Raw genomic sequence first — 115,343 nt, 5'->3', positions numbered from 1 at the left:
TACCCACAGATGGTGATTCCGGTTCCACTTCGGACAGAGATTTCACAGCCCCGGGGGTGGGATCTTGGGCCCGCAAATTCGCCAAGGCTTCCTTGAGCAACACAGCCATGGGCACGGCCACCACTACGCCCAACAGGCCGCCCACACGCACACCGGTTAGGATGGCCACAAACACCCAAAAGGGATTCAGGCCCGTCACGCTACCCAGCACTCGAGGAGCGACCAGGTTTTCCACCACTTGCTGCACAATCAGGGCTGCGGCCAAGGCTTGCAGGGCCAGTCCAATATCCTGGAGAGCAATCAGGGAGATGACTGTGCCAATGCCCACGGAGCCACCAAAGGGAACCAGGGCCATCAACCCAATGGTTAGGCCAAAGAGCAGGCCAAAGGGAATTTTGAGCAACACAAACATGGTGGTTAGCCCCAGGCCCAAGCAGGTGGCCGTGAGGATTTGCCCAATGAAGTAGTTTTGGAAGCTCGATCGCAGGGTGCGGGAAAAGGGCTGCTGAACCCGATCGGGTAGCCAAGCAATCAAGCTCTCCCAAATTTCTTCGCTGTGTTGCAGCAAATAGAAGGTGAGGACGATGGTTAACACCACGTCCAACAACCGAACCACCGTCACCACCGTGACATTTAAGGCCAAGTTGAGGGTGCGACCGGCAATGCTTTGGAGTTCGGTTTTGAGGCGATCGTTGAGTTGGGAAATCACCCCATCTAAGCTGATGGGCAAACCAAACAAGTCGGCTCGCTCATTCAGCATCATGAGTTGGCGCTGGCCCGAGTCGATCCATTCCGGCAGCCGCGCCACCAATTGTTGCGCCTGGGCCACCACCAGCGGAACCAGGGTCACGCCCACGCCAATGACGATCGACAGGGCCACCAAAAACACCACTACGGCGGCCAGCCCTCGCTTCACCCCTTTGGCCGCTAGCCAGTTCACAGGATAGTTCAGCAAAAAGGCCAGCAAGGCTGTGACCAACAGCACCCCCAGCAACGATTGGAAGTAGCCAAAAATCGTGGCCAAGGCCCAGGCATTGAGCACGGTCAGGGGAGCAGCCAGGGCAAAGAATAGAAACCGTGATAGCGGCGAGAGCGATTCCCACCATTGAACCAGCTTGCTTGCGGGAAGTGGCTCAGTGTTGCTCATGCGGGCGCGGCTCCTGCGCTGAGTTAGCAATGGTTTTCCCATTATCGCCAACTTGGGCGGGAAGCAACCCTTCTCTAGGACAAAACTTTTGCAAAGGGGGCGATCGGGGCGGTGGATGGGGGTCAAGGGCTAGGGTGATCGCTCGGGAGGGTTGCCATGGCGGGCGATCGCTTGCGATGTTGCCACATCTTCGCACCCGTCCAAAACAGGGCGATCGGGGACAGGCCCACCAACACATAGAGCCAGCGTGTCCACAAACCGCCAAAGGTGCCAAAGTGCAGCGGCCCGAAGCTGTTCAAGATTCGATCGCCTAACGCTGCCTGCCGACTGTCATTCGCCCGCAGCACCTGACCGCTGTAAGCATCCAGAATCACATTGCTCTGGCCGTAGGAACTGGGTTCGTGGGTTTGGCGCTTGCCAATTCGCACCACCCCATCCGGCGTTCTGGGCAGTGCGATAAACGTTGTGGCAGCTCCGGGTAATGCTTGGTTCGATCGCGCCAACAGTTCCGACAAAGGCAAGGATTTTTGATTGGGCAACACCTTGGATTGCCAAACCGGCTCCGCAGGGGTGAAGGTAATTGCTTTGATCACCGCCGTTGATTGGGCATAGAAATTCCAACAAAACCCCGTGAATCCGGTCAGCACTAAAAAAACAGCAGCAACGATACCCACAACCTTGTGAAGATCAAAATTCAGTCGCTTCGGGTGCGCATTCCACTTAATTTTGAAACCCGCTGCCAACCGTCGCCAACCGGGCCAAAGTGCAATGCCAGTAATCCCCAAAATGGTCATAAAAAACCCTGAAATGCCAACAATAATCAGCCCCGTTGTGCCGGACAACAACTGATAATGCAGCCGGAAAGTCCAATTCATCCAGTTATCTTGTGCGGATAGGGTTCCTAGCACCTTTCCGTTGTAGGGATGAATAAAAAGTTGAATGAGCTGATCGCTCTGCCAAAGACGAACTTGGTAAGGCTGGTCAGGATGTTGAGGAAACAAAATACCCTCAACCATGGAACCCGATAACTGTTGAGCAAAGGTTTGGGCAGCATTGGATACTTGGTCAATGCTGACGAGGGTTTCTTGGGGGGCGATCGCGCCGAATTTTTCAACAATCAGCCGATCTTGCAACTCATGGGAAAACACCAACAGGCTCCCCGTCACCCCCACAACGATCAGAATCAACCCAACAACTAAGCCCAAGTAGCGATGCAGCGGAAACAGGATCGATCGAATCTGGTGAGCTTGCATAGTCCTCTCGGATTCCAATCCGGTTGAAAAACCAATTTTGCAAATCTACTTGAGGATGAAAATGCCGTAATCGGCCACAACATCACCCACCGTGAGGCGATCAACCCCTTGCACGATCGCCACCAAATCGCCACTTTTAGTTGAAATGCGCAGGGTTTTATCCTGGGATTTTAGACTGTAATCTTCCGGCTTCCCTGCCAGCAAAATCGTGTCCTCGCCGGGTTTGAAATTATCAATTTGGGCGTAATCTGCATCCCCCTTACCCACATAGAAAGGCGCAGACTTGGGATTAGCTGGGGTGATCAAACTGCCCACAATAAATTCATCCTCGGAGCCGGGTTGACCCACCAGGCGATCGACCTCCCCTTGGCCCAAAGTTTTGGGGCGAATGGGCAACTCACCGCCCTTGTCAGCCACAATCTCGAACGCCACTCCTGAGATATGAGGGTGATGGCCAAATCCAGAAATGGTGTCGTTGCCGCCTGTGCCCATAAAAAAGCCCGCGATCGCCTCGCCGTTGGCATCTTTTCCAGACTGTCCAACCGCTTGATAATGGGCGAGTGGGGAAGCAAATTTCCCGGCTTTGACTTGTTCGTTGACTTCGGGATAGGCCAACGCATAAAGGGCTTCATCAAAATGCTTGGCACTCGGCTCAACCGAGGCGATCGGGCTGCTGCTGGGGGTGGTTTCTGGTGCGTTATTGCTGACCGTGGATTGGTTAGTTGATCCTGATTGGCAAGCGGTGATCAAACTCAGACTCAGCAGGGCGATCGCGTAGGTTTTATGCATGATCATGGTTGGGTTTAAAGAACGTTTTGAGTCGTGGTTGAAATGCGGGTTCAAGCATGGATGCTGACTGGCAAAGGGGCGATGGCAAAACCGCAATCAACCCCAAAGTTGAGACCCAAAACTAGAACCGAATGGAAGCCGATCCAGTGACCGTGAAAGGTGTGCCCACTTCTAGACCGGTATTGCTGCCTACCGTGGATTTGATGTAGGTTTCATCGGTGAAATTCCGGAAATTCAAGGCGAAACGATAATTATCTCGCTGATAGAAAATGGCAGCATTGCCGATGAAATAGTCCCCAATTTTGTAGTCGTTGGCGAGGTTGCCGTAGCGATCGCTCGCATATTCAAAACCCACCCCAAAGCCCAATCCCTTGAGAGAACCAGACTGAATTTCATAGGTTGTCCAAAGGGTGGCTTTGTGCTCAGGAATGCCATACAGCCGATTCCCAATCAAAGACTCGTTGGTATCCTCAGTCACTTCGCTGTCGATATAGGCGTAGGATCCCAAAATCTTCCAGCCGGGCAACAGTTCACCAATCAAGTCAAATTCAAGGCCGCGATTGCGTTGCTCTCCTGAAGAAACCGAAAAGAGGAGATTATCAGGATCAGTCACCGGCACATTTTGCTTGGTGATGTCAAAGTAGGTGAGGGTAGCCAGGAGGCGGCGATCGAACAATTCAGCCTTCACGCCCACTTCAAATCCTTCACCTTCTTCAGGCTTCAAGATTGAACCATCCGCACCGGTCGAAGTTGTGGGGCGAAATGACTGCGAATAGTTGGCAAATAGTGATAGTTCGGGAATGGGGCGATACAGAATTCCGAGGCGAGGTGTCCAAGAGCTGAGTTCGGTATTGTTGCCCTCTCGGCGACCCAATTGATCTTCTGTTTCAATGCCGATCGTGTCATAGCGCAGACCAGCCACCACGATCAGATTATCGGTGAGGTTAATCTGGTCTTGAAGATAAAATCCGAGACGATTGGCCGTGGTCAGGTCATCATTGAACGGTGGCAATGAGGATCGATCGGGACGAACCACCGCATCATAATTGCGGTCAAAAATGTTGATGATTGACGGTTTTGAGCGATCAAAAACCGTTGCAATTCGTGACTCGCTATGATTTAGATCAAGACCAATGGTGGCTTGGTGGGCGATTGATCCTGTTTTGAAATTACCCACAAGACTGGTTTGTAAGGTGTAGGATTTATCCTCACCATCTTGGTCAGCATAGAAGCGAGTGACCCTGGGGCCGTTGGCAGTCAGCGGCAGCGCCACCACGCTGTAGTCATAGTCATAGCTGATGTAGCGGAAGCCGTTGCGAATTTTCCAGTTATCGCTAAAACGATGCTCGAATTGATAACCGGTGCTGAAATAGTCTGTTGTAATCGAGTCCTCGGGATCCGTAATAATCAACTCGCGATCGACTGGCGCAACCCCATCTTCAAATCGGCTCAGTCCAAAGTCTGATGGCCCTTTTTGGTGAATGTATTCAAGGTTGAGCGATAAATCCGTTTGGTCGCTGATCTTCCAAGCCAGAGCAGGCGCGATCGAAAAGCGATTGGTATCAGTTTCAAAGTCCCGAAAAGGTGCTTGGTGCTGATAAACGCTATTCAGTCGATAGCGCAAGCTGCCATCCGCAGTCAGAGGCCCCCCAAAGTCAATCCGAGGACGCACCAACTCATTAGTACCGCCTTGCAGCTCAACTTCGTAAAAAGGCTCAGCTAGGGGTTGTTTGGATACCAGGTTGATAATGCCGCCCGGTTCAATTTGCCCATACAAAATCGAAGCGGGCCCCTTCAACACTTCAATTTGTTCAAGATTGGCTACTTCAGGAATGGCTTGAAAAGAACCATAAAGCCGATAGCCGTCGCGCAAAATCGATACGGTGGCGGGATATTGGTTACCAAATCCGCGAATGCTCACCGTCGCTTCCCGACCGCTGTTGCTCCCGGCATAGGACACGCCACTGACATTGGTGAGCGCGTCTTCAACGTTGATCACCTGCTGATCGCGCAGGACGGCTTGGGGAATCACCTGCACTGAGAAAGGCGTTTCCAGAATCGGCGTATCTGTGCCGGTGGCGCTGGAGGCGTTGGGAACTCGGTAACTGGGCGATCGCTGCCCCGTCACCACCAATTCTTCTTCGGGCACATCAGCATCCACGTTCAGGCTGTAGGCCAAGTCACCCGTGGCCAAGGTCACGTCCTGGGTGGGCAAGCCGTTGCGACCCGTGACCACCACTTGGATTCGATCGGGCGCAATCTGCCAAACCCGCACCGAGGCCACTTCAGCGGTGGGGTCGGCTTGGGTGAACTCTGCCCCCTCCGGTAGCGCCAAGCTGGCATTGCTGATCTCGGCGATCAGTTGATTTCCCTCAGCGCGAAATTGGTTCGCATCAATCAACAAGGACTGACCGGCCGGGGTTTCCAGGGCAATTTCCAGCTCGTCGGGCAGGGGCGTGACCACCACGCGGGTGACAGTGGCCGGGCGATCGGCTTGGGCCAGCCAGGACTCCACCGACGTGGCGGGGGCGTTGCTGCGGAATCGATCGAGTGGCTCCGGTGGCACTGATTCAGCCCCAGCGGGAGCAGCCAGCGCCCCGATCGCCACCAACAAAACCGACAAAGACAGGGGAGATGCAGAGTTCATGGGACGTTTCCTAAAGGAATCCAATTAGCAATTAAGGGTGATTGTTTGCAAATTGACCTCAATCAAGCAGAGAGTTATTTCAACACAATGATTGAAGTAATTTCCCACATGATTTAGAACCGAATTGAAGCTGATCCTGTGACCGTGAAGGGTGAACCCACTTCAATACCGCCCTCATTTCCAGTGGCTCCTTTGATATAGTTTTCATCGGTGAAATTTCGGAAATTCAAAGCAAAGCGATAGTTATTTTTCTGGTAGAAAATGGCTGCATTGCCAATCAGATAGTCACCCAATCGATAGTCATTAGCTAGGTTTCCATAGCGATCACTCGCATATTCAAAGCCCACCCCAAAGCCCAATCCTTTGAAGGAACCGGACTGAATTTCATAGCTTGTCCAGAGAGTAGCTTTATGCTTTGCCAAACCAGCCGGCCGATTACCAATTAAGGCCTCATTGGTATCTTCAGTAACTTCGCCATCAATGTAGGCATAGGAACCCAAAATTTTCCAGCCGGGTAATGGTTCCCCGATCAGATCCAGCTCAATTCCTCGGTTGCGTTGTTCACCGGAAGCAACAGAAAAGAGGGGATTTTCGGGATCTGAAACCGCAACGTTTTGCTTGGCAATGTCGAAGTAAGTGAGGGTAGCAAGCAGGCGGCGATCGAACAATTCAGCCTTCACACCCACTTCAAATCCTTCGCCCTCTTCCGGGGGCAAAATTGCACCACTGGAACTGGTGGCCGTCGTGGGACGAAAGGACTGGGAATAGCTAGCAAAGAGGGCTAATTCAGGAATTGGCTGATATAAAATCCCGAAGCGTGGTGTCCAAGCATCCGCGTTGAAACTGCTGCTTTCATCGGTCAATTTTTGATCGGTTTTGCTATCGATCGTGTCGTAGCGCAACCCGGCAATAATCATCAAGTTATTGGTTAGCTTGATCTGATCTTGCAGGTAAATTCCTAGGCGAGTGGTGGTTGTGACATCATCTTGAAAGAGCGGCAAATCCGAGCGATCGGGCTTGGGCACTTGCTCATATTCCGGATTGAAAATGTTGATCGTGCTCGGATTAGCCGTATCAAACAAAGTCTCGATCGCGAACTCGCTATAGTTGAGATCGAGACCGATTGTTGCTTGGTGTTCTAGGGAACCAGTCTTGAAGTTTCCAATGACACTAGTTTGCGCGGTATAAGAGCGGTCATCCCCATCTTGATCAGCATAAAAGCGAGTGATCTCCGCATCATTCACGATGATCGGCAAGGCGATAACACTGTAGTCATAGGTGTAGTTGATGTAGCGGAAACCATTGCGAATTTTCCAATTGTCACTAAAGCGGTGCTCAAATTGATAACCGGTATTCAAGTATTCAGTAGTAATTGAATCATCGGGATTATTGATCACAAATTCCCGAGAAACGGGAGCAACACCATCCCCAAAGCGGCTAATGCCAAAGTCTGCTGGCCCCTTTTGGTGGATATATTCCAGATTGAAAGATAAGTCAGTCTGATCGCTGATTCGCCAAGCTAAAACCGGCGCGATCGCGAATCGATTAATATCAGTGTCAAAGTCCCGAAAAGGTGATTGATGTTGATAAAGAGCATTCAGTCGATAGCGCAGACTGCCATCACTGGTTAAGGGTCCGCTGAAATCAATGCGGGGGCGCACTAAAGCATCACTACCAGCCTGGAATTCTGCTTCATAAAAAGGTTGATCAAGCGGTTGCTTGGAAACCAGGTTAATGATGCCGCCCGGTTCAATTTGTCCATACAGAATTGAAGACGGTCCCTTCAACACTTCAATTTGTTCCAGGTTGGCAACTTCCGGAATGGCTTGAAAGCCCCCATACATGCGATACCCATCTCGCAACACCGGGGCCCCAGTGGAAAATTGATTGCCGAATCCGCGAATGCTGAAACTGGCTTCCCGGCTGCCATTACTCCCGGCAAAAGCCACGCCACTCACATTGTTCAACGCGTCTTCGATGTTGATCACTTGCTGATCGCGCAGAACCGCTTGGGGAATCACCTGCACCGAGAAAGGCGTTTCCAAAATTGGGGTGTCTGTGCCGGTGGCGCTGGAGGCGTTGGGAACTCGGTAACTGGGCAATCCCTGCCCCGTCACCACCAATTCTTCTTCGGGCACATCAGCATCCACGTTCAGGCTGTAGGCCAGGTCACCCGTGGCCAAGGTCACGTCCTGGGTGGGCAAGCCGTTACGACCCGTCACCACCACTTGGATTCGATCGGGCGCAATCTGCCAAACCCGCACCGCAGCCACTTCAGCGGTGGGATCGGCTTGGGTGAACTCCGCGCCCTCCGGTAGCGCCAAGCTGGCGTTGCTGATTTCGGCGATCAGTTGGTTGCCCTCGGCTCGGAACTGGTTCGCATCAATCAACAAGGACTGACCGGCTGGGGTTTCCAAGGCAATTTCCAGCTCGTCGGGCAGGGGCGTGACCACCACCCGGGTGACAGTGGCCGGGCGATCGGCTTGGGCCAGCCAGGACTCCACCGAAGTGGCGGGAGCGTTGCTGCGGAATCGATCGAGCGGCTCCAGCGGCACTGGTTCAGCCCCGGCGGGAGCAGCCAGCGCCCCGATCGCTACCAACAAAACCGACAAAGACAGAGGAGATGCAGAGTTCATGGGACGTTTGCTAAGGGAATTCAATCAGGAATTAAGGGTGATTTTTTGCAAATTGGCCTCAATCAAACAGAGAGTTATTTCAACACAATGGTTGAAGTAATTTCTCACATGATTTAGAACCGAATTGAAGCTGATCCTGTGACCGTAAAAGGCGTTCCCGGCGTGATTGAAGTGTTACCACCACCGGCCGATCTGATATAGTCTTCGTCGGTGAAGTTTCGGAAATTCAGGGCAAAGCGATAATTATCTCGTTGATAAAAAATGGCTGCATTGCCAATGAAATAATCACCAATGCTAAAGCTGTTTTCTGGGTTGCCATAGCGATCGCCTGCATATTCAAACCCCACGCCAAAGCCTAACCCTTTGAGAGAGCCGGACTGAATTTCGTAGGTTGTCCAAAGGCTTGCCCGATGTTCCGGGGTAGCGATGGGTCGATTGCCAATCAACGATTCATCAGTGTCTTCAGTGATTTCGCCATCAATGTAGGCATAGGAACCCAAGATTTTCCAACCGGGCAACAGCTCACCGGCTAAATCGAACTCAATACCACGATTTCGCTGTTCGCCCACCGCAACCGAAAAGAGGGGATTAGTAGGGTCTGTAACAGCAATATTTTGTTTGGTGATATCAAAGTAAGTCAGCGTTGCAAGCAGACGACGATCAAACAGTTCTGCCTTCACGCCCACTTCAAAACCTTCACCTTCTTCTGGCTGGAGAACTGAACCACCCGCATCAGTGGCAGAGGTAGGGCTAAAGGATTGGGAATAGTTTGCAAAGAGCGCCACTTCAGGCATCGGCTGGTACAAAATGCCTAAACGGGGTGTCCAGGCATCAGCACTGAAACTGCTGCTTTCATCAGCCAGCTTTCGATCAGTTTCGCTATCAATTGTGTCGTAGCGCAATCCAGCAATGATCATCAAGTTATTGGTTAGCTTGATGCGATCCTGCAAGTAAACCCCTAAACGAGTGGCAGTTGTGACATCATCTTGAAAAGGTGGCAAGTCCGAGCGATCAGGCTTGGGCAAGATGTCATAATCCGGATCAAAAATATTGAGTGTTAAAGGATTGGCTGTGTCAAAAAGTGTGTCGATTTTGAACTCGCTGTAGTTCAAATCAAACCCAATCGTAGCTTGGTGCTCTAGGGAACCAGTTTTGAAATCCCCAACAATACTCGTTTGAGTTGTATAGGATCGATCTTCTGCATCTTGATCGGCATAGAAGCGCGTGATTTCTGCCCCGTTAACACCAATCGGCAGAGCAAGCACGCTGTAGTCATAGGTGTAGTTGATGTAGCGGAAGCCATTGCGAATTTTCCAGTTGTCACTAAACCGGTGTTCAAACTGGTAGCCAGTGCTGAGATATTCCGTGGTTACGGTGTCATCTGGATTATTAATCACAAATTCGCGAGAAACAGGTGCAACCCCATCCTCAAACCGTGAAAGTCCGAAATCCGCTGGACTTTTTTGGTGAAGGTATTCCAAATTAAACGAAAGATCAGTCCGGTCATCGATTTTCCAAGCAATCACGGGAGCGATCGAAAATCGATTGGTATCTGTGTCGAAATCCCGAAATGGAGACTCATGTTGATAGAGGGCATTCAGGCGATAACGCAGGCTGCCATCCTCTGTTAGGGGGCCACCAAAATCGATTCGAGGACGCACTAGCTCATGGCTGCCACCCTGAAGTTCAACTTCATAAAAGGGTTCAGCTAGGGGTTGCTTAGAAACCAGGTTAATAATGCCGCCTGGCTCAATTTGCCCATACAGAATTGAAGAAGGGCCTTTCAGTACTTCAATTTGTTCGAGGTTAGCCAGTTCCGGGACGGGCTGAAATCCTCCATAGACCCGATACCCATCGCGTAACACAGGCCCCCCGCCGGAGAAGGAACCAGTTCCAAATCCCCGCAGGCTGAAAGCAGCTTCCCGGCTGCCGCTACTGCCGGCGTAGGTTACACCGCTGACGTTGGCCAGGGCATCTTCGATTCGGATCACCTGCTGATCGCGCAGGACGGCTTGGGGAATCACCTGCACCGAGAAAGGCGTTTCCAAAATTGGGGTGTCTGTGCCGGTGGCGCTGGAGGCGTTGGGAACTCGGTAGCTGGGCGATCCCTGCCCCGTCACCACCAATTCTTCTTCGGGCACATCAGCATCCACGTTCAGGCTGTAGGCCAAGTCGCCCGTGGCCAAGGTCACGTCCTGGGTGGGCAAGCCGTTACGACCCGTCACCACCACTTGGATTCGATCGGGCGCGATCTGCCAAACCCGCACCGAGGCCACTTCAGCAGTGGGGTCGGCTTGGGTGAACTCCGCGCCCTCCGGTAGCGCCAAGCTGGCGTTGCTAATCTCGGCGATCAGTTGGTTACCCTCGGCCCGAAATTGGTTCGCATCAATCAGCAACGACTGACCGGCTGGGGTTTCCAGGGCAATTTCCAACTCGTCGGATAGGGGCGTGACTACCACGCGGGTGACGGTGGCCGGGCGATCGGCTTGGGCCAGCCAGGACTCCACCGACGTGGCGGGGGCGTTGCTGCGGAATCGATCGAGTGGCTCCGGTGGCACTGATTCAGCCCCAGCGGGAGCAGCCAGCGCCCCGATTACCATCAACAAAACCGACAAAGACAGGGGAGATGCGGGGTTCATGGGGGATTTCCTAAGGGGTTTCCTAACAACAAGCTCAAAACAGCAAGTTCAAAAATTCAAAAAAACAGCAAATTCAAAACGGACAAACCCTTGAGCCAGACCGATCGCACCCGAATTCTGCCCAGCGCGATCGGGGATCACGCCAAGGCAACGGTGGATCCGGGACGGGAAATCAGCAGTATTCGATCGCGCTAATCGGCGGGGCTACTGGCGGGGGCAGGCTCCGGAGCAATGGGAGCAACCGGGGCGGCCGGAGCAGGCTGAGGAGCTGGGGCCGCCTGTGTGGGCCGGGGCGATCGCCGGGGCCGGGGCGATCGGGTCGGGCGCGGACTGCGGCGGGCCGGCGCGGCCGGGGCCTCGGCGGCGGGACTGCGGGCCGGCGGCTCCGCTGGGGCCACGGGCGATCGGGCGGGGGCCACCACTGCGGGGCGGGCCGGTTCCGGAGCCACCGGCCGGCTAGGACTCGGATCGCTGGTGCTGCTGGGCGCAGTGGAGCGGCTGGGGCGCGGTTCCCGATCGGTGGGAGCCGGGGCAGCGGGGACTGCTGCTGGGGAAGAGGCTGCGGGTGCGGGGCTGGCCGGTTGTTCCGCCGTACGTTCTGGAGCCCGTTCGGTAGGCCGCTCCGTGGGGCGATCGGCCGTGGATGCAGGCTGTTCTGTGGGGCGATCGGCGGCCCGTTGCCGTTCCGCCTGTTCCGCAGCCTGACGACGCTCCACTTCTTCGCGGCGACGGGCTTCGTTGGCCCGCTGGAACCGCGATCCCTCCTCTTCGTAGGTGACGCGCATGGGGCGGCGCAGGCCACCTTCCGGCACGGTTTGCGGGTCAAAGCGCCATTGCCGCATCGCTTCTAGGGTTTCGCGATCGACCTCCGGGTTGCCGCTGGATTGGCGCAACCGCACTTCCACGCTGCCATCGGGCCGAATCCGCAAATCCACACGGGGGCTGGCTTCCGTGCCCCGATAGCGCGGCAGGGGACAACTCACGCATTGGGGCTGGCCGGGCGATCTCACGGGGGCGGGCGGCGGACTCGGCGGTGGGCTGGTCACGGGTGGCCCCTCCAGCGTGCCGGCCGGTTCCCCATCGCTCGACCCCGTGCCCTCGGGATCGCCGTCCGGTGCGCCCGGGGTGAATCCGGTGGCTTGGCTGGCATTGCCAAACCCGTCCCCTGTGCCGTTGGGATCGCTAATCGGGCCGGTACCCGTGGCCATGGCCGGCGCATCCCCCGTGGGGCTGGTGCCGGGGGCGATCGGGTCGCGATCGGCCGTGGGATTGGGGTTGCGAGTGGGCGCGTCTTCGCCCGCTTTCAAGGGAGCCTGACTCTGGGGAGCCAACGGAACCCGATCGCGCTGCGGCTTGGTCACGGGGTCGGTCGGAGGAGGCGTGGCCAGGGGTTCCGGCGGGCGATCGGGCGTGACGTTGGAAATGGTCACTTCCATTTCGCTGTCGGTAGTGACCGGGCGATCGCTCCACCAGTCGCGGACTTGCCACCCCCAGGCCAACCCATGCAGGGCGATCGACCCGCAAACGCTGCCAAACAGAAACCGTTTCAGCCACCGAGATTCCTTTTGGCGCTGCTGACCAATCAGTTGCGAGCTGTCCATAGGCGGATTTAAACCATCAAGCTATCGGGCAAAAACAGACAAGCAATCCCTTAGGGCTGGGTGGGTTTTTGAGTGGCGATCGCCAATTTAGCCCCCTCCACTTGGCGCACTTGATCCATTACCGCCACCACGCGATCGTGAGTCACAGAACCATCAGCATTCAGGACAATTGTTAAATCCTGTCCCGATTGTTGAAGCCCTCGAATAGCTGCACTTAAAGACTCGATCACCACGGGGGTTTTATTCAGAAATAAACCGCCTTGGGGATCGAGTGTCACTGTGGCCCGAATTACCTTTTGGGGCTTGGCTGATTGCGCTTTCGGCAAATTTACTGCCAACCCTTCAAATCGCCCCAAAAAGAGCGTAGACATAATGAAAAAGGTTAAAATTGCGAAGATCACGTCGATCATTGGCACAATTTCAATTCGAGGTGGCAAGTCTGGTTCATCAATGGTTCGTCTGCGCATAGGTTGCTTCCTCTGTTTGTTTAATTTGCATCTTTTTCAAATAGCGCCGATGCCGCAATTCCAGTTCCGCTGAATATTCCTGAATCAGGGCAATTTGCCGCAGATAAAAGCCTCGGAATGTATTAGCAAAAAACAATGTGAATAGCGCCACCACCAAACCAAAAGCCGTAGAAACCAAAGCTTCGCTAATTCCTGAGGTAACTGCGGTGGTTTTTGAGCCGCCCACATCACCCAAATTCAGAGAACTGAAGGATTGAATTAGCCCCAACACTGTCCCCAACAATCCCAACAACGGCGACAGGGTAATGATCGTGTCAAAAATGTTGTTAAAGCGCTTTAAAACCGGAATTTCTGCTTGGGTTGCCCCATCGATCGCTAGGGCAATTTCATCGGGTTCAGCCTCATCCAAGGAAGCCGCCGCCAGGAAAATGCGCCCCAGGGGTAAATCCAGATTGCGCTTGAGTTTTTCCACAGCCAGCAGCGGATCAAATTCATAAAGATCCAACACTTCCCGAATCGCTTTGGTTTGCCGACGATTTACCCGAAACCAAAACACCACGCGCTCCACAATTAGGGCGATCGCCAACACTGAAAACAACGTGAGGGGAACTGCAACTGCTCCCGCCGCCACTAAAATTTCACCCAATTTTTGCATTGTTCCTTCACCCACCTTGTTAAAAACTTGCCTGAAAATCTTGCAAAAATGTCAATTAATGTTCATTAGTAAATTGTTCGTTTTTGATTTTCAAGAAGATTTTTCAAAGAATTATTCTGAGATGTTTGTCAAACCCAAGCAGCCATGAAAAGAAAGGGATCAAGTTTCTTGTTGGTTACGGTAGTTGGAAGCCAAGGGATCAAGCTCGATGTTTCAGGCATTTTTTTGAGCTGACGTTTTTACTTTTCAAGCATCCTTGGTCATGGGTTTTCAAGTCATCAAATTTGAATCCATGAGCCGCACCAATTCCCTCGCGCCAGACAGCGTGACGGTGGAGCGCCACCGCCGAGCCTCTCAGTTGAGAACTACTTTCAATTAATTAGCGAGATGATCTTACGGTGCTGCGACCTCAGAAGGGGGGACTAAAGTTTGCTGAAACGGAATTTTTCTTTGGCGAAACGGAATTTTTAGTGAAATTGGGGCCAAGGGGCGATCGCGCGGCAGTCCCTTGCTCGCCCCTTAACCCTCGGCCGGCCATTAGTTTCAGCCTTGTCGCTGGAACGATCGGGGACTGAGGCCAAATTTTTTGCGAAATGCCGTACTGAAAGCGCAAAGGTTGGTGTAGCCCACTCGTCGGGCCACTTCCGTCACAGACCACTGACGATCGAGCAACCAGCGGCGGGCTTGCTCCATTCGGTAATCGTGTAAATAGCCAAAGACGGTTTTGCCAAACACCTGCTTAAACTGCCGCTTCAGGGTGCAGTCATTTAGCCCCACCTGTCGCGCCAAATCCGTCAAGGACGGGGGAGTCTGGAACCGTTGCAGCAAAATATCCCGCGCTTGATAGATCCGATCGAGGTCAGATCCTTTCAGGGGCAGCGAGCGATCGGCAATGGGTCGATCGGCTCCCCCTTGGTCTGCCGCTTGAGCTAACCATAGGGTCAGCAGTTCCACGAACTTACTTTCCAAATACATCTGCCTCATCGCGCCGTGATGGGGGCAATGGAGCATCTGTTGCAGCACCACTTGCATCGCAGGCGTGATCAGGGTCAATGGATGGGTGGAATCGGGGGAGTCTTGAAAATCGGGGGAATCTTGGGAATTGAAGGGGTGGGCCATCTGGCGGCTGGCTTGCCACAAGTCCCGCCAGTCACCGTCAGAGATGCCAGGAGCCATATCAGATAAGTGATTTTTGGTGAAATTTAGGAATGGAATTATTAGGAATTGCTAGCAGTTTCAAAAGTTGGCATTTATTTTAAATGCAAATGACTTTCAAAAAGTATCGCAGTCAACAACCGGACGCGCCTGATCGGGGGAGCAGGCTTGCGGAAAAAGGATGGGAAAGGCGGCAGAACGGCGGGAAATTGGGGCGATCGAGCGGTTCTAGGTTGGCGCTGGATTGGCGCTCTGGGTTAACCCTCAGTCAACAGGTGGTTGACGGCCGTTTGGAAGCGATCGAACGGAATCCAAATTCCATCAGCCCCGGGATCCGAGAAGCGATAGTTCAAAATCGCCTCCGGATCGGGATAGTGATCTAGGGGTTCACCCACCAGGTGATAGTGCGCTAGGCCGATGAGGTCGGCAATTTCCCAAAAGTAGCTGGGCACATAGCGCGGCGAAAACAGTTCCAGGACGATCGTGCCCGGTTGGCAAAAAACCAGATTGGTGAGGCCGGCTCCGTGGGGCGCAATCACCACTTTGGCTTGGGCCAAAAGGGAAACCTGTTGAGCAAAGGACAGACTTTCCAGCAGCACGATTTTGAATCCATGCTGACGCACCAGCCAATCACTGAGTTGGCGATCGTCCACGACGCGGCGATATTTGGCCCAATCACGACTGATGTAGAGCCGATCGTGCGGGGCCATGGACTGGACAATGGCGGGTCGCAAAAACAGTTGCCGCAGGGTGTCACAAATCCAGGGCGTGGCGCGATCGACTCGAGAGGGCACCACCAACCGATCAGCCACAATATGGCGATCGTCTGGGTTGCTAACAATCAGCTTTTGGGGCGGAATGCCCAACAGTTCCAGGGTTTCCGTTTGGTAGCGATATTCCTGTTCATTCACCGCCACATAGTCAAACTGATCCAACGTCCAGCCCGCATCGGCCAGCAGCCGCAACCGCGACAGGAGATTCAGCAACCAGTGACAAAACATTGACCCCCCCGCCACCGACAACAGGGCCACGGTTCCCGCCACCCGACGCGGCGGCGGCAATTGCTCCGACAGGGCCACCAACTCCACGCTCCCGAGGGAGAGTTCCTGAACCAACGCGCCCGTTTCGGTAAAAATGGCACTGGTGTAATGATCCGTCCAGGCTCGGCCCTGGGGCAGGGTGACCACAAAGGTGGGATCGACTTCGTATTCAGTGGCGCAAAGGTCGGGATGGGGCGGCTCTCCGAGGGGCGATCGGGAGGCCCTGAGCTGCACCCGATCGGCCGGGTCGATCGGGCAATAGTCCAAGGTGGCGGCGGGCAATTCCTGGGGTACTTGCTGACGATCGGCCAGCACCAGGGAGCGCGGAACCCACTTGCGCCCACAGGACAGGGCATCCTCAAAACGGCCAGCCCGCTGGAGCAACCGAAACAGGTGATCGTAGGGTCGGCGGTAGGTGGGATTGCGATACAAGGCTTGAAGATAGGCGGCCAGGGCCCGATCGAGCCGCTCCGGTTCCAAGGCTGGGTCGGGACAATCTCGCCACCAATCGCCCAGGGCCGTCCAAGCCGTCAAGGAATTGTGATCAAGGGCGATCGCCTCCTCCAAGGCCATGCGGGCCCCCAACCAACAGTCCTGATCGCGCAGCCACAGGGCCAATTGGTGATGGGCGTGGGCTTGCTGCTCGATCGCGCAGGTTGGCAGCAGGTGATATTCCCGGTAGGCCAAGTCCGCATCTTCCCAACCGGCACAGAGGGCCTGATGCAAAAACGCCCACAGGGCCGGCACTCGTCGCCCCAACATTGCCAACGCTGCTCCCAGTTGGCCATAGCACACCGCTGCTTCTGGCCCGATCGGTTGCTGGCGCAGGATCGATCGCAACTCAGCCACCCTGGCCAGGGCCGCCGCTGGGGCCACTGGCTGCGGATCAAGGCCAGCCGCAGACGGGGAAGCTGGGAGTTGGGAAGGCGACAAGCTCAAAATCAAACCCGATGCTTTTTTGCGAGTAAGCGCTCAAGAATACTAACAAACATACAAGTTGAGCTGGTCTTTCAAGCAAGGCGTATCAACCAAGGCGTATCAACCAAGGCGTATCAACCAAGGCGTATCAACCAAGGCCCGTAGGAAGATCCTGCGAGCACCGTTTAGATCAGATCCCGATTCATGAAGCCCCCGTCAACTTTGGACTTGATGCCTCGAGAGCTGCCGATCCTGACGATTTCACCTGTCCATCGAAAACTTCAGCAAACAAATTTCAGCAAACTTTTATCAGCCTGAGAAATTTCCTGATTTTAGCCCTGTATATTGCAAATTTACGACATTTCAGTCCATCTTCCAGTTCACAGGTCAGTATAGATACTAGGACTGATATCAAACCTGATATCCAACTCGTCGCTCATTTATTCTTTAATTATTTTCTGAGCACTTATTCAGATATCAGTCCTGAGCCTCAAGAATGAACATCAACGCCCGTCATGAGCATTCTGCGCTGACTACGGTGATCAGCATTTCTTGACCAATCCTCGGGGAATTATTTGGGAAGTGACTGGGAATCATTGAGATCTCGACCCGAATAATAGGATTTGGAAAGTAATAATGGTTACGGAGCTAGACAACTCGACCAGAGGGTCAGTTTTCAGAATGAAGTTGATGAGACGTTCAGTCCGATTTTTCAGTTGCCTTTCTGAGCCTTATTGTTCAGCCCTATTGCTCAACCTCAGTGCTCAGCAAGGCTTCTGAGTCACTTGCCTCGATAGCTTGATTTGATCGCTACGTCTTTGTTTTTTCTTCAAATTCGTCCATTCGCATGGCCATTCTTGATTCTTGGACTCAACCATTAACCCGCCGTCAGTGGCTACATTTAACTGGTTTATTTGCGACCTCCGCAGGATTAGCCGGTGCTTTGAGTGGATGTCAAACCGGATGGATCGATCGGGCCCTGAGCACCCAAGAACCCCGCCTCAAAATTGGTTACTTACCCATCACCGACTCTTCCCCTCTGTTGGCAGCCCAGGAAAAAGGCTTTTATGCCCATGAGGATTTAGACGTTGCTCCCATTCAACGCTATCGATCGTGGGATGCGATCGCCCAAGCGTTTATGAGGCGAGAGGTCAACCTGATTCATATCCTGATGCCCACGGCCATTTGGATGCGTTATGGCCTGAAATTTCCCGCCAAAGTAATGGCTTGGAACCATACGAACGGTTCTGCAATCACGGTTTTGCCGGAAATCAATCGGGTGCAAGATTTAGCCGGGCGAGCGATCGCCATTCCTTCTTGGTATTCCTTGCATAATGTCATTTTGCAAATTCTGTTACGAGATCACGGATTGCAGCCAGTTCGTGGGACGGAACTTCACCAATTGGGCGATCAGGAAGTGGCGTTGCAAGTGTTGCCGCCACCAGATATGACCGCAGCCCTCAAGGCTCGAAAAATAGCGGGTTATATCGTGGCAGAACCCTATAATGCAGCGGCGGAATTGACGCAAACAGGCAAATTATTGCGTCTAACGGGAGATGTTTGGAAAGATCATGGTTGCTGTGTGGTATTGATGCACGAAGCAGATGTCAGGCAATATCCCCAATGGACTCAGCGAGTGGTGAATGCAATTGTTCAAGCGCAACAATGGGCCCAGCTTCATCGATCTGAATTAGCCTATTTACTCTCGCGGGATGGGGGAAATTATATGCCCTATTCAGTGTCTATTTTGGATCGTGTACTGACCTATTCCGATTCAGAATTTTACCGAATTCAAGGGGTCATTGAACATCCGGAATGGCGATCACAGCGCATCGCGTTCCAGCCCTATCCTTTTCCATCCTATACAACGGCCCTAGTCCGATCACTGCAATCGACACTGATCGCAGGTGAAATTGAATTTCTGCGCAACCTCGATCCCCAAGCCGTTGCACAGGATTTGGTAGATGAACGCTTTGTCCGACAGGCGATCGAGCAGGTGGGCGGGCCCCAATCCTTTGGCTTGGCTCTTGACCTTAACCGACAAGAACTCATTCAGGTCTAAGAATTCTAAGTTCAAGACCGTTGCCCTTGAGCCTTCACCATTACTCACCAAATTCAAACCAGGTTCAAGGGATTGTTTTCTCTCCCGTTATATCACTATGAAAGCAACTTTCTTCAGCCGTTTCTTTGCTCGTGAATATTCCTTGGCAATGTTAATGCGGGTGGGATTGGTGATCTTAGTGATCGGCAACGTAGTTTTAATTGGGGGTGCTCTAATTGGTTTGAGCTACCAGTCCTATATCGATCGCACTTTGCAACTACAGCGAATTCGATCGCAATCGATTGTTAGTCGCATTGAGACCTATTTAGACGATATTCAACTTCATTTGAGCTATTTAACCAAGGTGCGCGGATTCAGCGAGCTACATCCTTGGGAACATCGAAATATGCTCGAAGGATTGGTACGCGATAACCATCATTACGAGTCCGTTGCCCTGTTCGATCGCCAGGGCAAATTATTGACCACCATCGCCCCCTACGTGCGTGATGAAGTCGCGGCCATTGCCCTCACCCGGCCCTATCACTCCGTGGTGCAACGGGTGTTGCAATATCAATCCCGACAGATTACCCATGTGGAACTGAATCCCAGGACACAAGTTCCTGCAATCACCATCGCCACTCCCGTGCATAACCAGCAAGATCAACTAGATGGGGTGCTGGTGGCTCAAGTTAATTTAGAATTTCTTGATTTTATTGTTGCCCATAATCGAGTCGGCCAAACAGGCTATACCTACATTCTGGATCGACGAGGAATGTTAATTGCCAAAACTCGATCGCCCAACAAAGCCTATCAGCGTTTTCAGTTGCAAAAAGCGCCTGCTAGTGTCACTCAATATGCCACGGAAAGCCGAACCAATTCCAACCGAGTTCGCTCCTATCAAGGACTAGCTAATGTGCCAGTGCTAGGGGTCACGGATTATATGTCCAGTATCCAATGGTATGTGGTGGTGGAGCTGCCTTTGCAGGAAGTTTATGCCCCCGTAAGACAGTGGGGCTTGGTCTTGCTGGGGGCGCTATTGATTTCAATTATGATCTCGATCGCGATTGGGATATTAGTCACGCGATCGCTCATTCAGCCCTTGACCTTATTAACGGCGGCCGCCAAAAAAATTCGAGAAGGAAACTATCACACCAAGGTTAAAGTTTCGCAGCGCAATGAGTTGGGAGCCTTGGCCGCCACCTTCAATAGCATGACGACAGAAATTCAAGCGGTCGTGGCTGACTTGGGCCAGAAAAATGATGATTTGGAAGCAACCCTGCTGGAACTCAAGCAAACCCAAAGTCAGTTAGTTCAGAGTGAAAAAATGTCAGGTTTAGGGCAATTAGTAGCAGGGATCGCTCATGAAATTAATAATCCTGTGAATTTCATTCACGGTAATTTGGTTCACGCTAAGCTCTACATGAATCAACTCTTGACCGTGATAGCGGCTTACCGCGCTCGGGATAATCAGCCTTTGCCGGTGGAAACCGAAAGCGGCCCTATTGATGATGAAGAACTAGATTTTATCATCGAAGACTTTTCCCAACTGCTGAGTTCTATGGAGGTGGGAGCATCACGCATTCGTAAAATTGTGATTTCTCTCAGAAATTTTGCACGGCTGGATGAAGCGGATTATAAACAAGCCAATCTCCATGAAGGAATTGATAACACCTTGGTGATTTTGGGCAGTCGCTTGAAATCTTGTAAGGGGCGATCGGAAATTGTGGTGAAAAAACACTATGGCGATTTACCTTTGGTCACTTGCTATCCGGGTCAATTAAACCAAGCGATCATGAATTTGCTCTCGAACGCGATCGACGCGCTAGAGGAATTGATGCTGGCTCCCCAGGAGCAGCGGATCCCTACCATCGAGATTTTCACGGCAACCACGCCCGATCGATGGGTCAAAATTCAAATTCAAGACAATGCCTTAGGCATTCCTGATGGCTTGCTTCAGCGCATTTTTGACCCCTTTTTCACCACCAAAGATGTGGGCAAAGGAACCGGTTTAGGCCTATCCATCAGCTACAAAATTGTGCAGGAAAAGCATGGTGGTCGCCTCAGTTGTCAATCGCAGCCGGGCCAGGGCACCACTTTCACGATCGAAATCCCAATCGATGGTCAATTGCCCCTCGATACCAAACTGCCGTTGGCGGTTGCCGCTGCGATCGAACCCCATTAGGATTTTGCAGTTTTAAAAGCGCCCAAGCTTCAGTGCCCAAGCTTCAGTGCCCAATTCTCAACACCTAATTTTCAGTGTCCAATCTTCAACACTAATCCTCGCTCAGACACCAAACCAAAAAAGCCAATCCCCCAACGGCCGCCAACCAACCGGGCAACGGCAACACCCAACCCACCCAGCCGCGCACAACGGCCACAAAAGCCCCCACCACAGTCCAGTCCAAAAACAGCAGCAGGGCCACCGCCCCGATCGCCCCAAAAATTAACGGCATCTTTGTCTCCGTGGAACTGCCACAGTCGGATCAAAAATAGGTCGAAACGGCGGGCCGAGGTCGCACCGCTGAGAATAGGTTGAATAGTACCCATTCAGCTTGCGATTGGAGACCTTGAACCGTGAAACCTGCCCTGATTTTGACCTTAGGTTGTGCCATGGTGAGCTGCTGGGCCACCCGCGCGATCGCCCAGACCTCCCTTGACGGGGACTTGACCCTTTCCAACAGCAACCCCAAAGGTTCCCTCACCGGCACGGCGATCGGCTCCCATGACTTGCCCTCCGCCGTTCTGGGGCGATCGACCGACCAAGCGGGTCATGATTGCCTAGGCTTCAGTTCCCTGAGTCCCAATCACCGCCTGACCCTACAAACCCCCATTGCCAACCTAACCCTCAGTATCAACAGCGGCCAAGACGACACCACCTTGGCTGTGCGGGGCCCCAACGGACTGCTTCTGTGTGGTGATGACACCGTGGGCACAGCTTCCGCCCAAGTGACCGCACCCCAGTGGCCGGCTGGCACCTACGAGGTTTGGGTCGGAACCTTCAAGCCAGGGATGCGCAGCCCCTACCGGTTGACGGCAGAGTGAGTGCATTTTTAGGGCATTTCTGGGGCATCTTCCACGCAAATCTGCACAAATCTATGGAAACCCCGATCGTTCTCTCCGCTTTTCCCGCTCATCGCCTAGGGTAAAACTGGCCCCAGTCCCCTGGTTCGGTTGAATTGCAGCCCCAAGTTGGATCCAAAATTCCTTCAACTCTCCCAGACTCCCGCCCCGTACTCCATAGACGGCAAGCTCGGTTCGGCCGTATTCTAAGAAGCTGTGAAAAAATACTCAGTTTTTCCGCTTAACAAATCCCCCTAATCTCGTCTGTCGATCCATGGTTGTCACCGAAGATTTGACCAGTTCCCCGCCTCCCCTCCAACCGTCCCCCTTCACGATCACAACCCCCCTCTATTACGTCAACGCATTACCCCACATCGGTAGTGCCTACACCACGATGGCGGTGGATGCGGTGGGCCGTTTTTATCGGTTACAGGGGTACCCGGTGCTAATGATTACCGGCACCGATGAGCATGGCCAAAAAATCGAACGGACAGCCCAGGAACGCAACAAAAACCCTCAGGAACACTGTGATGAAATTGTTCAGGGTTTCACCGATCTCTGGCAAAAGCTGAATATCCGTTACGATCGCTTCATTCGGACAACGGACGATCGACATCGCGCCATTGTGGTGGAATTTTTTGAGCGAGTTTGGGCTGCGGGGGACATTTATTCCGGAAAGCAACAGGGGTGGTACTGCGTTTCCTGCGAAGAGTTTAAGGAAGAGCGGGAGCTAACGGAGGATCATCATTGCCTGGTGCATCCCAACAAGCAGGCTGAGTGGCGCGATGAGGAAAATTATTTTTTCCGGCTCTCCAAATATCAGACAGCGCTGCAGCAATTTTATGGAGACCATCCGGAGTTTATTCAACCGGAAAGTCGCCGCAATGAGGTGTTGGCATTTGTGGAGCGAGGGCTGCAAGATTTCTCCATTTCACGGGTCAATATTGACTGGGGATTCGCACTGCCCAATGATCCCAAGCATACGCTTTATGTCTGGTTTGATGCGCTGTTGGGCTACGTGACGGCACTGTTAGAACCCGATGAAGACCCGACGCTGGAGAATGCCCTGAAGCATTGGTGGCCGATCAGTACCCATGTGATTGGTAAGGATATCCTGAGGTTTCATGCCATTTATTGGCCAGCAATGTTAATGTCGGCTGGGTTACCAATTCCCCAAAGGTTGTTTGGTCATGGCTTCTTAACGAAAGATGGCCAAAAGATGGGCAAAACGCTGGGGAATACGATCGATCCGGTGGCATTGATCGATCGTTATGGTAGCGACGCGGTTCGTTACTACTTCCTCAAGGAAATTGAGTTTGGCCGCGATGGGGACTTCAATGAAACGCGGTTTATTAATATCGTGAATGCGGACTTGGCGAATGATTTGGGAAATTTGCTGAACCGAACCCTCAAGATGGCCCACAAGTATTGCGAGGGTCGGGTGCCGTCGGTGACGGTGGCGGAAACGGATCCGTTGCGCCAATTGGGCACGACGTTGGGCGATCGTGCAGGGCGGGCCTATCGGGCCATGGCGCTGCACGAGGCCTGCCAGTCGGTGCTGACGTTGGCTCAAACGGGCAACAAGTACTTAGACGAGCAGGCTCCCTGGACGAAGTTCAAACAGGGCGATCGGGCGGCTGTGGAAGCAATCCTGTATGCGGTGTTGGAGTCGGTGCGGTTGGCGGCCTATTGGCTGTCCCCGATCGTGCCTCAACTGAGCAGCCGGATTTATGGCCAATTGGGGTTTGCGGTGGATTTCGATCGCGTGAATGCGGATCCGTCCCTGCGGGAGCAATTAGGAGGGCATGGCCATTGGGGTGGCCTACCGGCAGGGCAAGGGCTGGTGGAACCGCAACCCGTGTTCCAAAAGCTGGAAATGCCGCAGTAGCTTGCGAGCACCGATTGCACTGGAATTGACCACCGGAGTGATCGGGTTATCGTGAAGGGAGTTGCTAGAACTCTCCTGAAAAGTCCCGAGCTTTTGATGATCTTTTTCTTTCTTTTTGCTCTTTAAGAACCTTTGAAACCTTTTTCGATGGGCTGGCGATCAAGCGGGTTCCATCTCCTTCTTTAAACGACGAGGCATAACAATCATGAATAGCAACATGGAGCGAGATCCGATCTTTACGCCAGAGCAAGTTCTGGAAAATCGAGGGCGGGTGGCCATCTTTATTGATGGATCGAATTTGTTCTATGCGGCGCTGCAATTGGGCATTGAAATCGACTACACCAAACTGCTTTGCCGCCTGACTGCCGGATCGCGGCTGTTGCGATCATTCTTTTACACCGGGGTCGATCGCACCAACGAAAAGCAACAGGGCTTTTTGTTGTGGATGCGCCGCAATGGTTATCGGGTGGTGGCCAAGGACTTGGTGCAGCTCCCCGATGGGTCTAAAAAGGCCAACCTCGATGTGGAAATCGCCGTGGACATGATGGCGCTGGTGGGTTCCTATGACACGGCTATTTTGGTCAGTGGCGATGGGGATTTAGCCTATGCGGTGGATGCGGTTAGCTATCGCGGGGCGCGGGTGGAAGTGGTCAGCTTGCGATCGATGACCAGCGACAATTTGATCAATGTGGCCGATCGCTATATTGATTTGGATGCCATCAAGGACGACATCAAAAAAAGCCCCCGCCAAGGCTACACCTACCATCCCTTACCCCATGCGGATGAAGAGCGCTTAGAGAGCTAAGCCTACGCCCCGTTGCAGCCCTCGGTTTCGGTACGCATCGCAGCCTGTTGGGGTCCCAGTTCCGCAAGAAACTGACCTTGACAATCCCGTCCCTACCCGTTCGCCTTTAGAATTGCGGTTGACGATCGCGGTTTTTCTATCCTCAGCGATCGCCCATGGGCTACCCCCCCTTGACCAGGATCGAACCGAATTCAACCCCAACGAATTCAGCCGAATCCAACCCAGAATCCAACCTAGGGGCCAACCCAAGATCAGACTCAGGATCAACCGCTGCTGCACCTATGAGCTTTTCAACTCGCGCTATTCGGGGACTGGTCGCCCTTGCATTGATTGCCGGCCTGAGCACGGCCTGTGGCAATCGCAATCGAGGGGAGGAACGAATTGCCGCCGACACGAAGGCCGCAGAGGATTTCCAAGGAGACTTGGTGTTTGACAATTTGACCCTGAACCGAGCGGACAAGCAGGGGCAGGTGTTGTGGGAAGTGCGGGCCAACCAGGCACGCTATTCTCGCGATCGCAAGCTGGCCAAACTGTCAGACGTGAAGGGCAAGCTGTTCCAGGATGGCAAGGTGGTCTATGAGATCACGGCCAAACAGGGGGAAGTGGAACAAAACGGGCAAGTTTTGAAAGTTTCCGGCAACTTGCGAGCTAAGGATTTGCGGGAAAAGATGGAATTCCAAGGCGGCTCGGCCACCTGGGAGCCCGCGAAGTTCCAACTGCAAATGAAGGGCGGGGTGACACTGAATCATCCCCAAGCCAAGATCCAATCCCAGGAGGCGGTGGCGTTTAGTCGCGATCGCCGGGTGGAGATGGCGCAGGCGGTGAAGCTGGTCTCCAAGGATCGCCAGATGAAGTTGGACAGCGATCGGCTGATTTGGCAAATGAAGGCCGATGAGCTACAGGCGATCGGGAAGGTGGTGGCCACCGGCAGCAAACCCGAGATGAAGCTGACGACCGATCGGCTGGTTTGGCAGCGCAAAAAACAAATCAGCGAGGCGATTGGGAATGTGGTCGCCGTCCAGAACCAGGGAGCCAACCGGCTGACGGCCGATCGGGTGTTGTGGCAAATGAAAGACCAAGTGGCCCAGGCGGAGGGCAAGGCCGTTGCCACCGGCCAAAACCCGCCGATGCAACTGCGGGCCGATCGAATCATTTGGCAAATGAAAGACCAAGTGGCCCAGGCGATCGGCAACGTGGTGGGGGTGCGCCAGGATCCCGCCGTGCGTGTGCAATCCCAGCGGGTGGTGTGGCAACAAAAACCGCAACTGGTCAGCAGCGACACCCGCACCATCATCGAGCGGTTTAACTGTGCGGGCGGTCGCTGTGTCATTTCCGATCGGGCCGTGGGCAACTTGGTAGATGTGAGTTTGAAGGATCGCGTTGCCTTTTTGCGTAACCAAGCCCAAGTCAGCACCGGCAATCCCGGGGTGGACGTGGCCAGCGATTCCCTCATTTGGCAATTCCAAGCCCAGTCCCTGACGGCCGATCGCCCCGTGACGGTCTACGAACGACAACAGCAGGTGGTGTTAAACGCCGATCGGGGATTCATGGATCTCAAAAACCAAAATGCCGAAATGTTGGGCAATGTGCGCGGTGTGTCCCGCCTCCGCAGCGCCAACCTCAGCAGCGATCGGCTGATTTGGTCCATGCGCGATCAGCAGCTCCAAGCCTTTGGCAATGTGTTTTATCAACAGGCCAACCCCTTCCTCATTTCCCGGGGTAACTATGGCGTGGGTTCCATGAAAGACGGCGCAATCTTCCTGCAATCCGGGGGCAACAGCCGCGCCCGATCGACCTTCTTCCCGGAAAATCTCCAGGCCGCCGCTTCCCCCGCACCCGCGCCCAGTCCCGTCGTTGGTGCGCCCGCGCCGGGGCCCGCTGCCACGCCCGTGGGCCCGCCCCCCATCCCCAGCACCTTGCCGCCTATTCCGCCGGCCCTGTTGGGGACAGAAACCGGCATTTTTGAAGATCCATTCTCGAACCTGTTTGGCCCTTAGGATCGATCCGCAGAATCCACGATCCTGGGTTCGATCGCCCGTTCAGGATCCACGAAACCTCAGGCGGGCCCATCCTCAGCCCGATCGCTCGATCGATCCACTAGCTCCCGCACCTTGCCCAGTTCCCGCAACAGCACCGTTGTGGCCAACTGTTGCTGCTGAAGGGTCATCACCACCAAACCGGTTAAAAGACCCACATAGAAATTTTCAGCACCAAACCCAAAGCCCACCCCCAAAGACAAAGCCACCAATAGCCCCATGGCAAACTCTCGCCGATCTTCAGGGGTCGCCAACTGCCAAATTTGCAAAGGATTGGTGGTACGGTTCATAGCTGTTCGGAAACTGAATGGTGTTCGGAAACTGAACTGTTGATTAATCCTGAAACGGTGAATCACGCGATCAACCCATCTCAAGCAACCGCCAAACATCCAGCAGCCCAGACAGCCAGAGACTCAGCCGTTGATTCACCCCCAGCGCTGAATCCCCCAATCAAGCCTTGACCCAGGATTCAGCGCCCTGATTGAACGCTGATGGCCACCTACTGCAAAGAAGCCACAAACTTATCCAGTCGATCCATGCCCCGCAAAATCGTATCCAGATCCGTGGCATAGGACAGACGGAAGTTGGCATCTGAGCCAAAGGGCAAGCCGGGAATTGTGGCCACTTGGAACTCCTCCAGGAGGCGCTGGCAAAACTCGATCGACCCGAGGCCCAACTGCGCAATATTCGGGAACAGATAAAACGCACCTTCCGGCTCTGAGCAGGTGATCCCCGGCAAGGCCCGAATCCGTTCCAACATCACCGATCGCCGCTTCGTGAAGGCCGCCAACATTTCCGCCACGCAGTCTTGGGACTCTTCCAGGGCCGCCACTGCCCCAAACTGGGCGAAGGTACAAACATTGGAAGTGGCATGGCCCTGAATGGTGGCCACGGCGTTAATGAGGGCATGGGGGCCAGCCAGGTAGCCCACCCGCCAGCCGGTCATGGAATAGGCCTTGGCGAACCCGTTACAAACCAGGGTGCGATCGAACATGCCCTCCACGGCCGCAATGCTCAAGTGCTCGGCCCCGTCGTAGAGAATTTTTTCGTAAATTTCATCGGACACCACCGCAATGTCTGCTTCGATCACCACCTGGGCGATCGCCCGAATTTCATCGGGGCTGTAAACCTTGCCCGTAGGGTTTGATGGCGAATTCATCACCAGCAGCTTGGTGCGCGGCGTAATCACCGATCGCAACTGTTCCGGCGTAATCTTGTAGCCCGTTTCCTCGGTGGTGGGCACAATCACCGGCTTGCCCCCCGCCAGCACCACCATCTCTGGATAGCTGAGCCAGTAGGGCGCGGGAATAATCACCTCATCGCCCGCCTCAATCATCGCCATCATCAAACCGTAGAGGGCATGTTTGCCCCCGTTGGTGACAATCACCTGCTCCGGTTCATAGGGCAATCGGTTATCACGGTTCAGCTTCTGGGCGATCGCCTGGCGCAGGGCCGGCTCCCCAGCCGCCGGGCCATAGCGAGTTTTGCCCTCATCCAAAGCCTTTTGGGCTGCCGCCACCACATGGGCCGGAGTTGGGAAGTCTGGCTCCCCGGCGCTGAAGCTACAGACATCCAGACCGCTCGCTTTCATGGCCTTCGCCTTGGCAGTGATGGCGAGCGTGATGGAGGGGGTGACTTGTCCGACCCGCGCCGCTAGTTTCATGTTTCTCGGAAGTTCACATTAGGGATGACTGCCAGATCAGACGTTGCCAAGGTTGCCGGTCGGCAGCGCTACAAGCTCGTGGCTGGCGTTAATGGTCTAGTCTCTCAGGGAACTGTAGCCTGCGTCAAAATCAATTGCTACCGTTTTAAAGAAGTTTTGGGGCCATGATTGGCCCTTGGCATTTTGGAAATTGCAGAGTTCAGCCAACATGGAAAATATTTGAGCGTATTCCATGCGCTCTTGTCGCTCTTACCAAGCTTGCGTCCCTAACTCTTGCTCAGGCATTGGGTAGAAACAATACCGATCAGCCTTTTCAGGCTTTTCAGCCATAACCTTACATTTCAATCCTTACATTTCAAGCGGTATAGCGTAGGATGTCGAGCAAGGAGCCGTGGCATGAGCTTGTCTGTTGAAAAATCGGAGGGGGGAATCGGGACGGGTGGTCGATCGATGCTGGTCGATCGCATTGCCTCACCCCTATCCCGCACCCTGACCACAGTGGTTGTTCCCACCACGATCGCCCTGTTAGCCATGGGGCTAATTTCCGGCAATCTCTGGCTGGGGTTAATGGGTGGCTTGGGAGCCTTGGGCACGGGGCTGTGGTTGCTCACGCCGTTTCGCAGCCAGCTCTGGACTCAACTGATCCCCGTCTCCTGGCGTGTGCCGATCGCGGGGGCCTTGGGGTCGATCATTGGGGTCTTTGGGTTGCTGCTGTTGTGGGGTACGGAGCGATCGCAAGGGGAACAGGGAACCCGCCTCAGCATCAATTGGGATGCGGTGGGAGCCATCAGCGAAGCCCTGGGAGCCTTGGGCCAAATTGCGATCGCCGTGTTGGCGGTCTATGTGGCCTGGCAACAATACGTGCTCTCGCGGGATTTAACCATTCAGCAAAATCGGATTACCCAACAGCAAACCATCGATGCCTATTTCCAAGGCGTGTCCGATTTGGCCTTGGATGAGCAGGGTTTTTTGGAAGATTGGCCCCAAGAACGGGCGATCGCGGAAGGCCGTACCGCCGCCATCCTGGGTAGTGTGGATGCGGAGGGCAAGGCCAAAATTGTGCGTTTTTTGTCCCAAGCCAAACTCGTTACGCCCCTCAAGCGCGATCGCCTGCTGGGTCGGCCCATCTTGGACGGTTCCGGCGGCTACGAAGAAGATCGGGCCAGAGGTGTGCGGGTCATTGACCTGGGCGTGATGTTGGCGGGGGCCGATCTTCAGGGCACAGATCTACGGTGGGTTGACCTGGGGGAAACCAATCTAGTGCGGGCCGACCTCAGCGGTTGTAACTTAACCCGGGCCAACCTCAGCCGTACTATTTTATTTGAGGCCAATTTGCGGGGAGCCGATTTGAAGGGAGTCAGGCTGTTTTACGGCAATTTGGAAACCACCACGCCCCGATCGCGCGAGGACGACGAAGCCAACTACCAAACCGGCGAAGGCACAGGAGCCGTGATTGAAAATGCCGACTTGAGCGGCGCGGTCGATCTTTCTGAGACCGATCGGGTCTATTGCTGCATGTGGGGCGGGGAACGCACACGCGGCACAATTCCCGGCGGTTGCGAAGGGATTGAAAACAAGCTCGGGCGCTAGGCCCAGCAAAGAACCAGCCTAGAATGGAAACAGTCCCGTCTGGTCAATCGATCGGTCAACCTCAAGGTCAAGCCATAGGACGTTTTGAGTTTTGCAATCGCCGTTTGAACTACCGCCCACCCCAGATCCCCAACCCAATCGGAACCGATCGCGCCGGCCCGGTCGTCCTCCGGCTCGATCGCCCCGACCGGGCCCTTGGGGTTGGCTTGTCGCCCTGTTGCGGCTGGCCCTGCTGTTGGGACTGGGGAGTGCGGGGGTTTTGGGCGGGGTAGCTGCCGCTCGCTGGGTGCCGGGAACCATCACCAGCACCCCACCGCTGGAATTGGCCCTGCGCCAATTGGATCAATGGTTAACCCGTTGGCCCCGATCGCCCGGCCCGCTCACCTTACCCACAACCCCCCTTCCCAGCCCCAGCCCAACCCTGAGTGCATCACCGGTTCCAACCACACCCCTCAGCCCCGATCGACGCAAGGCCCTGCAAACCCAACTGCAAGCCCTCGAAGCGGATCTGAACGCCCTGATTGGGGAGGCCACGGCCATTGAAGGGGAGTTGGGCAATCGCAATCCCACGGGGCCGATCGAGCAACGGGTGCAGGCGATCGCCCAAGCCCTGAACAGCACGGAATCCACACCCCGCAGCGCACCATCCCCCACCCGCAGCAGCCCCACCCAAACCGCCGGCCGCCTAACCATCGCCCTGCCAACGGATTTGTTGTTTCAGGACAATCACAGCAACCTGCAACCGGCAGCCGGAGCCATTCTGGATACCATTGCCGCCGACTTGCGAAACTACCCAGGCGCAACCGTGCGCATTGCCGGCCACAGCGACGCGATCGGGGATCCGGCTGCGAACCGAGAATTAACCCTGCGCCGGGCCAAGGCTGTGGGTCAATACCTGGCCGATCGGCTCGCGGGCCCCTACCGTTGGGTTACGGCCGGCTTCGGGGCCAGCCGGCCCCTCACGCCTGACCCGGATCCCGCCAGCCAGCAGCGCAATCGACGAATTGAAATTGTGATTGAACCGTTGATGAACCCCTGATCGGCACCCCTGATCGGCCCGCTGGTCACGGCGTTTGGCTTGCGTTGGGTTCAGTATCGATCGCCCCTCCGACCGTTTTGTTTTTCCTATCACCATGCGGCTTGTTTTTTTCGGTACTCCCACCTTTGCGGTTCCCAGTTTGCAGCGCCTGATCAATGAGCCAGATTTTGAAGTCTTGGCCGTGGTGACCCAACCCGATCGACGGCGGGGACGGGGCAGCGACCTAATTCCTTCCCCGGTGAAGCAACTGGCCCTGGCGGCGGGCATCCCGGTTTGGCAGCCCGATCGGGTCAAAAAAGATCCCGAAACCCTCGATCGCCTGCGTGCCACCCAAGCCGATGCCTTTGTGGTGGTGGCCTATGGGCAACTGCTGTCGGCGGAAATGTTGGCCATGCCCCGGTTGGGTTGCATCAATGGCCATGGTTCGATCCTGCCGGCCTATCGCGGCGCGGCCCCGATTCAGCGGTGCTTGCAAGCGGGCGATCGCCTCACGGGCATTGTCACCATGCTGATGGATGAAGGGATGGACACGGGCCCGATGTTGCTGCGGGGCGACACCCCGATCGACCTCCTAGACCACGCCCAAAGCTTGGCGGAACGACTGGCGGCGATCGCGGCGGATCTGTTGCCTCCCACCCTGCACGGTTTGGCCGATGGGTCGCTGCAACCCCAAGCCCAACCGGCCGGAGCCACCCACGCCCCCCCAATCAAAAAAGAGGAATGGGCGATCGACTGGTCGCATTCGGCCTTGGCAATCCATAACCAAGTGCGGGCCATGATCCCCAACTGCCACAGCCAGTTGCGCGGCAACGGCCTGAAGCTATTGGAAACGGCCCCTTTGGGTGCAGCATTTTGGTCTCAATTACCCGAGAGTTTTGGTTCCCTCGCCGCCCAATGGGAGAATTTACAGGCCCAGTGGCAGGCGATCGCGGGGCCACCCGGAACGATCGTCGGCATCCTCAAGGGATGGGGGCCCGTGGTGCGCACTGGGCAAGATTATCTACTGTTGCGCCAAGTGGTGCCTGCGGGCAAACGGCCGCAAGCTGGCTGGGACTTTGCCAACGGCCTGCGTCTACAACCCGGTGAATGTTTAGTTCCCGATGCTTGAGTTTTGACGCGATTGATCAATCGCCTCGGCTTCAATTTCAATCGCCTCGGCCTCAATTGTTGATTAGCCCCTTGCTTGCGCCTCGGCCCTAGAGGAGAGCACGCTTGAAACCAACTGCCCCAGAGTCGCCACCCCAGGTTCGATCGCAGACCACCGCTCCTTCGGCGGGCGGCGGTTGGGCGGTCTCCCTGCGGTGGCTGATCATTGTGCCGTTCGTGATCCAATTGGTGCTGGTGGTGGGGGCGATCGCCTACTTAGCCCTCCGCAGCAATCGCACCGTTGCCACCGAAAATACCAAGCAACTGCTGCAAATGAGCAGCCAGCAGGCCCATTTACAGCTCACCAACCTTTTTCGGACTTACAGCACCGTTGCCCAACTGCAAACCAATGATTTCCTGGCAGGGCAATGGCCTCAAGGGGATTGGCGGGCGATCGAACAATACCTCTGGCGACGGTTGCGGGAGTTTCCCGACTTGGGCCAGTTGGTTTATAGCGATCCCCAGGGCAATTTGCGCGGGGTATCGCGGTTAGGGGGGTGGCGACGCTTTGCCAACGGCCAAAGCCATAACCAAAGTGTCTGGCAGTGGTCCGTGAGCGATCGGGGGCAGCCAGCGGGTCGCCCTCGGCTCTATTGGACCAGCGAACCCCAATCCCAGGCTTGGTTTAATGCGGCGGTGGGGGTTGGCCAGCCCACTTGGAGCAGCTTGGATCAGCGCCAGCAAAACCGCAACTGGCAATGGAGCGCCGATTGGGTGATGCACTATGCCTGGCCGCTGTATGACGATCGCTCCGGCCGGTTGTTGGGGGTGTTTAGCGCCAACTTAAACCTGATGACCGTGGGGCAATTGCTGCGATCGATTCCCTTACCACCTCAGGGTCAGGTTTTTGTGTTCACCGATGAGGGGACGGTGGTGGCCACCTCCAGCGATCAGTTGCCCTATCGGGTGGAACAGCGGGGCGAATTGAACCAACTGCACCCCTTGTCCTTGCAAAGCTTCCCCGATCGCGCCATCCAAAGCACTGGCTACTACCTGCTCGATCGGTTCGGGGGATTTCGCTACCTGCCCGATCGCACCAGCCAGCTCTATCAATTCCACGGCAAGCGCTACCTGCTGCACCTCGAGCGCTGCAACCACCCCATGACCCCCGATTGGTGGATTGCGGTGTTGGTTCCCGAATCGGCCTTTCTGGGTGATGTCCAAGAAACTGCCGAAATCATGTTGCTGTTGGCCGGCACAGCACTGCTGTTGGCCATGGGCATCGGATGGTGGACGGTGCAGCAGGTTTTGCGCCCCCTGGAGCAACTGAACCAGGCCACCCGCGCCGCCGCCCGCATCCAGTTTCAACCCGTAGACAGCAACACGGGGGTGCAAGAGTTTGATGCCTTGGCCCAAACCTTCAACGCCATGGCGGCCACCCTGCGCTTGTCCTTCAGCGCTCTCCAAGACAGCAAAAGTCACTTAACCCAAGTGCTGGAATCGCTACCCATGGGGGTGTTGGTTTTGAGCCAAGACGGTTCCTTGCAATACGTTAACTCCGTGGCGGGGGGCCTCTTGCAATTGCCGATCGGGCTGCAACCGTTGGGGCGCACCTACAAAACCTTGCATCACCGTCTGTTCTTGGCCGGTAGCGAGGCCGAATTTCCCATTCACCAGTTACCGGGAGTTTTGGCCCTGGAGGGAAAAACCGTTGCGCCCACTCGGCTGGATGTGCAGCAAACCCACGGCCGCCGCGTGCCCTTGGAGGTGTTGGCCGTGCCGCTGTTTGACAGCGAGCAGGCCGTGACCGGGGCGATCGTGGTGCTACAGGACATCACCGATCGCAAGGTAACTGAGGAATTGTTGGTGAGCTACAACCAAAACCTGGAACGACAGGTTTCAGAGCGGACGGCGGCCTTGGCGGTGGCGAATCACCACTTGGCGGCGGCCCGGGATGCGGCGGAACAGGCCAACCGTGCCAAGACGGTCTTTTTGGCCAATGTGACCCATGAGTTGCGCACGCCGCTCCACGCCATTTTGGGATTTGGGCAACTGCTGAGATCGCGCGTTTTGGGTCTGATTGCTCCCCCCACGGATCCAGCTCTGGAACATCTGGACGCGATCGCCCGCAATGGATCCTACCTGCTGCAACTGATTGATGATTTGCTCTCGATCGCCCGCGTGGAAACGGATCACCTGGAACTAGAGCCGATCGATTTTGACCTGTTGGCCCTGCTGAACGACTTACAGGAAATTTTTGAGATGCGATCGCGCAGTGCCCGTGTCCATTTTCAAATGGCCGTGGCGGGCACGATTCCCCATTGGGTGAAGGGTGATGGCCGGCGGCTGCGGCAAATTTTAACCAACTTGCTCGATAACGCCTTCAAATTCGTTGGAATGCCCGGCCAAGTCACTCTTTCCGTTGATTTAGGCGAAGGTGACCTGCTTGTTTTTGAAATTAGCAACACCGGAGAAGGCATTCACCCCGAGGAAATGACTGACATCTTTGAACCCTTTGTGCAAGCCAAGGCCGGCCGTCGCCTGCGCCAGGGCACGGGATTGGGCTTGGCGATCGGGCAGCGGCTGGCCCTGCTGATGGGCGGTTCTTTGGTGGCGGAAAGTCGCCCGGGCATCCTGACCATTTTTCGGCTGCAAGTGCCCTTGCCCCGCCTGGATGGCCTGTTGGCACATCCGGAACCACCGGCTCGCAAGCCTCTGGTCCTGCTGGAGGCCACACCGCCCGAACCCTGGATTGGGCGCTTGTTAATTGTGGATCCTCTACTTGATCGGGGCCAGGCCTATGTGAACTATCTGAAGCAGGTGGGCTTGGAAAGCCAATGTGTTCATCACGGGTGGGATGCCTTGCGCCAATGGACTTCCTGGCAACCGCGACTCCTATGGGTAGATCTGCGGCTACCGGACGGGGAAGGGCTGGCCACGGTTCGCCGCATCCGGGCGATCGAGCGCAAAAACCTGGTGACCACCCCCTGCATCATTGTGGCGATCGCTCCCAATCCCCAAGATCACCATTGTTTGCAAGAGCTGGACTGCACCTTGCTACCCAATTCGCCCCCGCTCTGTCCTCTGTTGTTGGATCTGATTCGGGGCCTGCTAGCTCCCCAAGGTTCCATTTGTCCGATCGCCTTACCCGTGGCTCCGCATCCGGTGCTCGACGGCCATGGGCAACTAACCCTGAACCTGCGCGATCGGTTTGCAGGACTGTCGATCGAGTGGCGCTTGGCGTTGGACTTAGCCGCCCGCAGCGCCGATGAAGACCAAGTGCGCACGCTGCTCATGGAGTTACCGCCCGACTACCACGACCTTTGCCAGGCGATCGAGGACTTGCTGGAAAATTTCCAATTAGAACAAATTGCCGATTTGGCGCAACCGCCAACCCTCGCTCCTTAATGGCGCGATCGCCTGGATTGCCTAGCCCGTGACACTACTCAGCAGTTCCAGCAAACCGCTGTCCTGTAAGGTTTGGCCAATTTGCTCGGACATTTGCCGACAATGATTATTTTGCTGAAGGGCCAGCTCTTCATTCTTAACAATCAGGTTTAAGCGAGCGCGATTGCGAACTTCATCGGCGCGATCGATCACCAACTCCACCGTCACCAAACGGTAATAGGACACTTTGCCCGGTCGTTCGCGCGCAAGGAGATAATCAACGGTTTTGTGGACGACGTTGAGACCGCAATCGGTCAGCGAGGGTTCAAGCTGGCCAAGCAGTTGATCTGACGGCTGTGAAAAGGAGAATAGACAGGTATAACGAGCCATGAAGATTCGATTGCGTGAAACTGCGTAGAACCGCGTCCAACCCTATAATACCCAAGCGCTTTTGCTCTCGACTGTGGACTTGGGGCCCGGAACCAAGGGATCGCTAGCAAAACGGAACCAGATCCCAAGGGTTTTGCTGAGAGGATGTTTGAAAAGTATCTTTTGGCACGGGCTAAGCACCAATGGTCGTGGGGACAAGGGGCTTAAGCCCCTTGTCTACGTCGATCGCTGTGGCGTACAGCGTAGCAATTTTGGCTTTTCAAACAACCTCTTAGGGAAGCTGGCGATGGGGACGGAAACAGTTGTTATGGGATTGGACACCATGCCGCGATCGGGTCTGTCGCCACTGGATTTATCACCGACAGTTCCGACAAATCCGGGCCGGCTGGTCACCTTTGAAGGAATTGACGGCGCAGGCAAAACCACCCAACTGGAGCAGGCGGTGGATTGGCTCAAGGCCAGCGGCATTCTGGGCGATCGCCCCTTGGTGGTGACGCGGGAGCCGGGAGGCACGGCCTTGGGTCAACAGATTCGCCACTTGCTCCTGTCGGGCGATTGGGAGGTAGCCGATCGCACAGAGCTGTTACTTTACGCGGCCGATCGGGCCCAGCATGTGGCGCAGGTGCTGCAACCGGCCTTGGCCGCCGGGGCGTTGGTGGTGAGCGATCGATTTGTGGATTCCACCGTGGCCTATCAAGGCTTTGGCCGCCAGCAGGATTTAATCCTGATTGAAACCCTGAATCGAATTGCCACGGCGGGCTTAACCAGTGACCTAACCCTGTGGTTCGATGCCTCGATCGACTGTTGCTTGGCCCGGCGGGCGGCCCGGCGAGGCCCGGCCGATCGCCTAGAACGCAGCGCGATCGAGTTCCATGAACGGGTGCGATCAGGGTTTGCAGCCTTGGCCGCTCAGGATCCCGATCGAGTGGTGCGAATCGCAGCCGATGGAGACTTGGCCGCCACCTTTGCCCAAACCCAAGCGGTGTTGACCGAACGCTTGGCCCGTTGGTGGCCGGTTCCAGTGCAGACCGCGTTCTAATCGAACAGCCAGGGGAATGCAGGTCGTTCATGCAAGTCATTGCGGCCGGGATAACGGGACGGGAACAAGAGGGGCATGGGGATGGAGGCCGGTTAGATGCTGGAGCCAGCGACGATTCGGGCTGAGTTTGGGCCCCTGGTGGGTCAAGATTCGGTCATTGATTTTTTGACGATGGCGATCGCCCGCGATCGAATTGCGCCGGCCTATCTGTTTGCCGGGCCCAATGGGGTGGGGCGCAAGCTGGCGGCAGAATGCTTTGGCCAATGGATTCTTTGTCCGCCCGATCGCCCGGAATTGGCGGCCAGTTTGGGACGACGGGTACGCGAGCGAATGCACCCCGACCTGATTTGGCTGGAGCCAACCTACCTCGATCGGGGACAACTGATTTCCATCAGCCAAGCCCAAGCCAGCGGTCTGGAAAAGAAAACGCCGCCCCAAGTTCGTCTAGAACAAATTCGCCAATTGGCCACCAGCCTCGGCCGGCCACCCATGGAAGCGCCCCGATCGTTTGTGGTGATTGAAGCGGCCCAAACCATGGCCGAGGGGGCCGCCAATGCCCTTTTAAAAACCCTCGAAGAACCGGGCCGCGCCACCATTATTTTGTTGGCTCCTGGCCCCGAGGCAATTTTGCCCACGTTGGTTTCTCGTTGCGCGCGGGTTTCCTTTCGCCGGTTGGCTCCGTCGGAGTTGATCCAAGTGCTCGATCGGGCGGGCCATGGCGACTTGCGCGACTATCCCGAAGTGTTGGCCTTGGCCCAGGGCTGTCCCGGTCAGGCGATCACCCATTGGCAACGGTTGCAAACCCTGCCGCAGGACTTGCTCATGGCCCTGCGCCAACCGCCCCAGTCTGCCTTTGCGGCCCTGGATTTAGCCCGGCAGCTCGATAAGGCGATCGACCTGGAGCAGCAACTGTGGCTCGTGAACTATTTGCAACAAACCTGGTGGCAACAGGGAGATCGGCCTTGGCCCCAGCGCGATCGAACCCTGCGCCGTTTGGAAGCCCTCCGCAAGCAACTGATGGGCTATGTGCAACCTCGCTTGGCCTGGGAAGTGGCCCTGATGGAACTGGCCCAAGGAGCCTAATTTCAGAACAGCATTCACGCCGACTTTTGAGGAGCGGCCTAGAATGGCCGTAACAGCCCGATCGCCCACTGCTGAACCCGATTGCCGACCCCCAAGTCGCCCCCAAATCAACACCATCGAATGATCCGGGTTTCCATCCCCCCACCCAGAACAAGAGTTCAAGAGCCATTGCGCTAACAGTTTCCAGTGCGGTTCCAGGCTGGCTATGGGCCTTGCGTTTGCACCGCCTCAGGAGGTTTTGTCACCATGTCCGATCGTCCCCGTCGCAATCTACCCATCAGTCTTGTGGCCGCCGTTGGTTCAACGGCCGTGGCGGTGGGGGCCGGCGTTGCCTGGTGGAACGCTTCCATGGCCCCGGCCCCAACCCCCAGCCCTTCCGCCGCAACAACCATCCCCAGCCCCAGCCCTTCGGTGGCGGCCAGCGTTGCCCCCACGCCGCCCCCCAGCGCCGTGCCCCAATCACCGAAGGCGACTCCTGCCCCTGTAGCCACCGCCCCGATCGCTGAACAGTCCCAGGTCTATTGGCTGAAAGACACGGGAACCCATTTTGTGATGGCGGGTCAGCCGGCCAAAACCGTGGCCAGCAGTGAGCCAGATGAGGTGCTGCGCGGGGCGATCGAGCAAGTTTTGGCCGGGCAACCCACCGACAACAACTTAAGCAGCGCCATTCCCGTCAACACCAAGCTGCTGGACGTGATGATCGCGCCGGAAGGGGTGCGGGTGAACCTGTCGTCAGAATTCACCAGCGGTGGCGGCAGTGCATCGATGATGGGACGGTTAGGGCAAATTGTTTACACGGCCAGCACGTTGAATCCCGCTGCGAAGGTTTGGATTTTGGTGGAAGGCCAACCTTTGACGGTGTTGGGAGGCGAGGGTTTGGAAGTGCCGCAACCGATCGACCGGGCCACGTTCGATCGACAATTCAAGCCCTAGACTGCAAGCCCTAGACTGCAAGCCCTAATTCAACCCTTAGTAATTCGTTTCTTTTCGATCGACCATTCGCCATGACCCAAGAACCCAACCCCACAGCGGAGACTGAATCCAACCGTGACTCTGCCGTCACCTATGAAGGTGGTTGCCATTGCGGAGCGGTGCGCTTTCAGGTGCAGGGGCCATCGCCCTTACAGGTGCAGTCTTGCAATTGCTCCATCTGCGACAAAACGGGATTTTTGCATTTGCTCGTTCCCCGATCGCGCTTTCAACTGTTGCAGGGCGAAACAGCATTAACCACCTACACCTTCAACACGGGCACGGCCAAGCATTTGTTTTGTCGCACCTGCGGCATCAAGTCGTTTTATGTGCCCCGATCGCACCCGGATGGCTATAGCGTGAATGCCCGCTGCCTAGATGGCATTGATTTGGCCGATCCGTCCCAGGTGCTGATTGAACCCTTTGATGGGCGCAATTGGGAAGCCAATATTGACACCCTGAGAGCGGCAACGGCGAATTAGCGCCGGAATTCAGCCCCGACGTTGAGGAATCAGTTAAGTCCATTGATCCAGGATGCATTGATTCAGGATTCTTGTTGCCGTGGGGCTGATATGGGGCTGATGTGGACGATCGCCCGGAAAGGTTCGCCAGGAGCCGAATCGATCGGTTAGACCGGAACTATCCGCGCGATCGCCTCTGGGGCGATCGGTCTTTGCCCTGGCCCCATCCCATGACCCAATCACCCGAGCCTGTCCCGAATCCCGAGCCGAAAGAGCCTGGGTTCGCTCAACCGGAATCCAATCAGCCTGAATCACATCAACCGGAACGCAACCTCCTGTGGCGGCCCGTGTTGGGATTGGCGGGATTGCAAGGAGCCATTTCCCTGGCTTGGGTACTGTATCGGTTCTATTTACCCCAGTTGTTGGCAGCCGTGGGGTTGCCGGGGGTCGATCGGGCAGTGTTGATTTTGGAAGATGGCCTGGCCGCAGTGTTGGAGCCAGTGATTGGAGGCTTGAGCGATCGGGCGCGGTTGCGCGTGGGCAGCCGCTATCCCCTGGTGGTGGCAGGAGTGGGGCTGACGGTGTTGATGTTTGGGGCCATGGTGGCGACGGCGTTCGGGCGCGGGGCAATCGTTCAAGGCCTGTTGATGGTGACCGTGGTGCTGTGGGCGGTGGCCATGGCGGTGTTTCGATCGCCCGCGATCGCCCTCATTGGTCAATACGCCTTGAGCAGTCAACTGCCCCAGGCCAACAGCTTGTTGGTTTTGTCGGCGGGCTTGGTGGGGGCGGTAGCTCCCTTGGCTCGCGATCGCGTTTTGCAGTTGGGCCCGGCCTATGCCTTTGGGCTGGGATCGTTGGCCCTGGTGGCGGCGGCGGGAGTCTTGCAATTGGCGGGGCCCGATCGGGTCTTGGGAGCCAGCGCCGTTGCCCAAAACCATCCTGGGCCGATTCGGTGGGGAGAAGTGGTGCGGCTGTTGGGATTGGGGGCGGCCGTGGGTTGGGGGTTGCGGCTGTTTTTTGGCATTGTGCCCGCTGCCTTGCAAAGCCAGTTGCCCCAATGGCCCGGCAGTGTGATTGGGTTGGGGGTGGGTCTAACGGTGGCGATCGGGGCGTTGGTGATGGGGCTGCTGGCGGGCCGATGGGGCAATCGATCGGTGATGTTGGCGGGGGCGATCGCCTTGGGCATGGGGCTGCCGATGCTGACACTGCCGCAATTGGGAATCGTCACTTGGCCGCTGGCGTTGGTGATGATGGTGGCCTGGGCGGGGCTGTTCAATGGGGGCATTCCGCTAGCGATCGACCTGATGCCCGATCGCGTGGGATTGGGGATTGGGTGCTTTTTTGGTGGTTTTGCGGCTGTCAATGCCCTGCTGAGTGCTACGGGGTTGCCGCTGCATCCTGGTCAGGCGGCGGGTTCCTTTGCGGTGGCGGCGGGTTGGTTAATCTGGTCACCCGCAGCGACGGGGCCGATCGAGCCGATCGAGTTCATCGAACCAATCCAATCACCGAATTCTGCAACCCATTCTGTAACGAATTCAGAACCCAACAATCCCCCTACCAAGGGCGACGGGCCGCTTGATTAAGCCCCACAATTGCCAGCAGGGCCATTGCGATCGATAACCACACCCACAGTTGGGCCCGGGGCCAGTCACCCGCTTCCACGGCGGCAAAAATGGCACTGGGAATCGTTTGGGTGCGGCCGGGAATATTGCCCGCCAACATCACCGTGGCCCCAAATTCTCCGAGCGATCGCGCAAAGGTGAGCAAGGCCGCCGCCACCAAGCCTGATCGCGCCAGGGGCAACCGCACCCGCCAAAAAATTTGCCAACCGTTTAGGCCCAGGGTACGGGCCGCCCGCAACAGGTCGGGATCCAATTGCTCAAAGGTGGAAAGCAAGGTGCGATAGGCCAAGGGAAAGGCCACCACCGTGGCCGCCACCACCGTGCCCAGGGGCGAAAACACCACCGACACCCCGATCGATTCCAAAGCCAACCCGATCGGCCCCTGGCGACCCAACAACACCAACAGCCCAAACCCCACCACCGTTGGCGGCAACACCAGCGGCAACACTAACACCGTATCGATCGCACTACGCCAGGGTTCCCGACAGGACAGCATTGCCCAGGCAATCAGCAAGCCCAAACTCACGGCCAACCCCGTGGCCCACAGGGCCGCCCCCACTGACAAACTCCAAGGCGACCAATCCCACTGGGTCACCCAACTGGCGGGGCTGGTCATGAGTGGGCGGGCGATCGCTCGGGGGCAGCCACCGGATGCGGCAAGGGTGAGGCACTCCCCAAGCTCAGGGGCACAAACCCATAGCGGACAAAGATCGATCGGGCGGTGGGTTTCCCCAACCAGTCAGCAAATTGGCGAGCGGCGGCCGGTTGGCGCGTTTTGGCCATCACCGCGATCGGGTAAGTGATGGGCGGATGGGATCCCGGCGGCGCATCTCCCACCAACACCAAACCCAGTGGCGACTCAGTTGATCGACGCACATCGGAGGCATACACCACCCCCGCATCCGCATTGCCAGTCACCACCGCTGTCAATACCTGCCTGACATCCTGGCCCAAAACCAACTTCGGTTGCACGGCTTTCCAAAGATCCAAGGACACCAACGTGGCGCGGGCATAGCGACCGACCGGCACTCGTTCCGGATCCCCGATCGCCAAAAATTTCACCTCCGGTCGAGCCACATCTTGCCACTTGCGCAGGGGAACCCCGGGCCGGGCCACCAAGACCAACTCATTGGAGAGCAAATCTCGTTGGGTTGCCGGATCCACCAGGCCCGCCCCCGCCAACTCCGCCATGGTTTTGGCATCGGCTGAAATGAACAGATCCACCGGGGCCCCTTGCAAAATTTGCTGCTTGAGTGCGCCGGAGGAACCGAAATTGAGGCTTAACTGCACCGTGGGTTCCACCAGGCGATATTCCGCTTGCAGGGTGGCGAGGGCGGGTTGCAAGCTGGCGGCGGCGGAAACGGTCAGGGTTTGTTGGGGTTTTGCTTGGCCATTGGGGCCGTTCCAGTCCACACGACATCCCGCCACCATTCCCACAATCAGACCCATGACCCAAAAGCGCCAATTTGCGAGCATATGCCCTCTTTTAGATGTGCTTTTTGATGTGCTGACCAGTCGCAAGGCAAGCTTCTTGTGATCGGTCAACTCATCGGTTAACTCATCAGTCAATTCAAATGGCGGCTCCTCCCAGACCGTTAGACAGCAAGGGGCTTAAGCCCCTTGTTATGGCGACTGATTCCGCAACGTTGCCCCGATGAATTCAAACTGCTGCACTGCCTAGGAATGGTCGGAGTCGAGATCATCTAGCTCGATCGCCAGTTCCCCGGAACCGGCGTGGGCCGTTTTCACCCATTTCAACTGCTTAGGCCGCACCGCAATCCGCAAACCCATGCTGGCAATGACGGGGAACCAGTGCAGCATATACATCAAACCCAAGGCGGTTTTGCTGAGGGTGCGCAACCAACTGACCAGGCGATCGCCCAAATGGGTGGGAGATTCGGTGCCCGCCGCCACCAATCGCAACCCCAACACCATCCCCAAGGCCGAGAGCAACAGCCCCGCCGTGGCCAGCGGAGTCAGCACGGGCCCATCGCCCCGAATACCAGCCACAACCCAGTCAGCCACAATCATTTGGGGAACGAGGTATTGGAATAGCAAAAACACGGCTAAATCCAAGGTTTTGGCGGCTCCACCGCGATTCCCGGCGATCGCCCGCCAATAGTCGAGATAGCGTTGGTAGCCCCCTTCGGCCCAGCGGTTCCGCTGATGCCACAGGGCCTTGAGGCGGGTCACACCTTCTTCCAAAACCGCCGGGAACATCAAGCATTCAATATCCCAACCGTTCAGGTGCAGCCGCACGGCCAAATCCAAGTCGTCGGTAATGGTGGCTTCGTTGAATCCGCCGCATTGTTCGAGGGCAGCACGCCGAATAAATTCACCATTGCCCCGCAGCTCACCCACGCCACCCAAGCGGGCCCGTTGTCCTTGGAGGTGGCTGTCGAGGGCCATTTCTGCCTGCTGACCTCGAATCCAGAAGTTGTCGCGATCGGGATGGAAATCAGGGGCTTCCGCTTGCACGATCGCCTTGCGCAACTGCACCGCGCCAACGCTCGATCGGGCAAAGACCGGAACCACCTGCCGCAATAGATCCGGCTGCATTTGAGCATCCGCGTCAAACACCACCAGAATTTCGCCCCGAGCCTGGGCCACAGCCGCATTCAACGCGCCGGACTTGCCGCCTCCGGCCCCCGGCGGCCGCCGCAAAACGCGCAATTGCGGATAAATCGCTTGCAGTTGTTGCAACACCTGGGGCGTGCGATCGCTGCTGCCGTCGTCAATAATCCAAACTTCGTAGCGATCGGCTGGATAGTCGATCGCGCAGAGGCGTTTCACCAGCGCCCCAATCACCGCTTCCTCGTCCTTGGCTGACACCAACACTGCCACCGAAGGCCAGACATCCGCCGCCAGAGCAACCGGCGATCGGGAAACATCCGGGGCGATCGACAATTGCTGGTCGGTCGATCGCGCGGTCAGCGCCGCCTGGGGAGCCGCCATCACCCGCAGCACATAGGCCCCTGCCAACACCGTCACCGCCCACACAAAGGCCGCCCCCCAAGCCGCATAGTGCAACATCACCACCGTGGACCAGAGGGCAAAGAGAGCGGTGGCCGCCTTGCGCCGTCGCCCTTCGAGGCCACCGCTCCAATCCCACCGATCGCCCGATTCCGCCGTGGTTCGATCGAGAGCATCCCGGTCAAGAAGTGGTTCCGTCATATGCTTCAGGAAGATGGTGCAAGTAATGAGTTGGGGTTAATCAACGGCAATCTTCCCTAGCATTAGACCGCTTGCGGCCAAATCACGCAAGCGATCCATTCCACCAATTGACGCAGTTTAGGCCCGGTGAATCAGCGGTATTCTTACGACATTCTTGAGGAATTCTTGAGGAATTCTTGAGACCCAAACGCCCCTTGTTGAAGGGGTCTGGCTTGGCAATAATGGCAAATACGGCAATTGCCGATGGTTGACGGCCACGGCGAGATCGCCCCAATACTGTCACCACCCCCCATCATCTCGTCATCCTCTCACGGGCCACAGGAGGCCACGCCACATGTCGTTGGACAAACTAGAACCGGCCGCCAAGGGAGCCGTTGGCGTTTATCTGCCCTACTATCAGGGTGCGAAACGAAACGTGTTGCCCTTTGCGATCGGGCTATACCAAAAGGGATCGATCGAAGGTAAACGTCGCATTGAAGGCGGCGATGATATTCCCTTTGTGGCCACCTGGCGTGTTTCCACTCTGCCGGCCGACCTAACCCGCTGTCGAATTCAGTTTGATGGCAATGCAGAATTAAGCTACGAAGTGTCCATGGCTAATTTTGAATTTATTAGCTTTCTAATTGATGTGTTAATTGACTATAAAAAAACGCGGGTGACGGATTTTTCAAAGGCCTTTTATCGCAAGCTTCTGAGCCATTTGGAATAGGATCAAGCGAGCTAAAATATTCCTCCCGATCGGCCCTCGCTGGGCCCTTCGGTTTGGCCCTTAGATTCGGTTTGGCCCTTAGATCGGGCCTTGGATTAGCCCTTAGATTGGGGCGATCGCTGGTTAGTCCCACCCTTCAGCATCTGACCAGCGAAACCCGATCAGACTCTGGTCAAACCAAAATCAGACCGAAATCAAATCCCACAATCAAATCCCACAATCAAATTCGGAATCAGACTCGACCGCAGGCTCGGCATCCAGCCGGAATCAGGCAGTATTTTTTTGGTAATGTTAGGAAACGATCGCATAATGCCCCCTTTAGCCCCATCGTCCGCCAAACAGTCCGGATAACCCTGAATTGGGTTGCTTCGGAGCTGACCGTAGGCAGGGAATTTTGGGAATGATTAACCCTAGAGGGGCGATCGGGTCACATCGGCGGCCGGCCGTCGGTTTCCAACCCCATTCTCAGGCCCGAAAGAGCGATCCCCAACCGCCTCAGCCCACCCGGACTCAGGACGCAAAACTGCGGAAACAATCTCTAACAACTTGTTACAATCGTTACCCTTCCATACCAGGTGTAATGGACAGTTGCAATCGCTGCAATACACATTAATGATTTAATTGCATTAACAGGATTGCTATGTCTGGTATCCCTCCAGATTTGATGGGTCGATCACACCTGAAAATTGCCCCTCAAATCTGACGACATCTGAAAGTCAATTCACGTTCTGAATCACGTTCTGAATACTGAAGACCGCCCACGGTTCTGGGTTACGGAGTTTCCCCCTCGCAAAGGCCGATGGATCTGTTAAACGGGTCTGTGACGCTGCGAGAGACCCCCGCCGGTTCTGCCAACGATCGCCAACCTTTTCGATCGCCCTTCGATCGAGCCACGGTTCCCCGATTTCAACCGATTTCCCCCAACCGCAGACGGTTCATTTCGCCCCAGTTTGTTGCACAACACAGGAGTTTTAGCGTGCCGTTTCGTCCCAGGCATTTGATCGTCGGTTCTACGGAAGAGTACAGCGGCAAATCAGCGGTATTGCTAGGGCTGGCTCATCTGTTGGCCACCAAGGACATCAAGATCGGTTACGGGAAGCCGCTCGGTGGCCTGATGACGGCCACGGATGGCGAAGATGCGGATGTGCGGCTGATCCGCGAGACATTGAATCTCCCGAGCGATCGACTGCTGCCGACCCTGGTGCAACTAACCTCCGGTGCGGTACTCAAGCGGTTGCAAGGGGAAGACCCCACCAACTACAGCGCCTTGCTGGAGGATTATGGCAACACCAGCGCTGAATTGGTGCTGATGGAGGGGCCCGCCTCCTTACAAGAGGGCAGTTTGTTTGAGCTATCCATGGCCCAAGCGGCGCGGACGCTGGATGCATCCGTGTTGCTGGTTTGTTCCTATGAACCCACCCTGACGGTCGATCGGCTGATGGCCGCTCGGGAACTGCTGGGCGATCGATTGGTGGGCGTGGTGCTGAATCGTTTGCCTGCCAAGGAACTGGACGCGGTGAACGGTGTGGCGCGGCCATTTTTGGAGTCCCAAGGCATTCCCGTTTTGGGGCTGCTGCCGCGCAACGCCCTGCTGCGGAGTGTCAGTGTGGGTGAACTGGTGCGCCAACTGGATGCGGAAGTGCTCTGTTGCCGCGATCGCCTGGAACTGATGGTGGAAGACCTGAAGATCGGGGCCATGAATGTGAATTCGGCCCTCAAGTATTTCCGCAAGGGCAACAACATGGCCGTGGTGACCGGGGGCGATCGGGCAGATATTCAGTTTGCAGCCTTGGAAACCTCAACCCATTGCTTGATTCTGACGGGGCAAGTGCCGCCGGATCCAACGATCATCACCCGCGCTGAAGAATTGGAAGTCCCGGTGCTGACGGTGGATCTGGACACGCTGACCACGGTGGAAATTGTCGATCGGGCCTTTGGGCAAGTGCGTTTGCAGGAACCGATTAAAATTCAATGCATCCGTCACCTGATGGGTGAGCACTTCGATCTCGATCGACTGCTGGCCCGCCTAGGAATGGAACCCGCTGCCGTCTAGGTCAGCCCGGCCAACAGGAGCAGGTTGCCACCGGACTTTAGCCACCGGACTCTAGCCACCGGAAGAAAAAGGAAGTTGTTTGATCGTGTCCGCCACTGATCCCGTGAGCGAGCAAATTAGTCTGTTCGATTTTGGGGGCATTGCACCGCCTGCCCCCCCACCTCCGCCCGCGATCGACCTCGAACGGATTCCCCTAGACGGTCGGCAACCAATTCCGCCGGGAACCTACAACAGCCTTGAAGCGCTGTTTGCCCATTGCCGCCAATGCCAGCGTTGCGAGCTGGCCGGCGGTCGCACCAACGTGGTGGTCGGTCGCGGATTGCCCACGGCCCCGATCATGATCATTGGTGAAGGGCCGGGCCAAACGGAGGACGAAACCGGGTTGCCCTTTGTGGGGCGATCGGGACAGTTGCTCGAAAAAATTCTGGAATCCGTGCGCATTGACCTGGCCACGGAAGTGTATATCTGCAACGTGGTGCGCTGTCGGCCGCCCGGTAACCGCACCCCCACCCCCGAGGAAGCGGCGGCCTGTCGGCCCTACCTGATGGAGCAGATTCGGTTAGTGGATCCGAAAATTATCTTGCTGACCGGAGCCACGGCGGTGCGCGGCGTGACCGGTCGCAAGGATGGCATCACCAAAATTCGGGGCCAGTGGCTGGAATGGGAAGGGCGGCTTTGTATGCCCATTTTCCATCCGGCTTATCTGTTGCGAAATCAGTCGCGAGAAAAGGGCAGCCCCAAATGGTTGATGTGGCAAGACATCCAGGTGGTGCGGGCCAAACTGGATGAATTTTTGGGCCGATCGCCCATTGAGATCCAGGACTAATTAGCCGATCGCTCGAGACAATTTACCGGGGCGAGCTGGTGAGCCGATTGTCAGGCGATCGCTTCAGGCAACAGCACCCGACAAATTCGCCAGTCGGGCAAAACCGTTGCGCCCATGTGCTCATAAAACGCGATCGCCGGAGCATTCCAGTCCAGCACACTCCACTCCACCCGCCCGCACTGTTGCGATTTGGCCCGATCGATCACCGCCTGCAAGAGTCCTTTCCCCAAACCCTGGCCCCGATAGGCCGGCAACACAAACAGATCTTCGAGGTACAAGCCCGGCCGGGTCAGAAAAGTTGAATAGTTATAGAAAAACAGCGCCATCCCGACGATGCTGGCCGCGCCGCCCGCTGTGGGCTGGGCTTCGGCCACCAGGGCTTCGGCAAAGGGCCGATCGCCAAACAGGTGCGATCGCAGGGCTTCCGGGGAACCGGTGACCTGGTGGCTGAGTTTTTCGTAGGCGGCCAGGGCTTCAATCAGGTGAAAGAGGGCCGCCACATCCGCAGGCTGGGCTGATCGGATCTGGACGGTGGCCGGTTGGGGATTTTCGATGGAAATCACAGGGCTAAATCACAGGGCTAAATCACAGGGCTAAATCACAGGGCGAATTAACAGTGGCTAGGGATGGTGCAGCAGTCTAAAAGCAGACCGCTTCAGCCCGGCCCTCAGCCGAGGCGCTTGGTCCAAAAGTCGCGATCGAGATCCTGGAACCCCAAGGATTGATAGAGCGATCGGGCAACTGTGTTCGTTTTGCCCACTTCCAACCGCAGGGCCACCAGCCCTCGATCGCCACAGAACTGCTCGATCGCCGTCATGGTTTTGCGCCCCAACCCTTGACCGCGCCAGGCCTCGCTAATCCACAGCTCATCGAGCAGCGCCACCATCCCGCCAAATTCGAGGCTGTAAAGGTAGGCCAACACGGCATAACCAGCAATGGAGGGGCGATCGGGCTGGGGATCACCTGCTGGCTGAATCAAAAGTACCGTGCCCCAATCCGGTTGGGCCAGGAGCCGATCAAGCGCGGGCCCCACCCGATCGAGCGCAAATTCAATGGACTCATGCTCATAAAGCTGACTAATTAAGGACAACACCAGATCCCGATCGGGCGATCGGGCTGGTTTTAAGGTCACCACATCCATGCGCTTTGTATTCCTGTTTAAGCCACCCAAATCAAGCCACCCAAATCAAGCCATCAAAAATCAACGATTAGCCACTTCGTTAACCAATTCATCACCCATTTCATAAACCGGTAGCTCGCTTGACTCACCAAATTCTCATTCAGCCCACAAAAAAACTGACCAGGATCCCGATTTTGCGCAGGATACCCCAATCAGTCTACCAACCTTTAAAAACACCATGCTAGAGCAAGAAAAAGGAGAAAGTCATTACTCCAGATTCTTGAGCCAACTGGATTTCAGCTTCATGGGCTGAAACATAATTTGGCTACGAAAACAGCACGCTTATTTTTATTAACCTAACTCATTAGGTTATCGAATTTTCAAGCCAAAAAGAGATGAAAAATGAATTTGAACACCTAATTTGACTGACAATCGACTGAGAGAAGTTGCAAAAGAGAAATTGCCAAGGATTTGAAGGGGATGTGATGCCAGTAACGTGATTAGGAACAATCTCCTGAGAACGTGACTGCAACAATCAAATCACTGATCAAATGACCCATCAAATCATCAAAACATTGGATCGTGGACATTGGATCGTGGTCAGCGGTGCTATTCAACTAAGTCTGGCTGAGGTTGCACCATGTCGTAGTTGGAGGGGTCGTAGAGATAGCGCGTGGCTTCCTCTTCGAGACGATTAATCGAAAACGCTTCCAAGGACTCGGTGTAACGTAGGGCTGCCAAGTAACCGTCAAGGTACATCCGCATATCGTCAAAGCGGTAGCCCCGATTCCACAGTTCAGCGATCGTATCGGCGATTTTTTGAAAGTGGCGGACGGCTCTAGGGTCTTGAAGCATAGGCCTCCTTTGGTGCAAGGCTTAGAACTCGGGAATCGCGTGCGCTTGTTGCACCCTGGCAACGCGATTGAAGGTGACCCCGATGGAAGTTGGTATTTCTATCTTAACTGGTTGCGATCGACTGCCAATGTGGGCTGGCCGCGATTTTCAGGAAACGGTAGCCCATGAAACCTTAAACACGAACCGGGTGCAATTTTCTCAAATTTTCTAGTTTTCTCAAGAATTCGCTGTTACACCCAGGAAACTTCCACCCCGATCCCATCAGTTTGATCGCTGGGGATTAGGGTTGGCGCGATCGAACCGTGACCCGAGGCAAGCGCACCAAAACGGGCTGGGTCGATCGTCCCGATCGGGCGGTTCCGGGTTCTGCGCCCACCGGTTCCAACACCGCCAAAGTATCCCAAGCAGCTTCATGTACAGGGCGATCACACCCCTGTTGCAACAGCAACCGCACACAGTCGGCGGCGGTGCGTGTTTGGGTGGCATCCAAGTGCCCCCGATCGGCCAGGTGGCCCAGTTGGCGGGCAGCGGCCAGTTGGGAAAGGGGATCGCGATCGCTCAATCGCTCGATCGCCCGATGGAAGAGGCGATCGTGTTCGATCGTGGGTTGTCCGAACCAGTGGCGCACCAGCAGGGCCAGCACGCTCAGGGTTCCGAACCCTTGAAGCACCGTGGCCGCCCCCAGCCAGCCGGTCGATTCTCCCAAGACGGCCGCGGCCACATAGGTGCTCAGCATGGCTGCACCACCGCCCACCAGAGCCAGGGTCAGCTTGCCGTTTTCGCCCCGGTTCAGTTCTCGCAACCAACCTTGAATCTGTCGATCGAGGGCTTGCCAATGGCGCGGCTCAGTGCGATAGACCAGCCAAACCACGGCTCCACCGGCCGCAGCGGCGGATCCTAACTGCCAATCCGACAGCAGGAGCAGGCTGCCACCGGCAACCCAAGGCAACCAGCGCCGGGTGATGATCGATCGGGCCGCGTAGCGATGGCGGAGGCGTGTTTTACGCGGATGGTGGCTGGGGCGTGGCCGGCGATTGAGGGATTGATCGCCCCCTGAGGGCAAGTCAGCCTCGCCGCTGTGGGACTGACGATCGGTGTATCCATCTACGTATCGATCGGTGTCTTGATCGGCGTACCCAGTGGTGTACCCGTCTTCATAACGATCCTGATGGCGATCTTGATGGTGACTTCTGGATCGATGACCCGATCGGCCCACAGGGCGATCGGCATATTCATCCACATAGCGATCGGGGTCATCGGCCCAAGGATCATCCAGCGAATCGCGCCGGGCCGGCTGGGGGCGACTGGGTTGAGAATTCAGCGGCGAGCCGGCCGGGCGCGACGATTGCCCTCGCTGGGCCGCTGGGCCCCGTGCCGTCGGGCCACCCTGGGCCCGGCGGCGAGTTGAGTAGAGCAGCTCTTCCACCATGCGTGCCACCGAGACCCAAGGAGATGAAGTTGCAGCCACAGCCCAGCCCTTGCCGAAATTTCTGAAAAGTTACCAGTCCATGGTATCAGCCTCCCCCAACGGGACGATCGCCCGTTGGGAGCGCAACCCCTATGGCAAAATGAAAGACGGCCGGCCGCAAGGGCCCGCCCAATTTTGATCCCATAAGATCCAACCCTTCAAAATCGACCTTACCTGAAACGCCCGTGACCGCAACCGTTGTCAGTTCCGAAACCCGCCGCCGGCCCGTGTTTCCCTTCACGGCGATCGTCGGTCAAGAAGAAATGAAGTTGGCGTTGATGCTCAACGTCATTGATCCCAAAATTGGGGGTGTGTTGATCGTTGGCGATCGGGGCACGGGCAAATCCACCACAATTCGCGCCCTGGCCGACTTGCTCCCGGAAATCGATGTGGTGGACGGCGACCCCTTCAACAGCGACCCCCGCGACCCGGAATTGATGAGCGACGAGGTGCGCGATCGGGCGTTGGCGGGTCAGTCCTTGCCCGTGGTGCAGCGCAAGGTGCAAATGGTTGACCTGCCCTTGGGAGCCACCGAAGACCGCGTTTGTGGCACGATCGACATTGAAAAAGCCCTGGCCGAAGGGGTGAAAGCCTTTGAACCGGGCCTGTTGGCCAAGGCCAATCGCGGCATCCTTTACGTGGATGAAGTGAACTTGCTCGATGACCACTTGGTTGATGTGCTGCTGGATTCGGCGGCCTCGGGCTGGAACACGGTGGAGCGCGAAGGGATTTCGATTCGCCACCCAGCACGGTTTGTGTTGGTGGGTTCCGGCAACCCGGAAGAAGGGGAATTGCGGCCCCAACTGCTCGATCGGTTCGGAATGCACGCGGAAATTCGCACCGTGAAGGAGCCGAACCTGCGAGTGCAAATCGTGGAAGAGCGATCGGCCTTTGACAGCAGCCCCCAAACCTACCTCGATCGCTGCCAAACGGAACAGCAAGCCCTGCAAGCCAAGCTGGTGAACGCCCGGAACCTGTTGCCCTCGGTGGAGCTGGACTACGATTTGCGGGTGCAAATTTCCCAGGTTTGTTCTGAGCTGGATGTGGACGGATTGCGGGGCGACATCGTGACCAACCGGGCCGCCAAGGCAATCGCCGCCCTCGAAGGTCGCACCCAAGTGACCGTCGATGACATCCGCCGGGTAATTGTGCTCTGCTTGCGTCACCGGCTGCGGAAGGATCCGCTGGAGACGATCGACTCGGGCTATAAGGTTGAGAAAACGTTCTGCTCAGTCTTTGGCTTACCCTTCGAGCAAAATTAGTCAACTCGATCGGTCGGGGTGCAAGCGATCGAGATTGCTTGCATGAGCATCGGGGGGCGCAAGCGTTGCGCCCCTACGGGATGGGTTGTTATGGCCTGGCCGGACGGATGAGGGTGTGATTGGGTTGAGATCGTTGAGATCATTGACTTGTGGGCGGGCCAGAGTTCCTTGGCCTGCTGAAGCTCTAGCAATCTGAGAACGGGAGGCGAAACCGTGGCGCTGCTGTTGGCCGGTGATGTGGGCGGAACCAAAACGATTCTGCGGTTGGTGGAAACCGACAGCCGCACCCCCCAGGCGGTGGAATTGCAACCCCTGTATGAAGCCCAATACGCCAGCCGGGACTTCACCGACTTGGTGCCGATGGTGGAAACCTTTTTGGGGGCTTCCGGGCTAAATCGCCGACCCGATCGCGCCTGTTTTGGCATTGCGGGGCCCGTGGCCCACGGCACATCACGACTCACCAACCTGGGCTGGTTCCTGGAGGTCGATCGCCTAATCCAAGCCCTAGAGATTCCCCATGTGGAACTGATCAACGACTTTGCCGCCGTTGGCTATGGCATCCCGGTGCTGGAAGCGGTGGATTTGAAAGTGTTGCAGCCGGCCAAGGCCGATCCCATGGCCCCGATCGGGATTTTGGGGGCGGGCACTGGCTTAGGCGAAGGATTTTTGATTCCAACGGGCGAGCCGGGCCGCTACCGAGCGTTCAGCACCGAGGGCGGTCACACAGACTTTGCACCCCGATCGGCCCTGGAATGGGAGCTACACAACTATTTGCAAGAGCGATATCAGATCGATCGGGTCTCCGTGGAGCGGATTGTTTCCGGTCAAGGGATTGTCGGCATTTATCAATTTCTGCGCGATCGACAAACGGGCCACGAAAACAGCACCGTCGCCCAAGCCATCCGCACCTGGGAGCAGGAAATGGGCCGCAGCGAAAAGAGTATCGATCCCGGCGCAATCATTGCCCGTGCTGCTTTGGAAGAGTCCGATGCACTCTGCGAGCAGGCCATGAACTTGTTTGTGGCGGCCTATGGAGCCGAAGCGGGCAACTTGGCCCTGAAGCTCTTGCCCTACGGCGGGCTATATGTGGCCGGAGGCATTGCCGCCAAGATTTTGCCCTTGCTTGATCGGGGACAGTTTCTATTTCACTTTGGCAGCAAGGGCCGGGTGAGCGAACTGCTAGAGAATGTGCCCGTTTCGGTGGTCTTGAACCCTCAAGTGGGCCTGTTAGGAGCGGCGGTGTGCGCGGCTCAATTGGGCTAGGGCGCGATCGAGCAAACCACAGGGCAATTCATCCACTCACTAATCAACCCAAACCTCAGAAAAGCCAAAACCGAAACGGAGCTAAGGTCTGCAACTTTCCTAGATTCTCGAAGAATTCAGTCAGTCGCAGCGACTGGCTCAGGCTCGATTTTGGCTTTTCAGAAATTTTTTCAGTAGATGCTTTGTAGATGCTTCGTAAATGCTGAATCAATCAATGCTGAAAACGATAGGAAAGTGCATAGGATAATGCTTAAACATGACTCCAGAAACTTTGAGGAATGATCGATCGAACAACAGCATCTTCAAACGCTCAAATTCTGGAGTCTCCTATGGGTTCTGATTAACACAAGGGTTAATCATCATCCGTGTCTTCGGGGTCACCCACCATATTGGGGCTAATCAAGGTGATATCAAACTCGTCTGGCGGCCCGATCGAGAGCGTATCTTGCTTGAGGGTGTAGTAAATGGCCCGAACTTGAGGCCCAAAAACAATTTCGTCCTCGTTTTGTAAATCGTGGACTTGCAGCTTACGACCGTTAATTAACAGCCCATTGGCACTGGGTTTGCCCTTGAGGTTGCCATCGACAATTCGGTAATAGGCTGTACCGTCGTCATAGGACAGACGAACGAGGGTGGCGTGCCGACGCGACACAAATTGAGAAACAAGGATGACATCGCATTTGGGATCGCGTCCAATGGAGTAGACGGGATTTTCGAGAATGACTTCCCGTCTCCCCTTGTCGTCTTCAACGATTAAGAGGTGATTTTGCCTGGGTTCTGCGGGCATGGGCTGATTATGCGGACTGGATTAACTGTGCTCCACGGAGCGTGGAGACTCTTGACGTAGCTCGGTTACGGCTAATTCTGACATGTCTGGTTTTGTTCAGGCAGCGCACTAACTGCCGATCGGGCGCTAACACGCAGGAGCAGGGAATTACTCACCACACTGACAGAGCTGAAGGCCATCAGAGCGGCAGCGGTGGCAGGACTAAGCCCCAAGCCAACGGAGGGTAACCAAAGGCCCGCCGCGAGGGGAATGCCAATCGCATTGTACGCGATGGCCCATAACAGGTTTTGGCGAATTTTACGGAACGTTGCGCGGCCGAGCATGATCGCGCTCGGCAGGTCGAGCAGTCGATCGCGCGTCAAAATGACACCGGCGGTTTCGAGGGCAGCATCGGTGGCCGATCCCAGGGCAATGCCGACGGGAGCAGTGGCCAAGGCGGGTGCATCGTTGATGCCGTCACCCACCATGGCCGGATGGGGCAATTGGCTGATGATTTGGGCTTTTTGGTCGGGCCGTAGCTCGGCAACCACGGCCGATCGGGGCAAGCCAACCCGATCGGCCAAAGCGTTGGCCACCTCGGCCCGATCACCCGTCAACACCCGAATATCCAACCCCAGTTGCTGGAGCCGCTGCACGGTGGCGATCGCATCGGGTCGCAACTCGTCGGCGGCCGACAACAGCCCCACCAGTCGATCGCCCTCTGCCACCAAAATTGGTGTTTTCCCCGCCTGGGCCATGTGCTGCAAAGCCGATTCCACCGACTCCGGCAAAGGAATTCCCCCTTGAGCTAGCCAGGCCCGATTGCCAACCCAAACAGGGCGAGCAGCCACTTGGGCCTTGGCTCCCAGTCCCGGTTCCGTCACGAAGTCTTGGGCCGGGAGGGCGGGTAGCGCAGCGGCCGCTTGGGCGATCGCTTGGGCCAGGGGGTGGCGAGTGCCCCGCTCCACGGCCGCCGCCAACTGCACCAGACGATCGCCCGTCATATCAGCCACCAGGGGTTGGCGATCGACCAACACCGGTCGCCCCGTGGTGAGGGTTCCCGTTTTGTCAAAGACCACCGTGGCCACCTGTTGGAGCCGCTCCAGCACATCACCACCCCGGATCAAAATTCCCTGTTCTGCGCCCCAACTGGAGCCAACCAAAATGGCCGTCGGCGTGGCCAAGCCCAAGGCACAGGGACAGGCCACCACCAGCACGGAAATGGCGAGCTTCAGGGCCAATTGCCCAGGGGTCACCGGCTCCGACACCATGGGGGCCATCCCGGCCATGGCCAGGTGGGCGGTGTGGTTGGCGTGGGTGGTGGTTTGGGCAGCCGCTTGCAACACAGCGGGGAATCGATCGCCCCAGAGGGCCCAAAAGCCAAAGGTGAACCCGGCGATCGCCATCACCCCCCAGCAAAAACAGCCCGCCACACGATCGGCCAAACGCTGGATCGGAGCCTTGCGCCCCTGGGCTTCGGCCACCAATTGCACAATGCGGGCCAATTCCGTGTCGCGGCCAACCCGCTGGGCCCGAATCACGATCGCCCCCGATTGGTTGAGGGTGCCCGCCAGCAGGCGATCGCCCGGCTGCTTGATCACCGGCTGCGATTCCCCGGTCAACATCGCCTCATCCACCGTGGTTTTACCCAACACCACCACCCCATCCACCGGCAACCGATCGCCCGGCAACACCAACAGGGCTTGGCCCACCTGCACCGTTCCCACGGGAATCGATTCCGTTGGCAGTTCCTCTCCCAATTTCGTGGGTTCCTGGGTCAACCGGCGTGCCAGGGCCGGCTTCAGGGCCAGCAAGGCCGTGAAGGATTCGCGCGATCGCACCCGCACCCGGGCCTCGATCGTGCGGCCCAGCAGCACAAACCCCAACAGCATGGCCGGCTCATCAAAAAAACAAGCCCAATCCCAACTGGGGTGAACCAAGGCCACCACACTGGCCAGATAGGCCGCACCGGTTCCCAAGCCAATCAGGGAGTTCATGGTGGGAATGCCGCGCAGAAGGGAGCGAAACCCTTCTAGCAAAATCTCTCGCCCCGGAAACAACAGGGCCAAGGTGGCCACCGCAAAGTGAAATTCCACCCGGCTGATCAGCGGAATGGGCGGGCCTCCCAGCCGATCGAGATGGCCCAAGGTGGAAATCAGCAACAGTACCCCGGCAATCACCAAGGGCCGCCACCAATCGCCCGCCGTGGCCGGGGGTTCCGGGGCGATCGGGGTCAAATCAGCCGAAGTTTGCACTTCGCTGGGAAACCCTGCCCCCGTCAAGGCCGCCGCCAGGGCGGGCACGGTGGCCTGCACATCGGTTCCCGGCAGCAAATCCACCACCGCCAAGCCCGTCGCCAGATTCACATTGGCATCAGCCACCGTGGGTTGGCGTTTCAGGCGATTTTCCACAGCCGCCACACAGCCCCCACATTTCATGCCCGAAACCGTGAGCACGGCCGTGGGTTTGGGGGATGGGGAAGGACTGGTCAGGGTCATAGGATTCACAGGCGATCGAAGCGATCGGGGAAAACGTTGGAATCTGGAATCGGAATCTGAACGTTGGCTGACGGCGATCGGGGAGCCAATCGACGCAGATCGACTATAGCGGTTTGGCGAAAAGGTCGATCGCTCCCCGGCTCGGGTATGCTGCAAACCAGCCTTTTTCGATCGGGTTCTCGATCGCCCCTCGACCGTGACCGACTCTCCGCCTCCTTCCTCCGCTTCCGAATTGCCGCCCCCCTCGCCCGCCGAGCCGGCCGCCAATCTCGACCCTGAACCCCCGCCCCCGGCGGCCCCGGAGCCAACCCAGACCGGGCGATCGATCCTGTCCATTGCCAGCATCGTGGCCGGGGCCACCCTCCTGAGCAAGGTGGCGGGGCTGGTGCGCCAACAGGTGATCGCAGCGGCCTTTGGAGCCGGGCCCGTGGTGGATGCCTTCGCCTATGCCTATGTGCTGCCGGGCTTTTTGTTGATTCTGTTGGGCGGCATCAATGGCCCCTTCCACAGCGCCATGGTCAGTGTGTTGGCCAAGCGCGATCGATCGGAGGCGGCGGTGATTGTGGAAACGGTCACCACGGTGGTTTGTGGGGCCTTGCTGCTGGTGAGTGCGGCCCTGGTGGTGTTTGCGGAACCGGCGATCGGGCTGTTGGCTCCCGGCTTGAGCGTCCACAACACCGCAGCGGCGGTGCAAACCCGTGAGCTGGCGGTGTTGCAATTGCAGGTGATGGCCCCGATCGCCTTCTTGGCCGGGGCGATCGGGATTGGCTTCGGCACGCTCAACGCCGCCGATCTTTACTGGTTGCCCTCGATCAGTCCCATTCTGTCCAGCATCGTCACGATCGGGGCGATCGGCTGGTTCGCTTGGCAACAGGGCAGCTCCGGCCCTGAAACCCTGGCGCTAGGTGGGGTGCTGTTGGCCGCCAGCACCACGGCCGGGGCCCTTTTGCAATGGTTAGTCCAACTGCCCACCCAAATCAAAGCGGGCATGGGACGGTTTCGGCTGCGCTGGTCGCTGCGCCACCCAGGAGTGCAAGCGGTGCTGGGCGTGATGGGGCCGGCGGCCCTCTCCTCCGGCATGTTGCAGATTAATCTCTATACGGATCTATTTTTTGCCTCCTTTGTGCCCCAGGCGGCGGCAGCGCTCAACTACGCTAACTTGCTGATCCAAACCCCCTTGGGCCTGGTTTCCAACGTGGTGCTTGTGCCCCTTTTGCCGGTGTTGGCCCGGTCAGCGGACGATCGCCCCGCATTTATTGATCGGCTTCGGCAAGGGTTGTTGGTTTCCGCGATTGCCATGTTGCCCCTCAGCGGCCTCACGATCGCCCTGGCCGACCCGATCGTTCAAGTGATCTACGAGCGGGGAGCCTTCAACAGCGAAGATTCCCAACTGGTGGCCAGTGTCTTGATGGCCGCCGGGATTGGCATGTTTGTCTATCTTGGGCGGGACGTGATGGTGCGAGCCTTCTATGCCCTGGGTGATGCCAATGCGCCCTTTCGGATCAGTTTGGTCAACATCGGGTTTAATGCGCTGCTGGACTGGTGGCTCGTGCCTCGGTTTGGCGCGGCCGGCATTGTGTTGGCCACGGTGGGGGTGAATGCCCTGGCTATGGCAGCGTTGCTCTGGTTGCTCGATCGACGCATTGGCGGCTTGCCCTGGGGCGATTGGGCCAAGCCCTTTGGCGGTGTGCTGTTGGGAAGCTTCCTGGCTGGGGGGGTGGCCGGGGGGGTGCGCTGGGGGCTGGCGGGATCCTTGGGATCCTCGCTGCTTGAGCAATTGCTGTTGTTGGTGTTGGCGGGTTCAGCGGGGTTAGGGGTTTTTGGGGCCGTGGCTTGGCAGTTGCGCCTGCCGGAATTGCAGATCCTGCTGCGACGGTGGCGACGCAGCGAATAGGCAACGCAGCAAATCAGAGAACTCATCAGGGCATTCAAAACAGTGCAAGGATTCATCGGTACGGGACTCGCAACGCTGCTCACCCTCTCCTCAGGGGTTGACTTGCTCCACCAAGGAGCCGTGACTTATCTGAATCACGTTGGCAGCAGTTGGTTTTGGGGGCCAGACCAGGCAGAACCCCGAGCACAGGCAACGGTGCAGCAATATCTCGATCGCCTGAAGGCGGCCGGCATTGACCCCGCTGAACAGGGCCTTTGGTTCCAAGCCAACTGGCGCGTTTTGGCCCAACATCAGGGCGATCGCCCCCTCTCCGCCGCATCCTTGACCAAGGTGGCCACGTCCTTAGCGGCCTTGGAAACCTGGGATCCGAACCATCAATTCATCACGGAAATTTGGGCCGACGGGCCGATCGCCCAAGGAACCCTCCAGGGCAACTTGATTGTGCGCGGTGGTGGCGATCCGATGTTTGTTTGGGAAGAGGCGATCGCCCTCGGGAATGCGCTCCAGCAATTGGGCATCAACCGGGTAACCGGCGATCTGGTGATTGAAGGGCGCTTTGAGATGAACTTTTTGCCCGATCCGGAAGACCCCAACCCACCGGGGCCAGCCCTGGGCGGAACCTTACTGCGCCAAGGGATCAATGGAGCGGCTTGGTCGCCCTTGCTCACCCGTGTCCATGGAGCCATGCCCCCCGGCACAGCCAAGCCCCAGGTGGTGATTGCGGGAACGGTGCGGCCGGCGTTGGATGCCCTGCCCTCGGCTTCGCCCAACCAACTGCCCAACGCCACCGCCACACCGGGCACGACCGCGCCCGTCGCGGGCCGGCGCTTGTTGATTCGCCATCGATCGCTGCCGTTGCTGAGTTTGCTGAAGCAAATGAACCTCTACAGCAATAACTTCATGGCCGAAACCCTGGCCCGCCAGATAGGCGGCGGCGTGAAGGTGGCGCAACAGTTGCGATCGCTCACGGGCCTGTCAGAAACGGAGTTGCGATCGCTCAATGGCTCCGGTTTGGGCCAGGGCAATGCTTTCTCTCCCAGGGCGATCACCGCGATCGGGATTGCCTTGGAACGGCGCTTGCAAGTGCTGGGCATTCCGGAGGGCGTTGCGGCCCTGTTGCCCATGGCCGGGCGCGATCGGGGAACCATTGCCCGGCGCAAAATGCCCGCCGGTTCCGCTGTCAAAACCGGCAGTTTGTTTAACGTCAGTGCCCTGTCTGGATTTTTGCCCACGCGCGATCGGGGCTTGGTCTGGTTTTCGATTCAAAACCGCAGCACCAAAGTCAGCAGCCTGCGGGCAGCGCAAGACAAACTCCTCACGGACTTACAAACCCAATGGGGTGGCCCACCGCAACCGGTGGTGATGCCGCCCCCGATCAAGCCGTTTTTGGGCGACCCTAGCCGCAACGAACTCATCCAGACCTAGGGCCGATGCTCCAATTCCCAAAGCCTATCCACCAACAAGGGTCTGCCAAGCCAGTTGCAGCAACCACAGGCTGAGGCTGGCCGTGGCGATCGTCAGCAGCAACAGGCCCCCAATCAGCAGCAACACAAACCGTTTCGACACGCGCCCCGGCCCCCGATCGGGTGCGTGCAAATGGGCTTCCAGCAACTGCAAATTTTGGGCATTGGCTTTCCAGGCCACATCCACCAAGTCTCCGAGGGCCGGAACCACGCCGGCCAGGGTTTCCAAGGCAATATTCACAGTCATGCGGGTGAGCAGGGCGGGCGGTGTGCCCAGGCGGGCCGACTCCCAAACCAGATAAACCGACAGCAAAAAACTCACCAGGTCTCCCCCGATCGGGAGCAGGCCAATCACGGGATCGAGGCCCACCCGGTAGCGCACAATCGGCAGTTCGATCGCGTTGTCCAGCAGGGTGGCGATCGCCCGAACCCGCTTCAAGCGTTGCCAATCTTGGCTAGAAAACTGCGGTGTGACCCCGGAGGTGGCGATCGGGGTGGAAGCGGCGGACGATCGGCGATTCATGGATAGCAGGGCAGTGGGGCCCCTTGCAGCATTGCCAAAATTGTAGGCGGCGATCGCGAAAGTTCCGTTTTCGATTGCTGTTTTTGAGGCGGCCTGTCGTTTAACCCATTGTCCGAAGCAGCAATGCCCAACGCCACAAGACTGGATTCAGCAATGCCCAACCCAGCGATCTCGGTGATCATTCCGGCCTACAACGCAGCGGCTACCCTTTCCCAGACGATCGCCTCTGTGTTGGCCCAAACCGACCCAGATTTTGAAATTGTGGTGGTGGATGATGGGTCGATCGACCAGACCTGGGACTGCCTGCAAACCTGGGCGACGCGGGATGCTCGGGTGCGACCATTCCGGTTTGCTAACGGCGGCCAGGCGATCGCCCGGAACCGAGGCTTAGCCCAAGCACGGGGCCAATGGATTGCCTTTCTCGATGCGGATGATTGGTGGACTCCGGACAAATTGGCGGCCCAAAAGGCGGCCTTGGCCGCCAATCCCCAAGCCGCCTTGGCCTATAGCTGGACGGACTACGTGGACGATCGGGCAACGTTTTCCCATCGAGGCAGCTATGTCAGCCTGGAAGGGGCCGTGCTGCCCGCTTTGTTACAGCTCAATTTTTTAGAAAACGGCTCTAACCCGCTGATCCGCCGATCCGCTCTGGCGGCCGTGGGCTGGCCGAGTCCTGCTGATCCCCGCCCGATCGCCCCCTTTGATCCCGCCCTGGTTCCCTCGGAGGATTGGGATTTGTGGTTGCGGTTGGCGGCCCGGTTTCCTCTGGTTTGCGTGCCCCGAGTGCAGGTGCTCTATCGGATGGCAGCGGGATCCCAGTCGGCGAATGTGGCCCGCATTGCGCGATCGGGGTTAGCCTGTTTGCGGCAAACCATCGCCCAGCATCCCCACCTGGCTGTTCATGGGCCGATCGCCTTTGGCAATTTCTATAAATATCTGCTCTATAAATACCTGGCCCCACGCTTGGATGCCGTGACCCTGCGACTGAAACCGCCCGATCGCCAAGGGCTGCTCGGTTGGCAATTGGGTTGGCATCTCTTGGGCCATGATCCGGCCTTTGGGCGATCGCCCGGAGCGGTGAAAGCCTTGTTGGGATTACTGTTGATTGGTTTGTGTCCCCCAAGGCTGCGGGCTAACCTGCTCGATCGGCTGGGATCCCGCGCCCGCTGGGTGAATCCCCAATCCCTACTGGGCTATATCCGCCGTCCTTCGGGGCCCAATTGATGGGCATCTTGGTAGGCATCTTGAGTGACATCAAACTTGTCAGATTTTTTCAAATTTCGTTCAGATTTCTTGGAATTACCCTTTCCTGACGTTTCCGGTGTTATTGATGAGGCAATATCAGGGCGCTGCATCAATAACTCTGAATTAAAGATTCAGAATCAAAAACTCTGAATCGAAAAAACTGTATGCGATTTAGGGAATTCCCCATCAAGTCGGGTCAAGATCGGATCAAGACTTCACGATCGACAGATTCCCTAGCCTCCGAGCGGCAACCAGCCCCATTGCCTTCATCCCCGCAAATGCCGTCATGAAATTGCGGCGATGGTTTCAACCCCAAACGAGCACTAGGGCCGGGATGAACTGCGACCTTGGGGCTGCCTGAGCGGTGTTGCGTTGATCTGAACAATTGGGCCATGGGCCCGGCATTGCCCCTTTGTCTTTTTTACCTATTGCATTCACGTAGGTCGCTGGCTATGACAGTTGCTTCCATCGCCCTTGAAGTCTCTCCCGATCGCCATCCTTTGGATGCAATTTTTGTGCCTCGGAGTGTGGCGCTGATTGGCGCAACCGATCGTGAAGGGAGTGTGGGGCGCACGCTCTTGACCAATTTGTTGCAAAACCCCTTTGGGGGCACGGTGTTTCCCATTAATCCCAAGCGATCGAACGTGTTGGGAGTCAGGGCCTATCGCTCGATCGCGGAAGTGCCCGAAACCGTGGATCTGGCGGTGATTGCCACCCCAGCGGCCACCGTTCCGAACTTGATTCGCGATTGTGGCCAGGCAGGGGTACGCGGGGCGATCGTCCTGTCTGCGGGCTTCAAGGAAATTGGCCCCGCTGGCATTGAACTAGAAAAACGACTCCTGACCGAAGCCCGCCGCTACAACATGCGGGTGGTGGGCCCCAACTGCTTGGGGGTGATGAATCCGATTTCCGGTTTGAACGCCACCTTTGCCAGCGCCATGGCCCGGCCGGGAAATGTGGCATTCCTGAGCCAAAGCGGGGCCATGTGTACGGCGATTTTGGATTGGAGCTTCCGGGAACAGGTGGGCTTCAGTTCCTTTGTGTCGATCGGGTCAATGCTGGATGTGGGCTGGGGCGACCTGATTGAATACCTGGGCGATGATCCCCGCACCCACACGATCGCCATTTACATGGAATCGGTGGGGGATGCGCGGGCCTTCCTGTCGGCGGCGCGAGAAGTGGCGCTGCAAAAACCGATCATGGTGATCAAGGTGGGACGCACGGAAGCGGCAGCCCAGGCGGCCGCCTCCCACACGGGATCGCTGTCGGGTAGTGACGCAGTGTTGGATGCGGCCTTCCGGCGATCGGGGGTGTTGCGCGTCGAGACGATCGAAGACCTGTTCGACATGACCGAAGTGCTGGCCAAACAACCCCGCCCGCGGGGGCGCAAGTTGATTGTGCTGACCAATGCGGGCGGCCCTGGGGTGTTGGCGGCCGATGAGGTGGTTTCCGGCGGGGGCGACTTGGCCGAGCTGTCACCGGAGACGATCGAGCGGTTAGACCAAGTGTTGCCGCCCAGTTGGAGCCGCCGCAACCCGATCGACATTTTGGGAGATGCCGACCCCGATCGCTATTCCCAGGCCTTGGAAATTGCCGCCGCCGATCCCAACGGAGACGGGCTGCTGACCATCCTCACCCCCCAGGCCATGACCGATCCCACCCAAATTGCTGAACGGCTGCGGCCCTATGCCCATTGCGGGAAGCCGATCTTGGCCAGTTGGATGGGCGGCTCGGCCGTGGCCGCTGGCGAGGCGATTTTGAACCAAGCGGGCATCTTCACCCTCCCCTACCCCGACGCGGCCACCCGGGTGTTCAACTACATGTGGCGCTACAGCTACAACCTGCGGGGACTGTATGAAACCCCCAACGCGGTCGCGGGTAGTTTTGCCGCCGAACCCGATCGAGCCGCCGTCACTCGGATCATTCAGCAAGCCCAGGCGGTGGGCCGCAATCTACTCACGGAATTTGAAGCCAAGCAAATCCTGGCCGCCTATGGAATTCCTGTGGTGGAAACCCGCATCGCCACCAAACTCGAAGAGGCCGTGGAAATTGCCAACGATATTGGCTATCCCGTGGCCCTCAAGCTCTATTCCGAAACCATCACCCACAAGAGCGACGTGGGCGGTGTGCGGCTGAATTTGCAAAATGCCAATGAGGTGCGCTGGGCTTACCTGGCGATCGTGGCCGGCGTGGCGATCGCCAACCGTCACAAGTCCCCACAAACCAGCAGCAACGCCGAAGAAGGTGATGCAGATCCCCAACGGCGCGTCCTCACAGCGGACTTTTTGGGGGTCACCGTGCAACCCATGCTCAAGTTAGATGGCTATGAGCTAATTCTGGGCAGTAGTGTGGATCCACAATTTGGCCCCGTGTTGCTGTTTGGTTTGGGCGGTCAGTTGGTGGAGGTATTCCGCGATCGCGCCTTGGGTCTGCCCCCGCTCAACACCACCCTGGCCCGGCGGATGATGGAACAAACCCGCATCTACAAAGCCCTGCAAGGGGTACGCGGCCGGGCCCCCGTGGACTTGGCCGCCCTGGAGCAACTCCTGGTACGCTTCAGCCAACTGGTGGTGGAACAGCCCTGGATTAAGGAAATTGACATCAATCCCCTCCTCGCCCGCGAGGCTGGCCAGGCCGTGGCCACCGGAACCACTAGTTCGCTGATTGCCCTGGATGCGAGGGTGGTGTTGCACCCGCCCATGGATCCGGCAACGTTGCCCCGGCCGGCCATCCGCCCTTATCCCATTCAATACGCGACTCCCTGGACCCTGCGCGACGGCACAACGGTCAATATTCGCCCCATTCGCCCGGAGGATGAACCGCCTTTGGTGCGTTTCCACGAGAGTTTGTCGGAACAAACGGTTTATCTGCGCTATTTCCACGCCCTGAAACTGAGCCAGCGGATTAGCCACGAGCGCCTGTCACGAATTTGCTTCATTGACTACGATCGGGAAATGGCCCTGGTGGCGGAGGGGCGCGATTCCAGTGAAGAACGGGAAATTTTGGGAGTCAGCCGCATTAGCAAGCTACATGGCTCCAATGAAGCGGAGTTTGCCATGCTCATTCGCGATCGCTACCAAAATCAGGGGCTAGGCACGGAACTTTTGCAGCGGTTGGTTGCCATTGCCCGCGACGAAAAGATCGATCGACTGCGGGGCGAAATTTTGCCCAACAACGCCCCCATGCGCCATCTGTGCGAAAAACTGGGTTTCCAAATCCAACGGGCCGCCGATGTCACCTTGGCCGTGCTGGAACTTTAGGCTTGACTGAGAACTTGGCTCGAAGTTCGGCTCGGATGGGCGATCGGGGTTTCATTCAAACCCAACCATGGGAACTGGGATAGTCTGCTCAGTTCCCATCAGCGAATCTCGGTAGCGAACCTCATCAACAAACATTCCCGGTCTGAAATTTTTGCTTAATCATCGTCTTTGAATAGCCCCAACAATGGCCCCAGAACGGCCCCGGCCACGAAGCCGCCCGCATGGGCCCAATAGGCAATTCCACCCCCACTCAAGCCGATATTCATGGGCTGCTGGAGCGATCCCAGCCCATAGAGGGCCTGTTGCAAAAACCAAATACCCAAGTACCAAAAAGCCGCAATTCGTAAGGGGATGAGCACAAATCCTAGAGGCACGAGGGTTAAAATGCTCGCCCGGGGATAGCGCAGGATATAGGCTCCCATGACTCCTGCGATCGCACCACTCGCGCCCAATGAAGGGACGGCAGATAGCGGCGCAAAAAACCACTGGCAAAGCCCTGCAATGGCTCCAGAAGCCAGGTAAAACAATAGGTATTTCACGGATCCCAATCGATCTTCAACATTGTTGCCAAAGATCCACAGGAACAGCATGTTTCCGCCCAAGTGGGCCCAGCCCCCATGCAAAAACTGGGAGGTAAGCAAGGTTAGGGTTTCGGGCCAGTTGGTTCCAGGGATGGTGACTGGATAGCCGTTGAACTGTGCGGTCAGCTCTAAGGGCACGACGGCCCACACCTCAAACAACGCCCGTAATTGCAAGGGGTTGAGGCTGACTTCGTAGAGGAATACGAGCAGGTTGGCCCCCATTAGCCCGTAGGTCACATAGGCTGTGCGGCGGGTGGGATTGTCGTCGCCAATGGGAAACATGCGCGATGATCGGGCTGGCTCGATCCAATTGATTTGTCAGGATCCTAACGCGATCGCCCCTAGCCCGAAGACACCGACAACATCGATCGGGACAAGGCCCCGCCACCGGAGCCAGCCGGCCCACCCCCCACCGGATTTGGCGGCGGGCCGTGGCCATTGGTGGGTTCCCGGTGCAGTTCCAAGCGCTCCAAATTGAGGCGATAGCCCACATTGCGGACTGTTTGGATGGTGCTGGGTTGGCGGGGATCGGCCTCCAGTTTTTTGCGCAGGGACAGCACATGGGTATCGACCGTGCGTGGATTGTCGATCGACTCAGGCCAAGCCCGCTGCAAAATTTCCGCCCGACTGAGGGGCACGCCGCCCGCCTGGGCCAGGGCATAGAGCAGGCTAAATTCCTGGGGAGTCAGCTCGATCGCCCGTTCAAACAGCCAAACCCGCCGCTGAATTAGATCAATCCGCAATACGCCACAGTCCAGCAGGGCCGGAGCCGATCGCGATCGGCCCCGACGCACCAACGCCTGCACCCGCGCCAAAAATTCCTGCATCCCAAAAGGCTTACGCAGATAATCATCGGCCCCTGCCCGCAGGGCCGCCACCGCATCCGCCTCGCCCGATCGCGCCGAAATCATCAGCACCATCGGCTGCTGAACCCGTTGTAACCAGGCACAGAATTCCAAACCATCCCCATCGGGCAAATCGGGATCCAGCACAACCAACATTGGCCGTTGGGCCTGGGCCACGTCCCGTGCTTGCTGAAGCGTTGCTGACGGACAAACCACGTAGCCCAGTTGTTGTAAGTGCCACCCCAACAACGAGCGTAGGTGTGGATTCGTCTCAATAATCTGAATGCTAATAGGAGCCACAGGCTTGATTCAACTCGTTGTTGCCCAATGCGGCAGCAGATTCGAGAATTACTCTGTAGCCTAGCAAGGATTTTTTGGACTATTTGTAGCCGAAACTACGCAGATTTAAACTTCATCGTCAATCCGCCTTTTCCAGGAGCGTTGTTAGGAAATCGATCAGCCCCCTTAGTGATCGAAATGATGGCTCAATTGCCCATCCCCAAACCACTTTCGCCATTGATAGCAATGGTCGTCTTGGTTGATGCCTAGGTCAAATTGCCTCAGGGGTTACCAATTTTCATTCCCCTTGGATGATCAAAGGAGCGGACTGGGTTTTCGATGGAGAACGCCTTAGGAGACGATATGTTGCCGACATCTTGATCTCGCTACCAAAGATCTTTTTTGCCCCTCAGACGGGTAAAGGTACGAACGGGATCATCTGTGGCCATGGCAGCTTGGACGGTAGGACTATCCCAACGCAGAAAAGGGTTGGTTTGTTTTTCTTGGCCCAGGCTGAGGGGAACGGTGGGTTGCTGGTGCGATCGCGCGAGGCGAGTTTCCTGGAGGCGTTGTTGTAGCGCGTGGTTTTGGGGTTCGATGGTTTGGGCAAATTCCAGGTTGCCCAGGGTGTATTCATGGGCACACCAAATCCGGGTGCTGTCTGGCAGTTGGCGCAGTTGATCGATCGACTGGAGCATTTCGGCCGGTGTGCCCTCAAAGAGGCGACCGCAGCCGGCCCCAAAAATCACATCCCCGGAAAATAAATCGCCCCAACCGTCGCTGTCGGGGCCATTGGCGGGAGCGAAGTAATAGGCCACATGGGCGCGGGTGTGGCCGGGCACAAAGAACACTTGAGCGGTGCGATCGGCAAAGGGAATCGTCTCACCCCCTGCCAAAAACACCTGTTGCGCGGGAATTCGCCCCCGATCGCGCGCGCCCCCATAGACCACCAGCTCGGGAAAGGCCTGCAATAGGGCCGGTGTGCCACCCACATGATCACGGTGGTGATGGGTGTTAAAAATTGTGGTGAGGCGGCAATTGAGGGCTGCCAGCCGATCGAGCACCGGTTGTGCTTCCGCCGGATCCACCACGGCGGCCTCTTGACGAGCGCGATCGACTAACAAAAAGATATAGTTGTCCAACAGAGCCGGAATGCGTTCGACGTACATTGGGGTGCGAAATAGAATTAACAACAGACCCCCCACCGCGCGAAGAGCGCGCAAGCGGCGAAAATCGCGGCGGATCGGCCTTGCGACCTCTTCGACATCAGCGTCAATGGCGACGAAAGCGACAGAATTCGACCTTCAGCCAATTCTCGATCGCTTAGATGGAGTCGAGGCGATTCCCCGGCAAGATTACCTGAGCCTGGCCAACTGCCTTCTCAGTGATTTTAAGATGACTGACGAGCAGCGGCGGCAAGTGTCCAGGCTCTTTGACCTGGTGAAGTTGGGGCGGGTGCGAATTGTGCATCCATAGGCTGGTCTGGCCATAGATTGGCCTGGCCGAGCGATCTAGACCGTCAGAACCCTTGAGCAGATTGGCGAATCGGCTGATCTGCGGTGGTTCCTCGCCCTTTTGCTGCTGTGCCGCTGATGTCTGTTTTTTCCAAGTCTCAACCTTCGGCGCAACCGCGCCAAATCACCATTCTGGTGAGCGATCTGTCCACCAAGGGGGTCGGCCGTTGGGGCGGTGCGGTGCGCACGTTTTTGTTGGCCCAAGCGCTCGATCGCCTGGGTTATCGAATCCAGATCGTGGGGTCGGTGTTTGGGGAATTGGGAACGTTGCCCGCTCCGCCCCACTGGCAGGTGGTGACCGTGCCGGGTTGCCCCTATCCCGGCTACTTTCGCTCGATCGCCCGGCTTTGGCCCCAAATTACCGGCGACATTATCTATGCCCAAAAGCTGAAGCCCAGCAGTTACGGCTTGGGGCTGCTGAAGGCGATCGCCCATCGACGGCCGGTGATTGTGGATATTGATGATTGGGAATTGAGCTGGCACGGGGGCGATCACTATCGCTATCGGTTGCGGCCGCGCAAATTTCTGCGCGACTTGTTGGGCAAAGATGGGGAACTGCGCCGGCCCGATCATCCCCTCTATCTCCAGGCGATCGAGTCTTGGGCCAGCCACGCCACGGCGATTACGGTGAATACCTTAGCGTTGCAGCAACGGTTTGGTGGGGTTTTGATTCCCAGCGGCAAGGACACGGCCCTGTTTGATCCCGATCTATTCGATCCCGTCGCCGCTCGATCGCGCCAAGGCTGGCAAGACTACAAAATTTTGATGTTTCCAGGAGCCACCCGCCCCTACAAGGGCGTTGAAGACTTGCTGCTGGCCCTAGATCAGCTCAACGATCCGCAAATTCGGTTGGTGATCGTGGGGGGCAGTCCCTACGATGACTATGACCAGCAACTACAGGCCCGCTGGGGCCGATGGCTGATCTATTTACCCAAACAACCCGCCTCGGAGATGCCAGGGGTGGTGGCGGCGGCCCATGCGGTGGTGGTTCCCCAACGGGACACCCCGGAAACCCGCGCCCAATTTCCCCTGAAGCTGACGGATGGCATGGCCATGGGCAAGCCGGTCATTGCCACCCGCGTGGGGGATATTCCGCAATTGCTGGGAGATACGGGGCTGTTGGTGGAACCCAGCCAGCCTCCCCAACTGGCCCAAGCCATTCGGCAGGTGCTGGATGATCCGGAGCAATCGGGGGCGATCGGGCGGCGGGCCCGACAGCGCTGCATTGAACACTACAGCCTGGAAGCGATGGCCACGGGTCTGCACCAAATTCTCGATCGGTGCTAGGGCGGCGGGGCGGGGCTGCTGCGGGCCGGTGGCCAACAAGCGGTGGCGGTTGCCCCCCATCGGGCCAATGCCCGGCCTAAAATTCAGATGCGCATTTCTCCAGATCCCCGGGGCGATCGCATCAGGATGTTGCATCAGGTTCTGCCTGATGGGTTCGGCGACGGTTTTTCAGTATGGTTTTTGGCCACCGCTGCCTGTTTTGGGTAGACCCCGTTCCTTTTTTCTTGTGATCCAATGGCCCGACGCAAATTCCTTTGGCAACTGATTCGGCGCTATCCCCGACAAGCAGCTTGGACGATGCTCATGGGCTTCTCGGGGGCCCTGTTCAACGGGGTGAGCACGGCGCTGATTGTGCCAGTGGTGCTGCGCTTTTTGGGTCAAGAAATGGTGCTGTCCGGCGGGCCGCCCATTTTGCGCCAGCTGTTTTCGCCCTTTGAGGGACTGCCCACGGCCTACCAGCCGATCGCCATGGCCGTGGCGGTGGTGGGCACGATCGCCCTCAAAAACCTGGCCACCTACCTCAGCGCCTTGGCCGTCGGAATTTTGCAGCGATCGCTGGCGGCTGACCTGCGAATGAACGCCATTCAGTTGCTGCTGGATGTGAATCTCAGCTACTTTGCTCGCACCCGCGTGGGCGACATCAACAACCGCCTGGGGAATGAAATTGGGCGGGTTTCGGCTACGGTGGCCAATTTGCTGCAATTGGTGGCCACGGTGGTCTCGATCCTGGTGATGGTGGGGCTGTTGTTGCTGCTGTCTTGGCAACTGACGGTGGTGGCCACGGTGTTGTTTGCGGGGGTGGTGTGGATTAATCAGCTTTATGTCAACCAGTCCCGCCAACTGGGGAAGGATGTGTCCCAAACCTCCAAGGACTATTCCGTGGCCCTGCTGGAGATTTTGGGCGGGATGCGGTTGGTGCGATCGGCTGCCATGGAGGCGCGGGAGTTCGATCGAATGCTGCGGCTAACCAAGGCCCGGGAGGCCGCGGAGTTTAAATCCCAGGCCAACTCGATCGCGATCGCCCCGGTCACGGAAGTGGTGAGCGTGGTGATGTTGATGGCGATCGTGGGCATCAGTCGTTGGCTGTTTGCGGACCAACTCAGCGCCCTGTCCACGGTGCTGCTAACCTATCTGACGCTGCTGTTTCGGCTGCTGCCCCTGGTGGCCCAGCTCAACCGGCTGCGGGGCCAGTTGGCCAACACAGCCGCCAGTGTGGATGTGGTGGAAGACTTTTTGCGATCGAGCAACAAGACCTTTTTGGCCAATGGTTCCACCCCCTTCACGGGACTGCACCAGGACATTCGGTTTGAAAATCTCAGCTTTGCCTACGAAGGCAGCAGCGAGCTGACACTCCAAGACATCACCCTCACCTTGCCTCGGGGCACAACCTTGGCCCTGGTGGGCAGCTCCGGAGCCGGGAAATCAACCCTCGTGGAGCTAGTGCCTCGGTTTGCCGATCCCACGGCGGGGCGGATCCTCATCGATGGTCAAGACTTACGCAGCTTTGACGTGCGATCGCTCCGGCGATCCTTAGGCATTGTTAGCCAGGAAACCTTTCTGTTTAACGACACCATCCGCAACAACATCGCCTACCCCATGCCCACGGCCACCGATGAGGAGGTGATTGCCGCCGCCAAATTGGCCAACGCCATGGAATTTATTGAGCGAATGCCGCGCGGCCTGGAAACCACCATTGGAGATCGGGGTGTGATGTTGTCGGGGGGGCAACGGCAGCGGCTGGCGATTGCCCGGGCCTTGCTGCAAAATCCCCCAATTCTGATTTTGGATGAGGCCACCAGCGCCCTGGATACGGTGTCCGAGCGGTTGGTGCAGGAGGCAATCGAAACCCTCAGCCGCGATCGCACCGTGATCGCCATTGCCCACCGCCTCTCAACGGTGCAGCGGGCCAACCAAATCGCCGTCCTGGACAAGGGGCGCGTGGTGGAAGTGGGCAACCATGCGGAACTGCTGGCCAAGGGCGGAGCCTACGCCAAGCTCTACACCATGCAGTTTGGCAATGCCCGGGTGCAGCAACCGATGGCCACCGCCAGCGAAACCTTCAACCGCACCTCCTACGAAATTCGCACCCGGCTCAACATCACCGTCGGCTCCCTGCAATTGCTGGTGGATGACCTGGTGGACAGCAACGAGGAACGCCAAGAACTCCTGCGCGAATCCTATCGATCGGCCATTCGGATGTTGAGCACCATGGAGTTGTTTGAAGACGCGCTGCAAGTTCAGCGATCGTTCTACAGCGACTCGGGAGGTGGGGGCATGGATCGCTATGAAACCTTTGCCCAAATTTCCTATCAGGTGCGATCGCGCCTCAGCGAAATTATTGGGGCCCTGCGGCTCATTTTGGATGACTTGACCGATGATCCCGAAGAGGACGAGCGGATTTTGAACGATACCTACGCCGCCGCCCTGGAAATTTTGAACATCCTCGAATCCCTAGAAGCCACGGGCAATCAAGCCTAGGGGCCGATCGGGCAATGGGCCACCCTCCCAACGGAAGATGGCCCAAACAGCAATTGGCGACCCGTGAACTATCCCCAGCCGTCGATCGCCCGCCCTAAGCGTCCGTGGGCAGCAGGCTGACGATTTTGTCCACAAAGGCTTGGTGATCGACTACGGGCTTGGAAATGTAGTCATCCGCGCCACTTTCGGACAGGAAGTTTTCCCGATCGCCTTCCATGGCGTGGGCCGTCACCAGAATGATGGGCAGCTTGGCCGTGGCCGGATCCCCCTTCAACATTTGGGTGATTTTAATTCCATCAACCGATTTGCCCTCATAGGTGCTGTGGGCCAAGGAAACGTCCATCAAGATGATGTCCGCTTCGCCCGCCCGGGCAATCTTCACGACCTCTTCCACATCTTCTGTGTGCTGCACGGCCAGGCCGCCCCGCTTGGTCAAAATTTTGGAGAAGACGCGTGCATTAATTGGGTCGTCTTCAACGATCAAAACCGTTTTCATCGAGCAAGTTGCGCCAAATGCGAGGCTGTCTAGTTGTTATGCTATGCCTCATTGCTCTTTCCGTGCAAGCGACTGCTGATTAATCCTCGTCTTTCTTGCGATTTTTAATTTCGCTCACCCCTTGGCCGTTTTTTGGACTGGACTCGCCTGATGACCGCGCAACTCAACCTTCTTGGCTCTGGGCAAATCATTCCGACTTCGCTGCATGGGGAAATGCAGCGATCGTATTTGGAATACGCCATGAGTACGATCGTCGGCCGGGCCCTGCCGGATGCGCGGGATGGCCTCAAACCGGTGCATCGGCGGATTTTGTACGCGATGCATGAGTTGGGGTTAACGCCCGATCGCCCCTTTCGCAAATGTGCCCGGGTGGTGGGGGATGTGTTGGGGAAATATCACCCCCACGGAGACAAGGCGGTTTATGACGCGCTGGTGCGGATGGTGCAGAGCTTTTCCATGCGCTATCCCCTGTTGCAGGGCCATGGCAATTTTGGCTCGATCGACGACGATCCACCGGCCGCCATGCGCTATACGGAAACCCGATTGGCGGAAATCGCCCAGGTTTCAGCCCTGGCCAACCTGAGCGAGGCCACCGTTAACTTTGCGCCCAATTTCGACAGTTCCCAACAGGAGCCGGTGGTGTTGCCGGTGCAGTTGCCCCTGCTGTTGCTGAATGGCTGTTCGGGCATTGCCGTGGGCATGGCCACCAATATTCCCCCGCACCACCTGGGCGAGTTGGTGGATGGGTTGGTGGCACTGATCGATCGCCCGGACTTAACCGATGCGCAACTGTGGAAACTGATTCCGGGCCCCGACTTCCCCACCGGGGGCGAAATTATCGGCACCAAGGGCATTGAGGATGCCTACCGCACCGGCAAGGGCAGCATTGTCCTGCGGGGGGTGACCCATGTGGAGGAAATTCCCGGCGGGCGGGGTCGCCAAAAACGGACGGCGATCGTGGTGACGGAGTTGCCCTACCAAACCAACAAGGCCAGTTGGCTAGAAAAAATGGCCGAGTTGGTGAACCTAGGCAAGCTGACGGGCATCAGCGATTTGCGGGATGAGAGCGATCGCGACGGAATTCGGGTTGTCATTGAACTAAAGCGGGAGGCGGAGCCAGCGGCGGTTTTGAAGCAGCTTTATCGCCAAACGGATTTGCAGTCCACCTTTGGCATGATTCTGCTGGCCATTGTCGATCGCCAGCCCCAGCAGTTGAGCCTGAAGCAGGCCCTCCAAGTCTTTTTGGCATTCCGGGAAGAAACCCTCACGAAGCAATTGACGGCCGATCGTGAGCAGGTGGCCGATCGACTGGAGTTGGTGGAAGGGTTAGTGCTGGCCCTGGATCATTTGGATGAAACGATCGAGATTTTGCGGTTTGCCCCGGACGGAACCACCGCCCAGGCACAGTTGGCCGTGCGGCTGGGCATGAGCGATTCCCAGGCTCAGGCAGTGTTGGGAATGCCCATGCGGCGGCTGACGGGACTGGAGCGCCAAAAATTGTTGGAGGAACGGGAAACCCTGCGATCGCGCCTAGCAGAGCTGTCGAATTTGCTGGACGATCGACAAGAACGGCTGAAATTTCTGAAAAAAGACCTGCGATCGTTCAAAAAGAAATTTGCCGATCCGCGCCGCACCCGAATTTTGGATGAAGCGACGGTGCAGGCGACCACGGAATCGCCAGCGATAGCGGCTCCCACGGCTCCGGAACCGGCAATTGTGGAACTGAGCGATCGGGGTTATGTGCGGCGGGTTCCGCCCAAGCGACGGCGCAGCGAACCCACGCCGGGCGAGCTGACGGAACGGGACGAGGCCGCCGTACAGACCTTTAATACGCAAACCGATCGGGAATTGTTAGTACTCACCCGATCGGGCAAGGCCTATAGCCTGCGGGTGGGCGACATTCCCCCCATTAGCAAAAAAGCGCCCCGAGGATTGCCCCTGGTCACCCTCCTGCCGGAATCGGCCCGATCGACCGCCCTGCAAAGTGCGGATGATTCGGTGGCGGCCCTGGCCCGGGAAATTGTGGCCGTGTTGTCGCTGGACTTTGCCGATCACTCCAACCCACCCCAGGATTTGATTGTGCTCACTCAGCAAGGGCGGGTAAAGCGCCTGGCACTGGGGGAATTTGAGCGAATTACCGGACGGGGCCTGGTGGCCCTGAAGCTGAAGGAGGGCGATCAGTTGGTGGCCGCCGCCTTGGGATCCGAGGGCGATCGGCTGGTGGTGGCCACTTCCATGGGCCGAGGCATGATTGTGCCCCTGGACGCGGTTACCCTACCGGTCAGCAACCGCAACACCCAAGGAGCCTTGGCCACGAAGGTGAGTCGATCAGAACGGTTGTTGGGCTGTTGCACCTTAAGCCCGGGGCAAACCCTGGCCCTGATCACCGAGCGAGGTTATGGCAAGCAACTGCGCATCAATCGCCTGCGCCTGAATGGATTGGGTGAAGCGGGCAGCAATTTCCTGACCCTGGCGCGGGGCGATCGGCTGGCGGCCATGGCCCCGGTGGCCGATTACGGCCTGTGGTGGATCAGCACCAACACGGGTCGATCGGGCGGCTTGGCTTGGGCAGATTTCCCCGTCCTGGGGCGCGAAGATCAGGGCGATCGGCTGGTGAAGCTGGCCAGCACTGAGGCCATTACCGGAGCGATCGTCCTGTAGATCAAGATCTTCACTGGGCGTTTTGTTTGGGCTAGGGCGCAGTTGGCCCTAGCTATTTTGGGAATTGGACGGTAAGAGGGTTGATCCGGATCCTTTGCCGTCCAAATCGCGACTGGCATTCAGTTTTTGATTCAGCTCCCGAATCCGACGAGAGAGCAGCCGAATCACATTCACCGCAATATCAGGGGTTTCGTCGATCGCGTCGTAGAGCTGCTGTTGGGTCAGCATCAAACATTCGCAGGGTTCGATCGTCGTGACGGAGGCCGATCGGGGTTCCGCATCAAACAGCGACATTTCCCCAAAAAAGGATCCTTTCCCCAGATGGGCCAAATCTCGATCGTTCAGATGCACCCGCACCCGTCCCGACACCACAATGTAGAGCGATCGCCCCTCTTGCCCCTGCGTGAAGATCGTTTGCTTGGCAGAAAACGATAACTCATCCATGCAGGAAGCTAACCGCACGAGGAACTCGTCGCGCAGTTCTTTAAAAATCGGGACTTCGCGGATAAAGAGCAGGCGATCGACGCTAGTGAGCATGAGCGGCTAGGCGCGGTGGGTCAGGCAGCAGGCCCCAGGCGGTCAATGACTCAAAGCTGGTTGATGCACCGCGAGGGCAAGGCTGGAGGTGAAACGGCATGATGAAGGCTCAACACCCCGCTATCTTATCCCGCTTTGTGGGAGTGGCGAGTGCTGGGCTGAGGGTTCTTCGCTGGCAGAGTCGATCGACCCTGAGCCACCCCAGCCCCTAGGCAGGGCCCGAAGCCTCGGCGGACTTGGTGGGCAGGGCAACGCCCAACCCCTGGGCTAGGTGTTGCACCTGGGCCAGAACCAGGCGATCGGGATCATGCACCATCCGGGGCAAAATTTCCGCCAACATCCGCTGAGAAGCCAACTCCAAATAGGCTAACACCGCTTCTCGTACAAAGCCGCGTGGGTGACGCAAACAGGCCAGGGTTTGATCCGTGGTCAGGCTCCAGCGCAGGGCCCGCGCCACATGGAAGCAACAGGCCAAGGGCCAATCGGACAGGAAATAGCGCAAATCCAAAAGCCGCCGCACCCGATCGCGCGGGGCCATGGGTTGGTAGTGCATCAGCTCATTCACCGCCGCCAGTCGATCGCGATCATTGGCGGAGTCAAAAATTCCCAACACCGCCCGCTTACTGGGAATATCCAGCGTATTATCCAAAATTTCCAAGCCCCGAGCCACGGACTCCCGCGACCCCGATCGCAAATTGAAGGAAGCCGCTTGAATCGACCCGATCGGGTAGAGGAACTTCATCAGGGAAAAGAGCCGTTCATGGGCATCCTGAATCGAGTCGCGCAGGGACTGGCGCAACAGATCCGCCTCCCGCCCCGTGAGGGACGCTTCCGACAAATCCACCAGCGCCGCCGCCAATTGGCCCACGTAGCGCAACTCCTGGTCGATCGCCATTTCCACCCCGCTTCGCCCAATCCGCCGCAGCACGCCCTCAATCCCCGCGTCATCGGGCAGCTTCAGCAGGGTGCGCATAATCGTTTGGCGGGTGGCTCCCCAGGACACCAACAACCGCGACACCAAAATATCCAAGGCTTCCGAAGTGCTAATGCGCCCGATCGCCCCCCAGGCCTGCATCCGCATCAGATCTGGCTTATGGCAGTCCTCCGCCATCTCCAACAGCATCGGCAGCACCTCATGCTCCAGCTTGGTCAACCCGCGCAGGGCCGATTCCCGGGTGCTCTTGTAATTCAGCCCCCGCAACAGGGCCGGGTAATAGTCTTCCAGCCGGGCCGAGGCAATCACTTCCAGCAGGGCGCAACGCACCTCTACCGATGAATCTTGCAGCAAATCCGGCACATACAACCGCAGGGCCTGGAGATAGGCCGCCTCGCCCAAGGCCCGACAACCCATCACCCGCTCTCGCACATCACCGCTAGTGAGCATCCGGCGCAAACTGTTGGTGGCTTCGGCCTTCTGGCTTGCGGATCCACGGCGCATAATTAACGAGGCCGCCGTGCCTCGCACCATGGGATCCACCTCCGGCCGCAGGTAGGGCTGCAAATGACGCACATCCTGATCGGATTCCGTAATCCAGACGTAGCGCAGGGCCGCCGCCAGCACCTCCGGCGGTGGTTGCTGCACAATCAAGGCCCGCACTTGCGCGAGATAGTCCGTTTGGGGCCGCTCCAGCATCACTTCTAGACATTGCTTTTGCAGCACGGGCGGAAACCCGGTCAGCAGAGGAGCGAGCACTTCACTGGCCCGTTCGGGGTCAATGCGGCTCAGGAGTTCGATGCACGATCGCTTATCTTCGGGGGTGGTTCCCGGTTGCACCAGGGCCTCAATCACCGCCTGGCGCAGGGTGGAAGAGTCCACATCCATCGTGCCCAGCCGGCCCCGCTCGGCGCTGATCACCAACAGGCTGATGTAGCGCGATCGCAACCCCAACACCGCCACCACCCAGAGCACCGACAAAATGACGATCGCCCCCAGCACAATCCAGCTTTGGGCTTCCAGGTAGTCCGGTGGTAAAAAGTGCTTGCAAACAAACACCGTCCCCAAAATCAGCAGCCCCGCCAGCCCCGTGGAGAGCGACTCAAACACACCGCGAACCCGGGCTTGGATGCTGCCCCGCACGCTGTCGGGAATGGGCTGGAACAGCACTGGGTTGGTGCTGGCAAAGAGGGTGTAGCGCAGCAGCTCATCCATGAACTTCAGGCCGATCGCCCCCAGGAACGCACCCGAAAATCCATTGGCCGCTAGCGGAATGCTCAACAGGGCCAAAACCCCGGAAATCAGCACCGCCGTGGGCAAAATGGCCGCCGATCGAAACAGGCCAATCCGCTCGATCGCCCGACTGGACACCAGCCATTGGGTCAGCAACTCCGCCAACCCCAACACCCCATTAAACAGACCCAAAAAACTGGCAATCTCGCTGGCCACGTCACCCCCCGTGCCCGTGCCCGCCGTCGTTTTGCTCTGCAACTCCAGTCGATCAAAAAACTGAAATTCCACCAGCAAAAACAACACCTGCGCCAGCATGAAAAAGGCCACCAGCCAGCCCGCATAGCTGCGCAGGGGCCCCTGCAGCCGACGATTAGAATCCGCCTGGGACTCTTCGGTGTAGCGACTGGGGGAATCGGGGAAGGCCTGGCTGTAGGCCCGGCCCAAATAAAACAAAATGCCGCCCCCAAAGGCGATCGTGGCGGCCGCCAACAGCAACACATTCGGCAGCCCCACCCAATCCAACAGCACCGGCAGCGAAAAACCGCTGATCACATCCGCCACCAGCACACCACTGCTGATGAGGGGATAGGTGCGCTTAATTTCCCGAATGTTAAAAAGCTGGTTGGCGGTGATGGAGGTGTTGATGTCGTTGAGCACATAGGTCACATCCAGCCACAGCCGCATCACAAAAACCGTGATCGCCGCCAGGTGCTCAATGCCCAATCCCGCCCGAAAGGCCACCAGGGGCAGGGCAATCAAAATCGGAATCAAGACGATCGTCTGACGCAGGGGAATGACCTTCTGCATCAGGGAATAGGCAAAGCCCATCAAGGCCCCGATCGCCGCGTTGCCCAAATAAATGAGCGGCAGACCCACGGCCCCGTAGCGATCGACAAACAGGCCCGCCGTGCTGTTATCCAGCCAACTCAACCCCACGGTGGTGGTGGTGTAGAAGGCGAACATCAACCAAGTGCGTTCCCCTTCTTCGGGCCGAAGGTTCAGCCAGCGCAGCACCTGTTGCCATGCGCCGCCTCGGGTTCCCTGATAGTTGGCATCCATGGGCGATCGGTCAATCAAATGGAGTGGGCGGACGGGCAAGGGCAGAGGGGCGCACGATCGCACGCCCCCCACCACACAAGGGTGACAAAACCATGGACGGCTCGTCAATCTCTCGTCAATCTAATGGTCACGGTTGGGCCCAGGGGCCCCCGCGTGCCATCACCCAGTTTTCACCCCTGGCCATCCTTGCCGAAGGTTACTTTTCCCGCTTGGGTGACAGCAGCATCATCATATTGCGGCCTTCCCGCTTCGGTGCTTGCTGCACCTCAGCCACTTCTTGCAGATCCTGCATCATTTGATTGAGCAAGGTTTCCGCCAGGTGGGCGTGCTGAATTTCCCGCCCTCGGAAGGTGATCGTAGCCTTCACTTTGTCGCCGGCCTTGAGGAAGCGTTCAGCGGCGCGGATCCGCACTTGGTAATCGTGCGGGTCGATTTTGTAGCGCATCTTGACTTCTTTCACGTCAGCCGTATGCTGCTTCTTCTTGGCCTCGCGCGCCTTCTTTTCTTGCTCAAACTTATATTTGCCGTAGTCCATGATCCGGCAAACGGGCGGCACGGCCTTGTCACTAATCAGCACGAGGTCTAGTTCCTTTTCCTCGGCCATGCGGCGTGCGTCGTAGGTGGGGATGATTCCAACCTGTGCGCCGTCTGCATCAATCAGGCGCACTTCGGGAAAGCGGATGTTTTCGTTGATGGGGGGAAGATTCGCGGGTTTGCGTTTGTCGATGACTGGTGGCATTGGTGAAATGGATTCTGGGGTAGCGCGATCGCTGTGAATGGAGCTTTTGAAGTTTGTTTAGGCTGGGCCAGCGTTGCTAGGGCGGGAAACAGCCGATCGCATGGGGCGATTGAGGCGATTTGCTTCCGTCTTAGCACGATCGAGCAATCAATTGAATGGTATCGAACGGTATTGAACCATTCAGCGTCTGGCTGCTGCGGGACAGACTTGGCCCAAAACAACAGAGACTGCCACCTATTTTACTCTGTGCCAGGGGTGGATGGGATGAGGGACTTTTCGGGCGATCGCGCCTTGGAAATAGGGGGTTTGATCGGCTAAGGTGCAGCTAAGGATGTCAATAAACTCGCAAGATTTCTTAGTATTTGATCCAGGCAACTGAATCATGATGGTCTTTGTGATCCAGTGCCTCGATCGAGGCCGTTCGATCATCAAAGCCGCTCGATCAAAAGTATTCGGCCACAGCACCCCATGAACGCAACTCCACTGGCCACGACCGACCCGCAACCCCCAGTCCCTCAATGCCCGGCGCGATCGTGGGTCGATCGCGTGGGCGATCGGCGTGATTGGGTTTGGCGCGGTTGGTCAACCCGCTACAGTTTCCTGCCCGGCCCGGCGGTGAATGGCGGGCCGCCCATTTTGTTGCTGCATGGGTTTGGGGCCTCGATCGGCTATTGGCGCTCCAACATGGAAGCCCTGGCCACTCACCATCCGGTTTATGCCCTCGATTTGGTTGGCTTTGGCGCATCTTGCAAGCCGTTGGTGGCCTACGATGCTTACTTTTGGGCGGAGCAGGTGCGGGAGTTTTGGCAAACCTTCATTGGGGTTCCGGCGGTGGTGGTGGGCAACTCGATCGGCTCGGCCATTGCCCTCACGGTGGCGGAATGCTACCCCGAAATGGTTTGTGGGGCCGTGGCGATTAGCTTGCCCGATCCATCCATGCGCGAGGAAATTATTCCCAGGGCCCTGCGCCCACTGGTGCTGGGGCTGGAGAATTTAGTGGCTTCTCCCTGGCTGTTGCAGGCTGTTTTTTATGGGGTGCGCCGGCCGGCCGTGGTGCGGCGCTGGGCTGGCTTGGCTTGGGGAGATCCCGGAGCGATCGATTCGGAGTTGGTGGAAATTTTGACAGAGCCGGCCCGCGATCAGGGGGCGGCCCGCACCTTTGCCCAAATCATCCGCGCCATGGCCAGCAGCCGGTTTTCGCCCCCCATTCGGCGGGTGTTGAACCACATCCAAATTCCGGTGCTTCTGTTGTGGGGCACGCGCGATCGACTCATCCCCTTCGCCCTGTCCCAACAATTTGTTGGCTGTTCACCGCGTTTGGAATTTGTGCCGATCGAGGGAGCGGGTCATTGTCCCCACGATGAAGCGCCCGATCGAGTGAATGCCCTCTTGCGCCAATGGCTCGATCGACTGGGGCGATCGGCCGACGCGGCAGGAGAACCCTAGGGAATTGCTGGCCGTTGCGCGAAACCCAACCGCAAATCGCCCTGGATTTAGGCCCACGTCTCACATAAATTTAGTGCTAGTCGGCTCATTGGGGTCATGCAGATTACCCAATAGCTAATTATTTCCAAATTCATCATTTTTGAGTCATTTTTGAGCCATTTTGAGCGATTCTTTGAGCCATTTATTAATTCATAAATCATTTCGTCTCATTTTTGAAGCGACTCTGAAGTGTCATTGGCCAGTTGGTTTCGAGCCGCCAAAACTTCAGAAAAATGCGCTCGCGACCAATTTGCAATTTCCATCAACGGCTCAATCAAACTCAATCCCAACTCCGAAAGTGAATATTCCACATTAGCAGGAGTGCCCGACAAAACCCGTCGATTCACCAGTCCGTTAACCACCAAACTCTTGAGAGATTGCGTTAAAACCTTCTGCGAAATGCCATCTATTCGGCGATGAATTTCGCCGTACCGTTTTGGCCCATAGGCCAAGCAATACAAAATGATGACAACCCACTTGTGCGCCACAATGTCTAGCACTTGCTGAGTAGGGCAATTCAGCGTGAACAGGTCTGGTTCAGGAAATTGACGAATCATGCCAGAGGTCACGCACCATTTGGTGCCTTATTGTTTCCTTCGGAAAAAGATTCTATACTAACCCCGCTGCTGTCAAGCCCAATTGACTAACTTGCTTTTTGGTTAAACCTTCATGCCATTGAAAGCATCTACCTTAGCAATTGAGGTCAACCCTGAAATAGGCAACTGCTTAGCTACAATAAAGCTCAAATTTAGTCGAATCAGATCGTTTTTAATAGTCTTTTGATCGTAATTTTTATCAGTTCTGAGTTTAGCTGCAAAACAAGTTCTCGGAGAGATTAAAAAGACCAGAAAAATACTAGACCCAAGCATTCAGAAAATTCGAGCACCGTCACAGCAATTTCTTGAGCATTAATTTCTTGAGCATTTTTGGAAGTGAGGCAACGAATATGAACCCGTCCACTCATCTATTTACGCCCATGCAGTTGGGAGCGTTGCTCTTGCCCAACCGAATCGTGATGGCTCCCATGACCCGTCTTCGAGCGATCGACTCGATCCCTTCATCCTTAATGGCAACCTATTACGCTCAGCGGGCTTCTGCGGGACTGATCGTAACTGAATGCACAATGATTTCTCCTCTGAGTAATGGTTACATTAACTGTCCTGGTGTTTACTCCGAAGCCCAAGTGGCCGGCTGGCAACAGGTTACTGATGCAGTACACAACCAAGGAGGGCGAATTTTTCTGCAATTGTGGCATAGCGGCCGCATTGCTCATCCGGCACTGTTGGGTGGAGAAACACCTGTGGCTCCCAGCGCGATCGCGGCGATCGGGACATTGCATACGCCGATTGGAAAAGTCAGCTTGGAAACGCCGCGCGCCCTTGAAATCGATGAAATTCCGGTCATTATCGAGCAGTTTACTCAAGGGGCTAAAAATGCGATCAGGGCTGGTTTTGATGGCGTAGAGCTACATGGCGCTTTTGGATATCTTATTGATCAGTTTTTGCAGGATGAATCGAACCAACGAACTGATCAATATGGTGGTTCGATTGAAAATCGATCGCGCTTTGCACTGGAGGTTGTTGAATCTGTTTGTAGCGCTATTGGGGGCGATCGCGTTGGGATCAAGCTATCTCCTAGTAACACATTTTATGGAATGCGAGACTCCGATCCCCAAGCCTTATTTAGCTATTTGCTTTCCGCCCTCAACGCCTTCAATTTAGCCTATGTCCATTTGATGGAGCCGAATGAGACTGATTTGGCAACCGATGCCGTTTTAAATCCCGTTTTGGCAACCTTACGATCGAACTATCAAGGAACTATCATCACCAACGGCAATTACGATCGCCTCAGCGCGGCACAAGTGCTTGAATCGGGTTTGGCGGAACTGGTTTCATTTGGCAGACCCTTCATTGCCAATCCTGACTTACCCGAACGTTTGGCGATCAATGCGGATTTAAATCCGCCAGATTTCAAAACATTCTACGGAAAGGGCGATCAAGATTTGCATATCGGCTACACGGACTATCCAACACTCGCCGATCAAGGGCATAGCCCTGCTTAGGGACTTTTTTGAGATTTTTCAAGGAGACTAGCATCCTGCATCGCAGTTAAATCAACCGGTTAAATCAACCGGTTGATTCAACCTATTGAAGTTGTGCCCTGAGCCGACTGGAATTTAGCTCCAAACCCCGGTAACACGACCGAGAAAGTGGAGATTTTTAGTCGATCGACGACCTATCCATTGCATAATGGGGGTCAACCTTTCGCATCGGGAGCAGCGGCATCGTGGGCATCGTCGTAGAAAACGTCACCAAACGCTTTGGCGATTTCCTGGCCGTCGATAACGTCAGCCTTAGCTTAGAGTCCGGTTCGCTGGTGGCCCTGTTGGGTGCTTCGGGATCCGGTAAATCAACCCTGCTGCGGTTGATTGCCGGTCTCGAAAAGCCGGACAGCGGGCGAATTTGGCTCACCGGCAAAGATGCCACCGACCAAACCGTACAAGAACGCAACATCGGCTTTGTGTTTCAGCACTACGCCCTGTTTAAACACATGACCGTGCGCCAAAACATTGGCTTTGGGTTGGAATTACAAAAGACCGATCGCGCCAAGGTTCGCCAGCGAGTCGATGAGCTGCTGGAGTTGGTGCAGCTTTCGGGGTTGGGCGATCGCTACCCCTCCCAACTGTCCGGCGGCCAACGACAGCGGGTGGCTCTGGCGCGGGCGTTGGCTGTGGAACCGAAAGTGTTGCTGTTGGATGAACCCTTTGGGGCATTGGATGCGAGGGTGCGCAAGGATTTGCGGGCCTGGTTACGGCGTTTGCACGACGAAGTGCATGTGACCACGGTTTTTGTGACCCACGACCAAGAGGAAGCGATGGAAGTGGCCGATGAGATCGTGATTGTGAATCATGGGCGCATTGAACAAATTGGCTCGCCCGCTGAAATTTACGATCGCCCCGCCACGCCTTTTGTGATGAAGTTCATTGGGCCGGTGAACATCCTGCCCAGCGATTCCCAAATCTTCCAGGCTCACGGCATTGATTCTACGGAACCGGAAATTTTCCTGCGGCCCCATGATGTGGTGATTGAACTAGCACCGGACACGGCCACGGCTCCGGCCCGCATTAGTCGGCTAGTGCATTTGGGTTGGGAAATTCAGGCAGAATTGGTGTTGGATGATGGGCAGGTGATGACGGCCCATCTGACGCGGGAACGATTTGATGAATTAGATCTTTCGCCCCAGCAGCGGGTTTACGTCAAGCCCAAGGGAGCAAAGGCGTTTCCGCTGCATTATTCGATCTAACTCTGTCCAATGCGGCCTGAATTACCCTGCTTAATTAATTCATTCGATCGATTCGATCGATTGGTTGAGTCAATACGTCTTAGGGCGTGTCGTCAAATCGCCTGAAACCCTGATTTTGTCGTTGGTAGATTGTGGGGGACAAGATGCTCAAGCCCCTTGTTACAACGGCTGGGACATGGAAAATGATCCTAGGAAATGACGACAGGCCCTAAGCTGCGCTGCCTAAATTACACCGATTGCAATTACACCGATCGCAATTACACCGATTGCAACAGAGACTGACCCAAGTAACTGTCGCGATCGGGCACGCCAGGCAGGGCAAAGAAATAGCCGCCCCCGATCGGCTTAATGTATTCCTCCAAAGGTTCACCATTCAGCCGATTTTGAATGGCTTCAAAGCCAGTTTTCACATCCTGTTGAAAGGCTAAAAAGAGCAAGCCCATGTCCAACTGACCGGCGCGATCGATATCGCGGGAGTAGTGGAATCCTTTGCGCAAAATTTGATGCTCTCCCATGCCGGGATTGCGCGGGTTTGCCAATCGGATATGGGAATCGCGGGGAATTGCTTTGCCGGCCCGTTGATAGTTTGGAATCTCTTCCTCATGGCGGTAGCCCAAGGGCGCACCGCTACTGCGCGATCGCCCCATCACTGCTTCTTGCTCGTCCAAGGGAGTTCGATCCCAAAACTCCACAAACATCCGAATGATTCGCACCACGTGATAGGAACCGCCGACCGTCCAGGCCGGTTCTGGGCTGTTGCGAGAAACCCAAACCAAGCGGTTCATTAATTTCTCGTCCTTCGGGTTCGGGTTCACCGTGCCGTCCTTGAAACCCAACAGGTTGCGCACGGTGGTGCGGCGGGGATGGGGGTCGCGATCGGGCTGCTGGAAACCGGCCATTTGCCAACGCAAAACCACCAACCCCGACAACTGCTTCAGGATGTCGCGCAGGGCGTGGATGTTGGTTTCTTCGTGGTTGGCGCAAAACTGCAAGAGCAAGTCGCCATGGCAAAGCTGGGGATCGAGGCGATCGTTCGGGAAATTGGGCATTTCCGTCAAGTGGCGGGGTTTGGCGGCGGCCAGGCCGTAGCGTTGGTCAAACAGAGAGGCCCCCACGGAAACGGTGACCGTGAGCCGATCGGCGGGAAATTCATCGCCCAAAATACCGGAGCCGCTGGGGGGATAGCGCTGATCCAAGGGCTTCAGGGCACCACCGGCCATCAAATAGGCAATTCGATCGGTCAGGGTTTGAAACAGTTGAGTCAGTTCCTGGCGATCGCGTGCGGTCACGTCCAGAGCCACCACCAGAGCAGCAGCCACATCCGGTGTCACGATGCCCGGTTGGTGAGGGCCCCAAAAGGGAATCGCCTCCGCCAGGGCAGCGGCTTCGGAGCGATCGCCCCACCAACGTTGACCTTGCCACAGGCCCAGGCCTGCACCAACGGCGATCGCCAATCCCCGTCCCAGGAGTTGCCGCCGACTCCAAGAAAAGCGTGTTTTTACCATGAATCTTCCCTCAGAATATTTCCTCAAAGACAATGTTTGCCCCGTTGGTATAGCAGGCAGGAATAACGGTTAGTTAACCCTAAACACCGATTACGCCCCGTAGTTTGGAAATGTTTTCCGCAAGCTTGGCCAAATCTGCCTGTAAGCGCTTTTTGTCGGCGGCCGAAAGCTTGTCGTAGGTCATGAAGTCGCCATTGGGCAGCTTATATTTCTCCAAAACCTGATTCACGGCCGCAAAATCCCGATCGACCCGTTGCAACACCGTGGGCTGAATTCGCTGCACCATGGGCCGCACCAAATCCACAATTTTTTGGGAGCCTTCCAAGTTGGCGCGGAATGACCAGAAATCCAAACGACTGTAGCGATCTTCCTCACCGGTAATTTTGCCCAGGGAGACTTCTTCAATCAGTTCCGAAGCCCCGCGAACCATATCCCTCGGCTCAATTTCCAGGGAAGCCACGCAGGTTTTTAGACCCTGAAGATCCGTCATCAGCTTGCGGGCGAAGGGTTCATAGCCTTTGGTGGTGTTGTATTTAAACAACCCCATTTCAATGCGGTGAAAACCTGTGAATGCCGGGTCGTCTTCCCCTTTAAAGTCATCCACCCGCGCATCGATCGCCCCATCCAGGGCCGCAAAGGACGAGGCGATCGGCTCAATGCGTTCCCAACCCAACCGCGATGAGCCATACACCGCTTTCGCCCCCGCCACATCTCCGGCAATTACTCGATCGGTAAACACCTTCGTATCGGTCACCAGGCGATCGACCTCTTGCACCACATAGGTCTTGTAATCGGCCACCGCCTTCTGAAGTTCCTCGGGCTTAATGGCCGGGTTCGGCGTGGCCGCAGCGCTGCTTTCTTCGGCCCCTTCACCGCCTTCACCGCCTTCACCGCCTTCGCCGCCTTCACCCCCTTCGCCGCCAGCGCCCCGCCGACAGGGATCCAGTTCCGAAGCTACGGCCCCAGGCGAGGCCGTTGCAGAAGCCACGGGAGATTCAGCCCCAGGCGAGGCCGCTTCCTGGGTTGAGACCGCCGCATTTTGCTGAGGTGCAACCGCGCAGCCCGTGGGACTTAGGGCCGTTAACAGATATGCACCAATGCCAACCCAAAGTTTTGTCTTATTTTTCATGGCTGCTGAAGTCTGATGGCTAAAGATCCGATGGCCAGCGGCAACGGTTGTCTGGCGGAGGGTGCTCGGGCGTGCCAACTGGCCACTCCAGGAATTAGAGCGGGAATCAAAAATTGCGAATTACTTGCAAGAGTATAACAGGTGCTTGTCCCTCTTCCGGGAGCCAAGCCAGAGCAGTCGCGATCGGGAAAATGCTTGCAGTTCTTGAAATTGACCGTTTTTGTAGTTCGTCATGTTCCAAGCACTTCGGCCGCTTAATGCCAAACTGTAGTAATTTTTCTAAGAAAAAGATCTGCAATTAAAAAGACTAATGATTATTTCTATTGCCAATGTGCTGAGCGCGGAGGAATTGGCCACCATGGAGGCGCAACTGGCGGGCGCAACATTTATTGACGGCCAGGCTACCGCTGGCTGGCACGCCAGGCTCGTGAAGCAAAACACCCAACTGGCCAGCACAGACCCCGCCTTTAGCCCCCTGCGAACGCTGGTGAGACAGGCCCTATGGCGTAATCCATTGTTCCAAATGGCAGCACTACCCAAGGCGATCGGCCCAATTCTGTTCAGTCGCTACGAAACCGGCATGGCCTACGGCAGCCACGTAGACAACGCTTTCATGGGCAGCGATCCCAAAATTCGATCGGACTTGTCTCTCACCCTGTTTTTGCGATCGCCCGAAACCTACGGCGGTGGCGAATTGGTGATTGAAACCACCAACGGCGAAGAAACCTTCAAGCTCGCAGCCGGAGCCATGGTGCTCTATCCCTCCTCTACTCTGCACCGAGTGGAGGCGATCGCCCATGGTGTGCGCCTGGTAGCCGTCACCTGGATCCAAAGTCTTGTCAAAGATCCCGCCGAGCGAGAACTGCTTTTTGACCTAGACACCGCCCGCCAAGCACTGTTTGCCCAAACCGGCAAAACGCCCGAGTTTGACCTCATTGCCAAAACCCACGCCAACCTACTTCGCAAATGGGGAGAACTCTAGCCACAACGATGCAACCACTAACCAGCCCCAGCGCGGTGAATGGGTTCAATACAAAGCGCTCATGGGCAACCTTGGATCGATCGATTCCAAAGGCAGCCTTGATCGATCAGGGACTGAAATTCAGTTCAGGTCAAATAAATTTAAATGTAAATTTATGTATAGAAATTTCGACAAATCGTAAAATTATCAATTTTTCTTGAATTCAAGAAATCGCGATTAATTCTTTATTCAGATAATGCCGTTTAAGTTACCAATTCAGTCAATTTTCATCATTTTTTGCTTATTCAATAAGGTCAAATTGTCGCTCAGATAAATTATAGATTAATCATGAAAAGCAATTAGAAAATATTGAAATTGATTTATTTCCATGGATAATAATTTAAGATTGAAATTTAAGGATTCTATTAATTAACACAAAGCAATTGGTTTATAGAGACTAGAATTTCATAAGAGCATTTTGAAATTTCCAAAAATTTTCTAACCAACTCCAAAAATAAACTAATAGAAATTTGTCTTGAGCTGTGACCACCAGGAGCCCCAAATTTAGGTTAATTAATGAAAACAACGCCGGATTTGTCTACATTTTCAAAAATTCACTGAATACTTTCACGACTTTTTCATAGATCGACGTAATACTCAATAGATCGATCGCCCACTAGAAATCTATGGAACAGATCACGAACGTCATCACAGTTCGCAAGTCCCTGGCGTGGCTACAAAAAATTCACCTGGGGCCAATCTTGGGAACCGCCCTGGTTTACGATGCCTTGGCGGAGCTATCTCGACTTCTGGCCTCAACGCCCAATTCGGTTACTCCTGTGTGGCCGCCAGACGGATTTGCCGTTGGCATCACGCTGCTCTGTGGCAAAAGAGTTCTGCCCGGCGTTTTTTTGGGATCTTTTGGGGCTAATATTCAAGCTTTTTGGGACAGTCGTAATTTAATTACCCTGCTGTTATCTACCTTGGCTGTGCTGGGCATTGCCGCCGGAACCACTGCGGGCACACAATTAGGAACGTTCCTATTTAAACAATCAACCCAAAACCGATATCCATTTAATCAAGTTTCTGACACCATTCGGTTCTTAGTCTATGCAGGCTTGCTAGGCCCGATCGTTAATGCAACAATGGGCGTAGGGATGTTAGCTTTTGCTGGAAAAATTAACTTTCTTGAAAGTGTTCTTAGTGTTTGGTTAATTTGGTGGGTCTCCAATGTTGCTGGTATTTTTATTTTAACGCCACTCATTTTAAGTGGACATCGTTATCTCAAGCTCAATCGACTAAATTGTCATAATTTATTACAAATTATTTTCCATATCCTGAATCGCAAAATTGTAAATCCATATTCTTTTCAAGGTGTTTTATCGCGATTGGGAATTAAAGTAGCTCCGAGCAAAGAAATTGAATTTATATTATTAATGCTAAGTGTTTTTTTAATTAGTTTTTTCGCTTTTTGGAATAGCCAATCTATTGCTTATGTTTTAATTCCTTTGTTGATTTGGGCCGTTTTTCGTTTTGGTGATATTGGTGCCAATTTAACAGTTTTTTTAATTTCTTTGATGGCTGTTTTAGGCACTGTGCGAGGTTTAGGCAGCTTTGCAAGTCCGCATTTAAGCCAGTCATTAATGGGTTTGCAGTCATTTATTGTGGTGGTGGTTTTCACTTCGTTAATTTTGACAGCAGTCTTGGCTGAACAAAACACTGCAAAGGTAAAGCTAAATCGAGCATTTGCAGATTTAAAGGTTGCCAATCATGTTTTGGAGCATCAAGCCAAAACGTTGGTTCACCAGAATCGAACCTTAGAACGAACCCTTGAGAAATTGAAGTTTACTCAAGCTCAAATGGTTCAAAGTGAAAAAATGTCTGCGTTGGGAAATTTAATTGCTGGGGTTGCCCATGAGATTAATAACCCGATCAGCTTTTTGGATGGCAGCATTGAAAATGTCGAAGAATATACCAACTATTTATTAGAGCATATTCGGCTTTATCAGCAGCAGTATCCTGAACCTAAAGTAGATATCCTCAAACATGCTGAGGATATCGATTTAGAATTTTTAGAAGAAGATTTCCCTAGGTTATTTGAAGCCATGCATCACGCCACAAACCGCGTGACTGGAATTAGTAAAAGTTTGCGAGCATTCACACGATCGGACACAGATCAAAAGGTCAAAGCCCAACTAGAGGAAAACCTCAACAGCACGATTTTAATTTTGAAATATCGACTGAAGGGCACTAATCAGCGACCTGAAATTAGAGTAGTCCGTAATTATGGAAATCTGCCTGAAATTTACTGCTTTCCAGGGCAAATGAATCAGGTTTTTATGAATGTTTTAGCCAATGCCATTGATGCGATTGACGAGTCAGCCGTGGGGCAAAGTTTTACACATTTACAAGCAAATCCTTACCAAATTACGGTAACGACGAAGTTGGAAGATAACCAGATTATGATTGCCATTGCTGATAATGCCAAGGGGATGAATGAGGCAACGATCACTCGGGTTTTTGATCACCTCTTCACGACCAAGGGAGTGAACCAAGGCACGGGAATTGGCCTATCGATCGCTCGAGAAATTGTGGTGGCTAAACATGGTGGGTCAATTGATGTGCAATCCCAGCTTAATCAAGGGACTGAGTTTTTGATTCGTTTACCCATTGAGTAATCCTTTACTCATGGATTACCCCACCGGTTAATCATGAATTAAAGTCAGGCAATTGATCAATTTTGATCGTTCAGAGATCCCCTAAGAAACCGGGGGCAACTGCTGTTCAATAAAGCCAATAATCTCTGGCAGACCATGGCCTGTTTTCAGATTGCTGAAAAGAAAAGGGCGATCAGCTCGCATTTTTTGAGCATCCCGTTCCATGATGGCTAAGTCAGCACCCACATGGGGAGCTAAGTCGATTTTATTAATTACCAAAAGATCAGATTTGGTGATACCCGGCCCCCCTTTGCGAGGAATTTTGTCACCGGCGGCCACATCAATCACGTAAATTGTTAAATCAACTAACTCTGGGCTAAAGGTGGCGGCCAAGTTATCTCCACCACTTTCAACAAAGGTAATTTGAATGGGACGATCGCCCTGTGCAAATTTAGCCTCTAATTGCTCGATCGCCACCAGGTTAATGGAAGCATCTTCTCGGATGGCCGTGTGGGGGCAACCGCCAGTTTCCACGCCCACAATTCGATCAGGAGAAAGAGCAGCACTCCGGACTAAAAATTGAGCATCTTCTTGGGTATAGATGTCATTGGTAACTACCGCCAGACTATATTGATCGCGCAATTTTTTACATAAAGCGTCAACCAGCGCTGTTTTTCCGGAACCCACAGGCCCGGCCACCCCGATTCGTAATTGACTGGTCATGGTAATCGATCATAAATGAACTGCTGAGATGAGCGCATGGCCAACTCATTCAATTTAAGAAATTTTGGCAAAGGCTCATTGAGTTTGACAAGATCCCTAACTACTCAAGCTGGGCCGTCAATGGGTAGTTCAATCGTTAATGTCGCTCCCTGTTGGGGTACAGACTGACAGGATAGTTGTCCGTGGTGCTGTTGAGTAATAATTTGATAACTCACTGATAAGCCCAATCCCTTGCCTTCACCCACTGGTTTTGTGGTAAAGAAGGGATCAAAGATTTTTTGTCGCACACCTTCTTCCATACCTGGGCCGTTGTCAGTGATGGAGATTTGTACAGTTCGATCGCTAATTTTGCGAGTTTCAATGGAAATTTCAGGCATTGGCTGCAAGGCAAAACCGGCGGGCGATCGCAAGGCATCGATCGCATTGGTCAAAATATTCAAAAAGACCTGATTGACCATGCTGGCATAGCAATTCACCAACGGAATTTCGCCATAATTTTTTAACACGCTGATTTCTGGCTGTTGGCTTTGTACTTGTAATCGGTGCTGCAAAATCAGCAGCGTGTTGTCAATCCCTTCGTGCAAATCGACTCGTTTTTGATCTGATTCATCCAAACGCGAAAAATTTCGCAGTCCTAGGACAATTTGCCGAACTCGATCAACTCCATTTTGCATCGAGTGAAACAAATTATTCAGATCTTCTTTCAGAAAATCCAACTCCACTTCTTTCATTCTTTCTTGAACGATTGGATGAATAGAGGGAGAATATTGCTCATAGAGTGCCAACAGGTTCAGCAAATCCGAAAAATAGGATTGAGCGTGGGTAATGTTACCCATAATGAAACTAATGGGATTATTAATTTCATGGGCAATACCCGCCACCATTTGCCCCAAGCTAGACATTTTTTCCGCTTGAATCAGTTGTGCTTGGGTTTGCTGCAGTTCTTGGAGCGTAATCTTCAACTGTTGATTTCTTTCGGTCAGCTCCTGAGTGCGGGCGGCCACTTTCTTTTCCAGATTGTTGCTGTAATCTTCCAAGTTTCGGTAGAGACGTGCGTTTTCAATGGAAATAGCAGCCTGTGCCATCAGAATTTGCAACACTTCCAAGCGATCGGGTGTGAACGCATCGATCGCCAAATTATTTTCCAAATAAAGAACGCCCATTAACTGTCCTTGCTGAGTAATGGGCATACAAATTACCGATTGAATTTGATGATTTGCAATGTAAGGATCATTGGTAAATAGTCCTTCAGCCATGGCGTTGCCCAAAACCACTGATTCTTGGGTTCGTTGCACGTATTGAATCAGGGAAATCGGCAAAGATAAACTCGGAGATAAGGGGCAATTCAGGGGAACATCTACGGCCGTTTGCCCTTCCACATGGCTGGTGGCTACCACGGTTAACCGATTGTTTTGTTGAGGATCTTTGAGGAGCAAATAGCCCGTTTGGGCCCCAGCATTTTCAAGGGTTAGTCGCGTTAGTTGGGTTAACAATTGCGACAACACAATTTCCCCAGAAAGGGCTTGGGCCGCTTTAATTACGGTGTTAATATCCAGCACCGTGCTGGCGGTTGTGTGGGGGTGGGTGGAGTGCTGAGTGCCCGTGGGCGGCAAGGTCGGCGGCCGCCGGGGCGACAGATTTTGTAAGGGCAGCGATTTGGCCTGGAGCGCGGCGACTTTGGCTTTGGCTCCCCAGCGATCGTAAGCATGAGCCGCATCCAGCCAGTATTGCTTAGCAATTTTGTCGCGCCCGGAATCTTGATATAGCTCAGCGGCACGCTCAGCAGCGATCGCCACTTCAGGCCAACGACTATGGGCTTGGGCCGTGTTGATAGCGCGATCATAATAGTCCATGGCGCGCAGGATTTCTCCTTGCCAGCGGGCCGTTTCCGCCAACACCAATTCATATTTACTTTGATAGTTTTCTGGTGCGTGATTTGCCCAATTTTTCAGCTTAGTCGTCAAACATTCTAAGGTCGAAGGCTGATCTTGTTCATCCTCATTCAGCGTAGTCAAGTCACTGGGTTGAGTGGTTTTGAGATAAACCAATGCGGCATAGAACGTGAAGCCACCAGACAACATAGAAGCGGTGGCGGCGGCTTGGTACTGGTCAGCCAAATTTGCCTTGATTTTCGCTGCTTCCCAGTCATTCATGACATAGGCCAGAATGGTTTCTGCAAAATAGATAAAGAAAAGCAGCATTTGGTTTTCAGAAGCTTGAATTTCTGAAACCAATTGGCGATTAATATAGCGACCTTCCAGTTGAGAAGTGGGTGTTTCTGGCGACTCCAAGGCTTCTGTGAGTTGTCGCCAAGTCATGGCTGGATATAAGCCATGATCCTGTTTAATTTTTTGGAGCAATTCGATATACAGTTGCTGCTCTCGGGCCACTTCTGTCAGGGGTGTTCCCACCAACATCATGTAGCCACAAGACCACATGGCGCAGTAGGTGGCATAAACCACATCGCCCGTTTCCATTCCCATTTGCACTGTGCGCTCAAGGAATTGAATCGTATTTTGATGGGGTTCTTTCCAATGAACCACAAAGGAATTGAAAAGCATGTGGATTTTGCATTTCAAAGCATCCGAGGGATATTGCTCCAAAATTTGCAAAGAAATTTGTCCCGATCGATAGCCCAATTCAATTTGATCTAAGGGGCCACACAACAACAATCCATACATGCCATAGGCGTAGGCAGCGAGGGCTGAATGGCCCAGCTCTAGGCACATGTTCACCATCCGAAAGACAATGAAGGGCAACAAATCGGGTCTTGCTTGATAAGAGGGGCCCGTGATGATGATCAGGATTTCAAGGGCAGCCAGAGCAGCGCGATCGCTCATTTCTGGATAATCTGCCAACTGGTCTAACTCCGGCAGCGGCTGATTCAGTTGCAACAATTGCGGATCAACCACCAAGGGATAGCCCAGCAGTTCCAAGACAGGCAAGGCTGTTTCGATCGCACTATGCATTTGGTTTTCAGCGATCAGAAACTGAATTTTTAGCTCATAGATTTTCGTGCGATCGCGCAGCGAGCGCGAGCGCTCTAAGGCAATTTCCGAAAGAATTTGTGCTTCTTCAAATCGAGTTAATAAATATTCAACTTCCACACTTTCGGTGTAGAGACTGAGGCTTAATTCATAGTCCGTATCCCAGGCATTTTCCGGCAGTAATTGACGACCCATCGCGAAGTATTCTTGGGCAGAATTGTAGGCCGCCGCTGCCTTAGCCTTACTGCCTGCTCGATCATTCAGCCGCGCCAAGAGTAGCTGTTCTTGGGCATCCGTAATGAGGACAGAACCCACATTCATCGCATTCACCACATCAAACAGACAATCATCTAGCCGATCGGGTTCAATGCTGTTGAGCAACAGGCGGCCCACGGTTAAATGGATAAGTTGTTTTTCATCATTAGGAATTAGAGAATAGGCCGCTTGCTGTACACGATCGTGCAAAAACTTGTAGGTGATCGTGACTGTTTTGCAATCTTCCAGCACCTGCGGAATTTTGTAAGCCGCATTCAGAGGAATAACCAATCCTGCTTGCAGAGCTTGCCATAAATCTGTAGAAGTTTCCGCTGTAGATTTTTCATGAACAATGGCTAACATATCCAAATCAAATTGGTTGCCAATGCAAGCGGCTAATTGCAGCGCTCGTTGCACAGAAACATCCAACTTTTGGATTTCATGAACCATCAAACTAATCACATTTTCTGTGATTTCAATGGGCGGCAAATGCTGAAAACTCCATTCCCATTGCCCCGTCCCCGATTCAAACCAAATGACCCCTTCAACATAGAGGTATTTAAACAACTGCGTTAAGAAAAATGGATTTCCTTGGGTTTTTTGCACCAGCAATTGGGCAATGGGTTCCACAGTTTCCGGTGGTCGGTGTAAGGTGTCTCCCACCAAAGTCAACACATGATCTAGCGTCAGGGGCTTGAGGGTAATGGTTTGCAGTTTGGCTCCCTCCGTTTCGATCGTGCCTAGCATCCGTAACAGGGGGTGCGTAGAGTCCACTTCATTGTCCCGATAGGCTCCCAACATCAACAGGTATTGCCCATCGGGATCAGTCATTAATTGTTCAATAAGTTGCAAAGAAGCCGCATCAGCCCATTGCAAATCGTCTAGAAAAATGACCAACGGTCGATCGACCTGGCAGAACACATGAATGAAGGTGCGAAAAACCAAGTTGAAGCGATTTTGGGCTTCGGAAGGAGGCAATTCTGGCGCTGGGGTCTGAGGACCAACGATCGATTCCAGTTCGGGAATCACATCGGTAATGATTGATCCATTGTTGCCCAAAGCGGCGGTCAATTTTGCGCGCCAAACGGCAATTTGCTCCTCCGTTTCGGTCAGTAACTGTCGCGCCAATTCACGAAATGCTTGAATAGGCGAAGCGTAGGGAATATTACGTTGAAATTGGTCAAACTTGCCACTGATGAAGTACCCACGCTGACGGGCGATCGGCTTATGCACCTCATTCACCAAAGCCGATTTGCCGATGCCGGAATAGCCCGCCACCAGCACCATTTCCGTATTTCCCGCGCTGACGCGATCGAACACATCCAAAAGCTGTTGCACTTCCATTTCCCGCCCATAGAGCTTTTGGGGAATGCTGAACGTGCCGCATTGATCGCGCTCCGCCAGAGGAAACGGGGCGATCGAACCAAACCGCTGCCACTGGCTCAGGCATTCCTCCAAGTCCCGCTGAATACCGTAAGCGCTTTGGTAGCGTTCTTCCGCCGTCTTGGCCATCAACTTCAAAATCACTGCCGACACTTGAGGCGAAATTTGAGCATTGAGGTCATGAGGCGGAATGGGTGACTTTGCAATATGGCAATGCACCAATTCCATGGGATCGCTGGATTGGAAAGGAAGCTGGCCCGTTAATAACTCATAGAGCGTGACACCCAAAGAATAGAAATCGGTTCGATAGTCCACCGTGCGGTTCATGCGTCCCGTTTGCTCTGGCGACACATAGAGCAACGTTCCCTCTAGAAGATTGGGACTGCTGAGGATTGGGTGTTCCTTAGAAAGGCGAGAGGCGATCGAAAAATCCGTTAGTTTTAACTGTCGAGTTTTAGGCTCAAAAATTAGATTATGTGGCTTAATATCTTTGTGAATAATCTGGCAGTTGTGCAGTCGTCCCAAAATTGCTGCCAACTGACAACCAATCCATAGAATATCATCCAGCGAAAGCGATTGATTTTGGAGGCAAGAGGTCAAGTCACACCCTCCAAAATCCTCAAGCACTAAAAAGGGTTTACCCTGGATTTCATCAACTCCGTAGGTTTCCACAACTCCTTCTAAGTTCAAGCCTCTGAGCACTTCATACTCATGCTGAAGCTTAGCCAAATCAGCCCGATTCGGATAATCAGAAGCCACCGTTTTCAAAATGACCGGCTTTTGCTCTGGTTGCTTCACAGCCCGATAGACAATAGTCCGTTCGGTTGCTGAAAGAACCTCCGAAACTTGATATTGAGCAAACACATCCATAGCAATTCAGTGGCAGCGCAATTTACAAACAGAAACAGAATCAAAACAGGGACAGAATCAAAATATAATCAATCTTGAAGGTTGTAAGTCAACCCTGAACTTAGATTCACATGAATTTGAAATTATTGTTTGATTTTGCTAAATTGTCATATTTTTATTAATCTTTTATTTTTGTTTTTCAAATCAATCAATCTGGGTTTATGGATTTATCGAATAACAACCTGCCAACTGAAGCGATTGATTGTATCGAGCTTGGATCGAATTTAGATTGGTAATCAATGTTCAAACTAGATATTATGACATCGATCACGATTAGACATCAGTAGGTGATATTAACATCAAATCGTGATCGACGACTCCTCTATCGCAGACCAGCGCTAGCTAAACCAACGGTTTATTAACTGCCATAGAGCAATGAAGGGAAAGAATAGCCGCAAATACCAGGGCGAAACTTTTCCATTCCAAGGCAGTCCCTGTTTATAGCGTAAGTAGTCTGACCAGCGGCGAACTGCAAACACAATTGGTTCCTTTAATTCCCAAATTTTGCAATAGGGAGCCTTGACTTGATAAGCATCAATGATGGCGTTTACTGCCCGGCGAGCTGCTTCATTAGCCCCTTCCATGGTTGCCAAGTCCGTGTTGGTGCGCACATAGTCTGAGGCCAAGAAAAAGTTGGGAATCTTGGTATGGGCTTCCGGACGCAGCACCCAGGTATTCACCAAGTTAACCAACAAGGGTTCGCCGTTGACGTTGGCGTTAGGGTCGCCAATGCGGCTCTTGTAGAGCAGCCTTTCTCGTCCCAATCGTTCATGAAAGCGCTGGGATAGCTGTGAGGACTCCAGGTGCAGTTTTTCGTTAGGCACCGGCAGCGGAATCGGCCCCACAAATCCCTTTGCCACTAGCGCATTCACCGCCAACCGGGCTTGGCTTTGATCCACATTGAGATATTCAGCAATCTCCTCCAAGTTAACCTCGCGGTTCTGGTGATGAATCCACAAAAATAGATCCTTGAAGAAGTCAGGTAATGCACCATTCAGGACTTCATCGAGTTTGTCAGGATCGGTTGCTAAGTCACAGCAGTTGTGAACGATATCGGGATCCAAAAACCAGCTATGAAGATCCTCATCTTTCAGGAGTGGTTTCCCCTTTTCCTTCAAGGAGCGCTTCATTTGCTCCCACACTTCTTCCTTAATCTCCTCGGGATTGCAAATTTGGGCTGGTTTGGGAATTTTCAGCCCCAACGTACCGTTAATTGCGCCCACTTCATCGGTGTTTGGATTGATGAAGTAACCCCAGTTGGAGGGGATGGCGGAGATGATGCCTCGGACTTGCCCATCGCCAAATTGTTCAACGGGAAACTCTGGCCAAAACTTGGTTTGGGAAATGGACGTTAAGGCCCAAGGGGAATCCACATACAGCACGTGACCATGGGTGACGGGCACATCTCGGTTGAGATAGTACTGAATGCCGTTCATCCAGGCGGTGCTGGTTCCCAGGCGCTTGAGGTTGGCGAAGGTAGGGTCGCCTTGGATCAGGTCATCGGAGATCAGTCCAGCGATAATTTCTGCGGGCAAGGCAGCAATGTAAACATCACCCGTGACAAAGCGATCGACCTTGGTTTCTAGGTCAGTGACGATCGCCCCTGAAATTTTGGTGTTGCCTTGGGCATCCCGTTCCGTTTGGATGGAACGCAGGCGGCTGGAAAAATGATAGTCCACACCCCGGGCCTTGAGGTATTTTAGCCAGGGATCAATCCAAACATCATTGGTCGGGCCATTTAAGACGCGATCGGCGCTGCTGTTGCTGGGATCTACAATGCCCAACAAAAGCTGCAAGAAGATATCGCCCATGGTCTTGGTGCTGGCCAATTCAGCCCGGGAGGCCACCAGCGAAGTGGTCAGGCCGCGGGCCAGTAAATTTTGATAGGCGATCGACTTGTTTTGGGCATCCAAATAATCCCACCAACCAATTTTTTCGTATTCTCCCAGGCGGCGTTCTGGGCAGGAGGTTAGAAGCTGGAAAACTCGCTCCGCAAAGAACTCCAATTCACCCGGTAAGAGGTCAGCGGTTGCTCCTTGCAGCAAAGCCTGAAAAATGAGGATTAGGTCTCCTAGGCTTTGGGGAAAGCGATCGGGCAGGATAATGAGGTTTTTGTGATCCTCATATTGGGCCAATGCTAGCCGAGTTGTGTCCACCAAATTGTCAAAAACCCTACGCAATTTTCCACCCTGAGGAGGCTGGTAAGGAATGCGCTTCATGGTGTCGGTCACATGCCGATAAAAGCTGGGAAAGAAGCGAAACCCATGCTCACCCGGCAAAGGCTGTTTGCCTGGGGCGGCGCTATCTGGCACTTTGATGCTGCGGGCCTTGCCGCCGGCAATGCTTTTGAGTTCATACACTTCAACGGCAAAGCCCCGCTCAATTAACTCGTGGGCGGCGCTCATTCCAGCAATACCACCACCGAGGATGACAACTTTCACCATGCTAAAGCTTCCTTAAGATGCCTAAGAGCCAACAAGTTTGCTTAGTTTGATTTGGATTCCCCTGTTCAGGATTGTTCCCAATCCGATACATAATCATGCCAAACTTCACTTGGGCTGTGATCCCGAATATTTCCCATCTGTGGACTTCAGTCCATTAAATCTATAGTGCTTTCTCTTTCTGGAGATCGCAAGAGAGGATAAGGGGGAATTAATGAAAAAACGGTCGATGATTCAAGACAGTTCGCTTCAGGCTGGAGCACTCTCAAACAGTCATTCAAATACTTTTTCATTAAATGTGAATTTAAAAGGTGATTGAATTTAACTTGATTTTTACCTTGAATTATTGAATGGGCAATTTCTGTAAATTTACGGATCTTTTTGTATCGGCAACTACAAAAAATATGAATTGACGTTGGATCATTGATAGGTTGTTCGATCGCTCTGCTCGATCGAACAACAGTGAAAAAAGGCCCCTGAACTCGTAAAGAAGTAAAAATCGGTGAAATTGAGCGATCGGCTCCCAAGATCATCATTGGGCAGCAAGACCCGAGCAGAAAGTAGGGTGAGCAGTCACATTTCACCCGCACTCATTTCATCGATCCCCCCGCTCTCGATCGGCAATTTTAAGCTCAAAAGCCTTCATCAACAGCAGTTTGGGGACTTGATCCTGGGTCTTGCGCACTGAAATTTTCATTGACCTAAGGGCCAGCGTTTCAGCCATCGAGTCACTTGAGTACCAATAGGGTTATGGCATGATGGGTAGGCCCAATTTCGGTCATGGGTTGCGCCCAAAGCTGCGTTCCAGGCTGGCAACGCCCAAAGCCTGATGCGGCCGCAGGAAGGGCTGTGTCTCGCCTGCGGTTCGAGTAGTCTGGTTTTGTCCTCCCCATGACCTTGGCCGTCATCAGGAATCGCCGCATGGTTAGCCCGCCGACTGCTCCGAACGACAATCCCGACTTTAATCCCGACTTTGGCTCCACCTTCGCCCCGGAAGGGCCCGATCGCCCCAATCGGCGATCGCTCCTGTGGCGGCGAATGGGGGCTTGGGCGGTGGAAGTGGCGCTGATTGCGGCTAGCGGGGGCTTGCCCTTTGCGATCGGACAGGCGGCGCGCACGGCCTTGGAGGGGCCGTCCGTTCCGCTGAATCCGGTGCTGGCCAGTGTTGAGGACGCGGCCGCTAAAACCTTTGCCATCCCGCCACACTTGCGCCCCACGGCCGTGGCTCCAATGACGAATCTCTTTTGGTCTGGGGCGTTGGTGTTGCCGGTGGCGCTGGGCGGCTTACAACTTTTCTTGCTGGCCACCACGGGCAAAACCTCGCCTAAGGCCTGGTTTGGTCTGCAATTGACGGATGAACAAGGGCGCAATCCCGGTTTGGGGCGGGTGTTGTTGCGGGAGGGGGTGGGCCGTTGGGGGCTGCCGCTGGGAACAGCCTATGGCGTGTGGCGGGCCAGTGGAGCCTATCCAGATTTATCGATTTTGCTGGGTTTGGCGGTGGTGGGGCTGGCGGTGGAGTCAGGAGCGGCGCTGTTGGATCCTCAGCGGCGGCCCTGGCGCGATCGCCTGGCCAAGACGAGGGTTGTGGATTTGCGAGACCCGGAAGGCTGGGTAGAGCCGGGGATGGCGGCCATGGAGCCGGGGCCGATCGAACCGGCCACCATGGGCCGATCAATCCTGGTCAATGGTCGATCGGGCAGTGGTTCGCTCACGGAGCGATCGGCAGCGCGGCTGACGCTGAATCATCCCAACGGCCCGGAAACCACGAATTTGATTCTTTCCCCGATCGGGGCCCGGGGGCTGTGGGCTTGGGTGCGCCAAAACCCCGGCACGGCGATTGTGGTGGTGGGATCGCTCGGCTTGGTGCTGGTGGTGGGAACCTTTGCCGCTACTCAAATCTATGCTCAAGATCAGGCCGATCGACGGGCGGCCCAAGCCCAGAAGCAGGAACTGCTGCTGGATTTGGTGGCTAAATATAGCCAAAATGCCCCTGACCAGCGGCGGGGCTCCGTGCTGGCCCTGGGGGCCGTGCAGGATCCAAACCCGGAAATTGTGCTGCTGCTGAATTTGTTGGGTCAAGAGGAATCCCCACAACTCATCGAAGCCCTGCAACAGTCGATCACCAGCGCCGGGCCTGCCGCCTTGCCCTACTTGCAACGGTTAAACCAAACCCTCAAGACCGATGCGGATAGTTTGGCGGCGGGGCCCAACACCGGAGAGGCCACCCGGGCCGCCCTGCGGTTGCGAGCCACCCAACGGGCGATCGCCAAATTGCTGCGGTTGCGATCGGGCGCTGACGGGGCGATCGACCTTAGCCGCGTGGATTTGGGCCAGTCCAATTCGCCCAATGCTCAATTTTCCCTGGTGCTCGATCGGGCTGATCTTTCGGGGCTAAAACTCCGCAGTGCCGTGCTCACCGGGGCCAACCTACGCGGCTCCGTTTTTCGATCAGCCGGGCCTGACGGCCGCTGGAACACCTTTGACGATGCCCTCACCGACCTCTCCGGAGCCGATCTACGCGGAGCCGACCTAACCGGCGCATCCTTAATTACTGGTCAACTGGAGCGCACCAGCCTGGTTGGGGCCGCCCTGAATGGAACCAATCTCACCAGCGCGCGCCTGATTGGAGCCAACCTCAGCCAAGCCAAACTGCTGGGGGCCAACCTGGAAGCAGCCAACCTCGATGGAGCCAGCCTCACGGGGGCCGATCTCGGGGATGCCAAGCTGAACCAAGCCAGCCTGCATGGAGCCAAACTGGGTCAAGCCCGGGCCGTGGGAGCCAGCTTGGCCCAAGCCGATCTCACCGAAGCCAGTTGGCGCGGGGGTGATCTGTCCACCGCTGATTTAAACCGGGCTAACTTGCGGAATGCCGACCTGAGCGCCACCCGCCTAACCGGAGCCAACCTGCAGGGGGCACAACTGCAAAGTGCCCAATTACAAGGCACCGATTTTTCCCAAGCCGATTTACGCGGGGCCCTGTTTGAGGGAGCAAACCTGAAAGGCGCGATCTTTGCCCCAACCAACACAGCCCCGGCCGGCGGGTTTGTGGGGCGCACTGACAGCGAAAAACCCTCAGCCCTGGTGAAGGGTGCAGACTTCAGCCAAGCCAAAAATCTGGATCCCCGTCAGTTAGCCTATCTCTGCACCCAAGGGGCCATTCACCCCCAATGTCCCCAATAGATTGGCAACCATCGCCCTAGGGGTTGAGGGCGTGGGTTTGCCAACCGTCAGGGGTGCGATCGAACTCGGTGCGATTTTGTGGCTCCCCCTTCAGCTCCAGCCAATCCACCCGCTCAGGGATGAGCCACAACAGCACAAAGGTCTCCAGCGGCGCGATCGAATCCGGCGGCGGCGGTGCAAAGGCGGCCGGGTCAACCGTGCGATCGCCCCGAGGATTGGGCCAAGCAAATTGCAATCGGGCCGCATCCGAGAGGTTTTGCCACAGGCGCGATCGCTCGGCCTGTTCCGTGGGATCGGGCGTGGTGGCCACCACCGCCCGCAAGGTTCCGGCAATCCGAAATTGCTCGCGCGTTTTGGGAAAGTACCAACAGGCTTCCGCGCGGGGATTTGCAGTCAATTGCAGCATCTTTTCGCTGCGGCTGTCCGTGATCACCGTGAGCCAATCCGTACGATCGCGAAATCCCCGAAAGACCACCGTTCGGTTCGCGGGACTGCCATCGGGGCGCACCGTGGCCAATTGCAAATAGCGGGCATAGATCAGCGATCGGTTGCGGTGCAAGGCTCGCGACAAGGGCAATCGCCAAGGGGCCAAATCAGAGGATGGGGGCGTTGGGGAGTTTGAGATTGGGGAGTTTGAGATTTCGGGATCTGAGATTTGGGAATCTGAGATCTGGGAATCTGAAGCTGGGATCATGGCCATTGCGACGAGAGGATAGGGGCGATCGGGCGGAATCCTGGGGCGATCGATTGCGATCCCCCTAGGCCACCCCAAGACAGCAGCACCGATCCCATCACCCGCGATCGATCTAACTCATTGCCCACCGCCGAAACCGTCGTTCCCTTAGTGGCGTTGTAGATCGCATAGCGACCATTATTCAGAATGCGATTCTCGCCGGGGCTGAAGGCCGTGCCCAAATCCGGCTGCGCGCGATCGATCATCACCAACCCATCGTTACTGTTGCCTTCAATTTGGTTACGGCGCAGCAGCGGTTGAGCCTGATTAGAAATCACCACCCCATCTCGGTTTTGGGTAATTTGGTTGTCTTGAATCACCGGGCTGGCATTGCCCCCGATCGCCAGGCCAAACCCCGTTGCCTGAAACCGGTTTTCGCGCACAATCCCCCCCGCATCACGGGTGATGGACAGGCCATTGCCGCCGTTGTTTTGGAACCAATTTCGCAAAATTTGCGGTTGAGCCCGCCCCGTCACGAAAATGCCGTCGCGATGGTTGTTCAAAAGGCGGTTGTTGGCAATCACGGGCGTGGCTCCGTCGCTTTCCACCCAAATGCCCGTACCACGCGGCACAGGATTACTGACCGTGACCCCCAACACCGACCCGCTCCCCGTCAGGGCGATCGCCACGGCCTGTTGAGAAAAACTGCGACTGCTGAAGCCGCCGGCCCCTTGAATGACCACCGCTTGGCCCTGGCCGTTCAGATCGCCGCTGAGGGTCACCCCATCGGGCACACGCAGGGGAAACTGCTCGCCTAATTCCGCACTGTAGCGGCCCGGAGCCAGACGAATGGTGACCCCATTGCTGTATTGGCTGGCATGGTCAAGGGCGCTGGTGATGGTGCGGAAGCTGCCGCGGCCCGATCGCGCGGCCGCATCATTACCTTGGGGATCCACCGTTAACACCACGCTGGAACGGGCAGGCGGCTGAAACGGCCCGCCTACTGTCCCGATCGCCCCGACCAACAGCCCCAACCCGATCGCCCGAACAGCCCGACCCGACCAGCAACGGGAAAAATGGCGCAATGGCAGACCCATGAGATCACGCTCTGATCAAAACTAGGCTGCATTTTAAGCTGAATTGCGGGGCGATCAAGCCGGTCAGCCCAGTGGATGCGGTAGGATGGCAACACCAACTTTGTTGCAATTCCGTTACAAAATCTCGCCTCGATCGCTCGATTTAACGGCCCTTCAAACCCTGCCCTGCAAACCATGATTTACAGCAATCCCCACAGCACGCAATTCGTTCTGGTTACCCTGTTCTTTGCCCTAGCTTTCGGGCAAATTTTTAAGAACATGCTGGAATTTCAGGTGAACCGCTGGTATGAAAACCGCCGCACCCAGCCCACCGTGGAATATAAAAAGCCCCAAATGCGCATCGCCTACTTGGGTTTGGCGGTGTTCACCTTTTTGTGCATGGGCGAAAGCTTGAAGGTTTTGGGATTTTTCACCCTGTTGGCCTATGGGGTGAGCCTGTTGGTGGTGGTTCCCACGGCGATTTTCATTTGGCTGCAAATGGGATCGATGTTTAGCCTGATGGTAAAGGGAGGTTCCGCCGCGATCGACATTGAATCGAATTATGGTCTGTCGGCAGAACAGATCAAGATGAAGAATCAATAGCTTGAATTTAGGCCGCCCGATCGATTCGATCGCTCGATTGCGGCCAAAATTCTGCGGGTCTTGATTTCAATCCCCCCATCGATCAAGATTTGCTCTAATCAGATTCCCGCGCACCGAATCAAAGAGCGCAAGCTCCATCAAAAAAGTACAAACAAAAAGCACAGAAGCGCAAAACAAACCGATGAGTAAAAAGTGGACTTGGTACATCAAAGCCCAAGCGGGTGTCTTGCTGTTTCCCTTGGGTCTTTGTTTATTTGGGGAAGCGGTAACGCGCCGCATTAACGGTGATTCTTGGTTTTGGTGGGGCACGATCGCCCTAGCGGTGATTAATGCCGGTGTGGGGTTGATGATTGAAAGCGGCCTGATTGGTGGCTTTCCCCGCGACCAAAAACCCAATGAATAAATGAATAATTGGGGTCAAACCAATCAAAATCATCTGTGATCCCGCCATTGAATCAAAATCATCTGTGATCACGCCATTGGATGATCCAGACATTTGCCCCTTAAGCCAACCATTGACCGATCGAGGCGATCGCGCTGATCGGGCGATCGCCCACGGAAATTGACCCGATTGATCGAACGGGTCGATCAATCGGCTAGCGGGTTGATCAAGTTGATCAACGGCCTATTGCACCCAGCCGATCGCCCCAGACAGGTCAGCCCCACGGGTCACGGCCCCGTCTAAGGCGGCTCCGGTGAAATTGGTGTTGCGGGTCACGATGCTTCGCAAGTCTGCCTGAACCAGGTAGGCGCGATCGAGCCGAGCATCGGTGAGCACAGCCCCTTGCATCACGGCCCCGCCCATCTTGGCCTGTTGCAGATTTGTGCCAATCAGGCGAGCTTGCCGAAACACAGCCAAGCTGAGACCCGCCCGCTGAAGATTTGCCTTGCTGAGGTCGGCTTGGGTGAAGTCGGCTCCCGTGGCGATCGCGCTGCGGAGGTTCGTTTCCAAAAACCGCGCCCCCGCCGCCTTCACGCTGCTGAGGTTGGCTTCTTCCAAGTTGGTTTGCCGCAGGCCCGCCCCCAACAACAGCGCATTGGCGAAGTTGGCTTGAAACCCGTCCGCGCCGCCCAGCTTGGCTTGGGAGAGATTGGCCCCTTCAAAATTAGCCATCACCAGGTTTGCCCCCAGCAGGGTGGCTCCCGTCAGGCTCGATCGCACCAACTTGCTCGATCGCAACTGAGCATCGGACAAATCCGCCCCATCCAACTGGGCAAACCGCAGATCGGCCCCCTGCAAGTTCGCTTCCTTCAGGCGACTGGCAACCAACAGGCTCTGCACCAAACTGGCGCGGGTCAGGGTGGCCCCTCGAAAATTCGCTTCTCGCAGGCGGGTCTTGTCCAACACCGCTTCCGTAAGGTTAGCCCGCTGGAACTTGGCCCCACGCATCCGCGCATCGGTCAGGGTGGCCCCGCTCAAATCCGCATCCCGAAACTGGGCTTCTTGACCGGCAATGCCATCGAGCCGGGCCCCGCGCAGGTTAGCCCCGTTCAAAACCGCTGCCGTCAGTGTGGCCCGCTGTAAGTCAACGCCCCGCAAGTCCAAGCCGCTCAGATCAACCCCAGACAGGTCGCACTCAACGCAGGCACGGGTGGTTTGCAACCGTTGCAGGGGGGTGAGCTGGTTGCTGGGGGCCGCCGCCAAGGGCTGGGCCCCCAAGCCCAAACCCAGCCCGATCGCCCCAAAAATCAGGCCCGATCGCCCGAGGCTATTTGCCGCCGTAGTAAAACGCAATTTCCTTCTCCTTGAGCGGGGTCAGGTCAGCATCCAGCAACATTTGATTTAATTCCGCTTGGGCAAAGTGCTTAGCCCCAATCCGCACAATTCGCGATCGCATGGTGTTGGTCACGCCGCTGCGTTGGCGCTGGGCTTCAATGGCCATCACCTTGCGATAGAGTTCCAGACGCGCGGCCGGGATCGGCGTTCCGTCAAAGTCAATCCCCTGCTCGATCGCCACATCGATCGCGTCTGCTCCAGTCGTTTGCGCCATGGTTTGACTAAATCCTTTTGATTGAATCCTGGGGAATGAAAATGCAGTGGCCAATGAATGCGATCGCCACCGCCATCGCAAAGTGAAATTGCAAAGGGCAATCGCAAAATACCATCGCAAAATGCCATCGCAAAAAACGCAATAGCAATAGGATGACATCAACCGCGATCGAACCGCTCACCCTTCTTGGGCGAAATTGCATCGGGTCTAGCTGCTGGCGACCTCGGCCACCAACCGCTCCCAAGCTGCCACCGGATCCGCTGCCGCCGTCACCGGTCGGCCCACCACCAGATAACTGGCTCCGGCCGCGAAAGCCTCAGCAGGCGTGAGGGTGCGTTGTTGATCACCGGATGCAGCCCAAGCCGGCCGCACCCCAGGACAAACCAACAGAAAATCCGCGCCACAGTGCGATCGCAAGGTCGTTGCTTCCTGGGGAGAGCAAACGGCCCCCGCCAAGCCAGCCATTTTCGCCAACTGCGCCAAATGGGCGGTGTAGTCAGCCACGCTTGCAGACACCTGCAAATCGGCCGCCAAGCGATCGGGGCCAATGCTGGTGAGCAGGGTCACGGCAATCAGTTGGGGCGGCGTAACGCCCGCTTCGGTGGCCCCTGCGATCGCCGCCGATTGGGCTGCTTCCAAGGCCGTCAGCCCCGCAGACCCATGCACCGTCAACAAATCCACGCCATAGCGCCCCACGGCCCGGGCCGCCCCAGCCATGGTGTTAGGAATGTCATGGAGCTTCAGATCCAGGAAAATCCGCTTTTGTCGTTGCTTCAGTTCCTGCACGATCGCAGGACCCGCGCTGATGAACAGCTCCAAACCCACTTTCCAGAACGACACCTCCGGCAAGCGATCGACCCAAGCGATCGCCGCCTCATAGGTAGACACATCTAGCGCCACAATTACTCGATCGCCACTCACGGTTTTGTCCTCGATCGGCCCCATGGGCCCAAAAAGCAAAAACAGGATAACGCTTTGACTGCGTATCCTGTTGCTGCGGCTCTGAGGCCAGATTTCAAACGAGAGCGAAAAAGCCGAAGCCTGAGCGTCAGCCCGCGAGCTGAGTCAGAAATCAGCACTCATATGAGTGATTCGCTAAGGGTCGAGCGCCCCAAATCATGAATCTTCAGGTGATCAGTCTTGGGATTTTGAATGGGGGTTCGGCTGTCAAAATTTTGCTAGATGACCGAGAAGCGCTATGGCTTAGTCGTCGTAGAGACGGCACTCAGCCGCATCTGGGTTGTCATCGCAATACCTTTCAAAGGAATTCTTTTCAGGATGCCCTTCTTTTTGATGCGATGCTTCGGCTTGCAGTTCTTCCAGTGCATCCCAAGCAGCCGCACATTCAGGCGAATGAACTCCATTCACACTGCACGCTTCGCGTGCAGCCTGCCGTTCTTCTTCGATTTGTTCGTGGATGTTGGTGTTGTCAGACACTTGACGATGGCCCTCCCAATAAAAGCCGAGTCCGTCCGAATAGTTTGGCAAAAATATTCGCGATCGCGCCGCGAGTTTGCCAGAAAGTTTCGATCGGCTCTGGTGTCGTCGTTGGAACGACTCGATCGAGTCTTGGCGAAATGCCAAGGGTTAGGTTTGTTGCAACAGGGGCCCATCAGCCAGCACAACCGAGCGTTAAGCCTGCACAGCAAACGCAGCGCAGATTCGGTGGACAAGCCTCAAGGGTGTAGAGGACGAGTCTGGAACCGGGTAAGGTTCTCAGTCCCAAGGCTCACTCCCAATTCCATTGCCACTTGAGCCAAGCTAGGACGATCGCCTCGTGCAGTGTTTTGTGCTGCGTTGGTGTGTCTCTAGGGTGTTTGCCAAGCAGGTTGCTGACCTTCCTCTACTGTACCCTGACCTGCCCTGACAATCTAGCGAAGAATTGTGGGAAAACCGTACTGCACAACCCTGAAAACGACGGCTAGCCTTGCCTTGCAGCCCTTGGGAGTGATTGCTCACCCTTGGTCTTTTGCAATGAGTCGCAATCAACCGAAATGCTATAGATTACGGGGATCACACCTAATTGGTCTAATCTGCCCAATTTGTCTAAGTTATTTATATTTAACTGGCCTGATTTGTTTATTGATTTGTTTATATTTAACTGGCCTGATTTGGTTAACTGGCCTGATTTGGCTGAGTCCCGTCTGAGCTGGCCTCGGGCGATCGGGGCAAGGCGTGGCGCTTTAAGGCCTCTAGGGGCACAATTCGCAGGGCCGCCTCATGGGTTGCTTGCAAATCCACAGGCGGAGCGGCCCCGGCGGCCACGGACTCTAGCCACCGACTGGCGCATAAACACCACCGATCGCCTGGTTTCAGTCCCGGAAAATCAGCCCAAGGTAGCGGAGTGCTCAGATCATTGCCACGCGATCGGGTGAATTCCAAAAATGCCGCCGTCACCTGGGCACAAACCGTATGGGATCCCCGATCGAGCGGCCCCGTTTCGCAACAGCCCGTGCGATAGAACCCCGTGATCGGATTTTGGCTACAAAGCGCCAGCGGCCCGCCCAAAACGTTTTTAGGTCCCTTATTAGTGCCTTGTGATGGATCCGTTTGATCGCTAGCGCTGAAGGGTTGCTGGTTTGGCTCTGCCCCTGGTTTCGGTTCCTGCTCGGGTTTGCGTCCGGTATTTTCGGTATTCATTTCAGGAGTAATTGCAGGATCTGCGCCCATACCCATATCGGTATTCAGGTTAAAGAAACAGCCCGCGCCCGGCGTACCGTTCCTCCGCCCAGGGTTCACCGCGCTTGTGGTAACCGTTGCGTTCCCAAAATCCCAGGGCCTCATGATCTAAAAATTCCAAGCCCTTCAGCCACTTGCCGCTTTTCCAAGCATACAAATGGGGAACCACCAACCGCAGCGGTCCGCCATGATCCGGAGGCAAAGGTTCGCCAAACAACGTGTGCGCAAAGAAGTTTTCCTCGCGCAGGAAATCCTCGATCGCCAAATTAGTGGTGTAGTCCCCATAGCAGTGCTGCATCACATGCACAGCCTTCGGATCCAGATCGATCGCCCGCATAAAGTCCGTCACCTTCACGCCGCGCCACTGCACATCCAGCTTGGACCAGCGGGTAACGCAGTGAAAATCTGCCGTGAAGTCCGACTGGGGCATGGCCATCAGGTCATCCCAACGAAGTTTGACCGGCTGGGCACAACCCCAAACCTCCAGTTCCCAATCCTCTAGGCGAATTTCCGGTGTATCACCATAGGTCAGCACCGGAAACCCCGTCGCTAAGTATTGGCCCGGTGGCACGCGATCGCCCTGATTGGGTTCTGGTTTTTGGAAAAACTTGCCTAGCATAGTCGCAGCACCGGGTAGACACCTATTGGGAAAACACTTGCTTTAGTTTGCTGGCTCTGATTGTCTGGCTTTAATTTTTTGCCTTAGTAGTCTTGTGGTAGCGTTCTTGTTTTGATTTTAAAGCGCTCTCTCAGAACTTCCAATTTCGATCTGGCTCGATATCGCCTGGGTTAACCCTGAACAGCCCTGAACAGATAAAAATCTAGCAATTCAGGATCACAAGCCGATCAGTCAATAATTTCGATAAAATAATTTCGATAACTATATAAATCTATATAAATAATGAATCAATTACTTGACGAATGATTTGTTTAGTACCCGTGTTGACCCAAACTCGGGTCACTGGGCTAGACAAAATAGGCGGGGCGATCGAGGGCGGTGGTGGCGCACTTGCAGAGAGCGACATCAACCGCCGCAAGATGACTTATTCTTCGGTTTCGTCTTCGGTTTCTTTGGTGGGGAAGACAAAATTCGATCGACCGGTCAGGATCGACTTGCCCAGGGACAGGGCTTGCTGAGCACGCAAATTGGCTTTGCGCTTCCAAGTGGCACGGCGTTGATCGCGCTTGCCGTTGGAGGTTTTCTTCTTAGGGACTGCCATACGATCAGGTGTCGTGTCGCGACAAACAGACAACCTTGCAATCTTAGATCAGTCAGAGCGCGATCGCTAGCACTGTTTATCCAGTGGTTCTCAATTCGCCCAATCTTGACCGATCGCGACTGGATTTTTCAGGGAAGTTGAGACGGATTGCACGGCCCATTCCGTCGGTTCTCGTCCCAGCGCTTCCCTGCACTTCCCTAAAATGGGGGCATTCGGGCGTTCGGGCATCAGCCCACCGCCACTTAACCGAAGCGCATTTTTAGAGCATTGATCTCCAATTGATCTCCTTGATCTTCTTGATCTCCAAAATTGATCTCCAAAATTGATCTCCAACCGTTGCCATGATTGATTTTCTACCGGCTTTTCAAACATTTTTCGAGCATTGCGTGGGCGACTGGACAACGGAGCGCACCTATCACTACCTCAGCCATCAAGCTGTGGAGCGATCGCACACGGAGTTTCAAATTCGCCCCATTACCCTCGACCAAAAGGCCAAAGTTTTAGCGGATAACGCCTTTCCCGATCGCCCTGATTTAGTCGAGATGCCGGGCTATCACCTAGATTTTCAAACGGTTTTGGAGCATGGGGAACGGGTGGCCCATGGCTTGAATTTTTTGTTTGTGCCCGATGGCGCAGGGAATGGAGTGCTCACGGGGAGCTATCTGCGCGATCGCGCCTACGAGGAAGCTAAACCAATGGTGGCCCAATTTCACTTCACCATCGCCACTCGGGAATTGATGATGACAACCCACTATCAACGGGTGGTGTCCGTGGATTCGATCACCCTGGTGAATCCTGCCCTTCGCTTGCGGCGGATTTTGAACTACCATCGCCCCGCCGCAGAGGATGCGCCGTTGGATCAAATTGCGCTGGCGGGGTTTGGTGTTGAACAGAAGATCAATTAGCCTAGAACCGTTGCGCCGGGTTCAACGGCTGGCAAGCAATCTGGACGAGACTGGGGCTGTGAGGGGCGATCGAAACAACAATGGCGAATTTTCGAGTGTGGCTCGTTTTGGTGGTTGGTTTCTTTCTGGCGGCGGAACTGTGGCAGTTGCTCCGAGCAGTGACGTTGCCCACTCCCCTGCTGTGGGTGGGGGGCTTGGTTCTGGCCACCGCTTCCAATTGGCATCATCGGGCGGGCTGGCCCTTCAAGTGGCTAGATCAGTGGGCAGCGTTTTCCCATGCCCAGTCCCAAGGGCCCGTTGCTCAACCGTTTCACGCGCCAGGTTCAGAGGTGCGATCGCCTGATCGTCGTTGAAATTAATCACTGAAATTCACTGTTGAAATTAATCACTGAAACCAACCTTGAGAGAAAAGGGCCGCTGTGGGTCTCAGTCGAAATGGGGAAAACTTGGCCGGTTACCCTGATCCGCTGTTCCTGAACTGTGGCTGATCGAGCACCAGCATCCCAAGTGCTTGGTGCAACTCTCCGGTGGCCAACGGAATCGCCAGGGCAGCGCAAGCCGCCTGTAGCCCTGAGTTATGGGCTTCCAAGTCAAAAGTCTGGGCGTCGATCGGCCCCGATCGCGCCGGCCATTGGCCCGTTTCCCAACCCTGTTGGCAATCGGCAGCACAGGTGGAATAGTGCGATCGGCAAGTGGCCGGCCGCACCGGATAGATTCCGCAAGTGCCATCGGGTTCCAAAAAAGCACAGGGAATTTTGTGACCCAGCCGATCGCCCGGGTTAATCAACTCAAGCTGCCCTAAGGTTTGCGCCAACCGCTCCAGCATCAGCCGCCGCTGAGCCATCGGCAGCTCGGCGATCCAATCGGCAATCACCTGGGCTTCGATCCCCGCGATCGGCACGTTCAGATAGCAGCACCAATCACAACCCCGATCACAGGCCACAAGACAATCGGCCCGCTCCAGGCGCTCTGCAATCGCCCGGTCGCCCGCAGCCCAAAGTTCCCGCTGCAAGCACAACAAACCAGGCCACCCCCCCACCGACCACCGATCGATCGCGGTCTGTTCCATCTCTTGGGCTAATTGCTGCACCCGTTGCAAGCGTTCTAGGGGGGCCCTGGGGTCAAGCTCTGCCATATTTTTTCGCCTCGCCCGCAAAAATACAAAGACCCCCGACTAGCGAGGGTCTCTGTTAAGGGCGATCGGGTCATCCCGCAGGACAAACCCGATCAAATTGCCAATCGCTCGATCGATTAGTCGAGGTCGGGCATCGCCAGCGCGGGTTCGCTCTCGCGGTTGATCCCCTTCTCGAAGCCCGCTTCAGCCGCGCGAGCGCGACCAGCGTGCCACAGGTGACCCACCAGGAAGAAGAACGCCAACACAAAGTGCGACGTAGCCAACCAAGCGCGGGGCGACACGTAGTTAAACGAGTTAATTTCGGTCGCCACACCGCCCACAGAGTTCAACGAACCCAGAGGAGCGTGCGTCATGTACTCAGCCGCGCGGCGAGCTTGCCAGGGCTGAATGTCATTCTTGATCTTGTTCAGATCCAAACCGTTGGGGCCGCGCAGGGGTTCCAGCCAAGGGCCTTGGAAGTCCCAGAAACGCATCGTTTCACCACCGAAGATGATTTCACCCGAAGGCGAACGCATCAGATATTTACCCAGACCCGTGGGGCCTTGAGCCGAACCCACGTTCGCACCCAAGCGTTGGTCACGGATCAAGAAAGTCAGCGCTTGAGCCTGCGATGCTTCAGGGCCGGTGGGGCCAAAGAACTCGCTCGGATAAGCGGTGTTGTTGTACCACACCATCGTCGAGGCAATAAAGCCCATCAACGACAGAGCGCCCAAGCTGTAGGACAGGTAAGCTTCACCAGACCAGATGAACGCACGACGCGCCCAAGCAAAAGGCTTGGTCAGGATGTGCCAGATACCACCGGCAATGCAGGTCAGACCCACCCAAATGTGGCCGCCGATGATGTCTTCCATGTTGTTCACGGAGACAATCCAGCCTTCGCCGCCAAAGGGAGCCTTGGTCAGATAGCCAAAGATCCGAGCCGGGTTCAGCGTCGGGTTAGTGATCACGCGCACGTCACCGCCACCGGGAGCCCAGGTGTCGTAAACGCCGCCAAAGAACATGGCCTTAAACACCAGCAGCAACGCACCGCAACCCAGCAGGATCAGGTGATAGCCGATGATGTTGGTCATTTGGTTCTTGTCCTTCCAGTCGTAACCGAAGAAGGACGAGTACTCTTCGAGGGTTTCGGGGCCGCGGATGGCGTGGTAAATCCCACCCAAACCGAGCACCGCCGACGAAATCAAGTGCAGCACGCCCGTCACGAAGTAGGGGAAGGTATCCACCACTTCGCCGCCGGGACCCACACCCAAGCCCAACGTGGCCAGGTGAGGCAGCAGGATGAAGCCCTGCTCATACATGGGCTTTTCGGGGATGAAGTGCGACAGTTCAAACAACGTCATCGCACCGGCCCAGAACACAATCAAGCCAGCGTGGGCCACGTGAGCACCCAGCAGCTTTCCGGACAGGTTAATCAGACGGGCGTTACCCGACCACCAGGCAAACCCGGTGGAATCTTGGTCACGGCCGCCCACGACCATTGCAGTATTAAAGGGCGTTTCCACGGGGCAGGACCTCTTCGGGGAAGATGAAGTTTTCGTGGGGTTGGTCTTGCGGAGCCATCCAAGCTCGGATGCCTTCGTTCAACAGGATGTTCTTCGTGTAGAACGTTTCGAATTCGGGGTCTTCAGCCGCCCGCAGCTCTTGCGACACGAAGTCGTACGCTCGCAGGTTCAAGCCCAATCCCACAATCCCGATCGAGCTGGTCCACAATCCCATCACGGGCACGAACAGCATGAAGAAGTGCAGCCAACGCTTGTTCGAGAACGCAATCCCGAAGATTTGCGACCAGAATCGGTTCGCCGTCACCATCGAGTAGGTTTCTTCGGCTTGGGTCGGCTCAAATGCGCCAAAGGTGTTCGCCTTTTCGCCATCTTGGAACAGGGTGTTCTCTACCGTCGCACCGTGAATGGCGCACAGCAAAGCACCGCCCAGAATCCCGGCGACACCCATCATGTGGAACGGATTCAGCGTCCAGTTGTGGAACCCTTGCAGGAACAGCAGGAACCGGAAGATCG

At 55.8% G+C, this 115,343-nt stretch carries 88 protein-coding genes and 1 pseudogene (1 of these 89 running past the window's edge); 39 read left to right on the top strand and 50 right to left on the bottom strand.

The genetic code is table 11. The features are described 5' to 3' along the window. The 11 genes from VPK24_RS01430 to VPK24_RS01380 form a co-directional block, all read right to left on the bottom strand. Positions 1-1,147 carry the 5' portion of an AI-2E family transporter gene (locus VPK24_RS01430; RefSeq protein ID WP_393010059.1) on the bottom strand. It extends 41 nt beyond the left edge of the window, so 1,147 of the gene's 1,188 nt are visible here — the first part of the coding sequence; it begins with the start codon at positions 1,145-1,147; its stop codon lies beyond the left edge, outside the window. A gap of 122 nt (positions 1,148-1,269) precedes the next feature. Beyond that, entirely contained in the window at positions 1,270-2,400 is a 1,131-nt protein-coding gene (locus VPK24_RS01425) for a PepSY-associated TM helix domain-containing protein (protein ID WP_393010057.1), read from the bottom strand. A 45-nt stretch (positions 2,401-2,445) separates the two neighbouring features. Then, on the bottom strand, positions 2,446-3,195 hold the full coding sequence (locus tag VPK24_RS01420; protein WP_393010055.1) for a hypothetical protein: 750 nt from the start codon (positions 3,193-3,195) through the stop codon (positions 2,446-2,448). A 115-nt stretch (positions 3,196-3,310) separates the two neighbouring features. Further along, positions 3,311-5,836, bottom strand: a complete 2,526-nt coding sequence (locus VPK24_RS01415; RefSeq protein ID WP_393010053.1) for a TonB-dependent siderophore receptor — start codon at positions 5,834-5,836, stop codon at positions 3,311-3,313. Between the two features lie 113 nt (positions 5,837-5,949). Then, entirely contained in the window at positions 5,950-8,472 is a 2,523-nt protein-coding gene (locus VPK24_RS01410) for a TonB-dependent siderophore receptor (RefSeq protein WP_393010051.1), read from the bottom strand. Positions 8,473-8,585: 113 nt separating this feature from the next. Continuing rightward, the gene (locus VPK24_RS01405; protein WP_393010049.1) at positions 8,586-11,111 is read right to left on the bottom strand and encodes a TonB-dependent siderophore receptor; all 2,526 of its coding nucleotides are present in this window, start codon (positions 11,109-11,111) and stop codon (positions 8,586-8,588) included. 191 nt (positions 11,112-11,302) lie between these two features. Beyond that, on the bottom strand, positions 11,303-12,712 hold the full coding sequence (locus VPK24_RS01400; RefSeq protein ID WP_393010047.1) for an energy transducer TonB family protein: 1,410 nt from the start codon (positions 12,710-12,712) through the stop codon (positions 11,303-11,305). A gap of 50 nt (positions 12,713-12,762) precedes the next feature. Further along, entirely contained in the window at positions 12,763-13,179 is a 417-nt protein-coding gene (locus VPK24_RS01395; protein ID WP_393010045.1) for an ExbD/TolR family protein, read from the bottom strand. Further along, positions 13,160-13,834 carry a MotA/TolQ/ExbB proton channel family protein gene (locus VPK24_RS01390; RefSeq protein WP_393010043.1) on the bottom strand — a complete coding sequence of 225 codons (675 nt, stop codon included), beginning with the start codon at positions 13,832-13,834 and terminating at the stop codon, positions 13,160-13,162. The genes VPK24_RS01395 and VPK24_RS01390 overlap by 20 nt, the downstream gene beginning before the upstream one ends. A gap of 543 nt (positions 13,835-14,377) precedes the next feature. After that, positions 14,378-15,010 (bottom strand): helix-turn-helix transcriptional regulator, encoded by a 633-nt coding sequence (locus VPK24_RS01385; RefSeq protein ID WP_393010041.1) that lies wholly within the window; start codon positions 15,008-15,010, stop codon positions 14,378-14,380. 236 nt (positions 15,011-15,246) lie between these two features. Next, positions 15,247-16,962: a glycosyltransferase 61 family protein gene (locus VPK24_RS01380; protein WP_393010039.1), complete on the bottom strand. Its 1,716-nt coding sequence runs from the start codon at positions 16,960-16,962 to the stop codon at positions 15,247-15,249. 832 nt (positions 16,963-17,794) lie between these two features. Here VPK24_RS01380 and VPK24_RS01375 point away from each other — a divergent pair. Next, complete coding sequence (locus VPK24_RS01375; protein WP_393010037.1) at positions 17,795-19,009, top strand: ABC transporter substrate-binding protein; 1,215 nt, start codon at positions 17,795-17,797, stop codon at positions 19,007-19,009. A 97-nt stretch (positions 19,010-19,106) separates the two neighbouring features. Then, a complete protein-coding gene (locus VPK24_RS01370) occupies positions 19,107-21,170 on the top strand; it encodes a sensor histidine kinase (protein WP_393010035.1) in 2,064 nt (687 codons plus the stop codon). Between the two features lie 91 nt (positions 21,171-21,261). On the opposite strand, the gene VPK24_RS01365 is transcribed toward VPK24_RS01370, so the two are convergent. After that, positions 21,262-21,441, bottom strand: a complete 180-nt coding sequence (locus VPK24_RS01365) for a hypothetical protein (RefSeq protein WP_393010033.1) — start codon at positions 21,439-21,441, stop codon at positions 21,262-21,264. Between the two features lie 121 nt (positions 21,442-21,562). On the opposite strand from VPK24_RS01365, the gene VPK24_RS01360 reads away from it, so the two are divergent. The 4 genes from VPK24_RS01360 to lptC all read left to right on the top strand — a co-directional run bounded on the left by VPK24_RS01360 (position 21,563) and on the right by lptC (position 26,738). Then, complete coding sequence (locus VPK24_RS01360) at positions 21,563-22,030, top strand: hypothetical protein (RefSeq protein ID WP_393010031.1); 468 nt, start codon at positions 21,563-21,565, stop codon at positions 22,028-22,030. Positions 22,031-22,322: 292 nt separating this feature from the next. Further along, the gene (metG, locus tag VPK24_RS01355) at positions 22,323-23,936 is read left to right on the top strand and encodes a methionine--tRNA ligase (RefSeq protein ID WP_393010029.1); all 1,614 of its coding nucleotides are present in this window, start codon (positions 22,323-22,325) and stop codon (positions 23,934-23,936) included. Positions 23,937-24,141: 205 nt separating this feature from the next. Further along, a complete protein-coding gene (locus VPK24_RS01350; protein ID WP_393010027.1) occupies positions 24,142-24,741 on the top strand; it encodes a LabA-like NYN domain-containing protein in 600 nt (199 codons plus the stop codon). Between the two features lie 281 nt (positions 24,742-25,022). Continuing rightward, positions 25,023-26,738, top strand: coding sequence for an LPS export ABC transporter periplasmic protein LptC (gene lptC / locus VPK24_RS01345; RefSeq protein WP_393010025.1), 1,716 nt, complete (start codon positions 25,023-25,025; stop codon positions 26,736-26,738). Positions 26,739-26,797: 59 nt separating this feature from the next. Here lptC and VPK24_RS01340 read toward each other — a convergent pair whose 3' ends face one another. Together VPK24_RS01340 and VPK24_RS01335 are read right to left on the bottom strand one after the other, a co-directional pair. Further along, a complete protein-coding gene (locus VPK24_RS01340; RefSeq protein WP_393010023.1) occupies positions 26,798-27,067 on the bottom strand; it encodes a hypothetical protein in 270 nt (89 codons plus the stop codon). Between the two features lie 209 nt (positions 27,068-27,276). Beyond that, a complete protein-coding gene (locus VPK24_RS01335) occupies positions 27,277-28,440 on the bottom strand; it encodes a pyridoxal phosphate-dependent aminotransferase (protein WP_099535303.1) in 1,164 nt (387 codons plus the stop codon). Positions 28,441-28,890: 450 nt separating this feature from the next. On the opposite strand from VPK24_RS01335, the gene VPK24_RS01330 reads away from it, so the two are divergent. From VPK24_RS01330 to VPK24_RS01315, 4 genes are all read left to right on the top strand, one after another. After that, positions 28,891-30,030, top strand: a complete 1,140-nt coding sequence (locus VPK24_RS01330) for a pentapeptide repeat-containing protein (protein ID WP_393010132.1) — start codon at positions 28,891-28,893, stop codon at positions 30,028-30,030. Between the two features lie 91 nt (positions 30,031-30,121). After that, positions 30,122-31,069, top strand: coding sequence for an OmpA family protein (locus VPK24_RS01325; protein ID WP_393010021.1), 948 nt, complete (start codon positions 30,122-30,124; stop codon positions 31,067-31,069). A gap of 94 nt (positions 31,070-31,163) precedes the next feature. After that, positions 31,164-32,177 (top strand): methionyl-tRNA formyltransferase, encoded by a 1,014-nt coding sequence (gene fmt, locus VPK24_RS01320; RefSeq protein ID WP_393010019.1) that lies wholly within the window; start codon positions 31,164-31,166, stop codon positions 32,175-32,177. Positions 32,178-32,281: 104 nt separating this feature from the next. Then, positions 32,282-35,563, top strand: a complete 3,282-nt coding sequence (locus VPK24_RS01315; RefSeq protein WP_393010017.1) for an ATP-binding protein — start codon at positions 32,282-32,284, stop codon at positions 35,561-35,563. Between the two features lie 21 nt (positions 35,564-35,584). Here VPK24_RS01315 and VPK24_RS01310 read toward each other — a convergent pair whose 3' ends face one another. Then, on the bottom strand, positions 35,585-35,932 hold the full coding sequence (locus VPK24_RS01310) for a hypothetical protein (RefSeq protein WP_393010015.1): 348 nt from the start codon (positions 35,930-35,932) through the stop codon (positions 35,585-35,587). A gap of 286 nt (positions 35,933-36,218) precedes the next feature. Between VPK24_RS01310 and tmk the strand changes: the two genes are divergently transcribed. The 5 genes from tmk to VPK24_RS01285 all read left to right on the top strand — a co-directional run bounded on the left by tmk (position 36,219) and on the right by VPK24_RS01285 (position 41,067). Then, complete coding sequence (tmk, locus tag VPK24_RS01305; protein WP_393010013.1) at positions 36,219-36,971, top strand: dTMP kinase; 753 nt, start codon at positions 36,219-36,221, stop codon at positions 36,969-36,971. Between the two features lie 96 nt (positions 36,972-37,067). Continuing rightward, complete coding sequence (locus tag VPK24_RS01300; protein ID WP_393010011.1) at positions 37,068-38,054, top strand: DNA polymerase III subunit delta'; 987 nt, start codon at positions 37,068-37,070, stop codon at positions 38,052-38,054. Positions 38,055-38,300: 246 nt separating this feature from the next. Further along, positions 38,301-38,987: a GerMN domain-containing protein gene (locus VPK24_RS01295; RefSeq protein ID WP_393010009.1), complete on the top strand. Its 687-nt coding sequence runs from the start codon at positions 38,301-38,303 to the stop codon at positions 38,985-38,987. A gap of 71 nt (positions 38,988-39,058) precedes the next feature. Beyond that, a complete protein-coding gene (locus VPK24_RS01290) occupies positions 39,059-39,505 on the top strand; it encodes a GFA family protein (protein WP_393010007.1) in 447 nt (148 codons plus the stop codon). Between the two features lie 101 nt (positions 39,506-39,606). Then, on the top strand, positions 39,607-41,067 hold the full coding sequence (locus VPK24_RS01285; RefSeq protein WP_393010005.1) for an MFS transporter: 1,461 nt from the start codon (positions 39,607-39,609) through the stop codon (positions 41,065-41,067). On the opposite strand, the gene modB is transcribed toward VPK24_RS01285, so the two are convergent. The 3 genes from modB to VPK24_RS01270 all read right to left on the bottom strand — a co-directional run bounded on the left by modB (position 41,039) and on the right by VPK24_RS01270 (position 44,280). Beyond that, positions 41,039-41,722, bottom strand: coding sequence for a molybdate ABC transporter permease subunit (gene modB / locus VPK24_RS01280; RefSeq protein WP_190533972.1), 684 nt, complete (start codon positions 41,720-41,722; stop codon positions 41,039-41,041). The genes VPK24_RS01285 and modB overlap by 29 nt on opposite strands. Beyond that, a complete protein-coding gene (gene modA, locus VPK24_RS01275) occupies positions 41,719-42,582 on the bottom strand; it encodes a molybdate ABC transporter substrate-binding protein (protein ID WP_393010002.1) in 864 nt (287 codons plus the stop codon). Before modA ends, modB begins: the two co-directional genes overlap by 4 nt. A gap of 201 nt (positions 42,583-42,783) precedes the next feature. After that, positions 42,784-44,280 (bottom strand): glycosyltransferase, encoded by a 1,497-nt coding sequence (locus tag VPK24_RS01270; protein ID WP_393010000.1) that lies wholly within the window; start codon positions 44,278-44,280, stop codon positions 42,784-42,786. Positions 44,281-44,614: 334 nt separating this feature from the next. Between VPK24_RS01270 and ebsA the strand changes: the two genes are divergently transcribed. The 3 genes from ebsA (at position 44,615) to VPK24_RS01255 (ending at position 47,868) form a co-directional block, all read left to right on the top strand. Then, positions 44,615-44,989, top strand: coding sequence for a type IV pilus biogenesis protein EbsA (gene ebsA, locus VPK24_RS01265; RefSeq protein WP_099533831.1), 375 nt, complete (start codon positions 44,615-44,617; stop codon positions 44,987-44,989). Positions 44,990-45,965: 976 nt separating this feature from the next. After that, a complete protein-coding gene (locus VPK24_RS01260) occupies positions 45,966-47,042 on the top strand; it encodes a phosphotransacetylase family protein (protein WP_393010130.1) in 1,077 nt (358 codons plus the stop codon). 85 nt (positions 47,043-47,127) lie between these two features. After that, entirely contained in the window at positions 47,128-47,868 is a 741-nt protein-coding gene (locus VPK24_RS01255) for a uracil-DNA glycosylase (RefSeq protein WP_234406972.1), read from the top strand. A 50-nt stretch (positions 47,869-47,918) separates the two neighbouring features. Here VPK24_RS01255 and VPK24_RS01250 read toward each other — a convergent pair whose 3' ends face one another. From VPK24_RS01250 to VPK24_RS01235, 4 genes are all read right to left on the bottom strand, one after another. After that, on the bottom strand, positions 47,919-48,431 hold the full coding sequence (locus tag VPK24_RS01250; protein ID WP_370567722.1) for a GNAT family N-acetyltransferase: 513 nt from the start codon (positions 48,429-48,431) through the stop codon (positions 47,919-47,921). Between the two features lie 104 nt (positions 48,432-48,535). Then, entirely contained in the window at positions 48,536-49,000 is a 465-nt protein-coding gene (locus VPK24_RS01245) for a GNAT family N-acetyltransferase (protein WP_393009997.1), read from the bottom strand. A gap of 597 nt (positions 49,001-49,597) precedes the next feature. Then, a complete protein-coding gene (locus VPK24_RS01240) occupies positions 49,598-49,843 on the bottom strand; it encodes a DUF6761 family protein (RefSeq protein ID WP_099533826.1) in 246 nt (81 codons plus the stop codon). A gap of 280 nt (positions 49,844-50,123) precedes the next feature. Then, a complete protein-coding gene (locus tag VPK24_RS01235) occupies positions 50,124-51,272 on the bottom strand; it encodes a hypothetical protein (RefSeq protein ID WP_393009996.1) in 1,149 nt (382 codons plus the stop codon). Between VPK24_RS01235 and VPK24_RS01230 the strand changes: the two genes are divergently transcribed. The 3 genes from VPK24_RS01230 to VPK24_RS01220 all read left to right on the top strand — a co-directional run bounded on the left by VPK24_RS01230 (position 51,271) and on the right by VPK24_RS01220 (position 53,836). Next, positions 51,271-51,450 carry a hypothetical protein gene (locus VPK24_RS01230; protein ID WP_393009994.1) on the top strand — a complete coding sequence of 60 codons (180 nt, stop codon included), beginning with the start codon at positions 51,271-51,273 and terminating at the stop codon, positions 51,448-51,450. The genes VPK24_RS01235 and VPK24_RS01230 overlap by 2 nt on opposite strands. A gap of 46 nt (positions 51,451-51,496) precedes the next feature. Continuing rightward, positions 51,497-52,573: a magnesium chelatase ATPase subunit I gene (gene bchI / locus VPK24_RS01225; RefSeq protein WP_393009992.1), complete on the top strand. Its 1,077-nt coding sequence runs from the start codon at positions 51,497-51,499 to the stop codon at positions 52,571-52,573. Positions 52,574-52,786: 213 nt separating this feature from the next. Then, entirely contained in the window at positions 52,787-53,836 is a 1,050-nt protein-coding gene (locus VPK24_RS01220) for a glucokinase (RefSeq protein ID WP_393009990.1), read from the top strand. A gap of 352 nt (positions 53,837-54,188) precedes the next feature. On the opposite strand, the gene VPK24_RS01215 is transcribed toward VPK24_RS01220, so the two are convergent. Continuing rightward, positions 54,189-54,623: an FHA domain-containing protein gene (locus tag VPK24_RS01215; RefSeq protein WP_099533819.1), complete on the bottom strand. Its 435-nt coding sequence runs from the start codon at positions 54,621-54,623 to the stop codon at positions 54,189-54,191. 71 nt (positions 54,624-54,694) lie between these two features. Then, the gene (locus VPK24_RS01210; RefSeq protein ID WP_393009987.1) at positions 54,695-57,367 is read right to left on the bottom strand and encodes a heavy metal translocating P-type ATPase; all 2,673 of its coding nucleotides are present in this window, start codon (positions 57,365-57,367) and stop codon (positions 54,695-54,697) included. Positions 57,368-57,425: 58 nt separating this feature from the next. On the opposite strand from VPK24_RS01210, the gene murJ reads away from it, so the two are divergent. After that, entirely contained in the window at positions 57,426-58,994 is a 1,569-nt protein-coding gene (gene murJ, locus VPK24_RS01205) for a murein biosynthesis integral membrane protein MurJ (protein ID WP_393010128.1), read from the top strand. Between the two features lie 42 nt (positions 58,995-59,036). After that, entirely contained in the window at positions 59,037-60,419 is a 1,383-nt protein-coding gene (locus VPK24_RS01200) for a D-alanyl-D-alanine carboxypeptidase (RefSeq protein WP_393009985.1), read from the top strand. 24 nt (positions 60,420-60,443) lie between these two features. Here the strand turns inward: VPK24_RS01200 and VPK24_RS01195 are convergent, their stop codons facing one another. Then, positions 60,444-60,980, bottom strand: coding sequence for a DUF4112 domain-containing protein (locus VPK24_RS01195; RefSeq protein WP_393009983.1), 537 nt, complete (start codon positions 60,978-60,980; stop codon positions 60,444-60,446). Between the two features lie 153 nt (positions 60,981-61,133). On the opposite strand from VPK24_RS01195, the gene VPK24_RS01190 reads away from it, so the two are divergent. Together VPK24_RS01190 and VPK24_RS01185 are read left to right on the top strand one after the other, a co-directional pair. Then, on the top strand, positions 61,134-62,204 hold the full coding sequence (locus VPK24_RS01190) for a glycosyltransferase family 2 protein (RefSeq protein ID WP_393009981.1): 1,071 nt from the start codon (positions 61,134-61,136) through the stop codon (positions 62,202-62,204). A 473-nt stretch (positions 62,205-62,677) separates the two neighbouring features. Continuing rightward, positions 62,678-65,485, top strand: a complete 2,808-nt coding sequence (locus tag VPK24_RS01185; protein ID WP_393009979.1) for a bifunctional acetate--CoA ligase family protein/GNAT family N-acetyltransferase — start codon at positions 62,678-62,680, stop codon at positions 65,483-65,485. Between the two features lie 155 nt (positions 65,486-65,640). On the opposite strand, the gene VPK24_RS01180 is transcribed toward VPK24_RS01185, so the two are convergent. The 3 genes from VPK24_RS01180 to gloB form a co-directional block, all read right to left on the bottom strand. Beyond that, positions 65,641-66,348 carry a rhomboid family intramembrane serine protease gene (locus VPK24_RS01180; RefSeq protein WP_393009977.1) on the bottom strand — a complete coding sequence of 236 codons (708 nt, stop codon included), beginning with the start codon at positions 66,346-66,348 and terminating at the stop codon, positions 65,641-65,643. Between the two features lie 59 nt (positions 66,349-66,407). Further along, positions 66,408-67,211 carry a response regulator transcription factor gene (locus tag VPK24_RS01175; protein ID WP_099532591.1) on the bottom strand — a complete coding sequence of 268 codons (804 nt, stop codon included), beginning with the start codon at positions 67,209-67,211 and terminating at the stop codon, positions 66,408-66,410. A 365-nt stretch (positions 67,212-67,576) separates the two neighbouring features. After that, complete coding sequence (gene gloB / locus VPK24_RS01170; RefSeq protein WP_393009974.1) at positions 67,577-68,359, bottom strand: hydroxyacylglutathione hydrolase; 783 nt, start codon at positions 68,357-68,359, stop codon at positions 67,577-67,579. A 106-nt stretch (positions 68,360-68,465) separates the two neighbouring features. On the opposite strand from gloB, the gene VPK24_RS01165 reads away from it, so the two are divergent. The 3 genes from VPK24_RS01165 (at position 68,466) to VPK24_RS01155 (ending at position 72,469) form a co-directional block, all read left to right on the top strand. Then, entirely contained in the window at positions 68,466-68,666 is a 201-nt protein-coding gene (locus tag VPK24_RS01165) for a hypothetical protein (protein ID WP_393009972.1), read from the top strand. 116 nt (positions 68,667-68,782) lie between these two features. Continuing rightward, complete coding sequence (locus VPK24_RS01160) at positions 68,783-69,991, top strand: glycosyltransferase family 4 protein (protein ID WP_393009970.1); 1,209 nt, start codon at positions 68,783-68,785, stop codon at positions 69,989-69,991. A 234-nt stretch (positions 69,992-70,225) separates the two neighbouring features. Then, the gene (locus VPK24_RS01155; protein ID WP_393009968.1) at positions 70,226-72,469 is read left to right on the top strand and encodes an ATP-binding cassette domain-containing protein; all 2,244 of its coding nucleotides are present in this window, start codon (positions 70,226-70,228) and stop codon (positions 72,467-72,469) included. 94 nt (positions 72,470-72,563) lie between these two features. On the opposite strand, the gene VPK24_RS01150 is transcribed toward VPK24_RS01155, so the two are convergent. After that, on the bottom strand, positions 72,564-72,965 hold the full coding sequence (locus tag VPK24_RS01150) for a response regulator (protein ID WP_099532594.1): 402 nt from the start codon (positions 72,963-72,965) through the stop codon (positions 72,564-72,566). A gap of 150 nt (positions 72,966-73,115) precedes the next feature. Between VPK24_RS01150 and VPK24_RS01145 the strand changes: the two genes are divergently transcribed. Beyond that, a complete protein-coding gene (locus VPK24_RS01145) occupies positions 73,116-75,626 on the top strand; it encodes a DNA gyrase/topoisomerase IV subunit A (RefSeq protein WP_393009966.1) in 2,511 nt (836 codons plus the stop codon). 48 nt (positions 75,627-75,674) lie between these two features. Here the strand turns inward: VPK24_RS01145 and VPK24_RS01140 are convergent, their stop codons facing one another. From VPK24_RS01140 to infC, 3 genes are all read right to left on the bottom strand, one after another. Continuing rightward, positions 75,675-76,163, bottom strand: coding sequence for a Crp/Fnr family transcriptional regulator (locus VPK24_RS01140; protein WP_393009964.1), 489 nt, complete (start codon positions 76,161-76,163; stop codon positions 75,675-75,677). Positions 76,164-76,371: 208 nt separating this feature from the next. Then, a complete protein-coding gene (locus VPK24_RS01135; protein ID WP_393009962.1) occupies positions 76,372-79,389 on the bottom strand; it encodes an Npt1/Npt2 family nucleotide transporter in 3,018 nt (1,005 codons plus the stop codon). A gap of 196 nt (positions 79,390-79,585) precedes the next feature. After that, a complete protein-coding gene (gene infC, locus VPK24_RS01130) occupies positions 79,586-80,128 on the bottom strand; it encodes a translation initiation factor IF-3 (protein WP_099532596.1) in 543 nt (180 codons plus the stop codon). Positions 80,129-80,596: 468 nt separating this feature from the next. On the opposite strand from infC, the gene VPK24_RS01125 reads away from it, so the two are divergent. After that, the gene (locus VPK24_RS01125) at positions 80,597-81,574 is read left to right on the top strand and encodes an alpha/beta fold hydrolase (protein WP_393009960.1); all 978 of its coding nucleotides are present in this window, start codon (positions 80,597-80,599) and stop codon (positions 81,572-81,574) included. A gap of 206 nt (positions 81,575-81,780) precedes the next feature. On the opposite strand, the gene VPK24_RS01120 is transcribed toward VPK24_RS01125, so the two are convergent. Continuing rightward, positions 81,781-82,170, bottom strand: a complete 390-nt coding sequence (locus tag VPK24_RS01120) for a winged helix-turn-helix transcriptional regulator (protein ID WP_190529508.1) — start codon at positions 82,168-82,170, stop codon at positions 81,781-81,783. Positions 82,171-82,559: 389 nt separating this feature from the next. Between VPK24_RS01120 and VPK24_RS01115 the strand changes: the two genes are divergently transcribed. Then, on the top strand, positions 82,560-83,675 hold the full coding sequence (locus VPK24_RS01115) for an alkene reductase (RefSeq protein WP_393009958.1): 1,116 nt from the start codon (positions 82,560-82,562) through the stop codon (positions 83,673-83,675). A 224-nt stretch (positions 83,676-83,899) separates the two neighbouring features. Further along, complete coding sequence (locus tag VPK24_RS01110; protein ID WP_190355835.1) at positions 83,900-84,916, top strand: TOBE-like domain-containing protein; 1,017 nt, start codon at positions 83,900-83,902, stop codon at positions 84,914-84,916. Positions 84,917-85,173: 257 nt separating this feature from the next. Here VPK24_RS01110 and efeB read toward each other — a convergent pair whose 3' ends face one another. Next, positions 85,174-86,421 carry an iron uptake transporter deferrochelatase/peroxidase subunit gene (efeB, locus tag VPK24_RS01105; protein WP_393009956.1) on the bottom strand — a complete coding sequence of 416 codons (1,248 nt, stop codon included), beginning with the start codon at positions 86,419-86,421 and terminating at the stop codon, positions 85,174-85,176. A 79-nt stretch (positions 86,422-86,500) separates the two neighbouring features. Continuing rightward, positions 86,501-87,550, bottom strand: coding sequence for an iron uptake system protein EfeO (efeO, locus tag VPK24_RS01100; RefSeq protein WP_393009954.1), 1,050 nt, complete (start codon positions 87,548-87,550; stop codon positions 86,501-86,503). A 310-nt stretch (positions 87,551-87,860) separates the two neighbouring features. Between efeO and VPK24_RS01095 the strand changes: the two genes are divergently transcribed. Both VPK24_RS01095 and VPK24_RS01090 read left to right on the top strand, forming a co-directional pair. After that, the gene (locus tag VPK24_RS01095) at positions 87,861-88,532 is read left to right on the top strand and encodes a Fe2+-dependent dioxygenase (RefSeq protein WP_393009952.1); all 672 of its coding nucleotides are present in this window, start codon (positions 87,861-87,863) and stop codon (positions 88,530-88,532) included. A 665-nt stretch (positions 88,533-89,197) separates the two neighbouring features. Next, positions 89,198-91,189 carry an MASE1 domain-containing protein gene (locus tag VPK24_RS01090; RefSeq protein ID WP_393009950.1) on the top strand — a complete coding sequence of 664 codons (1,992 nt, stop codon included), beginning with the start codon at positions 89,198-89,200 and terminating at the stop codon, positions 91,187-91,189. A gap of 81 nt (positions 91,190-91,270) precedes the next feature. Here the strand turns inward: VPK24_RS01090 and ureG are convergent, their stop codons facing one another. The 3 genes from ureG to VPK24_RS01075 form a co-directional block, all read right to left on the bottom strand. Then, a complete protein-coding gene (gene ureG, locus VPK24_RS01085; RefSeq protein WP_393009948.1) occupies positions 91,271-91,891 on the bottom strand; it encodes an urease accessory protein UreG in 621 nt (206 codons plus the stop codon). 104 nt (positions 91,892-91,995) lie between these two features. After that, entirely contained in the window at positions 91,996-97,386 is a 5,391-nt protein-coding gene (locus tag VPK24_RS01080; RefSeq protein WP_393009946.1) for a trifunctional serine/threonine-protein kinase/ATP-binding protein/sensor histidine kinase, read from the bottom strand. Between the two features lie 377 nt (positions 97,387-97,763). Beyond that, complete coding sequence (locus VPK24_RS01075) at positions 97,764-99,869, bottom strand: hydroxysqualene dehydroxylase (protein ID WP_393009944.1); 2,106 nt, start codon at positions 99,867-99,869, stop codon at positions 97,764-97,766. A 918-nt stretch (positions 99,870-100,787) separates the two neighbouring features. Between VPK24_RS01075 and VPK24_RS01070 the strand changes: the two genes are divergently transcribed. Further along, positions 100,788-103,046: a pentapeptide repeat-containing protein gene (locus tag VPK24_RS01070; protein WP_393009942.1), complete on the top strand. Its 2,259-nt coding sequence runs from the start codon at positions 100,788-100,790 to the stop codon at positions 103,044-103,046. A 16-nt stretch (positions 103,047-103,062) separates the two neighbouring features. Here the strand turns inward: VPK24_RS01070 and VPK24_RS01065 are convergent, their stop codons facing one another. Together VPK24_RS01065 and VPK24_RS01060 are read right to left on the bottom strand one after the other, a co-directional pair. Further along, complete coding sequence (locus tag VPK24_RS01065) at positions 103,063-103,638, bottom strand: Npun_F5749 family FMN-dependent PPOX-type flavoprotein (protein ID WP_393009940.1); 576 nt, start codon at positions 103,636-103,638, stop codon at positions 103,063-103,065. Between the two features lie 98 nt (positions 103,639-103,736). Continuing rightward, the gene (locus tag VPK24_RS01060; RefSeq protein WP_393009938.1) at positions 103,737-104,816 is read right to left on the bottom strand and encodes a DUF1565 domain-containing protein; all 1,080 of its coding nucleotides are present in this window, start codon (positions 104,814-104,816) and stop codon (positions 103,737-103,739) included. Between the two features lie 174 nt (positions 104,817-104,990). Between VPK24_RS01060 and VPK24_RS01055 the strand changes: the two genes are divergently transcribed. Next, positions 104,991-105,398: a hypothetical protein gene (locus VPK24_RS01055; protein WP_099532608.1), complete on the top strand. Its 408-nt coding sequence runs from the start codon at positions 104,991-104,993 to the stop codon at positions 105,396-105,398. A gap of 181 nt (positions 105,399-105,579) precedes the next feature. Next, the gene (locus VPK24_RS01050; protein WP_099532610.1) at positions 105,580-105,801 is read left to right on the top strand and encodes a hypothetical protein; all 222 of its coding nucleotides are present in this window, start codon (positions 105,580-105,582) and stop codon (positions 105,799-105,801) included. Positions 105,802-106,023: 222 nt separating this feature from the next. Here the strand turns inward: VPK24_RS01050 and VPK24_RS01045 are convergent, their stop codons facing one another. The 7 genes from VPK24_RS01045 to rpmF all read right to left on the bottom strand — a co-directional run bounded on the left by VPK24_RS01045 (position 106,024) and on the right by rpmF (position 111,288). Continuing rightward, the gene (locus VPK24_RS01045) at positions 106,024-107,133 is read right to left on the bottom strand and encodes a pentapeptide repeat-containing protein (RefSeq protein ID WP_393009936.1); all 1,110 of its coding nucleotides are present in this window, start codon (positions 107,131-107,133) and stop codon (positions 106,024-106,026) included. Further along, positions 107,108-107,389, bottom strand: a complete 282-nt coding sequence (locus VPK24_RS01040; RefSeq protein ID WP_099532613.1) for a small RNA NsiR4-regulated ssr1528 family protein — start codon at positions 107,387-107,389, stop codon at positions 107,108-107,110. Before VPK24_RS01040 ends, VPK24_RS01045 begins: the two co-directional genes overlap by 26 nt. A gap of 207 nt (positions 107,390-107,596) precedes the next feature. Continuing rightward, positions 107,597-108,334 (bottom strand): orotidine-5'-phosphate decarboxylase, encoded by a 738-nt coding sequence (pyrF, locus tag VPK24_RS01035; protein WP_393009933.1) that lies wholly within the window; start codon positions 108,332-108,334, stop codon positions 107,597-107,599. 258 nt (positions 108,335-108,592) lie between these two features. After that, positions 108,593-108,826, bottom strand: coding sequence for a Calvin cycle protein CP12 (locus VPK24_RS01030; RefSeq protein WP_393009931.1), 234 nt, complete (start codon positions 108,824-108,826; stop codon positions 108,593-108,595). 678 nt (positions 108,827-109,504) lie between these two features. Continuing rightward, complete coding sequence (locus VPK24_RS01025; protein WP_393010126.1) at positions 109,505-109,897, bottom strand: DUF2237 family protein; 393 nt, start codon at positions 109,895-109,897, stop codon at positions 109,505-109,507. Between the two features lie 181 nt (positions 109,898-110,078). Then, positions 110,079-110,687, bottom strand: coding sequence for a sulfite oxidase-like oxidoreductase (locus VPK24_RS01020; RefSeq protein ID WP_393009929.1), 609 nt, complete (start codon positions 110,685-110,687; stop codon positions 110,079-110,081). A gap of 424 nt (positions 110,688-111,111) precedes the next feature. Continuing rightward, positions 111,112-111,288 (bottom strand): 50S ribosomal protein L32, encoded by a 177-nt coding sequence (gene rpmF / locus VPK24_RS01015; RefSeq protein WP_099532616.1) that lies wholly within the window; start codon positions 111,286-111,288, stop codon positions 111,112-111,114. Between the two features lie 341 nt (positions 111,289-111,629). Between rpmF and VPK24_RS01010 the strand changes: the two genes are divergently transcribed. Next, on the top strand, positions 111,630-112,193 hold the full coding sequence (locus VPK24_RS01010) for a phycobiliprotein lyase (protein ID WP_393009927.1): 564 nt from the start codon (positions 111,630-111,632) through the stop codon (positions 112,191-112,193). A gap of 80 nt (positions 112,194-112,273) precedes the next feature. Further along, positions 112,274-112,546: a hypothetical protein gene (locus tag VPK24_RS01005; protein WP_393009925.1), complete on the top strand. Its 273-nt coding sequence runs from the start codon at positions 112,274-112,276 to the stop codon at positions 112,544-112,546. Between the two features lie 101 nt (positions 112,547-112,647). Here VPK24_RS01005 and VPK24_RS01000 read toward each other — a convergent pair whose 3' ends face one another. The 3 genes and pseudogenes from VPK24_RS01000 to VPK24_RS00990 all read right to left on the bottom strand — a co-directional run. Further along, positions 112,648-113,328, bottom strand: coding sequence for a YkgJ family cysteine cluster protein (locus VPK24_RS01000; RefSeq protein WP_393009923.1), 681 nt, complete (start codon positions 113,326-113,328; stop codon positions 112,648-112,650). Between the two features lie 116 nt (positions 113,329-113,444). Further along, complete coding sequence (psbC, locus tag VPK24_RS00995; protein WP_099532620.1) at positions 113,445-114,806, bottom strand: photosystem II reaction center protein CP43; 1,362 nt, start codon at positions 114,804-114,806, stop codon at positions 113,445-113,447. 7 nt (positions 114,807-114,813) lie between these two features. Further along, positions 114,814-115,343: pseudogene (locus tag VPK24_RS00990) on the bottom strand (photosystem II D2 protein (photosystem q(a) protein)); the annotation flags it as partial.

Source organism: Limnothrix redekei LRLZ20PSL1 (assembly GCF_043235035.1).
Taxonomy (GTDB): Bacteria; Cyanobacteriota; Cyanobacteriia; order CACIAM-69d; family CACIAM-69d; genus CACIAM-69d.
Note: the sequence above shows the minus strand (reverse complement) of the source record. Positions and strands in the feature narration are given on the sequence as shown.

Coding starts and splice junctions, on each gene's coding strand:
- VPK24_RS01425 (WP_393010057.1), bottom strand. CDS start 2,400: ATGCAAGCTCACCAGATTCGATCGATCCTGTTTCCGCTGCATCGCTAC.
- VPK24_RS01420 (WP_393010055.1), bottom strand. CDS start 3,195: ATGATCATGCATAAAACCTACGCGATCGCCCTGCTGAGTCTGAGTTTG.
- VPK24_RS01415 (WP_393010053.1), bottom strand. CDS start 5,836: ATGAACTCTGCATCTCCCCTGTCTTTGTCGGTTTTGTTGGTGGCGATC.
- VPK24_RS01410 (WP_393010051.1), bottom strand. CDS start 8,472: ATGAACTCTGCATCTCCTCTGTCTTTGTCGGTTTTGTTGGTAGCGATC.
- VPK24_RS01405 (WP_393010049.1), bottom strand. CDS start 11,111: ATGAACCCCGCATCTCCCCTGTCTTTGTCGGTTTTGTTGATGGTAATC.
- VPK24_RS01400 (WP_393010047.1), bottom strand. CDS start 12,712: ATGGACAGCTCGCAACTGATTGGTCAGCAGCGCCAAAAGGAATCTCGG.
- VPK24_RS01395 (WP_393010045.1), bottom strand. CDS start 13,179: ATGCGCAGACGAACCATTGATGAACCAGACTTGCCACCTCGAATTGAA.
- VPK24_RS01390 (WP_393010043.1), bottom strand. CDS start 13,834: ATGCAAAAATTGGGTGAAATTTTAGTGGCGGCGGGAGCAGTTGCAGTT.
- VPK24_RS01385 (WP_393010041.1), bottom strand. CDS start 15,010: ATGGCTCCTGGCATCTCTGACGGTGACTGGCGGGACTTGTGGCAAGCC.
- VPK24_RS01375 (WP_393010037.1), top strand. CDS start 17,795: ATGGCCATTCTTGATTCTTGGACTCAACCATTAACCCGCCGTCAGTGG.
- VPK24_RS01370 (WP_393010035.1), top strand. CDS start 19,107: ATGAAAGCAACTTTCTTCAGCCGTTTCTTTGCTCGTGAATATTCCTTG.
- VPK24_RS01365 (WP_393010033.1), bottom strand. CDS start 21,441: ATGCCGTTAATTTTTGGGGCGATCGGGGCGGTGGCCCTGCTGCTGTTT.
- metG (WP_393010029.1), top strand. CDS start 22,323: ATGGTTGTCACCGAAGATTTGACCAGTTCCCCGCCTCCCCTCCAACCG.
- VPK24_RS01350 (WP_393010027.1), top strand. CDS start 24,142: ATGAATAGCAACATGGAGCGAGATCCGATCTTTACGCCAGAGCAAGTT.
- lptC (WP_393010025.1), top strand. CDS start 25,023: ATGAGCTTTTCAACTCGCGCTATTCGGGGACTGGTCGCCCTTGCATTG.
- VPK24_RS01340 (WP_393010023.1), bottom strand. CDS start 27,067: ATGAACCGTACCACCAATCCTTTGCAAATTTGGCAGTTGGCGACCCCT.
- VPK24_RS01335 (WP_099535303.1), bottom strand. CDS start 28,440: ATGAAACTAGCGGCGCGGGTCGGACAAGTCACCCCCTCCATCACGCTC.
- VPK24_RS01330 (WP_393010132.1), top strand. CDS start 28,891: ATGCTGGTCGATCGCATTGCCTCACCCCTATCCCGCACCCTGACCACA.
- fmt (WP_393010019.1), top strand. CDS start 31,164: ATGCGGCTTGTTTTTTTCGGTACTCCCACCTTTGCGGTTCCCAGTTTG.
- VPK24_RS01310 (WP_393010015.1), bottom strand. CDS start 35,932: ATGGCTCGTTATACCTGTCTATTCTCCTTTTCACAGCCGTCAGATCAA.
- tmk (WP_393010013.1), top strand. CDS start 36,219: ATGGGGACGGAAACAGTTGTTATGGGATTGGACACCATGCCGCGATCG.
- VPK24_RS01300 (WP_393010011.1), top strand. CDS start 37,068: ATGCTGGAGCCAGCGACGATTCGGGCTGAGTTTGGGCCCCTGGTGGGT.
- VPK24_RS01295 (WP_393010009.1), top strand. CDS start 38,301: ATGTCCGATCGTCCCCGTCGCAATCTACCCATCAGTCTTGTGGCCGCC.
- VPK24_RS01290 (WP_393010007.1), top strand. CDS start 39,059: ATGACCCAAGAACCCAACCCCACAGCGGAGACTGAATCCAACCGTGAC.
- modB (WP_190533972.1), bottom strand. CDS start 41,722: ATGACCAGCCCCGCCAGTTGGGTGACCCAGTGGGATTGGTCGCCTTGG.
- modA (WP_393010002.1), bottom strand. CDS start 42,582: ATGCTCGCAAATTGGCGCTTTTGGGTCATGGGTCTGATTGTGGGAATG.
- VPK24_RS01270 (WP_393010000.1), bottom strand. CDS start 44,280: ATGACGGAACCACTTCTTGACCGGGATGCTCTCGATCGAACCACGGCG.
- ebsA (WP_099533831.1), top strand. CDS start 44,615: ATGTCGTTGGACAAACTAGAACCGGCCGCCAAGGGAGCCGTTGGCGTT.
- VPK24_RS01240 (WP_099533826.1), bottom strand. CDS start 49,843: ATGCTTCAAGACCCTAGAGCCGTCCGCCACTTTCAAAAAATCGCCGAT.
- VPK24_RS01230 (WP_393009994.1), top strand. CDS start 51,271: ATGCGTGCCACCGAGACCCAAGGAGATGAAGTTGCAGCCACAGCCCAG.
- VPK24_RS01235 (WP_393009996.1), bottom strand. CDS start 51,272: ATGGTGGAAGAGCTGCTCTACTCAACTCGCCGCCGGGCCCAGGGTGGC.
- VPK24_RS01215 (WP_099533819.1), bottom strand. CDS start 54,623: ATGCCCGCAGAACCCAGGCAAAATCACCTCTTAATCGTTGAAGACGAC.
- VPK24_RS01195 (WP_393009983.1), bottom strand. CDS start 60,980: ATGAATCGCCGATCGTCCGCCGCTTCCACCCCGATCGCCACCTCCGGG.
- VPK24_RS01190 (WP_393009981.1), top strand. CDS start 61,134: ATGCCCAACCCAGCGATCTCGGTGATCATTCCGGCCTACAACGCAGCG.
- VPK24_RS01185 (WP_393009979.1), top strand. CDS start 62,678: ATGACAGTTGCTTCCATCGCCCTTGAAGTCTCTCCCGATCGCCATCCT.
- VPK24_RS01180 (WP_393009977.1), bottom strand. CDS start 66,348: ATGTTTCCCATTGGCGACGACAATCCCACCCGCCGCACAGCCTATGTG.
- gloB (WP_393009974.1), bottom strand. CDS start 68,359: ATGTACGTCGAACGCATTCCGGCTCTGTTGGACAACTATATCTTTTTG.
- VPK24_RS01165 (WP_393009972.1), top strand. CDS start 68,466: ATGGCGACGAAAGCGACAGAATTCGACCTTCAGCCAATTCTCGATCGC.
- VPK24_RS01160 (WP_393009970.1), top strand. CDS start 68,783: ATGTCTGTTTTTTCCAAGTCTCAACCTTCGGCGCAACCGCGCCAAATC.
- VPK24_RS01155 (WP_393009968.1), top strand. CDS start 70,226: ATGGCCCGACGCAAATTCCTTTGGCAACTGATTCGGCGCTATCCCCGA.
- VPK24_RS01150 (WP_099532594.1), bottom strand. CDS start 72,965: ATGAAAACGGTTTTGATCGTTGAAGACGACCCAATTAATGCACGCGTC.
- VPK24_RS01145 (WP_393009966.1), top strand. CDS start 73,116: ATGACCGCGCAACTCAACCTTCTTGGCTCTGGGCAAATCATTCCGACT.
- VPK24_RS01140 (WP_393009964.1), bottom strand. CDS start 76,163: ATGCTCACTAGCGTCGATCGCCTGCTCTTTATCCGCGAAGTCCCGATT.
- VPK24_RS01135 (WP_393009962.1), bottom strand. CDS start 79,389: ATGGATGCCAACTATCAGGGAACCCGAGGCGGCGCATGGCAACAGGTG.
- infC (WP_099532596.1), bottom strand. CDS start 80,128: ATGCCACCAGTCATCGACAAACGCAAACCCGCGAATCTTCCCCCCATC.
- VPK24_RS01125 (WP_393009960.1), top strand. CDS start 80,597: ATGAACGCAACTCCACTGGCCACGACCGACCCGCAACCCCCAGTCCCT.
- VPK24_RS01120 (WP_190529508.1), bottom strand. CDS start 82,170: ATGATTCGTCAATTTCCTGAACCAGACCTGTTCACGCTGAATTGCCCT.
- VPK24_RS01115 (WP_393009958.1), top strand. CDS start 82,560: ATGAACCCGTCCACTCATCTATTTACGCCCATGCAGTTGGGAGCGTTG.
- efeB (WP_393009956.1), bottom strand. CDS start 86,421: ATGGTAAAAACACGCTTTTCTTGGAGTCGGCGGCAACTCCTGGGACGG.
- efeO (WP_393009954.1), bottom strand. CDS start 87,550: ATGAAAAATAAGACAAAACTTTGGGTTGGCATTGGTGCATATCTGTTA.
- VPK24_RS01095 (WP_393009952.1), top strand. CDS start 87,861: ATGATTATTTCTATTGCCAATGTGCTGAGCGCGGAGGAATTGGCCACC.
- VPK24_RS01090 (WP_393009950.1), top strand. CDS start 89,198: ATGGAACAGATCACGAACGTCATCACAGTTCGCAAGTCCCTGGCGTGG.
- ureG (WP_393009948.1), bottom strand. CDS start 91,891: ATGACCAGTCAATTACGAATCGGGGTGGCCGGGCCTGTGGGTTCCGGA.
- VPK24_RS01080 (WP_393009946.1), bottom strand. CDS start 97,386: ATGGATGTGTTTGCTCAATATCAAGTTTCGGAGGTTCTTTCAGCAACC.
- VPK24_RS01075 (WP_393009944.1), bottom strand. CDS start 99,869: ATGGTGAAAGTTGTCATCCTCGGTGGTGGTATTGCTGGAATGAGCGCC.
- VPK24_RS01070 (WP_393009942.1), top strand. CDS start 100,788: ATGGTTAGCCCGCCGACTGCTCCGAACGACAATCCCGACTTTAATCCC.
- VPK24_RS01060 (WP_393009938.1), bottom strand. CDS start 104,816: ATGGGTCTGCCATTGCGCCATTTTTCCCGTTGCTGGTCGGGTCGGGCT.
- VPK24_RS01055 (WP_099532608.1), top strand. CDS start 104,991: ATGATTTACAGCAATCCCCACAGCACGCAATTCGTTCTGGTTACCCTG.
- VPK24_RS01050 (WP_099532610.1), top strand. CDS start 105,580: ATGAGTAAAAAGTGGACTTGGTACATCAAAGCCCAAGCGGGTGTCTTG.
- VPK24_RS01040 (WP_099532613.1), bottom strand. CDS start 107,389: ATGGCGCAAACGACTGGAGCAGACGCGATCGATGTGGCGATCGAGCAG.
- pyrF (WP_393009933.1), bottom strand. CDS start 108,334: ATGGGGCCGATCGAGGACAAAACCGTGAGTGGCGATCGAGTAATTGTG.
- VPK24_RS01020 (WP_393009929.1), bottom strand. CDS start 110,687: ATGCTAGGCAAGTTTTTCCAAAAACCAGAACCCAATCAGGGCGATCGC.
- rpmF (WP_099532616.1), bottom strand. CDS start 111,288: ATGGCAGTCCCTAAGAAGAAAACCTCCAACGGCAAGCGCGATCAACGC.
- VPK24_RS01010 (WP_393009927.1), top strand. CDS start 111,630: ATGATTGATTTTCTACCGGCTTTTCAAACATTTTTCGAGCATTGCGTG.
- VPK24_RS01005 (WP_393009925.1), top strand. CDS start 112,274: ATGGCGAATTTTCGAGTGTGGCTCGTTTTGGTGGTTGGTTTCTTTCTG.
- VPK24_RS01000 (WP_393009923.1), bottom strand. CDS start 113,328: ATGGCAGAGCTTGACCCCAGGGCCCCCCTAGAACGCTTGCAACGGGTG.
- psbC (WP_099532620.1), bottom strand. CDS start 114,806: ATGGTCGTGGGCGGCCGTGACCAAGATTCCACCGGGTTTGCCTGGTGG.